We start from the raw sequence: 115,343 nt of genomic DNA, 5'->3' as shown, positions 1-115,343 counted from the left end.
GATATTCGTCTTGCCGACGGTACGCGGCCCCAGCGATGCCGGATCCGGCAATACAGCCTTGAGGAACTGGAGCGGAATGATTTGCTTCCCTTCGAATTCGATCGGCTCGATCGAAGTCATGCCGACGTTCTCCAATGCCTTGAGGTGAGTCAGGTAGCTCTGGCCGAAGGTCATGAAGAACCGGATGCGCTTCAGTCCCGGCATGTTGACTGCAAGGGATTCGAGCTCTTCATGATAAAGCAGATACATGTCCTTCTCGCCGACTTCGGCGAAGTTGTAGACGCGCTTGATCTCCATGGGCTTGGTCTCGATCCATTCGCCGTTCTCCCAGTATCTCCCGTTGGCCGACACTTCGCGGATATTGATCTCCGGGTTGAAATTCGTGGCGAACGGATAGCCGTGATCCCCACCGTTGCAGTCCAGGATGTCGATATATTCGATCTCGTCGAAGTAGTGCTTGAGCGCATACGCCGAGAATACGCCGGTTACGCCCGGGTCGAAGCCGCTGCCCAGCAGAGCGGTAATGCCGGCTTGCTCGAACCGTTCGCGGTATTCCCACTGCCATTTGTATTCGAACTTCGCGGTATCTTCCGGCTCGTAGTTGGCCGTATCCATATAATGAGTCTTCGTTGCCAGGCAAGCGTCCATGATCGTCAGATCCTGGTACGGCAGCGCCAGGTTCATGACGATATCCGGTTTTACTTCTTCAATGAGCGCGATGAGCTCGTCCACGTTGTTGGCATCCACTTGCGCGGTCGTGATTTTCGTTTTGACGCCGTCCAGTTGGGCCTTCAACGCATCGCATTTGGATTTGGTGCGGCTTGCGATGCAAATCTCTTCGAATACCTCGCTGTTCTGAACGCATTTGTGGATGGCTACCGACGCTACTCCGCCGCAACCGATAACTAGTGCTTTTCCCATTTCTCGCTCTCCTTGCCTCATGATTTGTTTGGGGGATCAGACGATTGCCGCCGATTTTTTCGCACAAAAAAACAAGTGGAAAAAACGCATCATCGCGTATCACACTTGTTTGGATATAAATCACGAATATTAAATGCCGCCAAAAGCGGACATAGCTTGTCTAGGAAGCTTATTAATATTCAAAATATATCGGGAACGGATCAGAGTCTATATAGCAAACAATCACTTTTACCACTCTTATTGATCGTTTCACAAGTTGATGTGCGATGCAACAATGCACCTGGTCGATGAGCAACCAAACTTATAAAATTTGAGCTTTGAACTCAATCAATAAGGCAACCTAAGTTGCCAGTCGGCATTTGACCCGGCTGTCCGTATGGCCTTAACTTCCTCGCGGATGTGGTCAAAAAAATGATTGGTTTGCTAGATCCCGTATATTTGAATCGCAGCATTCCAAATAACGCAATCTCATAATATCATAAACACGCTAGATATCAACAAGAAAATAGTGAAAGCCTTGTCAATATGCGTTTGGATCAACGATCCCTGCCCAATGGGACGACAAGCGGCGTGTGCGACACCGGATCGTCAATGATGGTGCACTTCAAGCCGAACACGTCTTCAACCAGCCGCTCCGTCACGATTTCGCGCGGATCGCCTTGCGCGATCAGCTGGCCGTTCAAGGAATTGCTGCTCGAACACCTCGTATCGTCTTTTATGGGGGTTGTCACTTGGTGGATCAAAAACGATCAGCCTCTTCCTGCGAATGAAGTCTCATCCCAGTTTAGTAGAATCGTTGCCTACGGGCATAGGGAAGCAGCCGGCATCGCGGTGGAGAAATAAAATAATGCTTCCTTTTCCGGCTAACCCAAGCAGCGAATAGCCCTTTCGAGTCATGCAAAAAAAAGAAAATAGACCAGGGTCCAGCGCCTGCTCCAGCGCGAGCCGAGCCCCTCCATCGGGCCGGATGCGGATGATAAGTCTATTTTGGTTTGTTACTTTTAAAGGGTAAGAAAGTTAACTGGAAGGGGAGTAAGCAAGTGAAGGTTGTATGGCGCATCATCATCTATCTCGTCGTTTTCATCGTTGTTGTAGGGGGGACAGGGGCAGTCGGGTCCATTCGCACGATGAATGCCGGAATGTCGGTATACGACAAAGCCCCACCTGCCTTGACGAATGTACAGGTACAGAAATACGACGCGAACAAACCGACGGTGGCCGTGCTGCTGGCGAACGAAGTGACCGAAGTGTTCGATTTTCTCGTCCCGTACAAGATGTTTGCGATGACGGAAGCTTACAATGTATACGGCGTTGCTCCCGATCGCGAAATCAAATCGCTAACCGGCGGACTCGATGTCGTCCCGCATTATTCGTTTGACGACATGGATGCGCTGCTCGGCAAAAGCCCGGATGTGATCGTCATTCCGTTTATGCCGATTTTGGACGAACAAAAATATGCGCCTGTCCGCGAGTGGATTCGGAAGCACTCGAGCGACAAGACGACATTGATCTCCATTTGCAACGGGGCTGAAAACCTGGCGGATACCGGCTTGTTGAACGGCAAATCGGCCGCGACGCACTGGGGAGACATTAACCGGCTCATGAAAAAATACCCGGACATCCACTGGGTGAAAGATCGGCGCTTCGTCCCGCAAGGCCATATCGTATCTTCCGCCGGACTGACATCGGGGATCGACGCTACGCTATACGTCATTTCCCAGCAGGTAGGCGAAGAGACGGCGAAAAAAGTGGCGAAAGAGATGAACTACCCTTCTTACGATTACGTGACCAACCCGCAAATGAAACCGTTCGTTGCCGGACTAAGCGATCTAACGTACGTACTGAACAACGCTTTTCAGTGGAACAAAGTCAAGGCGGGCGTGCTGCTATATAATGGCGCCGATGAACTGGATTTGTCCGCCGCATTCGATACGTACGCCGCTTCCGGTACGACGACGACGTTGACCGTTTCCAGCGCGAAAGAACCGATCGTGACGAAGCACGGCCTGAACCTGGTCGCGCGCTATCAGATCGACAACGTGCCGAAGCTGGAGAAAATGATCGTCATCGGTGCCGATGCCGAGTCTGCGGCGGCCGATGACATCAAACAGTGGAAGAACGGCGGCAGCGGCGCAAAACTGCTGTACCTGCACCGCGACGCGGCGGATCGGTTTGCCATGGAGCCCGCATTCGAGGATTTGGCCAAGCAAGAGGATATCCGGACGGCGAAATTCGCCGCCAAGCGGCTCGAATATCGCGCCACCGACCACCTCAAGTTGGAAGGTAGGCCCTTCTCTTTGGAAGGGTTTGGTGTACCGATTTTGCTGGGCGTCCTGTCTTTGCTCATCACTTTTTTCATCCATCGGCGCTTCATTCGCAGGAAAAAAGATCGGCCGCAGATCTAAGCACATCAAGGTAGTATCGAATAAAGCTCACCTTATCAACCCGTAAGGTGAGCTTTCTAGTTCAACCCCCCAGAACCGCCCGGCCGAACAGATTCACGAGTTCCATGCTGTAGCTATTCGGATCGACGTTGCCCTTCAATTTCCCGTTGAAGGCGTATTCGTCAATCCCGCCTCGAATCGCGCTGGCCATCGCCCATACGTTAAACTCGCCGAACTCCTTTTGCTCCTGCCCCATTCGCAAAATCCGCAGCAGTTCGCTCTCCAGGGGGTCCTCTTCATCATCGTTCAGTTTGTAGTAGGGCACATTGTCCGCCGTTCGGGCATGAAAGACAATCTCGATCAGCGCGATATTGCGGGCGGGCTTCTCGGCTTGATAGGCGATGCTGGCTTCGATGTAAGCCTTCAGCTTATCGCGGGGGCTCGATGCCGCTTCCGTTCGTTCCAATACATAGGTGGACATGTCGGTCAACAGCTTCATTAACGTGTAGTCCATCAAATCGCTCTTGTCCCGAAAATGGTAGGAAATGAGCGCCGCGCTGATTCCGGCCCTCTTGGCGATTTGAGCCATGCTGGCGCGAATATACCCGACCTCATCCAGCGTCATCAACGTCGCATCGAAGATTTGGGCGCGCCTGGCATCGGCAATGAAGGTCTGTTTTTCATCCGTATGCTTATCCTTCATTTCCGATCCCCCTTGTCGATTCGATCCGCGTTCCTCCAGTACTGAAATTTCCCTTTATCCCGTATCGACACGCCAAGCTTCCCCGCTTCTCGCTGTATCTCTTTCGCGGATTCCGCATCTTTGCCGAGCAAGGCCTGCTCGCGGGCCTTCATCAGGGCATTCAATGCGGGCGGCAAGTCGGGCGTATTCTTCACCCACAGGCGGTAATCGGCCTCGAACGGGTCCCCCTCGGGAGACCAAGGATACCCATGCCCGATAAAAGCATCTGCAATAGGGGCAGGCGTCGAATCAAAAGATTCGCGAGCCAGCTCCAGGCCGTTGCGTCCAATCAGAACCAACTGCTTGCCATCCATAAAAACCGAAGCGATATCCGGTTTGGAAAAGCTTATCTTGGTGCTCTTGATGCTTAATGTGGCTTCGTCGTCGGATATCGTAATGACGAGGCTGTCCTTGATGGCTTCATTCGTGAGCCAAACGCCCGCAATCAAGCCCAGAAAAGCCGTCACGATGACCGTCCAGCCCGCTTGAATGGAAGCGATGAGCTTCAAAGGGCCTTGAAAGGGGAACCAAGGAAGAGAGGCGGCCCAATCCGCGATGGCAGGGACGAAATACCCCAGAATAAGACCCAGAACAGGGGGAGTAACCAGTACGAGTGCGCGTTCGAATCGCGTTAGCTGAACAATCGTAGCTTTCTTATTGCTCTGTTGCAGGTTGGACATGAGCGGTTGCAACTCCCTTTCCTCCGATTCGATGTGACTGGCGCAGGCGAAGAATCGCACCCATCACATGAATTCTGATCATTTAATCAAACTATTGATTGTATGATCAAATTTTAAGGAAGTTCGTTTCTCCTGTCAATCTTGTCATTCGAATAATCGCGCACGCCGTTAACGCAAACTATAAGAGCCGTTTCGGGGACTTCCCCAAAACGGCTCATGTACTGCGAAGACTCCACCGCGCGCAATCAACTCTAGCGCTTTGGCTTTAGTATTCTCCTTTAATCACAAAGAAAGAGCCTCGAATGGTTCCGGCCAGTTTAGACTTCTGCGTAGCAAACTTGAACTTCCCTTCAAGCTCCTTGGGTACTTCCATTCCCTCGGAAAGCTTGAAACCAACGGCTCGCTTCTTAGGGTCATCAATCGTATACATGACATTGAGCGCAAGCCCATCCTCATAAAAAACGTAAGTGATTTGGATGTTTTCCACTTGAAAACGCGACGTCTCCAAAGGCTTGGCCGCAAACGCAATATCGCGTTCTTTCAAAATGCGGTTCACATAATCAAGGCTCTCCTGACTTTCACTGGCAGGCACAACCGTAAATTCATGTTTGTACTTGTTCATTAAATAGCGGGCTTCATTCGCACGCAAACCGGCAAGCGCATCTGCCACAGGCGAAGACTCTAAACCAACCGTAGACACATTTTTAAAATCAACGACATACGACATGTCCACCCTCCTATTCATCTCTCATTATTCCCGAACCGGTATGGATTAACACTTCCTTCAGACACTCGACAAATATTCGGCATTTTGCATCAAAACCCTCTATATTTCGAGGAAACGAAACCACATCCGTCAAAACTCGCCTTTCAGTTGAAACACTCGCGCTCGTCTGGCTATTTCAACTGCAGGAATCGCAGCATCAGCGCCGCGGCTTCGACTGGGCAACAACATTTTTAGGAGTTGACATATCGTGGTGGATGCACTATTCTTGAGTTGATCCAATGTTGACTGATTTGATCAATCATAAAAAGGGGGTTAGATTATGGATAACTATTTTCGAATGGGAAAAGAAGTCTGTATCGAAGGCTCCATGGCTGCAGTATAAATCCAACCCTAAACTAAATCACCATCGAACGTGTGAGTATTGACTGATTAAGTTAATCTATATCAATACCATAATTCTAACCCGAAACTGGATCACCATCGAACGCGTGAATATTGACTAATTTAGTTAATCTACAAAATACCGTAAATTCTAATCCTAGACTAATTCACCATCGAACGCGTGAGTATTGACTGATTAAGTTAATCTATAGGATACCGTAATTCCAACCCTAAATTGATCACCATCGAACGCGTGAGTGTTGACTGATTAAGTTAATCTACTCAATACCATAATTCTAACCCGAAACTGGATCACCATCGAACGCGTGAATATTGACTAATTTAGTTAATCTATACAACACCATAAATTCTAACCCTAAACTAAATCACCATCGAACGCATGAGTGTTGACTGATTTAATCGATCATATTAAAGGAGAGTTGTTTTATGGAAAACCAACTTCGTTTGGGAAAGGCAATTGTTATTGGAGGCAGCATGGCAGGTTTGATGACTGCTCGCGTATTGGCGGACGTTTACGGAGAAGTGCTTGTCATTGATAAAGATCATTATCCGGAACATCCGACTGACCGGGCTGGCGTCCCTCATGGCTTCCATCCGCATCGATTTACGAATCGCGGCAAGATGATTACGGAAAATCTGTTTCCCGGCTTCGAGGAGGAGTTGGCCGCTCTTGGCTCGCCTTCCTCGCTCAATAAGACAGCGCATATTATGAATCCATATGGGATCGTCAGTGGACCATATCCTCGCAATGATTATAAATTCAGCCGCGCCGTTCTAGAATGGGTCATCCGCAGACGCGTGAGCGCGAGCCCCAATGTGAGGTTTCTTCAAAGGCATGACGTACTTGAACTCATTGCAGCTCCAGATCGCTCAGCCATTACCGGAGTTCGGGTCCGGGATCGGAAAGTTGCCGGAGAAGAAAGTGTCCAGAGGGCCGACCTGATCGTCGATGCCAGCGGCCGAATCTCCCGGTTGCCGGAATGGCTGGAGAGCTTGGGGTACGAAGTGCCGAAGCCCGACCACATGAAGGCGGCCATCGGGTACAGTACTCGCCGCTATACATTGCCGCCTGCAATGCGGCATCTGGCCGAAGAGTGGGATGTCGTCAACATTATGGGGCAGCCGGAGAACAACACCTTTACAGGCGTTTTCTCCTTCATCGAGAATCAAGTCGCCGAGCTGCTGCTGTACCGCCCCGGAGGGCAATTTCCTCCTACAGATGCGGAAGCGTTCGAACAAACGGTGGCCGGATTGCCGTCTTCCCTGATCGCGGAAATCGTCAAAGATTTGGAACCTGTCGGTAACCCGCGAGGCTTTCGCGTAGCGGAGTTGTACCGCCGCCATTATGAACAGATTCATCGCTGGCCTGCCGGCCTGCTCGTCCTTGGTGATGCCTACTGCATCTATGATCCGATTTTCGGCCAAGGGATGACGGTTGCGGCAATCGAAGCGGAAATCCTGCAATCCTCTTTGCAAGAGCAGCTGAGCGATCCGAAGCCACAGTTTGAAAAGCGGGTGCTTGAACGAATGCAGCGTGAAGCCATTACGCCTGCCTGGTGGCTGAACTGTGCGGCGGATTTACAGTGGGAGGGCGTTGAATATGAAGCCGGATTAGAGCCGCTTGAAGGGGTCGATTTTTGCCGGAAGGTGATGAATATGCTGCTTAAAGAGGGCACGGTGAACCGCAACTTCCGGCTTTACGGCATGTATTGGGGAATAAACACATTGTCTGTTCCGCTTGACGAGCTGTTCAATCCGCAAATGATCAGAGCGGTGCTGGAGGCATCGGACGAGGGAAAGGAAATACTCGCCGAGCTGCTGGAGCAGCATCAGCGGCCGCTTGAAGAAATACTGGAAAAGATCATTCCGCAATAAGAGAAGCCGTTCATTCCGTAAAAATAAAGCACCTGCCGCCCGCAACGAGGCGATAGGTGCTTTATTTGCTGACCATCCTCATCAGCATTTCGATATCCGGGATGCGAAACTGCCGTTCATCCACCGATCCCACCATGATCACTCCGGTTAGTACCGTCAGGAAGCCTGCAATCATTTCTCCCGGATCCCCCGGTGCAATCGTCCCGTCCCTTTGTCCCTCTTCGAACAAAGGCCGAAGGTTGTTAACGTAATCGTCCAACGTGTATTGGTCGATCAATTTTCTCGCTTCTTCAGGCACGCCATCGGACGTTCTTGCCTGATAAATCAGCTGAAAATACGGGACTCCTTCCTTGTCCATCATTTCTTCAACCAATTTTCTGATTTTGTCATATGCGGTCCCCGGAAGGGATGTAACGAACGAAATGGCTTCCTGCGCACCCTCTATGGCTACTTGGACAAGCGTAACGAAAAGCTCTTCCTTGGATTTAAAATAATGATACACTAGGCCATGGCTGATGCCCGCTTCCTTCACGATCATACTCATTTTGGTTCCGACAACGCCGCGTCTGGAAAATACGCTTAAGGCAGCAGACAAAATCTGCTCCCTGCGCTCATCGCGGATCTGGATCAGCTGCTCTTCATTTAATGGTGCCACGCTGTTACCAGTCTCCTTCGAGTTCATTTTATAAATTGATCAAGTCAGTCAAAGTTAAAATACAGCATTTTCTATGATCAGTCAACCTCTTTCTCACCATCGCACTTCACCTTTTGGGACGACCCGCCGTCAGGGTATCTTTAGGCCACCGTTTTACCTTTAACGCTCCTTCAATCGGTGAAGTGTCGTACATGTCTTCCCTCCTGGGATGGCCCATTGGATCAACTCATACTTTGTTTTCGAATAAATAATCTTCTTAATAGAGTCCAAGGATAAGAAGTATTCGTCCGCAAGTTCCGAAACCGTGAGCCCGTGGGCGTACTTATTGCGAATCATTCGATTGCGCTTCTGCAATTGTTCACGGTACCCGGATGTTTCGCCCCAAGCCCTTTTTTCCTCTCCGGAGGAAACATAAAGAAGCTTTCCTGCCGCGTATTTTTGGATTTCTTTCAACAGTTCCTCAGGCAATATATCGCTCGCATTTTCATATTTCATAACTTCACCGTTTACAAGGCGTATATTCGATCATTCAGTTCTCTGATGGATTTCATGATGGATGTACAGGACTCCGTGTCATCGATGGATGCATGCCAACGCAAGACATCGATCCCTTTGTAATAAGCCATACATAAGAATCTTTCCTTAAAATCCCGTATGACGATGCCCCTTTTCTTGCAATACTCGAACAACAGTTCCGGGATGTGCAAGTATGGCTTATTCAAGTCCATAATGGCAAAATCAAGAAGGAAATCGCATACGCCGGATCTGCTCCAGTCAGGGAACCCGACCGTCGTCTTGCCATCTGTAATCATATTGACGAAGAACGAATTGTTATACACCAAATAACGCTCTCCTTCACAATACGGAATTCTGTCCTTCATTTCCTGCAAGTACTTTTCGAAGAATTCACACTCGAGAACCGTTGTCTCAAACATCTCCTTCCAATTGTACCAATACCCCTTCTACCCATTGCTTGGGTTCCATTGTGGTTCACCTGTAATTCAAGAATCGTGCAAGGATATATCTAATCTTAATCAGTTCGGTACAATCATCCATATTCCTCCAAGAAGAAGGCCATCCTTTGCAGGATGGCCTTAGGGTTTCAACTATTGTATCCGTAAGTAGGTTTCGTTAAGTAGGTTTCGTTCAGCAGTCGGACGGCTAGAGCGGAAACCCAACCGAAGGCGACCATCCCGGCAATCCCCATGATAACTCCAACCCAAATGTTGATACCCATACCCGCAACAATTAGTAAGGGTGCGAGAATCGAAGCCGACAGGCAGTAGACTCTCCAACCCCGTTCGCCTTGTACGTGGAATCGCCGGGAGAATACGACCATTGCCGCAATCAGGCAGATAAAGGACGCGAAGAATGCCATGGAATGGAGCGCCGCGTGGCCGCTCATGGATGTCGGCATACCTTCGGGGGCACCTGAAGGAAATCCTAGACCGGGGTCGGGCTTAAAAAATCCCGCCATGATCATGCCGATCCCATAAATTCCAATCAGCCATGAGCCTGCCCTGCCTGTTCCTCTCATGAGTAAGCCCCGTGCCCCAATGGCTGCCAACAAGGCCAGCAATCCCGTGACGATAAAATTAGCGCTTTGAATCCATCCCAAGTCGCCCAAAGTAAGGGTGCTGATGGCATGACGCTTGATATCAAATCCTGCACGGGTGATTACCTGTACGATTGCAATGATAAAGAACAGCGGCGCGGAGATGACTCCTCCAAGCAATAATAACCTGGTTATTTTCGTGTTTTTCATTGAAATCCTTCCCTTCTGATGATTGCTTCTTTCTTGCTTCTATCATGACGACGAACCGCTGACGGTTAAATCGACACGTCCGGAAAAATGAATTTCGCGATACGCGATGAAACGGATCCCCAATAAAAAAAACCGCCCCATGAAGGGCGGCAGAAATCCGGTTCTGGAAAATTAATGTCCCATCGAGATGACGTTCGCTTGATGATCCGATTGCCCAGCCTCCGGTTGGATTTTGGGCTTCCGCAAGATCAGCGCAAGCAAGGCGCCTGCGACGGCAAGGCATGCCGCGAACAAGAACGTATCCGCGAACGCTGTGGTCATGTCTGCTACTTTGTCGCCTTTGGACGTTGCCATATAATGCGTGATTCGCGAGGAATAGTAACCGGTCAGACCCGCGACGGCGAAGGAAACGAAAACTTGCTGAGAAGCCGTCGTGAGCGAAGTGACCCGGCTGACCAGTCTCTGCGGTGCCGATTTGAGAATATGCGTATTGATCGGCATCATCGATAGCCCCATGCCCGAACCCATCAGCATATACGCTCCAATCACGTAGTACGAGCTTGTGTCGACCGTAATTTGGGACAGCATGAACAAGCCGCTTCCGACCAGACATAGACCAATAATCGCGAGAATTCTCGCTCCGATCTTGTCGAACAGTTTTCCGCCGATCGGCATGAACAACCCGGCCATGATGACTTGGGGAATGCTCATCAATCCCGATTCCATCGGCGAGAAACCTTTCACGGTCTGCAAATACATCGGAACGAGCAGGAATGACCCGAACAACGCCATCGCCGATAGCCAAAAGACGAGAATGCCCCGCGTGAAGTCGGAAGAGCCGAAAACGCGTAGTTCCAAAAGCGGCTGCCTGTGGCGGAGCTCGGCGGCAATGAACAGGATCAAAGTAACGCCCCCAACGATCAGGCCCGTGACCGTTTGCATGGAGCCCCAGTCTTTGCCGCCTTCGCTGACGGCATAGGCAAGCGATGCGAAGGTGATCGGGGCAAGCACCATGCCGAATACGTCAAGAGCGGGCACCGACTTTTGCTCGAATTTGGGCAAATATTTGATGCCGATCAGCAGCGCGATGATTCCAATCGGCAAGTTGATCAGGAAAATCCAGTGCCAGCTGGCATACTCGACCAGGAACCCCGACAAAGTCGGCCCGACGGCAGGCGCCAGCATCATCGGAACGCCGAGCACCCCCATGATGGAGCCTTGTTTGCCGGGAGGAGCGAGCCGGAAGATCATCGCCATGCCGATCGGGGAGACCATCCCCCCGCCCAAGCCCTGAATAATGCGGTACAGAATGAGTTGCTCCGGCGTTTGGGCGATAGAGCACAGCAAGGAACCCAATGTGAACAAGACAAGGGTGATCAGAAAGATTTGCTTGGCTCCGTACCGGTCCGTCAGCCAACCGGCCAAGGGGATAACGGCGGATAGCGCAAGGGTGTACGCCGTGACCGCCCATTGCATGGTAGATACCGAAGTATCGAAGTAATGAATCAAGTTCGGCATGGCCACGTTGACGACCGTGCTGTCGAGAATGACCATAATCATGCCCACGACAACGGCCATGACCGGACCGATAATGGTTTTGATCGAAAAGGGACGTTCAACTGAAGCCGATGAGACGGTGGATTGCGTAGTCATCCTTAACCTCTCTTCCTTCTCTTTTAAAATGAATGCGACCGAAAATCTTACGTTTCGTCCGGAATTCGGACGGTCGTCATTTTATCAGGGTTGCGCATCACGTCGATCGCCACGATTCGTTTGCTGTCGATGGTGATGGACACCACCGACAGTGCACCGTCGGAACCGCGTATGATAAAGCCTGGCGCGCCGTTGACGAGAGCCATCTTAATTACCAGAGGAGCCCCCTTCGTAAAAACGAGCAATCCATGCGCCACGGCCTCCGCTCCATGGATGACGCGCGGTGACGTGCGGACCTTGCCTCCGCCGTCGCTTCGACATACCACCTGGGGATCGAGCAGGTGGGCGAGCCTTTCCAGGTCGCCGCCTTGGCAGGCTGCCGCGAATGCGCTGACGAGCTCCCGCTGCTCCGCCTGCGTCGGCGCGAAACGCGGTCGGCCGCTTTCGACATGCTGACGCGCGCGGGAGGCGAGCTGGCGAACCGCCGCAGGCGAGCGACCCACGACCCCGGCGATTTCGTCGAAGGAGAGTCCGAACACGTCATGCAGCAAGAACGCGGTCCGCTCCGCCGCCGTCAATCGCTCGAGCACGACCATCAGCGCCATGCTGACCGATTCGTCCATCGCCATATGTTCGTAAGGATCTTCCGTGCCGACATCTTCGACCAGCGGCTCTGGCAGCCACGTGCCGACATAGTGCTCCCGACGGGCACGGGCGCTGTTGAGTACATTGAGCGCCAGCCGGCCGACGGTCGTCGTCAGGAATGCCGATAGGTTGCGAATCCCCGTCGGATCCTTCATACGCTGCACCCTCAGCCATGCCTCCTGCACGCAGTCCTCCGCTTCGGTAACGGAACCGACAATCGCATAGGCTACCCGCAGCAGTCGAGGCCTTTGCGCTTCGAATGCCTGTAACAACGCCATGTTCTCATTTGGATTGCGAACATCCGCATTTCCGTATGGCTCGTTCATCGTTAGCGTTCCTCCGTTCTCAATCCATCGGCGACTTGATGCGAACATCTGGGCGTTCTTGATGTTCCGGCGCACTTCGGCTGGATCGCGATCTTCATATCGTTCCTCCCCACTCCTTTGATCCTTTACACCTTAAAGACCGCACAGCAAGCTGAAGTGTGACATGGATTTAAAAAAAGAGCACCAGCAATGGTGCCCAAAAGAACGTTCCCCGATGCTACAACAGAGCCTCCTCCTGCCGCTCCCGTTTGGGTGCCCCTCTTTCTTTTACCCCTTTTGAGTTAAAGAATATAACTTTGATTACAATACAAGCAAGAGCCAACACAATAAACAGCAGGCCACTCCATAGGGTTCCTTTCAGGCCTAAAAGATCAACAAACATCCCGCCTGCTCCCGAACCGATGAACACGCCAAGATTGATAAAAGAAATATACAGTCCGGCAGCAAATTCAGGCGCTTCGGGAGCCTCGGATGTGATCCATATCTGCGTTATAATGAGGCCGCTAGTATGAACCGCTCCCCACAAGACCATGATCAGAATAAGAGATACTAAAGACGACGGTTCGCCTAGGGAAAGCAAAAAGTAAGAGAACGCTAATAAGATCGGTTGGAACACAGTCGTTCTCGCCATGTTGATTCCAAGCCATCTCCCCGCGAGTAAGTTGCCGGCCACTCCCCCGACGCCGAATACGACAAGCATGACACTGACGGTCTCTCCGTTCACACCCATCACTTGTTCTAAATATTCGGCAGAATAACTATAGACTGAAAACATGGCCGCAAATATGAAAATGGCAGCGCCAATATTGATCCAAAGGGGAATTTTACGCAATATACCGAGCTGACTCCCATACGTTACTTTCTCCGCTTTCGGCGTTTTCGGAAGCATCATGGCGATCCCGATGCCGGCAGCGATGTTGACAAGGGTACAGAATAGAAATGCGGCCTCGAACGAGAATTGATGCTGGATATAGGTTGTGATCGGAATTCCAAGCACCATGCCCATACTGGTCCCTACGAATGCCTTGGCGGATGCTTGCGTCGCTTTTTCCTTCGCATACAGTGAAATAGCCGTGACAAAAGCCAAAGAAAAATAGACGGGATGGAACAAAGCCGGAATCATGCGAAGCGCCAGCAAAACATAAAAATTCGGAGCGTAAGCAGACAACAAACTGCACCCGGCAAAAATGAACAGACATGTCACCAACACCGTTTTGCGGTTCAGTTTGGACAGCAGCAATACCATAAAGGGACCAAACAACGCGATGACAATCGCAAACGCGCCAACGAGCATCCCGGCCTGAGAGGTACTGATGCCGTAGCGTTCAATGATGGCCGGCAGGATCCCGACAACGCCAAATTCAATGGTATATATGCCAAATAGCCCAAGTGCAATGAAAAATATAGGGTTTATGGTCTTTGTGGCGGAACTGAATGGAACCAACTTCTCCACTCCCTTGTATAAAAGAGCCTGGTCCGGATCATACCGTACTAGGCTCTTAAACGAATCTTTATGGCTTGATTCCGTCATAAACGGCTTTGCAGAGATCGACGGTAAACTGGCCCGACATGCCTTCCAGCGCGGTATTCGTAAATGCCACAACGCTGAGCTTCCGCGCAGGATCAACGAACCACGAATGGCCGTAGGTACCGCCCATCCGCCAGGTGCCCGGCGATTCCGGCGTGTCTGCGGCGACAGGATCCTTCAGCAGCGTAAATCCAAGACCAAAGCCTCTGCCCGGCCAATAAGCCATCGGCAGATCGCCGATCTGGTTGGTCGTCATTTCGCGAACCAGCCGCTCGGGCAGCAGCGGTGTTCCTCCCTTCCGCAATGTTTCCAGCAGCCGCAAAAAGTCACTGGCGCTTCCGACCATGCCGGCTCCGCCGGAAGGAAAAGCCGACTCGTCAAGCGCCCGTCCAGGGGCAAGCCGGAAGCCCGCCGTGCCTTCCAAGAATGCTACGCTGTCAGGATCATACATAGGCCGCGGCACTGGAACATCATTGGCATAAGCAGTGGCCAGCCGCTCCGGGTCAACGGCAGTAAACCCAGTGTCATTCATGCCAAGCGGCTGAAGCACCAAGGAATGAACGGCTTCTTGAAGCGGCACGTCAGCAACCTTGGCGATAACGGTGCCCAGCACATCTGTGGCGATCGAATATTTCCACTGCGTGCCTGGCGTGTAAAGGAGCGGAACGGAGGCAAGCCGGCGCAGGTTCTCTTCCAATGTGATACCGGCCTGGTCCATCCCATCCGACACCCCTGCACGGTGATAGGGACCATTCTCTTCCTGAAAGAAACGGTAAGTCAGCCCCGCCGTGTGCGTCATTAAGTGCCGAATCGTGAGCTCCGCGATTTCGCCATTTGGCAACCGTGGCTGAAAGAATGGAAGCCATCGATCAATGCGATCGTCCAGTTGGAGCCGGCCTTGCGATAGGAGTACCATGGCAGCCGTTGAAACGATCGGTTTCGTTACGGAGGCAAGCCTGAACAAGGCATTTTCTTGCATCGGGATGTTCCTCTCACGGTCGGCAAAACCGGCAACACCGTTATAAACCAGCACTCCGTCTACCGCCACCTTAACAACAGCACCAACCAGCCGGTGATCGGCAAGCGTATGCTCGATAACTTCATCCACGCTTTTATTCAAACTGTTGCTCAACTTTCCCCATCCTTTCTCAATAGTTAAAGTCTTGATCACTTTACTATTGTGAGTTTATTATAATTATTAAGTTCAGCAATTTGCATAAAGCATTGAAGTTACATCTACCCTAAAACAATGGAATTCGAGTTTGTTGATGAGGAAATCCTTAAAATTAAAGGAGCCGATTTTGATGGACCATATCGATAAGCAAATCCTGTATTATCTTCAAAGCCAGGCGAGAATTTCAATGACGGAACTAGGCAAGTGTGTCAGGTTATCGCAACCTGCAGTAACGGAGAGAGTAAGACGCATGGAAGAAAGTGGAACCATTGAGGAGTACCGCACCATGATTTCCCCTGAAAAAATCGGGAAACACGCAGCGGCCTACATTCTGTTTCATACAAGGGAGTGTTATGCATTCCTTGATTTTTGCCGCTCATCTCCCGATGTCATCGAATGCCATCGCATAAGCGGAGAACATAACTATTTATTGAAAGTCATGGCTGAATCCACACGATCTCTCGAAGAGTTCGGAAACCAATGCGATAAATACGGGACCTACACCATCCTCATCGTCATGTCATCGCCAATCGGGGCTAGGTCTCTTATCCCTTCGCTGGAAGAGGCAAACGTACTTGGCGAGTTAGATTAATGCTGCACGGAAATGCAAAAAGGAATCCGGATTTCCGGATTCCTGGCAGTGCGTTGAGATCAGGCCGAGCCCCGTGCGCTCCCTACAACTCGTGCTGATACCCTCTTCCGTCTACGCAAGTCAATTTTTGTAGTCGAACGGACCGTTGCAGGACGATTCGTAAAGCCAAGTAGATTATAACTTAACTCTGAAAAAGGTTCTTGTGTATGACTTTGAGTTTCACATTTCATATAATTTTAATTGTGATACGGCCTTGTGGCTACTACATATATGCTTTAATGCCAAGTAACCCGCCCTAGATCACTGGAACGGTTTTTTGTCTTATCTTGCAGCCACCCTCAAATAGGTTTTTGCGTTCACCTATCGCAATTGACCTTATCGCTAATCTACCCCGAACTTACACCTAAACCGAATATATTCTTCCATCTCATCCATCGAATATGCATTTCGCAGAAATGCGCTCGGATGAATGACGATAGTCAATTGCTCAGTGAATTTATTTCGCTCCACAGCAGCTAGGAAACTGGTTACGATGTCATCAAGTAGTTCTAATCGATTCGCGGTAATTCTATGTCGCCCACTTCCGACAATTGGGATAACAAGGGGCTCTTTCCTACCCCTAAGCGCAATATAGGACCAGATCGCCTTTAGACCTGTCTGCAAATCGCTTCGATCCGGTATCGCTCTATTATATTCATTTAATTTGGCAGTTGCGATCAAGTAAGCGGAGCGGAACGGCGCCTCTGGCGTTTCGAGTCGTACAACAGTTCCGATCGGGTACTCTTTTCTCTGTGCTGTGCCAATATCGACTATATTAGGTGTGGGCTCGTTTAGAAGACTCGCCTGTAGTTGGCGATCAAATGCAGCGACTTCTGGATAGTACTTATCCCTGTACTGTATAAGAACGGCCCCGCCGTCAACATGGTCGTGCTTGAATGACGTATTCACCGGAATAATGGCGGTGAAGCCCTTAATTCGGAATAAATCATCCACAGTAAGACGTATCGTCACGTCCAAATCATCTCGTTTAACAACTCGCGTCAATCGAGGACGACTCATCCAGATGGCAATCAGTATGCCAGTGACAAGTACGAGCCACACTGGCGGTTTCCAAGCAGAGACTCCATTATTTCCAAAAAAGAACAATACAAAGTCTAGAATAGTCCAAATGATAGCAAACACCGAAAGCCAGTTTAAAAAGAAACGCCTAAATGAAAATGACATTTTCCAAACATTTGCTGACCAAAAAGCTGCTAAACGCTTCCTCACAATAGGCCCTCCTCAGTATTCAATCGAACGGTGTGAACAGCCCGTTCCTGCTGAGGTTGAAATTGCTGCAACTGAATTTGCAAGGGCCCTTCTGCAAATCGTTGAAAGTGATATGATCTAAAATTATTTTTAAAGAAACTGAACTTTCTTCGGAATAGCGTAGCCACTTGGGGATTGGCAGTAGTAAAGAAAATTTGGGTGCCATTCGTTACCGTAAGTTGCCTCAGAAAATCAAGAAGTCCAAGCGCATTTAACTCATCGAGATTGGCAACCGGCTCATCCAGCATGAGAAATTGGGGTGCCGAATCCATAACCAAATGCATGACAAAAAAGATCGAAAGCGCTACGGCAGTTCGTTGTCCGGTGCTCATCTGGTAAATTGCACAACGCGTTTCCTGCCCTTTGCGTATGGCTACTAACTCGTTGTCGCTCGTCAACTCAAGCGATACGAATTCGTTAGGTGCATGAAGGGCAACGAACAATCGGCTGATGGCCTCAAAATTAGCTCTCACAAACTCATCGCCGTATTTCGCAAGTGATTGAAGGTGTGACAAGGCTGTGACCGCATGCTCACACCTACTCTTTTGCGTCGTTAATTGTGATACTTCATATTGTAATGCTGCTAGTCTTTGATTATTTTGTTCAGTGAGTATCGCCGGTTCAAGAATTTGTCGCAGTGCTTCGGCTTCAGCCAACAACTTTTCAAGATAAGAACGCCACTCCGTCCAAGAGCGTTTTTCATTGAAAGTAATATTATGCTCATACAGTGCGGCTAATGCTTGCTCGGCTTTGCCTAACTGTAACAAGGCAACTGAATTCTCGTTCCGCTGTATTTCGATTAATTCAAGCTTCGATTCCATAGTCGTTTTTTCTAGCATGATCGATTGAATCCGAGTCTGTAATTCAGCTATTTTAACATCTATCTCGTCAATCTGCCGTTGCTGCCCTTCAGTTTCCACTCGTATTACATTAAGTAATTGATCCACGGATCCATTGTAGGATTCTTCATGCACGAAAGCTGCTAGTTCGTTCCGAAGGAGACGCTCCAAATCTTGAATGGCCTTAAGCGTGCAACCTGCAGCTTCCAGCTCAAAAATTTCTTTCTCGACCACCTTCAGATCATTCCTCACATCAGTGATTCGCTCAGAAAGTTGGGATACTCCGACGCGAACCGCTTCAGGGGTGAACGTTGACGAAAGGGCAACGCCGTGTAGCGCTTGTCGACTTACTAAATACTGATACACCTCGACGAATCGACGCAGACTCTCGACCTGTTCAGTGAATGCAGCAAGCTCTTTGCTACTCCGGGCCACTGCGACTCGTTTTGCTTCGTGTTCGTTTACTAATTCTGTCATCAGATTGTTTTCTGTCATAAGCCCCCGTTCCACCTGAACGACAATAAGGGCATGATCTTCGTGGTCGTGCCCGCACAATGGACAGCGCGTCTCGTCAGGATGTTCGTGCAGATACTGCCACCCGGCCGTTTTCAAATCCGCGACTAACCGCTCCAATCTGTTAAATCGACGAGTGTTCTCTTCGACCCGCTCGGAAGTTTGTTTATAATCCTGCTCGGCTTCCCCAAACCGTGTCTGCAAAACGGACAGCTGCGCTTCCGCTTGAGCAGGGTCTGCTAATAATAAAGGCGTTTCCGACACCCACCGGCATTTAACCAACATATCATCCAGTGCCATGATAAGCTCGGTCAACGCCTTTCTACGTAACTCCAGCTCGGTTCTCCTCTTTCGCATATCGGGTTGCTCATACAATGCTCGATGTATCTCTAGCTCCACTGTAGATTTTGCAAGACGCTGGTTTGCCGCGACGAGAGAATTTTTACGATTATGCTCTTCAGTAATTGCACGGTCAAGCTCTTCTTTGCCAGGAAGCTGTTGTAGCCGCTGTACATAACTGTTCCTTTGCGATAAGAAATCGTCCATTTTAGCTTCCATGCTGCGAATAGCAGTTTGTAGAGTCGTTTTATCATCAATCTCGGAATTCAGGAACAAAGGACGACTAATTATGTCAAGTTGCTGGAGTCTAGGAGTTAAGTGCTGTAGCCACTCATCGATAATGTCAGTCGAAGTGTCCTCTTCAAGCGTCGGATAAGAGTACTGGCAGTAAGCGATCCATTGGGTCATATTTCGTACAGCTGATGCGGCGCGTTGCCGCATGACCGTCGATCTCTGCACCCCCTGCCTGCCGATAGATTCGCATTCACTATTTAGTTCCTCGATTCGCCTGCTCAGACGATTGTACTGCTTCCCGAATTCACTGCTATACCGCGTCCACAACTGCTCCACTCGTTCTAATTGCTCGCCGTAAATGACCCGTGCAAAATCTTTGCGGTAATCCGACCGAGAATCGAAATTGTAGCAGAATTGATGGACCGCTTCAGAAGAAAAATAATTGTATTGGTGAAACACCCGGTTGATTTGGCTGCGACCATGGCGGGATACCTTATGCTTATAGTAAAAGATCTCTCGTTCTTTTCTCTCTGCTTCCTCAGGAATTCCGTCGAAAACACCCGCGTCACCGAAGGTCAATCTCCCGTCCCACTGTTCTGGTTCAGGGGCCTTCGCCAACAGATTCCGTTGAATTGCTCCGGTAAATGACAACTCGATGCCTTCGAGCACGGATGTTTTACCCATTCCATTAGGGCCATAAAATAAATTCACCTGTACGAAGTCAAGATCGGGTGCAGCCGACAGCAGATGAGATCGGTACATGCTTCCAAATGAGACGGATTTAATAGGACCGACTGGTCTGTTGTCGGATTCCTGCCTCGAGGGAATAATGTCGGAACGGTGGTGAGGAACTTCACCGCCTTTTACATATGCATCAAGGTTTGATTCCTTAAAGTCAAAAAGACAAAAGTCCAGTTCCAAAGGAGCCAGAGCGCTCATCCACTCCGTGAATGGATCAACCGCAATCTTCCCGCTCATACGGCTAGGAATTTTTGCGGCCGGTAGACGATCAGCCAACTCACCGAGGCTCACTACCAGCTTCTTTCCATATTTTTTGCTACGTTCGACACGCCCCATATATTGGATTGGGATGTTCTGTATCTCATTTTTGTTGATAATTATGTATAAGTAGAGATTCCAGCTCCAATCCCCCTTTAGTCGAAAGTAAAAGGGCGCCAGCAACTGCTCCTCAAAAGCAGTATAAGATTGGGTGTTTCTAGAAATATCGAGGAACTGTTCCCCCGTCATTGGAGCAAGCAAATAGAGGCCAAAAGCCATATTTTCCACGCGGTGAGTTGCTTCAAACACTTCATATTGCCCCAGATTGTGTGAGCGAACGTACTTCAACCCGCAATCGTTGATTATTTCAATCAAATGACGGCTCAATATTCAATCCCCCCTGGCTGTAATCGGTCGTCTGGACTCTTCGCTCAGGTGCCGTTACGTCATCGTTGAGTTCCGGATAATGAACGATCTCCCCACTAAACTCCCGTAAAGCTAGCACGACGATCTTTTCTTGCATGAGAAAACCATGTTTGTCAATTAATTGCTCAGCCTTCGCCTTCATCTGCGTTTCATGTTCCACATATACAACTAGCGCGGCGTCCCGTACATGCTCAGCTTTGGAAAGAAGATTGACAGGCGCATCTGGCAACATTCCGAACCTATATCCGCCTTTTAGCCGACGGATTTGGGACGGGCAGCGGTCGTAATTAAGTCGTTTAAGACAACGGATTAGGTTACTAATTTTTCGCCCCTGCTGGACTCGTCCTCCCTCGCATTCGTCGTCGATATGATAGCTGACCCTATGACTTAGTTCCACCTTCGTCGCAGTCAGCTCCCCTTGCTCCGTACCCCCTAGACAAGAGCTAAAGAACCGATCCCTGTTCTCTACATCCGCTTGAACCGGATAAAGATAATCACCATTGGCCTCTGCCAGGATATCTGAAGGTAGAATAGTGTCAAAGGGGATTTCCATCTGGCACCAGCCGTTTCGCTGTTCGTTTGGAATAAATGATTTCAACGCTTGAACAGTACCACGTGGCCTCTCTATTTCTGCGGCTCCTCCGAACGGCTTGCGAAGGGAGACGAGTTGCATATGCTCCCTCCTATGGGCGAACCAAATCTTGTACTGCATATCTGGCTCAAAAACGAAACCGAGGCCATGTCGGAAGTTTTCCCTCCGAAACGCTCGCAGTCCGTTTACCCAGCCCTCTTCACCATAATGAATGTGTCTACGATAAATACTGGACCACGGACTATGTATACTGATTGTACGTTCATATTGAGGAATGTGAACCGTCGTACCGGATGCCCAGTTGGCAGTAATATATAATGTATTTTGACCGCATTCCGCCCGGAACATTGTATTGCGAAGGTCCGCGATCTCGACATGTCGGGGAGCACTGTTTAGTTGAGGATGTAACACTATATATTTATATTCATTGCGATCGGGGAAAAGAAAGCTTAACTGGTTAACATCTTGGTTAAAGACATCGGCGCATATAAACGAGACCAATCGATTTGGGCGCGCTTCCCCGAACAATACAATATGTTTGCCGCGGGATAATCCAACACGCTCACAGACAGCCAAATCCTCCCTCATTGGCTGCAGCTTACTCTGTGGCACCAAACAGCAGCGATCGCCCGCCGCCGATTGAAAGACATATAATATAATACCGGTGAAATTACTTTCATATATGTGATCTAACGCTCCTTCACCGACATAACAGAAGTCTGCCCATAGATTCATATGATCTTGGAACGCTTTCCATGTCATGCCTTCGCAACACAAACACCACAGCTTATTCGGCGGTGGTTGAAGTTCCTCATTGTAAACCATTTCATCGATCAGTTGTAATGGAACGACATATTCGGGAGTAATGAACAAATCCGCCCGCTCCGAGCGGGCCAATCGTAGTGCCTCCCGAACCCTATCTATATGCAGGGCCTCCGTTGAACAAACCCCCATTTCGGATGACGCCACGAGCTCTCCCATTGGTTGCAAACGCATTAGATTGAACGACTGCGTTTCAGTTTCTAGACAATCAAATCGTGGGACAATTGATTCGCCCGGACACGTTTCAGCAAAACACGCCTCAACAGTCATGATCGAAATCGGCATCTATATTCTATCCTCCTGACTCGCTTCATAGCTTCACAAATATACCAACATTTTACTTGTGATGTGCCGTTCGAGCAAGTGTTCTATCTACCCCCTTAGAGTGACTGTCCACACCTTGCAAGGGAACTTGGACCCAAATTTCGCCCTACTTATGATAAGGCTCACCTTAACGTACCTATCGGCGAAAAATGCGCAAGGAGCATGCCACGGCATGCTCCTTTATTGATGTTCTTATAGATTGTTATTTTCACGATCTGCACGGCAGCCACCAAACTATTCCTAACACTTCGTTTGGAAATTCGCTTTCCCCACCAAGATGTCCTCCAGGAATTTTTTCGACTTTCTCAGCTGCTTCTGAATATCTTCGATTTCTTTGATTTTCTGCTCCACCATTTTCTTCTTTTCCTCGCTGGATAAATGAAGTTGTGGATTGACCAGCAAACTTAACTCTTCTATAGAAAATTCCACGGACAAAAGTGCCTTCACATCATTTAGATATTCGACAATCTCTTCAGAGTAAATCCGATAATTGTTCGCATCTCTTTGAACAAATACGTCCGGAATGAGGTTTTTGCGTTCGTAGAACCTCAAGGTAGATATCGGCAGACCCGTTAATTTGGAAACGTCATTTATTTTCATCATGGGACTTCTCCTTACCTATTGCTATAAACCTAAGTTTATAGTTCATAATGCGTTTAGGATAACGAATGACATGCGACATGTCAAAAAAAAGGTTATCCAAAGGAGAGATTCTATGTTCAACCATATCCAAACTAACGACTTTGCCAATATTGTCAGGGGACGACGTTCCGTTCGCCATTATGATGAGAACTTTAAAATATCGAAAGAAGAGATGAACGAAATGATTGCGGAAGCCAGCTTGGCTCCGTCCTCTGCCAATATGCAGCCTTGGCGCGTAGTCGTGGTCGACACGCCGGAAGGAAAAGAAAAGCTACGGCCTCTTGTGCGGTTCAATACGCTGCAAAACGACACTTCATCGGCCATGTTGTTCATTTTCGGCGATACCCAAAGCTATTTAAATGCTGAAGAAATCTACAATACGGCAGTGGAACAAGGAAAAATGCCGGCTGAAGTACGGGACAACCAACTCAACACCATTCTATCGATGTACCCGGCTCTCCCCCATGAAATAAAAGTTGAAGTTGCAAAAGTCGATAGCAGCCTTTTTGCCATGCAATTCATGCTGGTAGCTCGTGCGCATGGGTATGATACGAACCCCATGGCAGGCTTTGAAGTCGATCAGGTAGCCAAAGCGTTTGATTTGGATGAAGAACGCTACGCGCCGGTCATGATGATCTCCATCGGAAAAGCCAAGGTAGACGGGTATGAATCCGTTCGATTAAGCTCGGACAAGATTACGTTTTGGAGGTAACCTCCAAATTAACGCTGATTAGCTTGCTTCCGATTGAATCCAAATATTCGGCTGACGGGAAGCAATCGTTCATTAAATACAAACAGCGGCAGCTACGGACTTTATGTTCCCGTCCATGGCTGCCGCTGTTTCTTTCATTTCAAGCAATTACAAGCGATCATTAATTTTAATCAGTATTTCCTTCAGGGTTTGCTTTTCCTCTGCGGTAAGGGCTTGAACGATTTCGTCCTCCACGCTCTGGAAGGAGTCATGGAAGTCTTCAATCAATTCAACGGCTTTGGGTAAAGCGTATATATTTTTTTGCCGTTCATTATTGGCAGGGATCTTACGCTCGATAAATCCTCTTTTCTCAAGACCTTGAAGCATGTTTGTAATACTGGCTCCTCGCACGTGAAACCGATCGGCAAGGTCCTTCTGAATGATATTTTTATCTTGGTTTTCGTAGATGTAGTCGATTATTTTCCCCTGTTGCGCGTTTAAACCCAACTCTTTGATGCTCTCGTCCGCTCTTTTCTTTAACTTCAGGCCGATAATCTGAAACAAATCCAGATAAGGCGTATCCTTGCGGGGCTTCATGATCGTTCCTCCTCAAATTATTAGATGGCTAACAGTCGGTAAATAGACTATACAAAAAAACAAGTATTCACGTCAAACGAAATTTAGTTTATTGACAGTTAGATCTCTAACATTTATACTCCTAATTGATTGCGACACCACACCAGGGAGGAATAGAAATGAAGAATGCAACTCCATACGCTCCGTTAGAACAAGTGACTGCCATTACGAATGCGCGTATTTTCGATGGGGAAAAAGTGATCGAGCCAAGGAGCGTTGTCATCCAAGGAGAAACCATTATTGCGGTGGGCGGCGACATTCCGGCGAATGCAACGATCATCGATGCCAAGAATGCGACCTTATTGCCCGGCTTGATTGATGCGCATGTCCACACTTCCATCGGTGGATTACGGGATGCCTTACAATTCGGCGTGACGACCGAACTCGAGATGAACGGCGATTTTACGGAAAGAGGACGCGCCATCCAATTGAAAAATGTGGATGACGTCGCCGATGTCCGTTCTGCAGGCACGGCGATTACCGCCCCGGGTGGTCATCCGGATGAGTTGCTGCCAGATGGGGATGAGATTCCGGAATTCGTATTAAAGGAATTGGAGAAGCTATCGAAGGAAGACCGGGAAGCTATGCTGGCCGCATACGCCCACGATCACGAAGAAGTGCCGCAAGTAACGACGGTGGAAGAAGCGATCAAACATGTGCATACCCAGGTGGAGAATGGCGCCGACTATATCAAAATCATGATTGAAGAAGGAACCGTCATGGGTGCCCCTGGCCTGCCTGTATTAAGCGACGAGATTCTGCAAGCAGCCGTGGAAGAAGCCCATAAGTTCGATAAAGTCGTCGTCGCCCACGTCTTGACCGCTCATTCTTCGCAAACCGCCATCGATCTTGGAGTGGACGGATTGGGCCACCTTTTTATCGACAGGCCCGAGTACACGCCGGAGTTAGTGCAATCCATCGTCGACTCCGGCGCGTTTGTTACACCGTGCTTGGTGTTGAACGCATCTATTCTTGGAAACCCCGCATCGGAATTGGCGAATGACCCGCGTGTTTATTCCAAATTAAGTCCGGAATGGATCGATATTTTGAACGCCAGCTTCAATACTTTCCCGCAAGGCAAAATGGAAAACAGCTTCAAAAACGTGATGGATCTTCACCATGCCGGAGTGGATATTCTGGTCGGGACGGATGTCGCCCCCGTTCCCGTTCCGAATCTTGGCGGTCTTGCTCATGGAGCCAGCGTGCATCATGAATTGCAATTGCTGGTCACGGCCGGGTTCACGCCGATAGAAGCGCTTCAGTCGGCTACCTCGAAACCGGCTCGCCGGTTCGGCCTTCATGATCGTGGCCGTATTGCCGAAGGGGCGCGCGCTGACCTGGTGCTGGTCAATGGCGATCCGACAACCCATATCTCGGATACCCTGTCCATTGAAGCCGTATGGTTCAAAGGTGTGCAAAGACTGAGCTAGTCATTTTGGCTAGCCATGCCCTTTCGCCTGGGCGAAGCGCCGCGTCAGCGCTCATCATGGATCGGGACAATCGTTAGGGCGATTTCGATTTTTTTCTTTGAATGATTCCATCAATCATCTTTTTGAATGAAGAAAGCAATACTCTCGTCCAGGGTCTTCCTTATGCAATTCACTGTAGTGACGGAGCGCGGACGTCGAATCATCACACATGCCCTTCACCAATCAGACCACAGAACATATGGATCATAACCGTTGCCGCTGGCGAAAAAACACGGGAGAGAACAAACACCGCTTGTTACCATGCGGAATATACAAATGCATAGGCACTTATCCCACGCATGCTTATTCTGATGCACAAAGGAGTGTTTCAGGTTGGTGGACAATTCATCCCACTACTTTGCCCGCGGCAACACTGCACACGGAGCCCATTTCTTGTATAACTCCGCCTTTGATGGGCTGAACAAGATCTTCGTCCTTACGGGTCCCCAGGGTACGGGGAAATCGACGGTCATCCGGAGTTTGGCGGATGGCCTGCTGGATCAAGGTCAGCATGTGCAATGCTTCCACTCCCCTCTCCGTCCCGACGAACTGGATGGCATCATTCTAACGGAATTGAAGGTCGGTATTATCGATGGGCGCGTCTGCGAGGGGATTGCGGAGGACGAGGCCGGTGAAATCGTCTTGATTCATTTCGGGGAGGCGCTTGATAACGGTCTTATTTCACCGGAACATTCCGGGACGATAGAAGAGCTTAGAGGTAAGCTTGATCGTGCTTATTCGAAAGCCTATGAAACGTTCTTAACCGCATTGCGGATTCATGACGAATGGGAAAAATATTATATCGAAAGCATGGATTTCACGAAGGCCGGCCTGGTTGCGGAGGATTTGATTCAAGATTTGTACGCTGGTCATGAAAGCGATACGCCAACCGTTGGGCGTCACTTGTTTTTCGGAGCTGCGACGCCGAAGGGGGCATTCGATTTTATTCAAAGCTTGACCGCTCAGCTGGACAGACGGATTTTCATCAAAGGAAGGCCGGGATCCGGAAAATCGACACTGCTCAAAAAGCTGGCCACCTCTGCCGAACAGAAAGGAATCGATGTTCAAGTGTTTCATTGCGGCTTTGATCCCAACAGCCTCGATATGTTGATATTCCCGCAGCTCCGAACAGCGATCTTCGACAGTACCGCCCCTCATGAATACTTTCCCGATCGGGTCGGGGATGAAATCCTGGACATGTACACGCTCACGATGGCCCCTGGCACAGATGAAGCCTATGCAGCCGAAATAGCCTCGATTAAAGAACGCTATTCGGCAAAAATGAAAGAGGCCACCTCCCTTTTGGCGGAAGCCGAGGTTATCGATTCTCAAATAAAGGCCTACAATGTTGCGGCCACCGATTTTTCGATCGTGGAGGGGCTCCAGCTGCAATTACAGTCCGAATTGAATGAAATGATCGGCTCCTTGCAGTTTACAAAATAAGGCAACAATCCAAAGGCGTTCTTCCTCAGACTGGGCTCGGCTGTCTAATGACAGCTGAGCCCTTTCCAATCAAGCATCTACCTTTACCTCATTTTCTTAGTCCTTGTAACCGTTCCTCAACTCAAGGGTTATCCGCTTGAACCGGGATAAATACCGTCAATTTTAAGTCGGGATCATCCGCAACGATAAGCGACTGGTGCTCGAACGCGAGTTCCCCGAGATTGGGGTGATTGAACCTTTTCAGTCCAAGCGGGATACCTAGCACTTCATGATTTTCCCACCATTGCTTGAACTTTTCGCTTGTCCTCTTAAGCAGTTCAACCAGCTCCTCGAACGAAGGATCGCCAATGTGCTGGCCGTAGCTTGTCCGAAATTGGGCCAAGAGGCTCTGGGCTACATTCGGCCAATCCGGCAGCAAATCGGGGTAGTCGGTACGGGCGAACATCCGCCACAAACTGTTTCTTTCCAGTACATTCATCCGGTTAAAGTCGCCGAACAGCTCGCAAGCCGCATGGTTCCAAGCAAGCGTATCCCACCTCGGTCCTCTTACGTAGGCGGGAAAAGGCTCTAATTTATCCAGCATCCGCTGTACAGACAGATCCACGTGCATGTCGGGCATCCATTCTTTAACGGGCGGGCGGTGCTCGGCAAGCGTATATAAATGCACCAGCTCGTACCGGTTCAATTGCAGCGCTTTGCCCAAACTGTCCAGAACCTGGGCAGAGGGCCGGACGTCCCGCCCCTGTTCAAGCCACGTATACCAGATATTGCTTACCCCGGCCATATCCGCCACTTCTTCACGGCGAAGTCCTTTGGCCCGGCGATGCGGCGCGCTTTGAATCCCAAGGTCGGATGGGGATAAGCGCGATCGGCGCGATTTCAAGAAAGCCCCCAACTCTTTGCGGCGTTTCAAATCCTCTCCCACACTCGCTTCCCCCGATCTAGGTATTATTTTTTATCATTGTATAAACGGTATTCTTACAAACAAACCTTTCTATTCTAAGATGGGGATATCTCTTGTTTAGAAGGGTGATTGAAGTGACCAAAACAAATAAATCGATGCTTGATCCTCGCAGGTGGTGGGCTTTGGCGGTGGTGCTGTCAGCGACCTTTATGGCTTTGCTTGATTCTTTTATCGTTAACGTCGCGATTCCCTCCATCCAATCCGATTTACGGGCAAGCGCTTCGGACATTCAGTTTATTCTTGCGGGCTATACGCTTGCTTATGCCGTTCTGCTGATTACCGGGAGCCGACTTGGCGATATGTTTGGGCGAAAACGTTTGTTCCTTACAGGGATGTTAGGATTCGTTGTCGCTTCGGCGCTATGCGGCGCTGCTCCCTCCGCGATGTACCTGATCTTGTTTCGCGTGCTTCAGGGCGTAACGGCGGCTGCCATGATGCCGCAAGTGCTCGCCATGATACATATGAGTTTTCCTGAAAATGAAAAAGCGAAAGCAATCGGATTGTACGGTGCGACCATCGGCATCGCCACCGTATCCGGGCAGCTGCTCGGCGGTTACCTGATCAGCCAAAATCTGTTCGACCTAGGATGGCGTTCTGTGTTTCTCGTGAATGTCCCGATTGGTGTGGCCGCCTTACTGGCCGGGATCCCGCTGCTCCAAGAGTCGCGCAACCCTGCAGCCAGACGCCTTGATCTGACCGGCGCACTCCTTTTAACGGCAAGCCTGCTGGCGCTTGCATTTCCTCTCGTTCAAGGCCGCGAGGCGGGATGGCCGGCATGGTCTTTCATTTTGCTTGCCTGCTTCCCGGTATGTTTGACACTGTTTATTATATATGAGCGCAAAATACTTAAAAATGGAAAATCGCCGCTTCTCTCCCCATCGCTTTTCCGCGATCGTTCCTTTCGTCTTGGCATATCGCTTATTCTCGTCTTTTATGCGATCGCCTCGGCCCTTTTCTTCACGTTAGCCGTTATGCTGCAGCAGGGCTTCGGTTACTCAGCATTCACTTCGGGATTAACCTATTTGCCGCTGGGAATCGGCTTCTTCCTCGCTTCACTGGCATCACCAAAGTTCGTGGGCAAGTTCGGACCGGCTGTTCTATTAGTCGGAGCTATTATTACGGCAGGCGGCTTAGGCTGCACATGGGAAATGGTCCATCATGACGGCGGTCATCTGGTTTGGAATGCGCTTTGGCCATGTTTGTTCGTCATTGGCATTGGGCAGGGAACCTGCGCGGCGCCGCTCATCGGAACCATTCTATCCAAGGTCCGTCAGGAGAATATAGGGACGGCTTCCGGCGTGTTGACGACAGCGACTCAGCTCAGCACCGCGCTAGGCGTATGTTTTGTCGGGATCTTCTTCTATCGGGCTTTGGTTATTTCCGATTTGCTTGACGCTCGTGCCCGCTACGCACACGCCTTTACCGTCGCGCTGGAATTTGTTCTTTTCCTGTCCGTGATTTATGCGTTCCTGCTCATCTTCTTCATGAAATCGGGCCAGCGGCGGCAGCCGGAGCAAGCTGTCAGCGCTTCGGGGCAGAGGGGTTGATTCGTCATGGCCAGCTGCCTGAATCCGTTTAGCAAGATGCTATCCTCATCCGGGTCCGACGTTTGACGATTCTTTCATATGAAAGTGTCACATTTTACTCCCTGTAAACGTCTTGTTCGTAAAAATGGGAGGTGGCTGACATGGGACAGTACGATGTCGTGATCGTTGGCGGCGGACTTGCCGGTTTAACCACATCGATTTATTTGGCAAAGGCCGGACTATCTGTAATGGTATTGGAAAAAGCAAAGCAACTTGGCGGTCGTTCGCTTACCGTCAATAAAAGCGGAGCATTGCTTAATTTGGGCGTTCATGCGTTATACCGAGACGGGGCGGGAGAAACGATTTTGCGCGAATTAGGTGTGGAGCTGAAAGGCGCCAACCCGCCCGCCTCGGCGGGAGCGATGTGGAATAACCGGGTTTATACGCTGCCATCAAAACCATTGGAACTAATCGCATCCAGACTGTTTTCATTCTCTGAAAAGATGGAGCTTACCCGTCTCATGCTCAGGCTGGGCAAGATGGATCCGAATCGAATCGGACAAATCAGTTTAAAGGAGTGGGCGGAACGGGAAATTCGGCATCCGATGCTGAGGCACGTTGTTTATTCGGTGAGTCGGGCAAACTCCTTCGTTCCTCACCCTGAACTTCATCTTGCGGGTCCTGCCATACGGCAGCTTCAACGAACGTTTGGCGGAAAAGCTTTCTATATCGATGGGGGATGGGGAGCGCTAGTCGACGATTTAAGAGAGCGGGCCATCCGCGCAGGCGTCGCGATTACTCGGCAGAAAAAAGCGGTCGAAGTTGAACATGACGGGACGGTTCGACGTATCCGGTGTGCAGACGGCGACACGATCGAAACTCGTCACGTCGTGATCACTGCTGGTCCGAAGGAGGCCTGCGATTTGGTCAAAAACGCGGACAGCACATCACTTACCAAGTGGAAAGCCGCCGCAAAACCGATCCGCGCAGCGTGCCTTGATCTCGTTTTGCACCGTCTGCCTGATAGAGGTTCCAACTTTATTGCTGGATTTTGGCTGGATCAGCCAATCTTCTATAACTTCCCGTCTACCGTAGCGAAGCTTAGCGATGACGGCTCTGTCGTCATCCACCTGATCAAACACCTTGGAATGCATGAAAGTGAGCCTGAAACGGACCTGTTGCAGTTGGAAAAAGCAATGGATCTCGTTCAGCCCGGGTGGCGAAAAGAGGAAATAGCCAGGCAATTTTTGCCCAATTTAACGGTATCCCATGATTTCAACAGGGTGGATAAAAGCGGCGTTTGTCACGGTCCGGCGATTCCGGAAGTGCGCGGACTGTATGTGGCAGGAGATTGGACGGGGCATGGAGAACTACTGGCTGATGCGTCTTTTGCCAGCGCCAAACGAGCGGCTCAATCGATCATTGCCGACAATCGTTCGAGAAGGGGAGAACTGAACGTTGGAGAGGGGAAAATTATATAGCGATTTAAAACCAATGCTCCTGTCGTTAGCGTATCATACGCTGGGAAGCTTCACAGATGCGGAAGATATTGTCCACGAAGTGTTCCTGTCGTGGGAAGAGAAACCGCTGCAGCAAGTACGCGATTTCAAATCCTATTTGTGCAAGTCGGTTCACAATCGTTGTGTTGATTTCATTCGATCATCGAGCAGAAACCGAGTAACGTATGTCGGTCCATGGTTGCCGGATCCTGTTGATACCGGGGAGCTACAGAAAAACGATCCCCTTGCGGGCATGGTATGGAAAGAATCCCTTTCTACTGCCGGGTTATTATTGTTGCAGCAGCTCTCCGCGACAGAACGGGTTGTATTTCTGCTGCGTGAAGTATTTCATTACCGTTTCGATGAAATTGCAGAGATCGTCGACAAAAGCACGGCAAATTGCCGGCAAATTTTCCACCGGGCAAAGAAGGGCATCGGTCAATTGCCTGATCGGAGCCCGGAAGTTATTGAGAAAGAAGCTGCTTTAGCTGAACGATTTGCCGAGGCGTTGATGACCGGGAATATCGAGTTGCTCATTGAACTTTTATCTTCGGATACCGTACTTTACACGGATGGAGGAGGCAAGGTAAAAGCGGCACTCCGTCCAATCATGGGCTCGGACAGAATTATTCGTTATTTCGTTGGTATTGCGCATGAGATTCCGTCAGGATACCGATGTGAAACTTGTGAAATCAACGGTGTACCGGGAATACGGTTAGTCGTCGGAGATATGATTTTCGCAGTGATTACGTTTCAATATATGCAGGATCAGCTATCCAACCTTTATACCGTGATGAATCCGGAGAAACTGACCCATTTTAATCGTAGGAAGTAAGGCTCCGGACAGGGGAGAACCTTGTCCGTGAGTTATGGGCCGAGCCTGCTCCCGCAACCGGATCGCAGGATGATTAATCTTGAAGTCATAAGGAAACCGCCTTTCCCGTGGAAGGCGGTTTATTTTTGAAAATTCAAATGCCTCTGGAAATGCGTCATGACCGGTTTTTCCTCGATTTAAAATAATGAAAAAATGCATTTTCTAACTTTTCTCCCTTTGATCCATAGTTTTCAGCAGAGACCGAGTTATTTTTTTTGCCTTTAAGCATGCTATTGTTGTCTCCATGGCCAAGTACCCAGGTGACCAAAGGAAAATGGACGATTTTAAAGGGTCTGCGTGACGCTCTCAAGTTCCGGATTACTTTTGTATGGCCTTTGAGGACGAGATTAAACGGCTTTTTTTTCGCACTTTTCGTCTTTGGCGTCCGTGGAAAGTCTTTATTGGCAAAATAAAAGACCGCACTGCTGCCGCATCCAATATAAAATCGTTTCTTCCTCAGCCACACCTCTTTTTTTACTAAGTTCACCATCATTCCCGTGTTTATCACAAAATTCTTCCCCGAGGGCTGCGATCGAACATATTGTACGAGCCTGCGATGTGCCCAGTCATCGGAATCGAAAGGCATAAAATAGCCGGAAAACCCTTTTTTTCTTAAATACGCTCCAATCACTTTGCGTTTACGTATTTTGTCTTTGCTGAATCCTTTTGGATTCAATGGGGCAAGAAAGTTTACAGGCAACCAGGTTACACGCTTATGCCGCATTTCCTTAATGTTAGGCCTTTCATGACCTGCGACAATCACACGAAAATGGGGATCCGTATTGTTTAGAATCGAACGTAGTGTTTTTGCCAAGTTCGACTGAACGTTATTCCAATTTCGAGAAACGGCTTTACTTTTCAAAGATATGGCAAATGCCACTTCTGCCTTGTTCTTGTTGACCTGTTTGTTTAAAAAGTAGGCTTCCACTCGCTTTAATTGTTTTGGGATCGAATAAACCGAGCTTGTTCCGGTTATATGGCGACGCAATGAGTACCCTCCTTTATCAGCACATTGTCTTTGCTGCACGTTCCTTTCACATTCCGTTGCTCCTTTAGCTTATGTCGAAACCTTTGGAACGAATTGGGTTAAAACCGGGTACAGCCGGATGCGCACCTATACTCGCCTTCGACCGTACAGCCGCCGTTACGCTGTAAAGACGATTACATATATTAATTTAAAAAAATACGGTTCAAATTCATCCATAGGAGAAAGGGCTGGTAAATGTTGGTTTCCATTATCGTTTGTACGGAGCGACCTTCATTTATAAACAATGTATTCGCGAATTATAAACGGCAAAGTTATAAACATAAAGAAATGATCATTGTTTTAAACCGGGATGACATGGACATTAACAAGTGGAGAAGAAAAGCGAGACAATATAAGAATGTGTCTGTTTATCGAGTCCCTCAGAAATACCAGTTGGGCAAATGTTTAAATTATGGCATTCAGAGGGCAAAACATAGCATTATCGCAAAATTCGACGATGATGATTATTATGGCCGCTACTATTTGTCAGAGTCCGTCCATAAAATGCGCAGACAAAACGTTCCCGTCATTGGGAAAAATGCCTGTTTTATATATTTTGAACCCAAAAAAGCACTTATGTTATTTAGAGGAAGCAGACAAAACCGATATCAGGGCTTCATTAAGGGCGGTACGTTGATGTTTAAGAAATATGTGTGGAGGAATGTAAAGTTTAATGAAAAAAAGCTGCATGGAAGCGATGTTGCTTTTTTGAGCGGATGCAGAAAAAGAGGATATAAAATTTATTCCGTGTCGAAATATAATTATGTTTGTGTAAGGAGAAGAGATATCAATTCCCATACTCAAAAAACATCCACGAAAAAATACATGCGCAGGTGCAAATTAGTCAGGTATACAAAACACTATATTCCATATGTAACTAAAAAAGTTTTGTAGCGCATGTTCCACGGCCCAGTCCATCTGGGCCGATTTATTTTTGTCGGATTGTCCATGCCAATATTGCAGCTGTTTCATAAATTAGCAGTGGACCATATTCAAGCGAAAGGAGAAAAGCACAATGAAGGGTCTTATACTATGCGCCGGCAAAGGAACAAGACTATACCCTTTTACTCTCGCGTATCCAAAGACACTTATACCTGTGGCCAATAGACCTTTACTACAGCTGTGTATTGAGAAATTAAAGAAGCAGGATATTACGGAGATCGGGATCGTCATTCATCCTTCGCATGAGGCTGCAATCAAGGAACAGGTGGGTACAGGAGAGCGATGGGGGGTGAACCTAACTTATATTTATCAAACGGAACCTAAAGGCATTTCACATGCGATCAGGCAGGCCGAACATTATATAGGCAACGATTGTTTTATGCTTCTGTTAGGGGATAACTTGATTTTGGACGAGTTGACCGAGTTGAAAAAACTAGTAGAGACGAACGGTTGCCAGGCGGCGTTAATGGTATCTGAAGTGAAAAATCCTCAGGCCTACGGGATCGTGGAAGTCATCAATAACCGCATAGTCCGACTGGAGGAAAAGCCAAGCGTCCCAAAGTCCAATCTGGCGATTATCGGTGCATTCGCGTTTACTAACGCCATATTCAGCGCCTCCGCAGCGATCCAACCTTCTGCTAGAGGAGAATACGAAATAACCGATGCCATTCAATGGATGTTGGACCAAGGCTGTTCGGTATCTTACTATCTTTCGACAAAGCCTAATATGGACGTAGGTACGTTGGAGAGATGGCTGGAAGCCAATCGCATCATGCTGGATGAAGGGAAGGAACCCCGAGAAGTGGACGGGACAGTGGTTTTGGACAATTGCAAGATCATCGCTCCCGTACAGATCGGTCAAAATTGTGTACTCAAGGATTGTGTAATCGGCCCCCATGTTTCGATTAGCGCCGGCAGTAACCTGGAGGGATGCCAGATCGAGAACAGCATTGTTTTGAATGGCGTACACTTGAAACAAGCGGTAACTCCGATAAAAAACAGCGTGATCGGTTTTCGATCCATGATGGCTAGCCTTCACTCGCCGAGAAAGGTGGGAGATGGGTGAATATTTTAGTGGTCGGTACGGGATATGTCGGCACTACCACCGCTCTCGTATTTGCAGAAATCGGCTGGAATGTGACGGGCTTGGATGTAGATCCGCAAAGAATCAATCTCCTCCGACAAGGGAAGCTCCATTTTTATGAACCTGGATTGGAGGACCTGTTGAAAAAACATCTGGGGACGAAACGAATCCGATTTACAACGGATAAGAAGAAGGCGATAAACGACAACGATATTATTTTCATTTGTGTCGGAACGCCGTCCCTCCCTGACGGCAGTGCCGATTTGCGATATGTGAAACAAGTAGCGGAAGATATAGGCAGACATATGAATAGCGATAAATTGATTATCAATAAAAGCACGGTTCCTATTGGTACGCAAGAATTGACCACTGCATGGATAAGAGATGCGCAGCCGGTTCATTATTCATTTGAAGTCGCATCCAACCCTGAATTTTTACGGGAAGGTAAAGCGTTAATGGATGCGATGCAGCCGGACCGGATTATTATCGGAACGAATAGTGAAATCGCAGCAAAACGAATCGGAAAGCTGTACGAGTCGATGCAATGCCCCATCATTGTCACTACGCCAAGAACTGCCGAGTTCACAAAATACGCGGCGAACGCTTATTTGGCAACAAAAATTTCGTTCATCAATGAGTTGGCCAGACTATCGGACCGGCTGGGCGTAAATGTCAAAGAAGTGGCATACGGTATCGGACTTGATAACAGAATTGGGACAAGCTTCCTCCAAGCGGGCATCGGATATGGCGGCTCCTGTTTCCCAAAGGATGTAGCTGCATTGCTGAACATGGCCAACCACAATGACGTGGAACTGGAGTTGCTGAACAGAGTCGTTCATGTCAATCAGACGCAACACTTGTACATGCTTCAAAAAGTTCGGGAGCGGGTCGGAAACTTGGCGGGCAAGAAAATCGCCCTATTAGGTCTTGCTTTTAAGCCGGATACCGACGACATTCGCGAAGCGCCTGCCATTCGCATGATCCAACAATTGCGTAACGATAAGGCATACGTCCAAGTATACGATCCGATAGCCACACTGCCTCCCGAGCTTATGGATGAGGGTGTTAAATTCGGCAGTAATCCGGAAGAAGCGATGGAGGGAGCAGAAGCGGCCATCATATGCACGGAGTGGCCGATGTTTCTTAATATAGACTGGGTTCAAGTCAAAGACAGCATGAATGCGCCTAACTTGTTTGACGGAAGAAACTTGTTGAATGCCGATCAAATGAAGTCCATCGGCTTCTATTACCAAGGAATTGGCTATGGTTAGCCTTTCGAATGTCGACATTCGTCTCCCTTATAGAACGAAATCAACAGGCACCCGCTCGGGTGCCTTTATTCATCCCTAAAAAAACGGGTTGCCTCATCCTAGCCATCTGGATGTTCGGGACAGCGATCAGTGGTGGCTTGAATGCTTGAAGGCATTGACCCACACTGAAGGAAAAGATTGAATTTCAACTCCCAAGGATCGATACTCGGGTATCGAAGGCGACTTCCTGACGAATAGGATGCAGAATGCTGTCCAATTCGAATAATTGTTCAATATGATACACGCCGTACGGCAACTCAGAGCGATATACAGTGTCCGCTACTGCAGCGGCTACCTTAGCCGTAATTCGGGCCTCGTTTCTACCCTGTAAAAAGCACTCGACCTTCACGTCCTTTTGATCTTTTTTCCCCTGCGCATCGATTTTCACGGCATAGATGTCCTTACCGAATCGCACCTTTCCGAATAGTTGAACGGCAGTATAGCGAATCGGCTTTAGCCTTAATAATCGGAATATTCCCGTTGCTCTTAACCATGCCAACAATTTGGTAGCCACCGATGAATCGAAACAAAGACGTGTGGAAACGGAGGGTACGCCAAGCGTACGCGGCAGCACGTGTTGATCCGAAAAATTGAACCGGTATGCTTTTCTACGCCCTAACCGGACTCCAAAGTCCGTTTTGATGGCATCCGTGAAACTTGCAACCGTAACTTTCCTGCCTTCTCTCATGACATCGAAATCTGTGCCGAGGTTGTCGACAGTCCATTCAATTGCGGCCTTCCCGTGCTGATCTCCCATTCCAAGCATGATGGAGATGTCTATGTTGTCCACTTGATCCAGCCTATTTTTGGCATGAAGAGACATCAAGTTTGTCAGTCCCGGGGCAAGCCCAAGACTCAATACTGCCGTTGTGCCGTTCGCTCTGGCTTCCGACTGCAATTCTTCCACCTGTGTCAGGAAGGAGCCGTTCGCGGAAACGTCCACATAATGGATTTTATGATTGAAGCAGAACCGAACAAATTCGGTATCCGTTTGATCTATACACATGATGACAAGCTTGACGCGGTTCGAAAAATCCAGATTGAACCCTTCCTTCATATGAAATTGCAGAGGCTTAACCTTCCCATCGGTTGTACGGGTGAAATGCTCTGCGCTCTCAAGGCTTCTTCCCGCTGCATAAACCTTGCCTGGATATAATTCTCCCAGTTCCCTGCATATCGTTTGCCCTACATGGCCATATCCGCCAATGACAACGATGTATTCCTTCATATTTCTTTCCTCCGTTTGTTCGCCCTAATCTTACATTACCGGCCAGACAGACCATGACTCTAAAACCGAACACGGGCTCTTTTAAATAGTATAGATACTAAACTAAGTGATAAATTTTTTTATTGCTGTAGAACATCATTTAATTTTTCAATGCATTTTTCGAATATTTCAATTTCCTGTTGGCTCAACTGAGAGCGAAGCTGATCATAAAATTGGATATGCATCTCCTCGTGAGCCTTATAAGCTTCCTTCCCTTTTTCGGTAAGTGAAATCAAAGTGGCTCTCGAATCGTGTGGATATGGCGAACGCGTCACCAAATGTTTCGCCTCCAAACGTACAATAAGCTGCGAAACTGCACCCTTCGTAACCCCAAGACGGGTGGCGAGCTCGTTCATAAGAATGGCTCCATCGTAACCAATCCCCTCGATCGTATGAATTTCACTTGGCGTTATAGCTCCAGCATTCCCAAAGTTTTGAGGCTGGCGTTCGAGCCGTTTTAGTTGCAGAAACAATCGGCCAAGACTGCGGCTTCCACTATTCATAGCGTCAGATTGCGATCTGTTATTATTCATATTTTTAGTTTAGTATGTAAACTTATTGATCGTCAAGAAATCACATTCAAAATCGTCTTTTATGACACGGTTCTCCGCTCTGTCTGTATCGGCGAGTTTTAGGGCCATCCTTTTGCGGGATGGCCCTTTCTCTTACTTGGATTCGATGCGACCTAACGGATTGGCGCCCTCCCCCAGAGCTTTCCGGGCTGTCGGCCAGCTGGAATCGTCGAGATGGAGCGCATCGCGAAGGTAAGACCATGTGAGCTGCCGGAGCAAAGCAACTCGTTCGGGGTTCTCGTCCGTCGTTTCCGCGACGCTGTACCCGGCAATTCCGCCAAAAGAGTGTTCTGCCCCATAGAGGGTGAGCAGGCTCTTGCTGCCCGGACTCAGGAAATAGGGGTCGGTGAACCAGTCCGGCCCCCGGGTGGACAGCAGGGATTGGTCATGATCCCCCGCCACCACCAGGGTCGGCGTCCTCATGTCGGAGAAGCTTGGATTCATAAATGGGAAGTGCTCTGCCGCGAACGGAGTCAAGTCAGCCCCACCCAGTCCGGTCGTGGCAAGCAATACGCCCGCCTTGATACGCGAGTCGGACATGTCCTCTCCCGGTTCGCCGTGGGCATCGAGGACGCGTGCGCCGAGCAGCATACTGACCGTTTGGCCTCCCCACGAGTGTCCGGCTGCGGCGATACGACCTCGGTCGAGACGTCCGCTAAGGCCTGGAACGGAAGCTTCAATAAGATCAAGTTGGTCCAGGATGAGCTTCAGGTCTTCCACGCGGAAACGCCAGATCAGTGGTGTACGGGGATCGTCAGGAGGTAGATTCAGTGTTCTCGAATCGAGATGGGTGGGTTGAATGACCACAAAGCCATGAGCAGCCCAATAGTCGACTAACGGACCGTAGCCGTCCAACGACACAGATCGCGGTGTTCAAGTCATCATCACTACCGTTGGAAAGTCGGCATTGGATGATGCCCGTCCCATCGTCTCCAAGGCCATACGCAAACATTTTCTTGATCAATTGACCGATCAAGACATGGAGTCGATTACGAAGCTGGCGGAAAGAACAAAGTACTTGTGATACGGTTCTCCGCGCTGTCTGTAACGGCAAGTTTTAGGGCCATCCTTTGCAGGATAGCCCCTATGAGCTCGCCTTACTTGCTTTTGATGATCAACGGTTTTTTTGCATCAACAATGATAGAGACCATGCCCAGTTTATCGGTGGAATTCCTTGTATCAAAGCGAAAAGATCTTCCTATTTTCCCGTCCGCTTCGTTCCAATAGGTATAATGAAAATCCCCATGTTCATCACAATATTCTAACAATGATACTTCAAACCCTGCGGTTTTAAATACTTGTACGAAGGTTTTTGCATCATAAACGATTTTATGAGACGCCGCCGGATGATCCGCTGGTCCAGGACCACCGACTTGAACCATCTGTTGATACCAATCGTTACGAAAATTCTTATCTGGAACTGCACAACGTATATACCCGCCGGGTTTTAAAAATTCAAAACAATGCTTCGCAGCCATAATCCCCTCTTCGTAAGTTAAGTGTTCCCATACGTGCTCAGCCAATAGGGCATCAACCATCTCCGGTTCAAATAACCTGCTCCAACTTTCTTTAGAAAGGAGATTCAACTCATCCTCTTGTGTACTGAGCCACCCGTCATAGCTTGTCCTTCCTGCTCCAATGATTACTTTCATCTAAAGCCCTCCATCTTAAATCGGCTTATATCCTATTCGTCAACTAGCACCTAGCTCCTTTTTCGAGGGGTCACCCGGGTAAAGTGATCGAACATGTCGAAGACTCAAAAATGCGAAAGGAGCTTGCAGCGGTATAGGATTGCCGACAATTTCTGCTCATAAAAAATGGTATATTATTTTTGGGGTTAAGGTTCCTATTATTTATATTTGGGGAGCGTGTCTACATGGACAAAAATTCGGTTTATCGAACAAACATTATAGGCGCTGGCGAGGCTGGCGTCGCCATCTCGGTCGACATGGATAAGAATGCTGTTCATCAAACAAACAGCTTATTTTGGGATACAAAAGGAAATGATATTTTAGGAGCAACCGCACTTCCTCGTTATGGAGCATTTGTCTCAGAAGAAACATGCCAGCTTTTTGGCGATGTCTCCGGGAAAAGGATGCTGGAGATCGGCTGTGGAAGCGGTGAATCTTTGCAATATCACGGGGAACGCAAAGCATCTGAATTATGGGGTATAGATTTATCGGAAAACCAAATTGAAAAGACGAGGCAACATTTGACGGCGTGCGGTCTCTCAGCCAAATTAATCTGTTCTCCCATGGAAGAAAAGTGCGGCATACCGGAAGATTATTTCGACTTTGTTTATTCGGTATATGCCATAGGCTGGACAACCGACCTTGAGGGTACTTTTTACCGGATTGCTTCTTACCTAAAAAAAGACGGCATATTTATTTTCAGTTGGTCTCACCCTATACACAAATGCGTTGTTGCAGAGAATAATAGGCTTGTTTTTAAAAAACGTTATTTCGATGAATCCTGGTATTCGGTAACTCTTGACGAGAGTACGCTAACCTTATCGGACCGTAAACTATCCACCTATGTGAATGCGTTGGCAAAAGCGGGATTTGCCATTGAGCAAATGGTTGAGCAATCCGATGATGAATTGATGAATGACAGCGATTTTGCAAAAAAAGCAAAGATGCTTCCTGTAACTTTTGTAATCAAGGCAAGAAAGCTATAGGATACGGTAGCTCAACCATCGTTATTCGATAGGTGTCGAGCCGTACTGCGAACCATCATTTCCCGTCGTACGAAGCCGTACTTCTCATAGAGTCCATGCGCGTCACGAGTACCGAGATAAATAGACGTATGGCGAATGCGAGGATGGTCGACCAACACAGCCATCATCCATTTGCCAAGTCCTTTTCCGCGATGTTCCGTGTCGACGATCACGTCGCACAGCCAGGAAAAGGTTGCCCCATCCGTTACAACCCGCATGAAGCCTACTTGAAGCCCGCCCGCGCTGTAAACGCCGAGACAAAGCGATTCTTTCCAGCTATTCCTAACGGTTTCTTCCGACCGTTCCGCAGCCCAGTAACTGCTCTTCAATAAGGCAAGGATCACATCCGGCTGCAGCTCTTCCACGCTGTCACTGATTCTGTAAGGCAGGCAATCATGAATCCACTCCATCTGTATACCTCCAATCGTTCACGATACGTCATGCGTTTAGTATAATGGGAACAGTTTGGAGCGAAAAATGAATTATTTTGCGACTATACCCATACAGATTGGGGTGGATAGATCATGAAGTACGAGAATGTGAAGGACGATCTAAAACAGCAGATTAACAATGGGTCGATCAAGCCTGGCGGTAAATTGCCGTCCATCCGAGAGCTCAGTATACAATGGGGGTGCAGCAGAAACACCGTAATCCGAGCCATCGATGAGTTGGAAAAGGAACACCTGATTTATTCGGTACCGAAGAGTGGCCACTACGTGATTGTTCGTTCCTCCAAGTCTGAGGATCGGCCGGAAGGGCAGATCAATTTTGCCGTGGCTGCTCCGGATCCCGGTATGATCCCCTATGAAGAAATTCAGCACGGGTTAAACCGGGCGGTACAGCTGTATGGGGATCGCCTTTTTACATACGGCGATCCGCTCGGATTTCCATCTCTACGCGAGGCTATATCCCGGCACCTGGCAGCCTCGCAAGTTTTTGCCGGACCGGAACGGATCTGCGTCGTCTCCGGCGCCCAACAAGCTCTTCACTTGCTTGCCTCCATGCCGTTCCCGAACGGGAAGTCGGCCATCTTGGTCGAACAGCCTTGTTATGCCGGAATGTTGAAATTATTGAGCCTCCTCGGGGCAACCGCAATCGGAATTGCCCGATCGGAATCAGGCCTCGACCTTGATGAACTGGAACGGCATTTTCGGAACAACTCCATTAAGTTTTTTTATACGGTTCCCCGATACCACAACCCGCTTGGAACCAGTTTGTCCCGTCAGGAGAAAGAAGCAATCGCATCCATGGCGGAGAAATATGATGTGTATATTGTAGAGGACGACTATCTTGCAGACTTGGAAACGGACAGCAAATCCGATCCCATCTGCAGCTATGATGATTCGGGCCGCGTCGTCTACATCCGAAGCTTTTCCAAAATCATGCTGCCCGGCCTGCGACTCGGTGCCGCTGTGCTTCCCGCAGCATTCATCACTTTGTTCCGGATGTACAAATCGTCGAGCGATTTATGCACGTCCGCCCTTTCGCAAGCCGCATTGGAGATTCATCTGGGCAGCGGATTGTTTCAGCGCCACGCCGCCATGACGAGGGAACGCTATGGCATTCGAATGAAGGCACTGCAGGAGGCATGTAGCCGAGATTTGAACGAGGGTTTCCGTCTAAGCAAATCGGCCGGCGGTATATTTGCTCAACTCGAGCTACCTAATCATCTGGCGGCAGAGGAGCTGGCCGCGGCCCTTCATCAGAAGAATGTGTATGTTTTTCCTACGATGAATTGCTACCTTCCTAGTGTGGAAAGCGCGAACAGCTTGCGCCTCAGCATTATTCGCACGAATGAAAAAGAGATTGAGGACGGTATCCGAATCATCCGCCAGACAGCCGACGAGTTAATGAATCAAAGAAGTGCAAACCAATTCAACCGATCAGCCGTTACTTGGATTTAGAAGTAGAAGAGCGGCAGGTCACCTTGAGATGTTTCTACACAACCGTTAATTAGATCAGGTTAAGCTGCCATGAAACTCCGTAACGGTCATTCAGCCAACCGAATTTTTTGCTGAACCCATAATTACCCAATGGCATCAGAGCTTGTCTATCTTCTTTAAGTTTCTCATAGAGCACCTTGATTTCTTCCTCAGTGCTGCAAGCAACATAGATGGAGAACGAAGGCGTAAAGGTAAAATTATGTTTGACATTACTGTCAATGCACATAAATTCTTGCCCTTTTAATGTAAAAGTAGCCTGCATTACGGTTCCTTCATCTCCGGCTTCATTCGCTCCATACCGAACAATGCTTGTAATTTCGGAATCCTCGATGAGTGATGTGTAAAAGTTCATCGCTTCTTCTGCCTTGCCATCTTGAAACATTAAGAAAGGTATCACCTTATCCATAGTAAATCTTCCTCCTTTTATAACGTATATGAAGCTTCCGATACCGAAATCGAATCAGGTTCCGTTAGTTTTGCCGCTTCTTTTTGCCCCTAGCGATCTCTGTTTCGAGTGCGCTGAGCTTCGGTTCCCAGAAGGAGCGAAAACGATGGAGCCAATCGTCGACTTCTTGCAGCGGCTGGGCGTCCAGCGAGTAGATGCGGCGCTGCTCATCGACCTTTACGCGGGCGAACCCGTTGTCCCGCAGAACCCGAAGATGCTGCGAAACGGCGGCTTGTGTAATGCCGAACTCGTGTTGGATGACCTCGACAATATCGCCGGAACGTCGCTCGCTCTCCGCGAGCAGCACCAAGATGCGTCGCCGTACCGGATCGCCGAGAACGTCGAAGGCGTTCATTCGCTCCCCGTGTAGAAGGCCGTGACGTACTTCGCTGCGGCTTCGGCCCAGGACGGATTCTCTCCGGCTGCAACAGCCGCACGCCGCCAGTCCTCGCTGCAGTCAGCCATGAAAGATTTTCCTTCACTCGAGGCGCTAAAAGCATTTTCATCAAAACGGTCCGTATCGCTCGCCGAAAGGTGGAGCGCCAACCCAACCAAGGCTAGATCCCAGCCGACACCGACCGCACCCGGCCCAAACTTGTTCCAGTGGTCGTCCAGCGGGCAAATATGAGACAACGTCAAGCGGGACCGGTCATTCCCCTCAGCGGCTAAGCGAAGCTCGACCCAGCTTAATCCGCCCGCGAATTCCCAGGTCACGGAGAAATAATGCGGTGGCACACATTCGGTGATTATACCGCCGGCGTTATTCTCGATTTGATACCGGCCGCCGAGCTTCAATTCACCGCTGACTGGCGCAAACCAGCGAGGCAATCGCTCCGGATTGGTCATCGCATCCCAAAGATCGTCCGGCGTCGTGTCGTAAGAGCGCTCCAGTGTAACGTTGCGGGCAGGCTTTCCCTCTCGCTCGAGCTCCGACACCGTGCGGGTTACGGCTCCCAAACAAGATTCTAAATTGAACATCATCACTCATCTCCCTCCGCAAATCATTATACAAGTTTTCATTTATATAAGTTGTGACTTGTATAAAATATAGCTTGTATTTTTTGTAATGTCAAGGACACATGACGAACGAAGAAACTTGTGATACGGTTCCCGCATTCTCTGAAGCTGCAAGTTTTGAATAAATACCGCTATCGTAAACCTTTTTTACGAATCACCGCTTCTATGACGAGCAGATTAGGAATCCAGCAAACCCAAGCTACAACCCGATACCCCGCTTCAAAATCGCCAAAAATCAGAACCAGCGGCGCCAACCAGAGCCGGAGGGTTACAGCAGCAAAAGTAAGCGAATAGCTGCGAAACATCCACGCTTTATGAGCTTGAATGTCTTTGGCCCTAATTTTTCGCATCGAGGTAAGTGTCGTCCCCACCCACAATACGTCCAGCAACAGGAAGCCAAGCCCAGCAATCCGACCACCCGTAGCAAAAAGGGATAAATACACACTCACGATCCCGCTTACTGTAATCGAAATAACATATACATACCCCAATCGTCTGTGCCGACGCTTCCTTACGTTCGTTGGCTTCATCAAAATTTGAAAAGGTCCAATGATCAGTGCAAATATGGCAGTGACAATATGTACGTACAACACATAGACCCATGGTGTGAGTTCAAAGTCCGGTTTCTGCAGTTTGAAAGCGACGAGTCCCGCATTACTCGCTTTAAGTACGCCATACTGAACAATGGCATATCCCGCAATTGAAAATGCAAAAACAATAACGAGTGCCCAAAAAATCTTTTTTCCCATTTTGATTTTCACTCTCCTCTCATTAATTGATCACTGTTCAATTAAGAGTTAAAAAAATTACGTCAGTCCACGGAGTAATAATTGAACATGTAAGTCGGCCAGCTTTGCAACGTCTTCATACGTTTGCGGACTGTGAACATAAAAGCTGACAAAACCATGCAGCGACAGAAACAGCACCCAGATCAAATGGACATCTTTCGCCCGGTCTACGTTGATCATTTGCAGCGATTCCATCACTGCATGAGTAAAATTCTCATAGCTGGCCATCTTTGCTTGCGACGTGTAGCTTTCAAGCCCTGGCTCCTGAATCAAAAACATCAGTTCGAATGACCGTTTGTTCTCCAGACCGAATCGGATAAAGGATAGAAAAATCAACTCCAGCCGCTCACGTCCTGGGTTTGGCGAAGTGCTAACCACTTCTTCGAGTAGATTGTCTAGTTTGTGAAATTCTTCTGCCGTCATGGCACTAAACAAATCAGCCTTCTCGCGAAAATGATAATAAAGCGACCCTGGCGAATAACCCAGTTGCTTTGCAATGCCACGCATGGATACATCGCGATAACCTTGCTCCACGAATTGCTCCCTTGCTGCATCAAGAATTCTTTGTCTGCTCAGCTCATGCTCAACGGCTTTTCTGGGTGACAAATGAAATACCTCGCTTTATTTAAACGGTGTTTAATAAAAAATAGCATACGCTATAGGGCTCTGTCAACGAGGCCCCTTATGGGACGGTCCAGCGTATCACCCATAAGGCGGGCGAAATTCAAAATGCACCCGCGAGGGTGCATTTTTTACTGGCTCAATAGCGAACAAAACTTGCCCGAATGGGAAGGCAACGTACCACAACAGCAGCCTATCGGATAGTCATCAAAATCCTATCCCGGAAATTTTAATCAAGTGCGTTCAATCGTGCAACTTGGCGATATCGAGCCCGTGAAGGCGTTCCTGGTCGGCAATCATGTCGATCTCGGTGATCTTGCCATCCACAAACGTGAATTCGAGAATGAATATCGGTTGATCCAAATAACCCGCAATGACGCCTACCAATCCGTTCACGAGCACCGGATTCATGCTCCGGGCACGACCATCTCTTTCAGAGTCGACAATGCCTCAATCGAAGAGATTTGATTTGCTTTGAGGCTGAGATTACGGATCTTTGAAAGTTTCTTTAGCGGTGTAAGATCAGAAATTTCATTAAAGTCTAAATCGAGTTCCGTGACATTGACGGCATACTCCAATCCCTGCAGATCTTTAATTCCTTTACCTGATAAAGATACAACGGTGAGAGATTCTAAATCCGCTTTGGTTAGTGGATCATCGCCTTTTTTACCTAACCATGAATGAATCGCTTGTTCGAGATTTGTATCTTTCATAACCGGTTCTTGGCTGAGCGCTTCCATCGAAGCTTGTCCCGGAAGGACCAAACTTAGGACAAAAATAAAAATAAAAAAGCGTACAGCAATACGTTTGTTCATGATGACCATTCCCTCTGATGACCGTATTATGTTTATACTACCTCGAGCTTCCTGATAAGAACAGGCAACATGTATATCCGTTACGCTATCGACTGATAAGTATAACACCTGAAGCTTGCTAAGCGCGCAGGAAAATGTTGGATGGTGAAGGTGGCTTATACATTGAATCAGAGGACATCCGCGCAGCCGGTCTTCCCTGTCTTCGGATTCCGCTGTATAACCATCGTAAAAAACGCATCTCCTTATAGAGATGCGTTTTTTCGCTTCAATATTCTCCTTTAATGACGAAGAACGAACCTCGAATGGTCCCAGCCAATTTAGACTTCTGTCTCGCAAATTTGAACTTCTTCTCTTCCAGCTCCGCAGGTACTTCCATCCCCTCGGATAGCTTAAATCCAACAGCCCGCTTCTTAGGATCATCCACCGTGTACAGGACGTTGACCGCTAGACCATCCTCATAGAAGACGAAGGCCCAATTGATATTTTCGACTTGAAAACGCGCTGTTTCTAGAGGTTGGGCCGCAAACTCAATACCACGTTCTTCTTTTAAAACTCGTTTCACATAATCAAGCGTCTCTTGGCTTTCGCTGGCCGGTACGACCGTAAATTCGTGCTTGTATTTGTTCATGAAGTAACGGGCTTCATTCGCACGCAAACCAGCTAGCGCTTCTGCTACCGGCGAAGATTCCAGACCAACCGTAGACACATTTTTAAAGTCAACGATAGGGGACATTCCGCATACCTCCTGCTGATTTCGTTTATTTCTCCACAACCGGGATCCACATTTCACCGTATACGAAGCCGTCTCGCTGCCCCATCTCAACCGTTGCATTGGGCCCGCCAACATAGGCGTAATTATCGGCTGCCGGCAAGACTTGACCGAAGGCAATGCCAGTAAGCGTGCTGCTCAACTCATCAGCCGACTTCCCTTCGCCTTTAACGACGAGGTATTGTCCCTTAGGAAATTGGATCAGTCTGTGCTCTTCCGGTACCGATGAATCTGTCATGACGCCGGCATAATACATCATCTTGTGATTTACCGCTTCGTTTACGGCAAAAATATAGTCGTTCGCAGCAATCGCCTTTAACGTGTCGAGCCTTCCATCCTGCTCCACTGCCCGCCAGAAGTTTTCCTTCTCCTTGTTCATGCCGGCATAGTCCGTGTAATCGCTCTTTAGTTCCGTTCCAATACCTAGCACGATAAAGCTGTCTTTTTCCTCAAAGGTATACGTTGTCATTATTCCCAGCTCCTTTTTTTGAATGGATCAATTGATTTGTTTATTCGCTTGATAAGTCAATCATACCTATAAATCATGTCAAAATGTGATACTTTTTTAGAGGGCCGGTGAAAAAAATCAATGCCCGCTAAAGTTTACGGCTTTTCGGACGCAGCGCCCAGGAGGCGATGCCAAGCGCGGCATAGAAAAGCGGAAGAATAATATGGAATCCACCATCGCCGTAATCATGAGCGAACACATGGGATAAGGCCGCACCCGTCATTAGAAAAAAGATGCCGCTATACGCCCATTCCTTAAGCCGGGGGAAACCCGGGATTAGGATCGCAATGATTCCAAGCAATTTCCAAGTTCCGAGAATGTTCGTGATATATAACGGGAAACCAATATCGGTCACTAAATCGACATTGCCACCATATCGCATCAATTGTCCGATCCCGCTTAATGCAATAGAGAATGCGAGAATGATTGTGACCGTCCAATAGGCGGCCGTCCTTCCGATAGGGCGGGATTCAACCTTCGCGATTTTTTCATTACCGGTAATCGTACTCATTCCCATTCCTCCTTTGATCTCGTTCACTTCTTCACAACCGGAATCCACATTTCACCATATACAAGGCCGTCTCGCCGCCCCATCTCAACCGTTGCATTGGGCCCGCCGACATAGGCGAAGGTATCGGCTGCCGGCAAGACTTGACCGAACGCAATGCCGGTGAGCATGCTGCTCAACTCATCAGCCGTCTTCCCTTCGCCTTTACTGACGAGGTATTGTCCCTTAGGGAATTGGATCGTCCTGCTCCACTGTCCGCCAAAAGTTTTCCTTCTCCTTGTTCATGCCGGCATAGTCCGTGTACTCGCTCTTTAGTTCCGTTCCAATACCCAGCACGATAAAGCCGTCTTTTTCCTCAAGGGTATAGGCTGCCATCATCCCAACTCCTTTTTTGAATGGATCAAGTCATTTGTTTTTCCGCTTGATGGGTTTATAATAACGATAAATCATGTCAAAATATGATACTGTTTAGAGGGCCCGATGAAAAAAGTAGAACGGATTAACGTCATCATGCGGTACATCAACAACCGCGCCCATTTTACCATCTCGGAAATCATGCATGAGTTCCACATCTCCCGTTCGACGGCGATTCGGGATATCAGGGAAATTGAAGCGATGGGAATGCCTCTGGTTGCCGAAGTCGGGAGGGACGGGGGTTATTTTGTAATGAACAACTCCGTCCTGCCCACTGTCCGCTTTACCGATAATGAGATTAAAGCTCTTTTTATCGCCTTCATGGCCACACGAAATCTACAACTCCCTTATCTCAAGAGTCGCCACTCTTTAGCGGAAAAATTGCTCGGCCTCATCTCTGAAAACCAGCAGGACGATCTGGTTCTGTTAAATCAAATTCTGCTCTTCGAAGGCACCAACCCCCACAATCCTGACCTGCTTGATCTATCGGATCTGCCCCATCCTATGTTAGAACAACTCATCCAAACCCTTCTTGTAGACAGCTACTTAGTGGTTTCCGTCGAAGAAGGAAGGGAAATAAAGTCTTATCCCATCTATCTCATGCGCCTATATCGTGAAAAAAGCTCTTGGCAAATTGAAGGCTTCGACCTAGAGGAGGAAAAGAGGCGGATTATTCCCGTCGACAATCTCACCGGTGTCAAACCATATCCCGAGAAAAAAAGAACAAGCAAGAAGAAGATTGCAGAACAACTAAGCAAGCAGGAAGAAGCCATCAACCTGGTCCTCGAGCTTGGTCCCAAGGCGATTGCCCAGTTCAAAAAGTACCATCCATTAAAAATTACAATTTCATACACGAACCCTTATCAAACTACGGCTATTTTAAAGACTTTCATCCATGTTCATCATCCGGATGAGTTGGCCGAAATAACAAATTGGCTGCTTTTCTTAGGTGGAGATATCAAGGTCAGGGAAATACCGAAAGAAGTCGTAGAAGGATTACAAGAGAGAGTGGATGTTTTAGGGAACAAGGGATAAAGCAACCGCATAGTCGCTTGAACCAAATGATAAATTTCTTCATACAAGCCCCAAAACATACGTACAAATTTATATTTGTATGGTATAGTTAAAGGGCTAGGAGGCGAAGGGATTTGACAAATCCATTGGATCTAAACGGAAAAAAGTGGCCGCTTTACGTACAAATCAAAGACCGGCTTCTGGAAGACATTCGTTCCGGCGTTCTGCAGCCGGGAGACGCGATAAAGACCGAAGCGCAGCTTTCCGAAGTCTACTCCGTCAGTCGGGCTACCGTAAGGCAAGCCGTAACGGAATTGGTTCATGACGGCTATCTGGTCAGACAGCAAGGCCGGGGGACCTTTGTCAACAAGCCGCGCATCGATACGCCGGTGGGGAATATGTACAGCTTCACCAAGCACATGGAGGAACGCGGCCATAAGCCGGAGTTCAAAATTATCGATTTCGAGATCATCATGCCCAAAGCAAGCGTGAGGGAGAAGCTGGGGCTTCGCGAGAAACAGCTCGTTTATCGCCTGGTGAGGCAGCGTTCGCTCGACGGGGAACCGATCATGGTGGAGACCACCTTTATTCCCATGCATTTGCTCGCCGATCTGGATCAAGAGAAGATCAACGCGGCGAAATCGCTGTATTCGCTGTTGGAGAAAGAATATCATATCCGGCTCGATCATATGGTCGAGTATTTTGAGCCCGTTCTGATCGATGATCTGAATTCAATTTTGTTGAACGTTCCAAAGGGCGCGCCAGCTCTTTATTTCGAGCGGGTCGGGTACGTAAACAATTCGGTATACGAGCTGTCGCAGTCGATCATAAGGGGAGATCGCTGCCGTTATTTCGTCGAATGGCTGGTCCCCAAACAACAGTAGACGGAATAAAACGGTTGACAAAGCGAGAGGGACCTCCTATATTCATAAATGTACGTACAAATTTTAATACATATGTACAATTAGGGAGGGATGAAATGCAACAAGCTAGGTTGAACCGCTTGTTTGGCGAAGATGGTCATTGCCTGGATGTAGCCATCGACCATGGCGTTTTTAACGAGACGGCTTTTCTGCAAGGCATCGAGGACCTGCCCAAAGCGGTAGCTTCGATTGTCAGTTGCCGGCCGGATGCCATTCAACTTACGCCGGGAGCGGCCCGACATCTGCAAAGCATTGCCGGACCGAACAAACCGGCGCTGGTGATTCGCACGGATGTCGCGAACTTTTACGGGAGTACGCTTCCTTCCCATTTATTCGACCAGTTGATCCATGAACCTGTTATTCAAGCCGTTCGGTTGGACGCCGCATGCGTAGTCGGCAACCTGGTATGCAATCCGGGCCAACCGGAGTTGTATCATCAGACGGTTCGAAATATTGCGATTCTGAGGCGCGAATGCGAGCAATACGGCATGCCCTTGATGGTGGAGCCGCTTGTGATGAAGACCAACTCGGCGAAGGGCGGATATGGGGTAGACGGCGATCTTCATAAAATCCTTCCGCTTGTCCGTCAGGCAGCCGAACTCGGCGCGGACGTCATCAAAGCGGATCCGTGCGACGACCCGGAGGAGTTTCATCTCATTGTTGAATGCGCTTCCGGCGTGCCCGTTCTCCCCCGCGGCGGCGGGACGGCTGACGACAAGGAAGTGTTGAGGCGAACGTATCAGCTCATGCGGCAAGGAGCGCGCGGGCTCGTATACGGTCGCAACATCATTCAGCATCCCAATCCGATCGGTATGACCAAGGCGTTAATGGCTATCGTGCACGAGGGGGCCACCCCGGAACAGGCCATGACACATATCGGTTAAGACAGAACGACTAGGAGGATTTCACATGAGTAAAGTCAGAGTTGCGGTAGCTGGCTGCGGCAATGTTGCGCTATGCTATATCCCCAATTTGCTAGCCAGCCCGCATGTCGAACTGGTCGCGCTGTGCGACAGCAGGGTTGAACACGCTCGCCAGCTCGCCGATCAGCACGGGATCAAAGACGTCTATGGCGACGTCAACGAGATGCTTCGAGAGGCGAAGATCGATCTGCTCGTCAATCTGACCTCGATGAATTACCATGCGCCGATTAACCGCGCTGCCTTGGAGAGCGGGGTTCATGTCTGGTGCGAGAAGCCCCTTGCCACCGATTTGAAGGACGCTCACGAGCTGATTCAGCTGGCTCGGCAAAAAGGACTGGCGCTGCACGCCGCGCCCAACGCCCCCACATCGCCCGCGGCTCGGTGCATGTCGGACATCCTGGCATCCGGGGAAATCGGCAAGGCATTTACGGCTCAAGGCTTTTACGGGCATGGCGGCATAAGCTGGGGATCGTGGTTTTATCGCAAGGGCGGAGGCTCGTTATTCGATCTTGGGGTCTACAACATCACGACGTTGTCGGCCTTGCTTGGCCCGGTCAAGAACGTCGTCAGCTTTACGGGAATCGCGATTCCCGAGCGGATCGTCGGAGGAGAGACCGTTCAGGTCGAAGCGGACGACAACACCGCGTTGATTATGGATCACGGTCATTCGGTCTTCTCGGTCGTACAAACCGGGTACACGTTCAAACGCCAGTTCGACGATTGGACGATTCAAGTCATCGGCACCGGTGGCGCTATGGTTCTGAACGGCTACGATTGGGAGCCCAAGGGAGTCAGCGTCTGTGTCGGCGATGGCGGCAAATGGGAGAAACGGGCAGAGGATCAAGGGCTTTACGCTTGGGAAGGCGGGGCATCCTACCTGGCCGAATACTTGGCCATGGGCGAACAGCCGCCCGCGCACGGCGAACACTCCCTCCATGTGCTGGAAATCATGCTGGCCGCCCATCAGTCCTCCCAATCCGGCCAAAGAGTGGCTGTCGAATCTTCGTTTCCGTGGAGCAATAACCGTCTGGTCTAGGAGGCTGCATACATGATTCGCCATTTGATTGTTTTTAATATCCGTGAAGGCGCTACGCATCAGGATTGCCTGAAGATGATCGAGATCGGAAAAAAGGAGCTTATGACCATTCCGGGCGTAATCGGCATTTCTTTCGGCACCGCCTGTTCGGAAACCGCCCGTTACCGTTACACGTTGTCGGTCGAATTCGAGAGCATGGACGTGATCGAGTTTTACAAATATCACCCGGCTCACGTGGCGTTTGCCGATCAACACTTTCGTCCGTTGGCGACCGATCGGATTACGACCGATTATCGGCTTGAGTTCTGAGGCATGCCGATGAAGCTAATGATTACGAAGGATTACCAGGAGATGAGCCTCCTCGCCGCCGAGGCGGTGGAATCCGTCGTCCGCCGGAAGAAGAATGCTCTTCTCGGCCTTACGACGGGCAATACGCCCATCGGCATGTACCACGCTTTGGCGGAGAAGAGCAGAGCGGGCGAGCTGAACATGCGGGAGACTCATATCTTTTCGATGGAGGAATACCTAGGCATCCCTCCGGACAACTATCAGAGCTTGTACCAGTGGTTGAACCGGGTATTGATCGAGCCTTGCGGAATCGCATCGGAGCGCGTAAATCGGATTGATGGAAGCGCTCCCGAGCCTCAGCTGGCCTGCCAGGTTTTCGATCGCACGATCGAATCGATGGGAGGGCTGGACCTAGTCGTCGAAGGGATCGGCACGAACGGCCATATCGGCTTCAACGAGCCGATGTCTCCTCCCGACAGTCCGACCCGCATTGTGGCTTTATCCTCCGAGACGCAAACGTACAACTTCGCCTATTGGGATGAACTGGTGCCGGCGCACGGCATTACGGTCGGCTTGGCCGCCATCATGAAGGCGAAGGAAATCGTACTGATCGCTTCGGGCAGCAAGAAAGCCTACGCGTTGAAGCAGGCGCTGGAAGGGCCGGTCACCTCGGAAATCCCGGCTTCCTACCTGCAATTGGCTCCGCAGTTGACGATCATTGCCGATCGGGAGGCCGCTTCTCTGCTTACCATCGACAAAGAGGGGGGATTCCCGTGCCCGCATTCGTCGGTTTAGATATTGGCACAACTTCCGTTAAAGCGGCCGCTTTCGATAAGCGCGGCGAATTGATCGGGCTGCGGCGAGAACCCCTGCGGCTCATGAACAAGGAAGGCCCCCATCAAGAGCAGCTCGTTGACGACTGGTGGAACGCAACTTTGAAAGCGCTACAAAACCTGCAAGCCGATTTGGCCGGCGACGACCAACGCATAGCGGCGATCGGATTGACTGGACAATGTCCTTCGTTCACGTTGACGGGCGAGAACGGCGAAAGCATGACGGAGGCGCTGCTCTATTCCGACAATCGGGCCACGCGCGAGGTGGAAGAGCTGCTGCAGCAATATCCGCCCGCTTACGTGCATCGCGTGACGGGACAGGAGCCAAGCCCGTTTTTTATTCTGCCGAAGCTGCTCTGGTTATCCCGCCACCACGCTTTCTTGAAAGATCGGGAGCGCCAGGCCTACGTTCTGCAGCCAAGGGATTATATCGGTTGGCGGCTGACGGGCAGAATGGCTACCGATCCTACGCATGCGGCATGCACGCTTCTCTACGATATCGTAGGCGGCAGATGGCAAACGGAATGGCTGCAAGCGCTTGGTTTGTCCCAAATTCAGATGCCGCCAGTGCTTCCGTCGAACGCCCTGCAGGGTTACTTGGCACCCGAACCGGCCGCCGCAACGGGCATACCGGCAGGAACGCCGATCGCGGTCGGCGGCGCGGATAGCTTGTGCGCGGTGTACGGCTCGCAAGTCGTCGACCGCGATACGGTATGCGACATATCGGGCACCTCCACCTGCTTGCATTGGCTGGTGGAGAAGCCGGGCACCGACCGAGCCGTCAATGCGTATCCGCATGTGGCAGAACATCAGTATTGCGCCGAGGTGGGTTTGAATACGACCGGAGCGGCTTTGAATTGGATCCGGTCTATCATCGGAGTCGACGAGGAGGACATATCGGCACGAGTTGCCCAAGTTCCGGCAGGGTCGGACGGGTTGATCTTTCTTCCCCATCTCGCCTCGGGGGAACGCGAAAACCCGAACCGCAAAGGGGCGTTCGTCGGTCTGGCGTTGAGGCACGGACCGGGACATTTGTTGCGTTCAGTCGCGGAAGGCATTGCTTACGGATTAAGGATGAGGCTGGAGTCCGCCGAGCGCGGGACGAGCTTCCGCAGAGCCTTGATCAGCGGCGGAGTTGCCGCTTCCGAGTGGATCAATCAATTGAAGGCCGATGTGTGGCGGATGCCGGTCGATGTCATTTCAGAGACCGAGACGACCGCGCTTGGCGCGGCTATGCTGGCCGCAGAAGCGGTTGGCTCGGAAATTGTATGGAACCGCGAGCGTTTTAAACGCTTATATCCCAATCCGGAGAAGGCTGCCGAATACGAGAAAGGCTACCGGGCGTTTCTGGAAACGGAGGCGGCGATGACAAGCCAGGCCGGGAAGGCAGGCGAATGACGTTGCTCAGACAAGTGGAGTTCCGATCGGGAAGCGGCACGGTAAGGGGCGTTCTGCATGGCAGCCATTCGGCTTGCGGTCCGGGCGTGCTGATCATTCCCGGCTTTGCCGACACGGCGGTCGGGCCGCACAACATGCACGTGCATCTGGCGAGAAAGCTGGCCGAGCGCGGCTTCACGGTCCTTCGCTTCGACTACCGAGGACAAGGCGAGAGCGACGGGGAGTTTCAATCGTTTACGGTTTCCTCCGGCTTCGCAGACGCTCAAGCGGCTCTACGTTATTTAATCGACGTCGAGCAAGTGGATTCGGGAAGGCTGGGTATCGTCGGCTACAGTCTCGGCGGAGCATACGGCATCGAGCTGGCCAAGCAATTTCCCGGTATTCAAGGTTTGGCTTTGTTGGCTCCGGTCGTCCGTATAGCAAGCGTTTTTCGATCGTTTTTTCAAGAGCGCCATTTGCGGCAGGCAGAAACTGAAGGCTGGATGGATTGGTTAGGTTGGAAAGTGGGAGCCGGGTTTCTGGCCTCATTGGACGATATGAACCCGCTAAGGGGAATGGGGTCCGTCCTTGCCCGCATGATCGTCCATTACGGCCTGGATGATCGGGAGGTGCCGATCTCCAATTCGGAAGAGCTGGCCTCGTTCGGAGCCGAGCTGCACGGCCAAGCGGGCGGAGACCATGGATTCGGCTCGGCTATCTGGGTGGAACGGGTAGCGGAGTCGGTAGCGGAACGCTTTCAAACTTGGTTGTGAATAAGAAGGAGCGATTGCTTTTGAAACTGGGAATATTCACCCAATACGTGCAAGGGAATTCGATCGAGGAAGTGGCCGAACGAATTGCAGGCTACGGGCTGCAGTCGGTCATCCTTGACCGCTATCCCGGAATGAACATCAATCTGAGCGATCCCTCGCCGGCGGATTGCGCGCGTATCCGCAACGCCTTCTCCCAGGCGGGGCTGGAAATTGCCGGCGTAGGCGCCTATCTCAACCTAGCTCACCCGGACCCCGACACGCGCATCGCGATTTATAAGCAGATGAGCGGGATGATTAAGTTGTGCAAGGAGATCGGGGCTCCGCTGCTCTGTACGGAAACGGGGTCTTACAACCCCAGCGAGGCCTGGGATCCTTCGAATGAAACGGATCTGATATTGCAAGACTTGGCTCGGGATATGAAGCCGTTGCTTGCCGAAGCGCGTGCGAGCGGCGTGGCCATTGCCATCGAATCGTATGTCATGACGGCGACGGGATCTACCAAGCGTTTGGCTCGCCTGATCGACATGATCGGGGAAGATGGATTAAAGGTGATTTTCGACCCGGCGGGCATTTTATCCAGAGCGACTCTACGCGATCAAGCTTCCTTCGTTCGCGAATCGTTCCAGGCGATTGCGCCTCATCTCGGACTGGTGCACGTGCAAGATTGCACGCCGGCAGCGGACATCAAAGATCATTTCAATTGGCTATGCGCGGGAACGGGACAGATCGACTATCCGTTGTTCATGGACCTCCTCATTGGAAGCGGTTACGACGATCACCTGATTCTCGAATTCCTTCGGGAAGACCAGATTGCGCAAGGCATCGCTTTTGTTGAAGAGCAGTGGGACAAGGCGCAAAAGCGCAAACGGGGAGATCGTTAAATGGCGGCGCTTCGTTGGAGGAAACAAAAAGACCTTCAATACTGGAGGGTTATATGAACGCTTCGAAGGAGACCAAATACTTTTATTTGTTCGTATTCCCTTGGATCGTCGGATTTCTGGCGTTCAGCCTTTATCCGATTTTGACTTCGCTCTATTACAGCTTCACCGATTACAACGTGGTCAATCCGGCGAAGTTTGTCGGCCTGAAAAATTACAAGGACATGATTTCCGACGAGCTGTTCTGGAAATCCGTGAAAGCGACGTTGTATTATGCCTTGGTCAGCGTTCCGGTCGGACTGTTTCTTTCGCTCGTTTTCGCGCTGCTCTTGAATATGAAGGTGCCCGGAAAACGGTTCTTTCGAGTGGCGATGTATCTGCCTAGCATGATATCCGGAGCCGCGATGTCCCTGCTGTGGGTGTGGATCTTTAACCCCCAGATCGGGCTTGCCAATTACGCGCTGTCGCTTGTGGGTATCAAAGGTCCGCTCTGGCTGCTGGATGAGCATTGGGCAATGCCGTCGCTCATTATCATGAGTTTCTGGAGCGTAGGTGGCGGGATGGTCATATTCCTGGCGGCCTTACAGGGAGTTCCGGCTTCTCTTCGCGAGGCGGCGACATTGGATGGAGCTAATTTCTGGCGCCGCTTCTGGAGCATCACCATGCCCATCATCTCTCCGGTGTTCCTGTTTCAGCTAATTATGAGCATTATCGGCTCCTTCCAGGTATTCACGCAATCCTTTATCATGACGCATGGCGGGCCTCATTACGCAACGTTGTTCTACGTTTATTATCTGTACCAGAACGCGTTTGTCAATTTCAATCTGGGTTACGCTTCGGCAATGGCGTGGCTTCTCTTGATCGTGATCATGCTTTTGACTTACGTGATCATGAGAACCTCCAATCGATTTATTTACTATGAGGGGGGGCGCAAGTAAATGGCCTCGACATCCGAAAGGAAAACGGCGGCCCCCGGCAGGCTGCTCGGTTTTATCGTGCTGCTCGTACTCAGCATCGTGATGCTCATGCCGGCTTTGTTCATGATCTCGACGTCGTTCAAAAGCAATGCCGAATTACTGTTGTTTCCTCCAACCCTGATTCCGAAGGATATCCGGTTCGATAATTACACAACCATATTCGAGAAAATGGAACTTCTGCTTTACTATAAAAACAGTTTGCTCGTTTCCGGCTTCATCGTGATCGGGACCTTGCTGTCGTCCTCCTACATTGCGTTCGGGTTCGTCCGTTACCGTGCGCCGGGAAGAAACGCGCTGTTTATGATCCTCGTTGCCACGCTGATGATTCCGTATCCGGCCACGATGATTCCGCAGTTTGTCTTGTTCAAAAATCTAGGATGGGTCGACAGCTATCTTCCCCTCATCGTACCGGCGTTTTTCGGTTCCGCTTACATGATTTTTCTTTTGCGACAATTCTTTAGCAACTTGACGGACGAATTGTTCGAGGCGGCCCGGATCGACGGGTGCAGCGAATTCCGCAGCTTCTGGAATATCGCGCTGCCTCTCTGCGGTCCGGCGCTCGCGACGGTTGCCATCTTCTCGTTCCTTTGGAGCTGGGACGATCTTCTGGGACCGGTCATTTACCTGAACTCCAACGATAAATATACGCTGCCCATCGCGCTTGCGGGATTGAGCTCCAAATTCAGAGTCGTTCCGTGGAATACATTGATGGTTGCCGCTATATACACCGTTCTTCCTTGCATTGCCCTCTTTTCATTCTGCCAGAAGTATTTCGTTGAAGGTATTTCCTTGACAGGAACTAAATCATAAGGCGGGGTGCGTTCCATGATCACAAAAACTCGTTTGGCAATGACAACGTTGGCGTTGGCGCTGGTGCTCGGAGGATGCAGTTCAAGTCCTTCTTCCAACGGAGAAGCAAGCGGCACGGAAAACGGTAAGAACGGCGTTCAAGAAATATCGGTGTATACGACCAATTCGCCCGACCGGTTGTGGGTGAAGAAACTGTCCAGCGAATTCGAAAAGACGCACAAGAACATCAAAGTGAAAATCATCGAGGTTCCGTTCGACAACTTCGACTCGAAGCTCCAGACGATGCTGGCTTCGAATACGCCACCCGACATTACTACACATATTGGGTGGGCCGGCTTTTCGGAGTATATGAGCAAGGATCAGCTGCTGGACTTGTCGCCCTATATGGACAGCTTCAATGCTGCCGAACTCGGCATTCCGGAAGAATTGATGAAGATATTCCAGGTGAACGGCAAGCAGTATGCCATTCCGCTTCAAGCATTCGTCTCGTTAATGCTGTACAACAAGGATCTGTTCGACAAAGCGGGCATCCCTTATCCGCCTTCCTCGTACGACGATGCGACTTGGACCTGGGACAAAATGCTGGAGGATGCGAAGAAGCTGACCGTCGTTTCGAACGACATCACCAAAGTCCAGTACGGTCTTTCATGGGCCTGGTCGGGCGGCGGCAGGGAACAAGATCCGCAATACTTCGGCCATGACGTTTTCCCGGCGGATACGTTTACCAGCAACAAGGGACTCGCCGCCGAGAACTTTTTCGGCAATCCAGACGTGACGAACGATTTGCAGAAACTGGCCGATCTGGTCTTGAAGGACAAAGTAGCTCCGCCGGCCGAGTTCTCGGTTGGGGGAAGCGATGCATTCCTGGCCGGGAAAATCGCGATGGCGGTCGACGGGGCATGGCGCTTGTCGGGGGTAAACGATGCCGGGTTTAGGATGGGCGTGGCCGCGATTCCGATGGGGGGCAACTCCAAGGTCCGGGATGTACTGTGGACGGATGGTTACTGGATCTTCAAAGGCTCCAAGCATCCAGAAGCCGCCTTCGAATGGATTAAATTTATGGCCCAGAAGGAAAATCAGGAACAAATGATCGAGCTGAGCGGGGGAAGCCCTTCGGCTAGCCAGTTGGCTCTCGATAAATACGCGAATTTCTTCAAAGGCGTGGACCCGACGGAAATTAAGAACGTGGTCAACGGCGGCATCCAATACGGTGCGGAAGGCTATGCCCATTTGATGCCGGGTTCCGGAGAGATGCATACCTTGATCGATAACGAGTTGAATCCCGTATTCAACGGATCGAAAAAGGCTTCTCAGGTGACGCCGGAACTCCAGCAGAAATTGAACACGATGCTTGAAAAGAACAGGAAACGAGATTCAAAATAATCCTCAGCCTAAGGTTGTCGGCCGTACGCGGGCCGGCAGCCTTTTTTGTTTAATTGGGCGTAGGATTACCTCTCTCTATGTATGGTGCAAGTTGCCTTATCAAAGCCCTAGCCAACTTTGACAAGTAAATCTAGAGAGTGGTAGATTCTATTTATACTAATTCATAATTTCGGTGGGGCCTCATGAGAAAAAAATTACAAATTTACATATCGTCTACTTTTAACGATCTTATTGAGGAAAGACATACCGCTGTTGAAGCCGTACTCCAAGCCGGTCATATCCCTGCTGGGATCGAGCAATTTTTCAAGGAAAGTCCAATGAAAATGAGGAAGAGATGGATCGACGAGTCCGATGTCTATATCCTCATTCTCGGAGGATTCTATGGTTTAACGCTTCCTGATGAATCCAAGAGCTATACGCATTGGGAATATGAGTATGCCGGGGAAGTGGGCAAACCTAGATTTGCATTTGTCGTGACAGATGAAGCATTAAGACAAAAGCCATACGACTTCGCAGCAATTGAATACTATCAGCAGTTTCAAGCGTTTAAGCAGTCGGTCATGGAACAAATCCCTATCTATTACGTTGAAGATGTACGGCACATTAAAATGGTACTTCGCGATCAATTGCCGGAGTATGCATCAAGAGACGATTTGTATGGCTGGGTTTCCGGCAAGGATGTCCCGGACGTTCAAAAGCTGTTGGAAGAAAATGCGAGATTAAAGGCGGCGTTGGAGAAAAAGAAATGAAAGAGGGGCTGGCACCACCAGCCCCTTTCTTCCGTCGCGGCGATTTTTTACATTCTACTTCTCCTGCTCCTTTATCACCTGCTCAATCCCCAACAGAATCAGCTTCAAGCCGAACTCGAACGCCCTGTCGGTCCCCATCAGCTCGAACAGCCCGCTCTTGAACATTCTCCGGAACAGTCCCGCTTCCGTCTCGCTCATGGAGTCCAGAAGGCGGATCATCTCCTCGCCCGGAAGCGCTTCTGCTCCCTGTTCCTTAAGGATAGCGGAGACATTGCGCTCATGCTGATAAGCGTCCAGAACGAAGTAGTAGACATAGTTTACAAACGTAGTAATGACTTGCATTTTCTGCTCATGCTCAAGCGGCGTCGCTTCCACGCAGAGCAGCATACGGTTAGTGAACCGGATGATGTCCGGTTCATGGGGCAGCGTCATCATCATGAGTTGCGTGGAGCAAGGATACCGGTAGAGCACACGCCGTACCGTTACCGCAAGCTCCGTCAGCTGCTCCTTCCAGTCTCCTTCGGAGCGGAATTCTTCCAGGATCATTTTCGATACCTGATTAGCCAAGCGCTGGTAGAGATTCTGCTTACTCTTGAAGTACCAGTACAGAGAGGGCGCCTGAATCCCCAGCCGGTCGGCCAATCGCCTCAAGCTGAATTTCTCGATGCCCTCCTCCCCCAGAAGCTCCCACGAGGCGGCCAAAATTTTATCCTCCGAAATCTGAGGCTGTTGCTTTTTCATCGTCACCCGCCCTTTTATCTAACAGTGTAAGTTTGTTCTTTACAGGCCTATAGGTTCATGATATCATCTAACACTGTAAGGTTCAAACTAACACTGTTAGATCAGGCCAACCTATATAAAGAAAGTGGTGACCCACATGGATGCAGAAAACCTCCATTATTTTGAAAAAGCACCGATCGCTAAAGCCGTAGCTCACTTCGCTGTACCTATGATGCTAGGTACGTCAATGAGTGTCATCTATTCCATCTTGAATGCCTATTTCCTTGGCACTCTCAACAATACCGCCATGTTAACCGCACTAGCACTAACCTTGCCGTTATTCGCGATCATCATGGCGCTAGGCAACTTGATTGGCATGGGTAGCGGTACATTCATCTCCCGTTTGCTGGGAGAGAAAAAATACGAGTATGTAAAGCATGTGTCTTCCTTCGCCTTTTACAGCAGTTTGATTCTCGGTCTTATCGTGATGGCCGTCGGCCTTCCGTTGATTGATCCAATCGTTCATGGCCTGGGAGCGACGCCGGAATCTTTCGGATTCACGAAGGACTACGTCACGATTATGCTTATCGGTTCACCATTCGTCGTATTGTTCTTCACGCTGGAGAATATCGTGCGCTCGGAGGGTGCGGCAATCACGTCGATGATCGGTATGATTCTCAGTGTTGTCGTGAATATGATTCTCGATGCGTTAGTCATCTTCGTGTTCCACTGGGACGTGATCGGCGTTGCGTCTGCAACGGTCATTTCTAACTTGGTCGCGAGTACCTTCTACGCCTTCCATATGGGATCTAAGAGCCAATTCTTAACTGTCTCCGCAAAATGGTTCAAGGCTACCAAGGACATTCTGAGCAATGTATTCAAAATCGGAGTTCCCGTCTTTATTATGAGTATCTTTTTGGGTGCCATGTCGCTCATCTTCAACCGTTTTCTTGTCGAATACGGAGATCAGGCCGTAGCGGCTTACGGAATTTCATCGCGATTATTGCAGTTTCCTGAGTTTATTCTGATGGGCTTATGCGAGGGAGTCGTGCCGCTCATTGCCTTCTCTTTTACAGCGAATAAATTACGTATGAAGATTACCATTGGATTTACGATCAAAGCGATCGTAGCATTAGCAGTCTTGTTCGGCGTCATCGTCTATCTGATTTCCGACCACTTAATTGGTTTATTTACGAATGATCCGCAATTAATTGAAATGGGCAGCTACATTCTGCATGTGACGTTCTTATCCTTGTTCGTTACAGGAATGACTACGTTATTTACGGGGATCTTCCAAGCAACGGCGCAAGGAACCGCCGCGTTTATGATGTCCGTTATTCAAGGAATTACTCTGATTCCTGTGTTGTTTATTGCCAATCGAATGAACGGCTTCCACGGGGTGGTCTGGTCGCTCGTCATTGCGGATGCCGTCGCCTTTCTTGTTGGAGCCATCATGCTGTATGGTCTGCGGAACAAATTGCAGCCGGATTTGGATCATTTGGTACAGTAGGTGGAATAGCATTACTTCTTCTCCGTCGCAAAATAAAGGATGGCTACGATCGGGAAGGCCATTCCAATCCATAACACGGCACTCCATCCTCCTGCAGCATATGTCCATCCCCCAATTGCGGATCCGATGGCGCCGCCAAAAAAGAAGATAGCCATAAAAAGCCCATTCAGCCGACTGCGAATTTCCGGACTGAGCGAGAAGAGCGCGCGTTGTCCAAGCACAAGGTTTGCGGATACGCCGGCGTCCAATAAAATAGCTGAAACGACGAGAATAACGATTCCGGTGATTGAACCCGTATGGATCATTAGCGGAAGCAGCATCGAAACGATGACAGTGGCAAGTGCAATCCCTGTTGCGGGTTTAGTCCAACCGCGGTCGGCCAGCCGTCCTGCCAAAGGCGCGGCTATTGCACCCGCGACTCCGACAAGCGCGAACAGCGCAATGTGTATCTGCGAAAAATGAAAGATCGGGCCGGATAACATTAACGGAACGGTTGTCCAAAATAAACTGAAAGTAGCAAACGCGCATGCATGATAAGCAGCCCGGCGGCGTAAGATCGGGGTAGTCCGCAGCAAGTGCCGCATCGAACCGAGCAGAGCGGTATAGCGTGTGTCCGTCGTGGGCTTTCTTGATGGTAGCACCTTTGACAGTACGATCGCCAAAACAATAACCGCCGCGGCAGACAAGGCGAATATGGCATGCCAGCCCAGGAAATCGGCCACCAGGCTCGACAACGGACGCGAGAGCATGATGCCAAGCAACAAACCGCTCATGACATTGCCGACAACGCGACCGCGTGAAGAATCGGATGCAAGGTATGACGCAAAAGGCACGAGCACCTGCGCGGCGACCGACCCTATGCCGATGACAAACGAAGCCGCCAAAAATGGCACAGCTTGTTTCGACACTGCCATGATGGCAAGCGCAACACCTGTGAGAAGTAAAGATGCGGCAACCAACCTTCGATTTTCAACGATATCTCCCATGGGTACGATAAACAACAAGCCGACTACATAACCTATTTGCGTTAACGTCACGATCAAGCCCGAACTGTTTGCGGACAGCCCGATGGAAGAGCTAATGACCCCAACCAAGGGCTGCGCATAGTAAAGATTAGCTACAATGACGCCGCATGCGGCAGCCAGAAGCAGGGTCAACCAAGTTGGGATATTGATCTCGATCGTTTGTCTTTTTAAATCCGTCATTTGAGGCCACTCCTTATATCAAAATATAGTGTCACGACAGTTACGATTCCATCCGGCTTCCTTCTCACATCGTTCCTCCATTTCATTTAAAACTGAACGTACAGTTTATAAATTGCATAAATGAATAATATACTGAACGTGTAGTTTTGTAAATAGGCGATCGCAACTTTATTTTTCATTTTTTAACGGTATACTGAACGTATAGTTTATTTTTTATCGGATCAGATAGGTAGGAGACGAAAGAGGTTGATGAAGATGAATGGAAAAAGAGGCAGGCCGCGTAATATAGAAGCTCAAAAGTCTATCCTTACCGCATCTTACGAGTTATTGCTGGAAAATGGCTTTCAAGCCGTCACCGTGGATAAAATTGCCGATCGCGCCCAAGTTAGCAAAGCCACGATATATAAATGGTGGCCTAACAAGGCTGCCGTGGTCATGGATGGTTTCCTGCATGCCGCCACGGACAGATTACCCGTGCCTGATACAGGTACAACCTTTAATGATATATTAATTCACGCCACGAATTTAACCGGATTTTTGACAAGCCGAGAGGGGACAATCATTACAGAGTTATTAGGTGAAGGGCAGTTTGATTCAGGATTGGCGGAGGCCTATCGTACTCGGTTTTTCCGTCCCCGCCGACTTGAGGCAAGAGGTCTTTTGGAAAAAGGGGTTCAACGCGGGGAATTGAAAAATAATCTCGACATTGGCATATGCATTGATCTCATTTACGGGCCGATTTTCTATCGTTTGCTTGTGACAGGCGAATCCTTGGACGAACCTTATGTGGAAAGTTTAGTCAAGAACGCATTCGAAGGAATCCGTTCAACCTAAGTCGTATTTGTCGCACATCCAACAAACACGATTCTTTTCCAAAAACCGGCGGATAGCCCTTCTCCTTTTTGTCTATTCAAGATAACTAATTCAGTTACATTGGTCTGCGTGGTGCAGCTCGAACAGAGGCGTCTGCACGACCGCTTCGTATACTTCCTGCAAGGTGATGGCATCGGCTTCGCGGGCCAGCTTCCATCCGGCCCCGGTTCCTCCGTGCTGGACGGATACCAGTTGGGCCTTCGCCAGCTGTCCCAGAATGCGGCGGATGAAGACCGGGCTCGTGTTCACGCTGTTCCCAATCCGGTCGGAAGCGAAGTATTCGTCCTTGTAATTGACCCGCGACATGGTGGAGTTGTCAATAAGGCCCGGCATCTTAACCATCTAATAGACGTCCATTATCATTCCATTGACCGTACATTTTGTTTTCTCTCGTGTTGGTTATGAATTTGTCTAATCTGCTCTGAAATAATTCTGGCTGATTCTTATTGCTTTGGATCGTGTCGATCCGAACTCTTTTATAAAGATCTGGAAATGCCTTGAAATTCTCATATACTTGCCTTTCCTCTTTTAGCCTTTCCTCTATAGCTCCATCTATTCTGAAAGAATCGTAATCCATATCGGGAAGAACCTTTCTTCCTTCGTCTGTCATCAACCCCAACTTTTCGAGTCGGCGGACACGTTCTTTGTTCAATTCAGTCCATGAGCTTTTTTGGCTTCGAGGGGACAGTCTCTGAGCCAGCTCCGTTTCAGATATTTTCTTCTTGACTCCATCGATCCATCCAAAACACAAAGCTTCCTCGACAGCGTCCAAATAGAAGAGCGTATCCGATTTGGGCGTCATACTGACCAAGACCCAACAAGATTTTTCAGATTTACTATGTTCCTGTAGCCAAAATCTCAACGCTTCTCTCGATTTTACGGGCAATAAAGGATCCAATTCCATATTCGAAAAGAGTCTCCTTTCCACAAAGTAAAAAAATGGCCTTCAGTTGGAAGACCATTTTTCAGAATGCGTTACTGTTTGTTGGATAAGACGTGATCAAGAAACTGATCTGCGTCGCTGTTAAATTTCCAGTTCACTCCAAATTGATCAACCAGCATTCCAAAGCACGAAGACCAAGGCGTATTGGATAACGGCATGATGATATGCCCGCCATGGGACAAATGACTAAAATATTCCTCCAGCTTTTGCTTATCATCGATGACCAGACTAATCAGAATGTTGTTCCCTTTCACCAGCTCACCGGTTACCGCCTTCATGGAAGGCAATATGTCCGACATCATGATTTTCCCGCCTGCGAATGCTATGGAAGACTCCATGATCATATTTAACTCATTTTCCGGCAGGGGGTAGTTTGGATCTTGCGGGATATCCCCGAATTTCACTTTTTTTACTTCAATTGCGTTTAAAGCCTTCGAATAAAATTCAATCGCTTGCTCTGCAGTTCCATCAAAGTTTAAATAGGCAATAGCTGACATCAAGCAATACCTCCTTCTTGTTATGAATGTAGTATACTGAATATGAGGTGACAGCTGTATGTCACCGTTTATACATAAAGTAGAAAAAAGAGGGATAACGATGGAAAAGGTTGAAAGATTAATATCGATCATCATGATCTTGCTGAAAAAGGATGTCGTTTCAACAACAGAATTCGCGCAATTGTTCAACGTCTCCAAAAGGACGATTCTTCGCGATATGGAAACCTTGAGTTTATCAAACATCCCCATCTATTCGGTCAACGGCATTCATGGCGGCTACGGCATTATGGATGAATACAAGTTTGATAAACGTCTATTAACAAGCTCCGACTTAGAGAGTATATTAACTGCGCTCGGCGGATTGGAACAAATTCTGATTAGCGAAGATGTTGAAGTGACTATAAAAAAAATAGAGGCAATGGTTAGCCCATTGTCTCCGAAAGGTTCCATCCAGGTGTCATTTTATGATTGGGAGGGCCGGTCTGAAATTCGTCCAACCTTGAAGAGGTGTCAAGAAGCCATATTAGCGAGAAGGATCATTTCATTCGATTATTTGGACAAAAACGGCATGAAAACGAACAGAATGGTCGAGCCATACCAGCTCCATTTTAGCGAAACGAGTTGGTATCTGAAAGGCTTCTGTTTGCATCGAATGAGATATCGAACGTTTAAGTTATCTCGGATCGATCATCTTCATATGGATGAACAAACGTTTAGCCCCAGAGATGATTTGTTGAAGCAAGAGCAGGAAGCAAGTTATCAACCGGAACTGGTAGAAGTCAAGGCGTTGATTTCGCCCGGCATCAAAGATCAATTCATTGAAAGGTACGGACGAAAGAGTATTGAACCCTATAGTCCCGAACTTTTCTTGGCCACCATTCATGTTCCTCAGAACAGCATTGGATTTCAATTTTTAGCAAGCTTCGGTACAAATCTGGAAATCGTCGAACCGAGAGCCTATGTTGAGGACTTTCGGAATTTTTTAACTAAAATCATGGAGAAATACATTGTCTGATATGATTGAACAAGAAATTATGGAAAATGGTGGGTGAATCATGTCTGGAACACCTCGCATTTTGATCATAGAAGATGACCATTCCATTATCGAGATGCTGCGTAATGCCTTTAGTCGTGAGGGCTTTCTAATCGACGGAGCAACGGATGGCATGGAAGGGTTGGCGCTGTTCTCAAACAAGGACTACGACCTTGTCCTCGTCGATCTGATGTTGCCGGGGCTGGACGGTATGGAAGTCATTCGCAGAATCCGGGAGAGAAGCAAGGTGCCGATTCTCATCATGTCAGCTAAGGATGGGGACGTCGACAAGGCGCTAGGGCTCGGATTCGGAGCGGACGACTATATTCAGAAGCCTTTCTCGACGATTGAGCTGTCCGCGAGGATGAAGGCAGCTATTCGAAGAGCCACGATTTATTCAAGCGCGGAGCCCCAGATCGAACCGTCCGTGAGCGTTGGGGACCTTGAACTGGACTTTGCCAATTATTCCGTGAAGAAAAAAGGGCAAGCAGTGCGTCTAACTGCCAAGGAGTTTGATATTCTAAAGCTTTTTGCGACGAACAAAAACCGGGTTTTCACCAAATCCCAACTCTACGGACTCATTTGGAATGACGACTATATGGGGGACGAGAACGTCATTAACGTTCATATCAGGAGGTTAAGAGAGAAGATCGAAGACGATCCTTCCCGTCCGACTTATATCAAAACTTTATGGGGAATCGGCTACAAATGGGAGGGCTGACGCGATGAACGTTCTCCTTATGACTGTTATCGTCATTTTAACCGGCTTCCTCATCGCGCGTTACCGATCGAACGCCCGGAGAACCTCAGAATTGCGACAGATTCGCGGCAAGTTGGAGCAGATCATGGAGAGACGCTCAGGAGAGAAGCTTCTCCACCTGACCCGGGATTCGGAGCTTCAGGCGCTCATGACCGATATCAATCAGCTGCTCGACAGCAGCCTCAAAGCGTCGGCCGAGCACGCAAGGTCCCGAATCGCATCTCGCAAAATGCTTGCGAATATCTCGCACGATCTCCGAACGCCTCTGACGGTCGTTCTTGGATACGCAGAGACGCTTCATCTGCGACCGCCTGTCGAGGAAGGCGAGCGGAATGAACTGTTAGCCAAACTGTTCGGTAAAACGAGAGAAGCCATCCAATTGATCGACACTTTCTTCGACTTGGCGAAGCTCGAATCCGGGGACATCGATATCCCTTTAAGCCGCATCAATGTCAGCGAGTCCTGCAGGCAAAGTATTCTACAGTTCCATGAACAGATCGAAAGCCGCGGGCTCGCGGTGTCCCTCGATATTCCTTCAGGGGCGATGTACGCGCTCGGCAATGAAGATGCATGGAGACGGATCTTGGATAACCTGATCTCCAATGCGCTGCGCTATGGAACAGACGGCGGAACGATCGGCCTGACGCTGAAAGATGAAGGCGCATCCATTCTTGTGGAAGTGTGGGATCGGGGGAAGGGAATCGAAGCGGCGCATCAAGATCTCGTATTCGAACGATTGTATACGCTGGATGACTCCAGGAACAAGAAGGTTCAGGGAAGCGGTCTGGGCCTTACGATAGCCCGAAGGCTGGCAGAAGCGATGGGAGGATCGATCGAACTGAACAGCAAGCCTCACGAGCGGACCGTCTTCACGGTTCGGTTAAGGAAATTCAACTTAAGAAACGCGTAAGAAACGAGTAAGGAAAAATCGCCATTTCATCCGTTATGATTTTCGTAACAACGGAAGGAAGGGAAGAACGTTCATGACCTACGTCCTGCAGACGCATCGATTATCCAAAACGTTCAAGGGCAAAGAATCCGTATCCGAAGTGAGTATGAAGGTCAAACAAGGGGAAATTTACGGCTTCCTTGGGCCTAACGGAGCGGGCAAAACGACGATTATGAAAATGTTGACCAATCTCATCAAACCAACGTCCGGGGAGATTGAGCTATTTGGCGAGAAGTTGACCCTCACCTCTTACGCCATGCTGGGCAGGATAGGCTCGATTATCGAATACCCCATTTTCTACGACAAACTGACGGCCCGATCCAACCTGGAGCTTCATTGCGAATACATGGGTTATTACAACAAGAAAGCCATCGACGAAGCGCTGGAATTGGTTCAGTTGCGCGGAATCGACGGCAAGCCCGTCAAAGACTTTTCGCTCGGGATGAAGCAACGGTTGGGCATCGCGAGGGCGATTGCAACGAAACCGGAATTGCTTATTCTAGACGAACCGATTAACGGGCTGGATCCGGTCGGCATTAAGGAGATCCGACACCTGCTGCGTATTTTGTCCCAAGAATACGGAATCTCCATTCTGGTCTCCAGTCACCTCCTCGCGGAGATCGAGCAACTGGCAGATACGATCGGGGTCATCAACCATGGCCGGCTGATTCAGGAAGTCTCTCTCGAGCAGGTCCGCGAGACGAATGCAGAATACATCGAATTCCAGACGAATGACTGCGTGAAAGCGGCTTACGTGCTCTCTCATCAGCTGAACATTTCGAACATTCGCGTCATTGGAAATCAGACGATTCGGATCTATGATCTCTCGACTCCGCTTCCCCAAATTAATAAAACGCTCATTATGAACGACGTGGCGATCGAGTCGATCCATCAGAAGAACAGCTCTCTCGAAGAGTACTTCATCGGATTACTGAACGGGGGTGGGCAAAGTGCTTAAGCTCATTCAACTCGAATTGAGAAAATACAAGATCAAAGGCTATATTTGGGGAGCCCTGATAGCTATGGCTTGCATTTTCGGCTTGATATGCCTAATCGCCTTTGACCGATCGGAAGGTCAGGCCTTCCGGGATAGCGAGATGCTGTTCTTTGCAATCGACACGTTTTCAAAGGGGACATTCATCGTATTCGCATCGGTTCTTCTCTCACGCTTCATTATCGACGAATACAGGACGAAATCGATTACCGTTTTATTTATGTACCTGATCAATCGCAAGAAACTGATGGTAGCGAAGCTATTCATTGTGTTCTCGTTCACGTTCGTTTCCATCGTGCTTTGCAATCTGATCGTCGGCTCCCTGATGTTGCTGATCAACCACTTTTACGAATTTATGAATGAGTCATTAACGATGGGACTGGTTAGGCGGCAAGCGCTTGCCATTATCATGAACGCGCTGGCAGCAAGCTTTATAGGTCTAATCCCGCTGTTTTTCGGCATGAGGAAGTATTCGACAGCGACAACCATCATAACTTCCGTTCTGATCGTCATCGCCATCTTCAACGTTTCGGATGGCTTCTCGCTCAGTTCCATTGTCGCCGTCCCCATCGCCTTGTCGTGGTTCGGAGCAATTATCGCATATGCTTCATTCCACAATATCGAGCGCAAGGATATTAATCCGTAACCGCTGATAATGATTTTCTAATCCTGGAACTTCAAATCTCTATTTTTGTCTCCAAAAACGCAAGATACTTTGGGTCATCTTCCATAAAGATCGCAATCCCGGCACCCATGTAAGCCCGGGTCAGCTCGTCTGCCGCCTTTTCAAGGTTTTCCTGTTCGTAATACAATTGCCCTAGCCGAAGATGGATGTAGGGATTCCCCAACCCCTTCGGTCCCTGTACAGCATTAAAAAAACATTTGAATGCCTTATCGTAATTCTTCATCTGAAAGTGGGCATCTCCAATAGCCACATAGATCCACGTTGCGGCCTCCCATTCCCGATGATTTTCAGGCAATAATCGGAGGGCCGCGACGTACTTATTCTTGCCCGTCTCAAGATGGCCTGCTCTCACCAAATCATCGCCTTGCTTACACAGCGCGGTAATTTCGGCATGGGTGGAATCTGAAAGTTGCACCGTCGTCTCTCCTATCCTGTGCGATCCGCTTAACAAAAACGCTAAGGCAAAATTCTGGAAGGCTTTGTTGGAAAAGGCGGCTTCCAGGCCAGCAGGATTCCGGCGTCTCCGCAGTATTTGTTTACGCCTTCCATATCATCCCTTCCAACCTCCCAAAGCCACAAATCATTGCTGATTTTCCTTAGAAAGCCGCGGCCCCGTTCTTTGACAATCCACTCTCCAAGCGTCATGCCTTGGAGTTTGATTTGAAGATGGTTTTCGTTCATCATATTGCAGGGATATACCATTCTCAGCATGTCCCCCCGGTAACGAACCTTCCCTTTAAATCTCCCTGGCGTTTCTTCCTTAAAAATCTTCGAATCCTCATATGGAAACAATTTAATCAGATTCTCGCCTTCCGCATAGTAAAAAGCATCCGCCACTTTTGGGGTAGCATACACGATTCCATACGGATAGCTAAATTTCTTCGATACATCCTCCACAAAGCCGATGAAATTTTCATATATGTCTTCAATAGGCACGGCACACTGAGCATCCATGTGATGAAAGCCGCCAAACTCATCGGTCATGTACCCGAAGGATGCAAACCACGGGGAATAGCCCTTCTGTTCATTAAATAATCGAAATGCCGTAACTTCTTTAGCGTTTATTTTTCTCTTGAGTTCGGAGAGAGCGGTTTCTATCAAATCAACATGGAGTCCCTCTTCATCATTGTTGTATGTATAGTACGCGACTGTTGTGATCCTTGCACCGATAGCATCAAAGAAAGACTCGCCTACAATACAAGCCTCCATGGGAGTAACTTCACTTGTGTCATACATGGCCAAGCCTGTACACATCTATCTCACCTCTATGCCGCAGATCATAACCGCTCTTGAAAAATCCAACTTTCAACTGCCAATCCAATTCCGAAATTCTTGAGCAAGTTCATTTCGGTTCAATCGGGCAATCCAATCACATTCCAGTGCATGCGTGTCATCCGATACAGTAAAGACCAATACTCCCGATTCGGTCAGATCGGAGAAAAAACCTTCCTTTTTCAATGCATCAAGCGCAGCCACGCAACACGCATATACCTTCTCTTTAAAGTCTCTGTGTCTTTCCGCCGACTGCATGCTCATCACTTCGTTATACAACAGATTGGATATATCTTCAAAGCATTCAGCACCTTCAAATTCATGATCCCATTCCCCTGGACTCCAGCGATAATAAATCGCATCATCCGGGTCGCCGGCAATCATTTTGTTCAAGTGATCGGTTGAGTTTACCGCCGGACATACGGTGATTGCATCCGGGTCGGAATACAAGGCGTAACCGCAAAAGCTTTGTCCTGGATATTTGTTTCTTACTTGCTCGAATGCAGCCTTCGCAGCCGCCCCGATTTTTAATTGCAGCACTTGAAAATCCATGTTCTCTCCTTTGTCTTACTTTAGTCGAGCCTTCAACGGCAGGATCGGAGGGGGCGACAGATCGCGATCCAAGCCTCGCAAATCGAGCACGCCCCTTATGGCAGGACACTCGGTCCTGATCCCAACTCTCGATAAACTTCCTTTGCATCACAGTCGGGGTTTAACATTTGAATCATCTCCATAGTAATAGGGACGCCCTCGTAAACTTTTTCAACAACTTCTACTGGCAGGGCCAATTCATAATAATCTTTCGCAAATTGCACGAACTCCTCTGGTGTCCGGTAAATCGCATTTATTAAAAAAGTGGACCCATCATCTGCTCCTTTCGGCATTTTAACGTTTCCCTTCTGCCAGCTCGAATCATTATTTTTACGCCACATACAAAAAGTCACATCTTCTTTTTCAATTCCTTCATGTTCCAGCAGAGATAATAATTCGTTCGGAACGTTATCATAGATGCCTGGCCATACCTTATGTACGTCTTGTGCATATGGGCTTAATTGAGATTCATGATCAAAACCCTTTATGATGGAGCCTTCAACGGAAAACAACATAATAAGATGATCCCCTGCCCCATTATTTATTTTTGCCATACAAACTCCTTCATCCCATTCTTGAACAAAGCTATGATAACGAAGCCATTCCGTCTCACAAAGAATCGTATTCAGAGCTGCTTGGACGATCATTAGCTTTTTTAAGCTTTCCGGTTCTGGTAAGTTAATGCCCTCTTTGAACCACTTACACATGGTTGAGATCCTTTTTGTAATAGTAGTGTTTACTCCCTAATGGTGCATTCTCGATAATTGCTATGACCTCGTACCCATATTTCTTATAAAATTCTGGAGCTTGGAAACTGAATGTATTTAACTTAATGAATGTACAATTGTTTGTTCTTGCTATTTGTTCTGCTTCGACCAATAATCTTTTACCAAGTCCCTGTCCACGGTGGTCTTCATCTACCCATAAAATATCAATCTCCATCCAATTCCAACATACCGCACTGTTGAGACCGGCAATAATTTCTTCTTTGTCATTCTTTAAACATAAATTAATTTCTTCATAAATGCCGTTTGGTACCTTTTTAGAATTGAACTCAACAAGTTTTTTTCTTACCTCATTTGCTTCGTCATTTGTGCTGTGAATGATCTTAGGGGTATTCGACATAGGATCCTCCTGTAGGTTTATCCTCATACACTGCATTAATTTCGTCTAACATTCGTGTATTCACGACGCCCCATCACCTTAAGCCACGAAGTGGCGGCCGCGATGCTATTACCACGATCATACCACGGGTATGGATAATATTGTCGCAGTTGGTCAAACCGGTTTTCCAACGGCAAATTCAAGGCATTGCCCTGACGCCAGGCTGTAATGGCAAGTTTTTGGGCCATCCTTTGCCGGATGGCCCTTACTTGATTGCAGTATGTTACGTCGGGTGCATAAAAATGGTCTCCATTACTCCCCAAGGCGCTTCTTTCTCATCTATCTTCACTAAACCATATTTTTCGTACAAATTAACATGGTCACTGACAAGATATACTTTATCAAAGCCCAGTTCCTTGGCGTATGCCAAGGCAGATAAAATCAACTTTTCACTTATTCGATTGCCTCGATACTGCTCTCCTACAAACATGAACCCGATATAAGGCGTATAGGGAACATCAGGAATACAGTCGGTTTTTGCTAAAGTGCAATAACCAGCAATGTGATTGCCATCAAGTGCTGCAAATACTCTTTCCCAGTCTGAAAAAAAGCGTTCTCTCATTTGTTTCGCTAAAGCGGCTCCTGCTTTCCATGAACAACTCTCTGCATACTCGGCAACGTCTTGCCACAACTTATCGCTATGAATAAGCGATTCTATTTGCATAGATACTCCTTTCTTAAAGACAGCCATCAGCTGGACGGCTCTTTGTTTTTTTATTTTACGAATTGCTCTCCGTTATCAAAATAAGCGTTCAACTCTCCTCCCATCTATTGTATCCGTTCTCTCACGCCTTCCGAACAGAAGGCGAGTAAAATACGTCACGATGCATATGCTGAATTTTGTCCCAGTTGCCGGGATTGGTTGTGTCTGGCATGCGGTGCTCCAGAATGGCCTGATACAGGGCCGTTTTTTGTTCCAAATGGGCAACGTGCTGTTTGGCTTCTTCGAGCTTAACGAGCGCCGCTTCCTTATGCTCCATCATGAGTGCGCAGCGTTGCGGAATGGTCGAATCCCCTTCGAGACAGAGATCGACGTACATTTTAATGACTTCAATCGGCATCCCGGATTGCTTGAGGCATTTGACGCCATGCAGCCAGTTGATCGCTTCTTCGTCGAACATCCGAATGTTGTTTTTATCGCGCTGTACGCTTGGCACCAGGCCTTTATCTGTGTAAAAGCGAATGGCATGCTCGGTGAGTCCCGTTATCTGGGCGGCTTCTTTGACCGTATGCATGTGTAATCCTCTCCTTGAGAAATAAATGGTTCGATACAGCTTGACTTCGTGTAACACGAAGGTTCTAAGCTTACTGTAACGCAAATCAGCCGTAAACGGAATCCCCGCTGCAGTGCCCGAATCCGCGCTGATGGCCGGTTACCGTCTGATCGACACAGCCGCCGGTTATCTGAATGAGGAAGCGGTCGGACGTGCGATCAAGCGCAGCGGCGTACCGCGTGAGGAGCTGTTCATCACGACCAAGCTCTGGGTTCAGGATGCCGGCTACGAGAGTGCCAAGCTGGCGTTTGCCAAATCCTTGAAGAAACTGCAGCTCGACTATCTCGATCTCTACCTTATCCACCAGCCGTTCGGCGATTACTACGGCGCTTGGCGCGCGATGGAAGACCTGTACCGCGAAGGCAAGGTCAAGGCGATCGGTGTCAGCAACTTCCTGCCCGACCGTCTGATGGACCTCATCGTGCATAACGAAATCGTGCCCGCCGTCAACCAGATCGAAACGCACCCTTTTTACCAGCAGACTGAGAGCGCCGCTTTTATGAAAGAGCAGGGAGTTCAACACCAATCGTGGGCGCCGTTCGCTGAAGGACTTAACAACATGTTCGTCAACGAAGTGCTGGCCTCGATCGCAGAAAAACACAACAAGTCCGTCGCCCAGGTCGTGTTGCGCTGGCTTGTTCAGCGTGAAGTCGTTGTCATTCCAAAATCGGTGAGAAAAGAGCGGATCGTCGAAAACTTCGACATTTTCGATTTTGAGTTGAGCGCCGACGATATCGAACAAATTTCCGCCCTCGATACGCGTGAAAGTCTTTTCTTATCCTACCACGATCCGAAATTCGCCAAGATGCTGGGCACCTTGAGAGTCGATCTGTAAACCTTGATCGAACCGTAAACTCATCACGCGTTTATCCTCATCTATTAAGGAAGGACAGGGCGGGCGCCCCTGTCCTTTCTTTACTTGAACTGCAAAAATCAAAGAATAGCAAAACTCGTCGCCTAAGTATGCTGCGAGGCGGCATTCCGGGCTAAACAAATTGATGCCTGATTTTCGGCTACAGCCTTCGGTTGAGTAAGATATAATAAGCTCAATCTTAACGTGAAGGTGCGACCATGATCCATAACGAGAAACGTAAAGCCGAATATTACAAGGCGCTTATCGAGAAAAGCCCGGACTACGAAGGCATCTTCTACGTGGGCGTCACGTCAACCGGCGTGTTCTGCCGCCCCACCTGCCCAGCTAGAAAACCCAAGTACGAGAACTGCGAGTTCTATGAGAACGCGCAGCAAGCACTCTTGGCTTCATTCCGTCCCTGTCAGCGCTGCAGACCCTTGTCGCATCCGAATCAAGTCTCGGATCTCGTCCGGTTGCTCGTCGAGGCGGTTGAGCATAACCCGGAGAAACGATGGAAGGGGCAAGATTTCCGGGCTCTATCGATCGACGAGTCTACTGCCCGCCGTCAGTTCAAAAAGCGTTTTGGCATGACATTCGTTGAATACGCTCGAGCTCGTCGAATGGGACTGGCGTTGAAGAGCATCCGATCGGGGGAAAAGATTATTCATACGCAATTAGCTTCCGGCTATGATTCGAGCAGCGGTTTTAGAGACGCCTTCTCTCGCATCATGGGCGCGCCCCCTACGCGGTTGGACGATAACTGTATTCTTAAAGCAGCGTGGCTAGACACTCGGCTCGGCCCTATGGTCGCCATAGCGGACGAGAACAAGCTCTATCTTTTGGAGTTCGTGGATCGTCGAGGGCTAGAGCGCGAGGTGGAACGTCTAAGAAAAAGAATGAACGCGGCGATTATCCCTGGTGATACTAAGCCGATTCAGTCGATTGAACGAGAACTCGCTCAATATTTCGAAAGTATTTTAGTTGAATTCAAAACCCCTCTCTATCTTATGGGATCATCTTTTCAGCAGAGCGTGTGGGAGCAATTAAGGAAAATTTCACCTGGAGAAACACGTTCATATGCCGACATTGCGGCAGCACTTGGCAAACCTACCGCTTTTCGTGCAGTAGCGCAAGCGAACGGCGCCAATCAACTCGCCATCGTGATTCCCTGTCACCGCGTAATCAACTCCGATGGCGGTCTGGGCGGATATGGCGGCGGAATCGTACGCAAAGAGTGGTTATTAAATCATGAGAAACATGCTCAAGCCATCGCTACGGAAAGTCGATCTTCATATAATCCCCCTTTTCATTTAAAATGATGACATAAAGATGTCAAGTTTCCCATGATACACTCAAATCGAATTCAGTCATTGTGAACCGCAGGAAGAAGGGATCTCCATGCCGCGTCTCGTTTATGCTGCATTAATTCTGCTCAGTCTCATTTGGGGCGGCTCGTTTTATTTCATTAAGATGCTGCTGCACGACTTCGGACCATGGTCCATCGTGTTCCTGCGATCGACGGCCGGTTTGTTGACCATCGTCGTCATGATGCTGGCGCTTCGCCAGCCGTTCGGCTTCCGAACGATCCACTGGGTGCCGATGGCCGTCATGGCGATCGTCAATACCGCGTTGCCATGGACGCTCATCGCGTTCGGCGAAACGAAGGTGGCGAGCGGCATGGCGTCGATTCTGAACGCGACGACGCCGATCTGGACCGTTGTCATCGGCATGCTCGTCTTCCGAAGCAAGACGCATAAGCTTCAATGGCTCGGACTCGGGATCGCGACGATCGGCTTGCTGGTCGTGGTCGGCCTTCGGCCGGGCTCTGATACCGCCGTGAATTTGCTGGGAGTTGCAAGCCTCATTGTCGCCACGATCTGCTACGCGATCGGCTCCCAACTGTCCAAACGACTGATGACGGGCGGCCTGTCCATGTATCAGATCACGTTCGGCACCTTGCTGTGCACGAGCATTGCCAGCGGCAGCGTCGCTTTCTCCACGGAACCTTTTCCGTTCGTGCAGTTGGCGGCATCGACGAACATTCTCATGACCGTCGGACTTGGCGTGTTCGGTTCCGGCTTCGGCTACATTCTGTTCTATTATATGATTCAGAAAGGAAGCGCCGAATTCGCCACGATGGTCACATATTTGGTCCCTTGCACCGCGCTGGTATGGGGAGCGGCCTTGCTGGATGAGAATATGAGCTGGAATCTGTTGGTCGGACTGTTCGTCATACTGGCGGGCGTTTTCTTGTCCGGCCGAAAAACGGGGACGGGGGGGAGAAGGTCGGCGACTTGAAGAAGCTCGTCAAGGACGTGAAGAAAGACCAGGATCTGGCCCGCGCCTCTATTACGAAATGCTAAAAATGACCGGTGAGCAAAAAGATAATTATTATTCAGTTGGTAATTTTTCATATTTACAAATCTAGAAAAGTGGATATAATGAGCGATATGGAACCTTTATTGATTTATAAAGCTTTGTCCAACGAGATACGTTGTCAAATTATGCATTGGCTGAAAAATCCGGAGCAATTTTTTGATGAAAAGCCATATTTGCAACAGGGGCTCAGCTTTCGCATTGGTGTATGCGTAGGAGATATACAGACCAAATCGGGACTTGCCCAGTCTGTCATCTCAAGCTATTTGGCCACCATGCAAAAAGCTGGTTTATTGGAATCCGAACGAATCGGCAAATGGACGTACTACCGCCGAAACGAAAAAACCATCCAGCAGTTTTCCGAGTACGTGCAAAGTAGACTCTAGCCGGAAAGGATGTATTTTCGCTTTTCATATCTACAATTCTATATATGAAAATGCATGGAGGCATACATTGTAATGAACAAGATTCACTCTTCACTTATCATTTTTTTGGCTTTAGGTGTGTTTGGCATTATTACAACGGAAATGGGCATGATTGGCGTTCTTCCCCAAGTCACTCAAAAATTTCACATATCGCCTACGCAGGCCGGGTATCTTGTCAGTATATTTGCTTTCATCGTTGCCCTTTCAGGCCCATTCCTGACCTTACTCGCCTCCGGCATGAATCGTAAAGTCATTTTATTATCCGCAGTTCTTATGTTTGCCGTCTCTAATATTGTCTATGCCTATACAACCAAGTTCGAAGCCATGTTAGCTTTTCGAATTGTCCCTGCTATTTTTCATCCTGTCTTTTTCTCAATTGCTCTTGTGACCGCGGCCAGCCTTGTTTCTCCCGAAAAGAGCGGCAAAGCCGTTACCAAGGTTTTTGCCGGAATCACAGTCGGATTCGCTTTTGGCGTGCCGTTGACTTCGTATCTTGCCGAAAAAATTTCGCTGGAAGCCGCTTTCCTGTTTGGAGCTGTTGTATGCTTGACTGCCTTTATAGGGATACTTGCCTGGCTTCCTTCCATGCCCGTTAAGGAAAAAAAGTCTTTTGGCAAGCAGCTCGGCATATTGCGCAAACCTCAATTGTGGTTAACGATCGCGACCGTTGTTTTTATCTTTGCAGCTATGTTTTCAGTGTACAGCTACTTTGCCGAATATCTTGGACAAGTCACCAAGATGAACGGATCATGGATTAGCATGATGCTGATGGCCTTTGGCGTCACGATGATTGTCGGGAACTTTTTGTTTGGGAGCTTTTTGCACAAAAGCACGACAAGAACTGCTCTCCTGTTTCCTCTCGTATATGCGGTCATTTACTTATTCATTTATTATCTCGGTTCTTATTTCTTGCCGATGGCGATCATCGTGTTCATTTGGGGGGCTGTGCATTCCGGGGGGCTTATTGTCAGTCAAGCCTTGTTGATGACTGATGCGAATGAAGCTCCCGAATTCGGCAACAGCTTGTTTGTCTCCTTTTCCAATGTCGGCATTACGATAGGGACATCGATCGGCGGCTCGTTTATTTCTCGGCTGGGCACACATCAGCTCATCTGGTGCGGCATTATGTTTGCATTGCTGGCTTTCTTGTTGATCATATTTAAAATGGCAATTTCCAAATCAAATACGAAGACATTAAACGTACGCTGAACAAGCCGGAAGCGATAGTTCATTTTAGCGCGGCAGCAACACCGGCCTAATAAAGTACCGAAAACAATATTATCAGGTAATGCGGCAGAGTATACTCACGAAATCTTTTTTTGCATTCAAATGCCCCTGCCGCTCGCTTTTTACAGCTTCGGATGTTATTTTACGCTCTTGGAATTTTTACGTTATGTGGTAAATAGTTGAGGGCAAGCGGCTCGGTTAGTAACTTGTCAGCCCTCGGCAAAAATTTGGTTGCCTCAATAAAAGCACTGTCTTCACCAGCACCTTCATCGAAGTGCCTGCTCGCAAGAGCGGTCTAATCAATCGACGCAGCTCCTCTGCACCGCTACAACCGACAACGCTCCGGCTTTCGCTCCGCGCTAACTGAAACGGCAAGTTTTTGAAATAAAACAAGGGCACTTAGAGTGCCCCATGCGTCGCGATTTTTTATGATGTAATATCGTCGAAATTCTGCAAAAGGCGCAGCTCCAGCCCTTTTTCGTTCGTTGTTAGTTCTTGCATGATCGGAATAGTCATATCGGTATTGGGGTTGTATTTCAGGCCCCAGTGCATAATGGCAAAAACGACCGGAAACAGGTCAAGTGCCTTTTGCGTTGGCCGGTACACGGTTTGTGCGCGGTTTGAATCTCCTTCTATCTTGACGAGCAGGCCTGCTTCAACGAGTGATTGGAGCCGTGCGCTCAAAATATTAGTCGAGATGTGCTCGCGTGAAGCCAGAAACTCGCGGTAATACCGCTTGTTATGGATAAGGACGTCACGAAGTATGACTAGGCTCCAGGGATCGCCCCATATGTCGAGCGCATATACGATTGGACATACTGTGGAAGTTCGCTTTTTCATGAGAATGATTATACAATTCGTGCTTGCATTTTGCAAGTTTGTACTTGCGTTTTGCAAGTACGCGGCTTATACTCGGTGGGTAGTCAACAATTAACGTGGGGAGATAACCTGCATGAATCAAAGTTACAGCACTTTTTTTAAGGTAGAACAAAGCCCCGAGGAAGTCTTCGCCGCCATCAACAACGTTCGCGGATGGTGGTCAGAGGAAATTGAGGGCGCTACCGACGAACTCGGTGAATTTAAGCACCACTACCAGGATATTCACCGCTGCACCATCCAAATCACCGAGCTTGTTCCAGGTAAAAAGGTTGTTTGGCACATTACAGACAACTATTTTAACTTCGTAAAGGACACGAGCGAGTGGAAGGATACCGACGTTGTCTTTGAAATCGCCAAGAAGGACGGTAAGACGGAAGTACGATTTACGCACGTAGGCCTCGTTCCCGCGTATGAGTGCTACGCCGTCTGTACGGACTCCTGGGGCATCTACATAAACGGCAGCCTTCGCGACTTGATCACCAAGGGTAAGGGCAAGCCCAACCAAAGCGAGCAAATTACAAACAAACACGGCATAGAGAATTCTTAGAAATCCATGCCATAGACCGAAACGGCAAGTTTTGGGCCATCCTTTTGCGGGATGGCCCTATCTTTTAGATACTCTGTTCACATTGTTAGCAAACCATTATCCAAGTTTTCCATGAATTTCCCCAAGCAGTCGTTCCTTTATAGTTGCGACTCCCATCACACCAAGGTCTCCTTCACCCCACCGGCGTACGGACGCAGTTTCAGAAGTCCACTCATTCTCACCCAGCACAAGCATATAGGGGATCTTTTCTTGCTGTGCCTCACGTATTTTATAACCGAGCTTCTCATTTCGCAGATCGGCTTCAACTCGGATTCCTGTAGCCTCAAGCATCGATTTTACTTGCAAAGCATAGTCCCCAAACGCTTGCGAAATCGGCAGTATCTTAACCTGAACTGGCGCCAGCCAAAGCGGGAATGCCCCACTGTAATGTTCCGTCAAAATACCGATGAAGCGATCGATTGAGCCAAACACCGCGCGATGGATGACGACCGGACGATGCTTTTGCCCGTCCTCTCCAATGTATGATAGATCAAACTTTTCAGGCATCTGAAAATCAAGTTGAATCGTTGCACATTGCCAGCTTCTCTTCAAAGCATCAAGAATGTGAAAATCGATTTTCGGCCCGTAGAACGCCCCGTCTCCCTCGTTGATTTGGTACGCGACTCCCCGATTGTCTAGAACATTCTGAAGCGCCCCTTCAGCTTGCTGCCACATTTCAACTGATCCCATCGCGTCCTCAGGCTTTGTCGAGAGTTCCATGCGGTATTCGAAACCAAAAACCCGGTACATTTCATCGATTAACGCAATAACCCGGCCAATCTCATCTTCGATCTGATCCGGACGTACAAAGATATGTGCATCATCTTGACAAAATGTCCTCACTCGCATCATCCCATTAAGAGCTCCTGAAAATTCATGTCTGTGTACCTGACCGAGCTCGGTCAGACGAATGGGAAGCTCACGGTACGAGTGTAGGCTATTTTTGTATATTAACATGTGCCCTGGGCAGTTCATCGGCTTTAGTGCAAATTTACCATCGTCCACTTCTGTAAAATACATGTTCTCACGGTAGTGATCCCAGTGTCCAGACTGCTCCCAAAGGCGCTGGTTCATCATGAAAGGCGTTTGAACTTCTTCATAACCGCGGCGCTCTTGAAGTTCACGAGAAAGGTTTTCAAGCTGAGTACGGATAGTCATGCCCTTTGGTAAATAGAAGGGCATACCTGGTGCTTCTTCGGAAAACATAAACAACCCGAGCTCTTTGCCAAGTTTCCGATGGTCACGCTTCTTTGCTTCTTCTAGCAACCGCAAGTGCTCTTCCAACTGCGTTTGCTTCGGGAACGCAGTGCCATAAATGCGCTGAAGCATTTTGTTCTTTGCGTCGCCACGCCAGTAAGCTCCAGCAACGTTTAGTAACTTGAATGCTTTGATGCCGCCAGTGAACGGAAGGTGTGGTCCGCGGCAAAGATCGAAGAACTCGCCTTGGCTATAGATCGAGATGACTGAATCATTTGGCAAGTCTCGGATCAGCTCCAGCTTGTATGGATCGCCCAGTTCATGAAATAGGCGCATGGCTTCTTCACGGTTTACCTCACGGCGGACGATTGGTAGATTTTCCTGTACAATTTTCTCCATTTCCTTCTCGATTTTATCAAAATCCTCGATTGAAATTGGAACGCTGAGATCGACGTCGTAGTAAAAACCATCCTCTATGACTGGGCCGACTCCGAGTTTAACGTTTTTCTCGCCGAATAGTCTGCGCAAAGCCTGCGCCATCAAGTGTGCGGTACTATGACGAAGAACTTCAATGCCTCCCACGTTTTCGAGCGTCAAAATCTCGATCGAAGAATCCTCTTCGATGGGTGTAGCAAGATCGACCGGCTTTCCGTTCACTTTCCCTGAGACGGCATTTTTCTTAAGTCCTGGACTGATCGATTCCGCAATCTGTCCAACGGTCGTCCCGGCCTTATATTCGCGTTCGGCACCGTCCGGAAAGGAAACTTTAATCAACATGTCTAATCATCCTTTCTAGGTTTTTGGCAAAAAAAACACACTCCATCCCTGGTAAAGGGACGAGTGCGTTTCAAGCTCGTGGTTCCACCCTAAATTCGATCCGCCAGACGCGAATCCTCATTCAGATTCTATAACGGGAATACCCGGCGAAATATACTCTCAAGGAAACCCTTGATTTCCAAATCGCAGCTACAAGGTGGTAAATCCTTAAGCTTGTCGAAGAGGATCTCAGCCTAGTCCTCTCTCTCTGGGCGACTCGCGTTAAAGACTCGTGTCCTTGGTCAGAACCATTATTTTATTCTTTTGAGAAAACAAAAAACCGCGCTCCATCCCTGGTAAAGGGACGAGTGCGGTTCGAGCTCGTGGTTCCACCCTAAATTCGATCCGCCAGACGCGAATCCTCATTCAGATTCTATAACGGGAATACCCGGCGAAATATACTCTCAAGGAAACCCTCGATTTCCATATCGCAGCTACAAGGTGGTAAATCCTTAGGCTTGTCGAAGAGGATTTCAGCCGATGTCCTCTCTCTCTGAACGACTCGCGTTAAAGACTCATGTCCTTGATGGTTGCTTTTGTTGGTTCCAATTAAAGCAGAAGAATCAGTAAATGTCAAACGGGTGCGGCTACATCGTCATTCAACGACTACATGATGATTCATCACACATTCCGCAAGAAGAACCCTTAAACAAAAGGGCTTAGAGGTTCATAAATCAAACAATTATACAATTCCTACAACATTTTCGCACATTACCGCAACAAATATTTCGTCGTCACTTATGGTTAGGATCTCCACGCTATCTGTAACGGCAAGTTTTTTGCATCGGAAGAACTCCTGAGTATTTACCACCACTCACTTCTGGGACAAAATTGGAAGAAATACGAGCTAAATCCCAGCAACACGTATCATCGAGTTTCCCGAGAGCGAGTACATCGTGCTCGCAGGAACCGGCGACAAGGAAACTTTGTTTGATCAGTTGACTTACCGCGGCCGAAGTCTTGTCGCAAGTCACGGACTATGCTTACATCGGCGGTCCAAATGCGACTTATCGTAAAGAAAATGGCGAATTTGGGGCTCCTGTAGTTAAAAATAGTAGGGTAATAATACCGACTTTAGCCGTACTGGTTAACCTCCGTACGGCTAAAGCTAGTTGTCCCCGAATCTACGGTCGTATAAGCCGCTGCTCTATTCCATCGAGTAATAAGAGAACGCCGGAATTAAACAGTTCATCGGAACCCATCAAATGAAACACACCTTCTTCGTGCATCCGTTGTAGCACTTTGAATGGCGAAAGATCCGCATGCGTATTTTCTTTTTTGCTCTCCTCTAACGATATCTGCAGCATACGTTGTTCATATTCCTCAACGGCGAAGTTGATGACGTAGTTAAACAAATGGGTCGTATACGAAAATTTTTGTTTATCCGTCAATGAAGTCGGCTCGACCATCTGCAACAGACATTCGAACAGTTGCATAAAATCTTCCTCCGGCCTTGACTTCATCAGAAGTTGACCGGAGCAAGGAAACTCTTGAAGCTTCCTTCGCATAACAGTTGCGCTTAACTGAAGCCTTTCTCGCCAGTCTCCTTGCTTGGGAAGATCGCTTATGATCTCTCTTGACACCAGATTGGCTAACGTTTGATAAATAACCTGCTTGCTCTCGAAGTACCAATAGATCGTAGGAGCTTGAACATTCAATTCCTTGCAGAGGTTTCTTATAGTAAAATTCTCGATTCCCTGGTCTGCGAGAAGCCGCCACGAGGCCGCTATTATTTTCTCCTCGCTGATATGTGGCCTGCGAGTAGGCATAATAAGCATTCCAACTCCATTCCAAATGCTGATATGACTAATTATACGCTATATCGCGGAGAGCTGGTTACTCCTCCAATTCTACATCTTCGGCAGGCAACGGCTTCTGGTTGAACATGATTTCCCCTGCTTTCGAGGAGAGCCGAACATCCCTCATCCCACGTTCGATGGCACCCACTTCATAATCACGCAACGCGGTCAAAAGTTCCTTTTCCCCGTTTATTACGTTGATTAATTCTTTTGAGAGCTCGCAGGCATCAAAAAGTGCCGCATTCCCGCCGATTCCTGCCGGTGTCATGGGGTGCAGGGCGTCGCCCAGCAAAACCAGAGAGGTCGTTTCTTTCCAAGGCTTATACGGCAAAACATTGCGGAGGTGATATACAGCCGTTTTCTCCGGCTCCGCTAATTCCAGCATCCTTTTTACTTGTGGATGCCAATGTTTCGTTTTCTCTTGCGTAAAGGACAACAATTCCACACCGTTCAATTGGAAAAGCTGCTCGTCAGGAATGCCAAACCATTCGGGCGAGCACGCAAACACGGCGTACAGGTAATCCTGCTGAGGAGAGATCTTCACATTAAGGGACATGGCTTCCGGCAGAAGTTCAATATTCGGCTTGAAAGCCATGTCTTCAAGCAGAAGGGACACCGGAGCATCTCCTTCTGCACTTAGAAGGCCTCTCATGCTGCCATCCCCAATGAGCCCATTCAGCTCCTTTCTCCGCGCATCATTCAGAAATACCTTGGTATAAAGGGCCCTGCCCCCGGTATCGAAAATTTTCACCCCGGGCTTGTACTGATGGCGAACTTTGGATCCTCCTCCGTCCGCGCCAACCAGAACATCCGCATCCAGATGCTCCCCATTATCGAACCATGCTCTTAAGCGTCCGTTTTCTAGCTTTTCATAATGGGTCAACCGGTATCCGTAGCGGATCTTGTCGTTCAGTTCGCCAAGCAACACTTCACGAAAGGTAAACCGATTGACGGATGGCGTGACTTCCGCTTTGTTGTACAGCGGGTGCTGTTCTTCGGCGGGTTCCAGCGAGATCGGATCCAAAAAGACAGGGTGTGCCGGTCCTATAACGGATGTTTGAATATACAGATCGTAAAGTTTCTCGGGAAGACAAAACCGCAGCGCATTGGATCCATTCTCATTGATTTTGATTCGGTAGCCTGTTTGAACGAAAGTGTCCGCATGCTCGCGTTCGCAAACATGAAAGTCAATGTGATTCTTTTTCAAACTTTGCGCCAATGCAAGTCCTCCGAGACCCCCACCGATAATAACGACAGATAGTGACTTCACAAAAACCCCTCGCTTTAACTAAGTTATATTTATATATCAATGTTATATTAAAATGATCCTCCTCTGTCTGTCAATGACCGTTTCCTGTATGATGAGGCTATGAAAAAAATCTTATCTTTCATGGATTGGGGCATATTCGCTCTTCGTTCCTATCATTATATTTTGCTGTTATCCCGGGTTCTGGCAGTAAGCGAGTTTTCGAACCGAACATTCATGTACGTGCTCTGGCTGAGCATAGCCTTTGTCGTCCCTTTGCTGTTCTGGTTCCCTGGGCGCCGAGAGAATAAATTCTGGTTCTGCGTACTGGAGCTATTGCTTGGCGGTTCTTATTATGTGAGTTCCGTCATGCATCCGGATCTGACTTCTAAAGCGGACTATCTGCTGCCGAGTCTTGCCATGGGTTACTTATCGACGAAGCAAACCCTGTGGATCGTTCCCTTGCTTGTTTGCATTCCTTTCTCCTTTCAATCTGGCCTAAGATTGTCTTGGGAGCAGACCCTAAGTGTCGGAACAGACAATCTGCTGTTCTGCTTCATCGGGATGTGGGCAAGCTTCGTCGCCAATGCGTATGACCAGAAGAATAAACTGGTAGCGGAAGTGGAGCAGCAAAACAGGCTGTTAACTCACTACACGGCCGAGGTCGAGAAAATGACTTTGCTTGAAGAGCGCAGCCGAATGTCCAAGGAGCTTCACGATACGCTGGGGCATTCCTTCATCTCGCTCATTCTGAGCCTTGATGCTTCTATTGCCCTTATGGACCGCAAGCCTGCCGAAGCCAAGGATCGGTTGATTCGCATAAGAGCATTGGCTGAGGAAAATCTGGAGGAAATGAGGAGCATCGTACACGAGATGGGGGAAGAAGAGGAATCAAGTCTGATCCGACAGGTTGAATCCCTTGCTAACCGTTTCCGGGATCACACAGGTACGGCTGTGACCTTGAGTCTGCCGGAGATAGAGCAGTCCATACGTTTTGAAGTACGGCAGGCGATCCTCCGGGTCATCCAGGAATCCTTCACCAATGCACTTAAACACGGAAAAGCCTCTCAGCTTCATCTGACGCTTAGATATGCTGAGCGCATTCTGCAATTGACCGTTCGAAATAACGGCAAACCGATCGACAAGCTGAATGATGGCTTCGGCTTGACTACGATGAAGCATCGGGTTGAGCGGTTGGGAGGCTGCCTGCACCTATCCTCCGGGGAGGGAACGCCAGCGATAACCGAAGTCAGATGCGAAATTCCGCTGAAAGGAGTGAAGCCGTACGATGAAGATTAAAGTGCTGCTAGCCGATGATCAAGCGTTAATTCTCGAGAGCTTGCAGATCGTGCTGTCCATGGAAGAGGATTTGGAAATTGTCGGTTTGGCCCGGAATGGGGAAGAAGCCGTAAAGGGTTGCGAGCAGTTGATGCCGGATGTGGTGTTAATGGATGTCAACATGCCAGTCATGGACGGCGTCGCCGCAACGGCCCTCATTAAAGAGCGAACACCTGCAACCAAAATCATCATGCTGACCTCCTATAAGGAAGTCGAGTATGTGTTAGCGGCGCTAAGCTATGGAGCAGAAGGCTATCTGCTCAAAGCCATTCATCCCAAAGACCTGGCTGCCGGCATACGGGTCGTTCAGGCAGGAGGGACATTAATCTCGCAGGAAATGGCGCGTAAAATGATCAAGAGCATGAACAATACCGCCTCCGCCAACAAGAATGAATTTGGGCTCACTGCCCGTGAAGTAGAAGTGCTGCATAAGCTGGCTGCCGGCCTGCGTAATCAAGATATTGCCGAGGCATTGTATCTTAGCGAAGGGACGGTTAAAAACTATATCTCGGCGATTTATTCCAAGCTTAATGTGAAAGGAAGGCGGGAGGCCGCCCGCAAGGCCCGGGATTCGGGATTTATGGATCATTAACCCATGACAAAAGCGCACTATCTCTTTATGACTTTTTCAGCCTATACTCATGGCATCGAACAATAGAAGAGGCGATGCATGACATGAAAAGAAAAAGGTCCGGCCATAAAGAGCCGCTGCAGAATGGCGGGAGGCTGCGTGCTTGGCGTTCATTTTGGCGCTTTCCAATCGTCTGGACGATTGTAGGGGCTGCCGGTATTATTCTCATCGATACGTTATTCCGGCAGCTGACGGAGCGAGTAGAGGGGACGGTTTCCCTTATTTTCACGCTCGCTATGGGGTTTCTGGCCATCCTGGTTTATAAGCTCACGCTGACATACCTTGCCCGGCGGTCCACGCCAGAGATCTCTGGTCAGCGCGCAGGGATTGATCTTGTTTCGGGCGTTCTAACCGGGAGCCTCTTTATCGCAGGGTCCGCTGTTATTATTATGGCTCTGGGCGGGTACACCTTTCAGTGGGCCAATTTTGCGGATACGAGCTCTGTTCTCATATCCTCCATAACACCGGCTTTAGGAGCGGCCATTGTCGAGGAACTTCTCTTTCGTGGACTTCTGTTTCAAGCCATTGAACAATGGGGGGGAAAACCGCTCGCGCTTGCTGTGACCTCTCTATTATTTGGAACTGCCCATCTTGGGAACACAGGGGCAACATTATGGAGCGCGTTCGCCATCGTCCTGGAAGCAGGCGTTCTGCTCGGTGCCGCCTTCTTGTGGCGGCGAAACTTGTGGTTTACCATGGGGCTGCATTTTGCTTGGAATGCCGTTGAAGGCTTGCTTGGCATTCCTGTATCTGGACACGCTGCGGCCGGTCTATTTACCGTAAAGGTGAGTGGCGACGCACTTCTCACAGGGGGCGCCTTTGGACTTGAGGGCTCTATCGTTCCGGTTGCAGTCAGTCTTCTGATCTCCATTCCTATGTTGATTGGCGCTGCAAGGAATAAATCCTGAAATATTTGAAGAAAGAAAAAACGAGTATGCTCGCCTCGCTATCAACATGAACCGGCGCTTGTTGCTGTAAAACAATCCTTATATGGCGGAGCACCGGCCGCAGTCTGCCTTATGCATGACCGTCGCCGTTCACGGGTCGGCGGTCGGGGTGTTGTATTTGGAGAATTACGCCGCGGCGAGCTTCTCGTCCAAGGACCGTATCCATATTCTCCATGCGATGGCATCGCAAGGCGTATATATTTGCGAGCTGCTCCGATCGCTAGGCCGGCTCGCCGGAGAATCGGATATTGGCGAGGAGCCGGGGGCGGAGAAGGACGGCGACAAGACGCCGGTCTCGATCGAGGAGCCGCTGACGGACCGTGAGATGGAGGTGCTGGCGCTGTTGGCGGCAGTACTGTCCAACAAAGAAATAGCCGAACGGCTTGTCGTTGCTGTCGGAACGTCAAGGCAGGCACTGTCGATATGCATCGGCAAATGCTGGAGCATTGATTAAGCTATTGTTCGATATCCCGGTTAATTGCTAAACAATTTCCGGATTTAACTAAGGAACTGACAAAATTTTTCGCCGTCACTTATGGTATGGTTCAGCTTAACGGGGCTATCGGCGAATCCGAAGATACCCCTTAGAACTTGCCGTTACAGACAACTCGGGAACCGTATAATGATCACTGTTCCGGGGACTGAGGCTCCTTACTGTAACTTTGATCATAGTGGGCTCTTGCTGCCTCGACATGCAAGTAATTTTCCCTTCCCCATTGTCTTAGCTCTTTCATCGGTTGAAGCAGACTTTCTCCTAAAGGAGTGAGAAAATAATCGACGGATGGGGGTACGGTTGGTGTAATATGGCGTTGAATTAACCCATTCCGTTCCAGTTTTCTTAACGTTTGGGTGAGCATTTTTTTGGAAATGCTCTCAATCCTTCTTTCCATTTCCCCGTAACGTATTCTTCCATTCTCCAGTGCATAAATGATGAGAGCTGTCCATTTATTTGAGATGATTTCAATAACTTTACTGTATCCGCACACTGCCACTGAGATGTCATTTTTGGGGATTTCAGCAGAAGTTGTCAATTAATTTCCCTCCTGTGCACTTCGAGGTTACCAGAACACCTTAAAGTGCCTACTTACGCAAGTTTATTTTATGCATTATTTTGATCTATATCAACGAAGAAGCAACAAGGGGTACATGCCAACAACGCCTTATAAGCCGGCATGGTTGAACATGAACAGCATTCAGACAAAATCAAAAATGTAGGGGGAGGAAATGGTCATGACGAATATAATGAAAGCCCGTCCGAAGTTGTATGTGATGGATAATGGTCGTATGAGCATGGATAAAAACTGGATAATTGCCATGCATAATCCAGCAACGATCAATAATCCCAATGCACAGACACAGTTCGTAGAATTCCCGATCTATACGGTATTGATCGATCATCCCGAAGGAAAAATTTTGTTCGATACGGCCTGCAACCCGAACTCAATGGGCATCGAAGGACGCTGGGCCCAATCCACACAGCAGGCCTCACCTTGGGTGGCAAGCGAAGAATGTTACCTGCATAACCGGCTGGAACAGCTCCATATTAGACCAGAGGAAATCAAATACGTCATTGCTTCTCATTTGCATCTGGACCATGCCGGATGTTTGGAGATGTTCACGAACGCTACGATTATCGTCCATGAAGATGAGTTTAACGGCACGTTGCAAAGCTATGCCCGCAATGAAAATGGAGCTTACGTTTGGGCGGACATCGATGCTTGGATCAAAAACAACTTGCAATGGCGGACCGTCAAACGTAATGAAGATAACCTGCAGTTGGCTGAAGGCGTCAAGATTATAAACTGTGGCAGTGGTCATGCTTGGGGCATGTTAGGCTTACACATTGAAATGCCGGAGACAGGCGGAATCATCCTTGCTTCCGATACCATTTATACGGCAGAAAGTTACGGTCCCCCCGTCAAGCCACCGGGCATTATATATGATACAATCGGCTACCGAAACGCCGTTGAGAAAATCCGCACGCTCGCTGCTCGAACGAATTCCCAGGTGTGGTTCGGGCATGATGCGAATCAATTCAAACAATTCCGCAAATCAACGGAAGGATACTATGAATGACCGAAGCGAATAACTGGGCAGTTCATCGGCGCAAATTTACCATCGTCCACTTAGCCGCGAAGCGCTGGACGAATTGAACCGTCAATTGACGGCTAATGTCGGACGGGCACCCTTCCGGGTGCCTATCCACATACCATTTTTAATAAATCGGCATTTGCCAGTATTCCCCTGCAAAAGGGTTCAGAACGACGCAGCGTGGAACACCAACGTTTGCTAACCTGAGAATCTGGAGAACTAAAGCCAGGTTTACAATTTGTGCGTTTTTAATTAATCAAAACTCCTCCGTTCGAAGATTGAATCCCTTAACCATTATCCAAACAGGAAACACGATTTCGAATATTGCTCCTGGCGCATACAGAACGGGCCCGATTTCTTGGCCAAGGATAGTCAGACATCCGCTCGCCAACAATGCCGCATACCCGATGAAACCGATGACTGACAACAATCGTGGAATCAACCTCGATCGATAGAGGACACTACAGAGCAACAGGCTGCCCAAGCTCAGCACGATCATGGCCATTTGAAAGAGCACTGAATGAGCTTCTAACACTAAATGGCCTATCGTTTCGAAGTATGAACCCTTGGGAGCACTTACGGAGATGTAACTTTTGCTCAGCGCGATAAGTACAAGCGGACTGATTGCACTTAAGATAAGTAGCGCAGACTCCATGAGCCGGGATCCGTAGTACCCCAGCGCAAAGGCTTCGTTATGCTTCTTTAATATGGGGTATAAAAGCATGGCAATCCCCACCACCGCCATGGCGTTAATCAACTCTAAAAGCGATCCCGAAATCACATTTGTTCGATCCGGATACAGATTGGCAAGGAAATCCGGTCGATGTAGAACCGAATCCTGAAGTCCGTTTCCTATCATGTATGCACCCGTCGATACCAAAAACAATGCCCCTGCCACTCTTGCAATCTTATTCATGTTTATCTCCTCTTGGCTATTTTATAAGCAGTATAGCCCGAAGAGGATCGAGGCTTTTAGACACTTTAGTGTGGTTTACGGGTGTTTGGAAACAAATTCAACTCATTGGCACGGGCGATCGCTTCCGTGCGTCTTTGCACCTGAAGTTTTTCGAAAATCCTGCGATTGTACCCTTTGACCGTGTCCAAAGCCAAAAAGAGTTTCTCGCCGATCTCCTTGTTCGAGAGCCCCTTAGCGATGAGCTCGAGCACTTCGGTTTCTCGCTGGCTGAGCGGCTCGATCAGGTTGCTCTTCATTCCGCTATTACTCACACGCTCCAGACCAAGCTGCGCTTCACGGAGCGCTGGAAGCGGCAGATCACCGCCCAGGCGCAGAGCCTCCTGGTAACATTCCGCCGCCGAACAGGTTCGATTCTCAGCTTCCTCGATTTGACCCAGTCCAATCATGGCCATTACGGCCATCAGATGATGACCCATCATTAGGCTGTTTGATATGACTTCATTGTAGGCCTCACGGGCATCGGAATAAATTTCGCGTCGCTGGCAAGCGACGCCCAGCATCCAAGCGGCTGCCGTCCGAACAGGGATATTATCCGGCCGCAGATACGAGAGCGCACGTCGAGATTGGGTGATAACATTCTCAATTCCTTGACTTCCGCTTATCCAAACATTGCTTGCAGGTGCGATCAGTCCGACAAGTTCATCGGTCTTATCGCCCTGCCCCTTGTTTTGCATAGCTGCTTCTGCCGCCAGTAATTTTCGTTCAGCACCGTCAGGATTGCCGGTTAACGCCAATGATGCCAATGTCGCCCGAGTTGCGGCAATCAGTCCGATCAGATCCCTGACGCCGACGTCCTGTTCCGTACCTACCAGGGCTGCCTCTGCCGCTTGCAGCTTGTGTTCGACGCCCATTAGCCTACCTGTAATCAGCAAGGCTGAACCATACATCACCCACAACGCGGGTCTGGAATCCAACTCCACGGCAGGCAATGACTCCAGCCAATTCAGTGAAATGCCTGCAGCCCCGCGAAGATGCAGCGGCATTCCTTTGCCTTCGAGCAGACGTGCGGCACGCTCGATGTCATGGGATTCCACAGCATGGTGAAACGCTTCGATTTCGAAGCCATTGTTTTCATACCAGTCACTTGCTCGTTTATGAAATTCCGCGATATTGCTTCCGTCGAGACTTTCCTGCAGCCTTTTGCGGAGTAAATCGGCAAACAAATGGTGATAGCGATACCACCGTCGTTCATTGTCTAAGGGCACGACGAATAAGTTCTTGCGTTCAAGATCCATTAAGGTTTCCTTACCAGAAACCCCTGAATCGAGCATAACGTCATCACAAATAGACCCGCACAGACGGTCAAGGATCGAAGTCCGCAGCAAAAAGGTTCGAACGGCCTCGGTTTGCCGCTGCAGGACTTCTTCTACCAGATAATCCAGCACGAAATGATGGTTGCCGGTGAAAGACTGAATGAGCCGATCGGCGTCATGATCTCCCTGGATGGAGATCGCAGCCAGATGCAGACCCGCAATCCAGCCTTCGGTACGTGATTCCAACGAGGCTATTTTATCCATGGACAGGTTAAGGCCCATGATACGGTTCAAAAAATCTTCGGATTCGGAGAGCGTAAATCTCATGTCGGCTGCTCGCAGCTCGGTCAACTGATCCCGAACTCGCAATCGAGCCAGCGGAATACTGGGGTCCTCGCGGGTCGTCATGACAAGGTGCATCTGAGCGGGAAGATGGTCAAGCAGGAAGTATACGGCATCATCGACCGGTTTCGAATTTATTGCGTGATAATCGTCAAGTACAAGTATGAAAGGAGTTGAAATGGCCGCGATCTCATGAAGAAGAGCGGTCAGGATCAACTCGGTCGGCGGCAGTTGGGGAGTTTGAAGCATAGCAAGTACGCCTTCTCCTATATCCTTCTCAAGTGATTGCAGAGAGGAGATCATACAGGTTAAAAAGCGGGTAAGTTCGCTGTCCCCCTCTTCGAGCGACAGCCATGCGGCCGGCCGCCCACAGTCGGCGAGCCATTCACAAAGTAAAGTCGTTTTGCCATAGCCTGCTGGCGCGGATATAAGGGTAATCTTACGGTAAAGACTCTCGCTGAGCCTTTTGGTCAATCGCGGGCGGAGGACCGCTTTCGGCCGAGGCGTGGGAATATAAAATTTGGTGGCCATGATAGGGATAGACATATATTCAACCATCCTGCCCGTTCTCTAATCGGTTCATCGCTAAAATTTATGAGGTTGCTACGGCACCAAGCCAACTCGGACTCGCGAACGTTGCAGCCCGGCACAGGGTAAAACATCAACGTAGGGATCGGGGTTTCCATGAACCATCGGTTACGTTCAATGGCCAGCTTAACAACCTTGGCCGGATGACCACCGATCGGAAGATGGGAGAAGGCCGGAATTCCAAAGACATGGAGACCGTCTCCCATTGCGGATATTTATTGGCCTGGCGTGCCTTTTGTTAAAGTGTCAGCACTTCCCCTTAACCGCTCTCCCAAAATCAAGCGCAGCTCATCGGGAATCCGTTCAAACTCGACCCCCTTCCCTAAAAACAAAAGCCAATCCGCGTAATACTCTAGCGCCTCAACATCGGTCACATCCAGTTGAACATTGAAAACCCCACTCGACTGAAACATCCCTGTAAAGGACAAAATAATCCCCGGCGGGTGCATGCGCTTAAAGCGCTGAATCCCAGTCGTATCAAGCTTTACAACCAGATTGGACTCACGTGCGCCAAGCCGTTTTTTGCTTAAAATCTCTTGCTCAGACCGCCTCATCTTCTGCTCGGAAATGGCCGAATCCCGCAGCATCTCAACAGGCAAATAACGAAACTCGTCGGTATCAAGATCATAAACCTCGACCAGCCAACGAGCGTTTGAGTTTAAAATATGAAACAAAAAAACGTCCATCAACTGCGGCCAGCCGGGACTCGGCTCATACGTCAAGCGCAAGTGCTTATCCCGCGCGGCTAGCGAAATCAACTGGTTCAACTCCGCAGGCGCCGCATCATCGAGTTCCAAAAGATTCGGATTGGCAGGATTTGTATTTTCAAAAAGCAAGATATTATTCAGCTCGATCAGCTCGTCGTGCTGGGTTTGCGACGCGATGCCGATGAGTTTTTCAGTGATGGAGCGGCGATTTTGCAAATAAGGCAGCTGCGAATTTTTTGAGGCGATAAAGCTGATAAATATCGCTTTCAGCTCTTCCGGCGTGAAACGGACGGCGGACAGATACTGATTTTGCAGGACATTGTAGCCGCCCCCGCGCCCAAGCTCGGTCGTCAGCGGAAAGCCCATCGCCTGAATCTCGTTAATGTCGCGGATCGCCGTCGCGCGGGAAATCTTGAACTCCCGCTGAATCTCTGCAATCGTAAAATGCGCGCGGTTATTGATGAAGCGCATGATCAGGTTCACTCGTTCTGTCTTCTTCATGATTTTATTGTATCAGAAATGTAGCATCAGTATGATATAAAGTATCGTTTTTTGATACATTTAGCGAATAGGATCAATCTTGTAAAAATAAATCCGCTAAGGAGAGATCAAAATGTCTAACTACTCCATCCAAGCCATCTCGGAAAACTACAAAATGACTGCTTTCGGTGTTACACTTGAAGACTACAACGACTGGGCAGGTAATGCAGCAAAAACCGCAGCGAAAAAAGCTGAAATCACTGAAAACGGCAAGCTTGCCGAACTTCTCGCGCTCGCTGACGGGCAGGAATATCAAATCAACTACGTTATCGACGGCAAGGCATGGCGCGGCTTCGGCGTGATGGGTGCATACGACGTGGAAGACGCGGTCGTTCTCGACTTCCTCGCTGGGGATTACCTCGTGGTGCCTGGCACAGGCGCTGACAAAGATCGCCTTTCTGACGAAATAACAGGCAAAGTTTTCGGTGGCCTGCTGCAAGAAATCACAGACTACAAATACGTTGGTCCCGGTAACTCGACATTCGTCAAAGCCGCTGAAGACGGTACATTCTACGGCGAAATGTGGCTTCGTGTAAAAAAAGTAGCAGGCTAATCTCGGCCAAAGGAGCCCTCCCATGGCAAATTACACAGTTGAACATAAAAAATCATTTACATTGACCGCTTATGGTTTTTCAATTCAATCTAATTTCCAAGACGCACCAGCTTTGCAAAAGGAAAAAGCAGAATTTTGGGGAGAACTCAAGGCTGACGGGCGTTTTGATAAGCTCAAAGCGGCGGCAAAAGATGATCGCGAATGGTCAGTCAACGAGGTTTATCAAGGCAAACCGTGGAATTATTTCGCGGTAGAAGCTAGCAAATCGGTGGCTGACGCAACACGCATCATCGAGTTTCCAGAGAGCGAGTACATCGTGGTCGCAGGAACCGGCGACAAGGAAACTTTGTTTGATCAGTTGACTTACCGTGCTTTTGGCGAAGTCTTGGCACAAATCACTGACTATGCTTACATCGGCGGTCCGAATGCGACTTATCGCAAAGAAAACGGTGACGGCACTTTCTACGGCGAATTTTGGGTTCCTGTGGTTAAAAAATAGTGGGGTAAGCCGGGGGATTACTCCCCCGTACTCGCCTTCAAACCTGATGTACGGATTTCCCGGTGCTCGTGTTCTCGATCTGCGCCGGGACGTTCGATTCTTGCCTTGACATTACAGACCGCCGCCGATTTGAAGTACGATGCGCCGGTTAATGCCGAAATTTTCACCGTTACTTGTGGTATGGCTCACCGTATCATCTATACAGCAAAATCGAAGGCACCGATAGGTGCCTTTTGAAGTTAGACGGAGGTTGGAAGCGACGATACATGTGCCGTTCATCCTGCTCCAACAGCATCAGTCGAAGCGGACGAGCCGTCCACTCGCTGCGTGTCATGTCGGTAGCAGCCCCCGCAGGCGATAAGCATATCCATCAGCCTCGCATAATAATATGAGCCGTAATGGCCTGCACGAACGGCTCGTCGAGTGACGCATGGCCGTTCAGCAGCCGGTACCAGATCGGCCCGTAACAGAGGTCAGCGAGCAGCTCCAGATCGGCGCCCTCCTGCAGCTCGCCTCTTGCGGCGCCGCGCTGCAGAAGAGCGATGAGCGTTGCCCTACGAGAGGAGATGAATGACTCGCGGAATATCTGTGCGAAGCCGTCGTCGAACTGGGCTTCCGCCATCAAGCTGCGCATAATCCCACCGGCGCCCTGTGTCAGCGAGCGGCAAGTATCGCCGATATAGAGAAGTAAGTCCGATTCAAGCGAGCCTGTATCCGGAACCCCAATGTCATGATGGGCTTGCTGCGTCATCATATCCATGACGATGGAGGCGATGTTTGGCCACCATCGGTACAACGTGGGCTTGCCTACGCCCGCCGCCTTGGCGATGCCTTCCATTGTAAGCTCCTTGTAGGCCGACGTCTGCAGCAGCTGGCGTACTGCCGTTAACACCGCCTCCATCGCTTGCTGACTTCTTGGGCGGCCGAGTGCCGGTTTGACTTGATGTCTATCCATAAATAACACCTCCAAGAAAATATTTCAAAACGCCCATTTACATTACGTTACGTTTCGTATTATAATCCAAACAAGCAAACAAATCAATCGGTACATATAGGAGGAAATGAACATGGGCAAAGGGATTCATGGGCAACGCATTATTATTATGGGCGGCACATCCGGTATGGGGCTCGCATCAGCACAGATGCTTTCAGTAGGAGGAGCCGAGGTCGTCATTACAGGGCGGGACAGCGCCAAGCTTGAAGAAGCACTTCGGCAGCTCGGAGCCAACGCTTCGGGCGAGTGTCTCGATGCGAGCTCCCCGGAAGCGGTCAAAACATTCTACGAACGCCAAGGCGCATTCGATCATCTCATTATATCCGTGTCCGGCGCCAAGGGAGCTGGGAATTTCCGTGAGCTCGCACTGGATGATCTGCGCGGCGGCTTCGAGGCCAAGTTCTGGCCGCAGCTCACGGCAGCCCAGCTGAGCTTGAACACGATCAGCGCGAACGGCTCCATCACGTTCATTACGGCCATCTCCGCCCGTAGCGTTTCGCCGGGGACTTCCGGCCTAGCCGCCATCAACGCAGCGCTGGAAGCGATGGTGCCCAATCTTGCGCTCGAGCTTGCGCCGCTGCGTGTCAATGCCGTTTCACCAGGTGTCGTCAACACAGCCTGGTGGAATTGGCTGCCGGCTGAGCAGCGCGAGGCAGCGTTTAGCGGCTATGCCGAAAATACGCCGGTCGGTCGGGTAGGCGCACCCGATGATATTGCCAAGGCCATCGCCTATCTGGTCGACAATACCTTTGTAACCGGAACGGTTCTCGAAGTGGACGGCGGCTTGCGGCTGAAATAAATCGATCTGTCCGAATGCAGCCAAACCGAATCTTCCGCATATGCCGGCGTGCTTGCGCTGCGTTGCAATGCATCACAAAGCAGGCAGTCCCATCAAGGACTGCCCGCTTTGCGTGGTTTATAAGTTCCTCGTTCCACGCGTTCATGCACTAGGGCCTGCCGAGCGAGCCGCCGAAGGAATCGAAACTCATGCAGCAACTGCATCTCGCTTTTTAGCAAAATCCAAAACTCCCGTAATGTACCCCGGCTCTAAATTTCGCCGTCACTTATGGTACGGTTCAGCTTAACGGAGCTTTCGGCGAAAAATCGCCCTAAGTGTGCCGCAGTTGGCGGCCTTATTATCGATGCTTCATCTACTGTATCCGTTCTCTCACGCCTTCCGAACAGAGGGCGAGTAAAATACGTCACCATGCATATGCTGAATTTTGTCCCAGTTGCCGGGATTGGTTGTGTCTGGAGAGCGGTGCTCCAGAATGGCTTGATATAGGTCGGTTTTTTGTTCCAAATGGGCAATGTGCTGTTTGGCTTCTTCGAGCTTAACGAGCGCCGGCTTTATTCAATACCTTCTTCGCAAATCCATGCTTTCTATAATCCTTGTCGGTAACGACATTCTCAATTAGTGCATATGGCCTAGCACTTCTAGTTAAGTTTTTGATTATCGTAATTACACACGATGACACTAGTTTTCCTTCAATCTCTGCAACTACGATCTTCATATAACGATCGTTCAATATTTCATTCCAAAGTACTGCTTTTTCATTCATATCAATTTCAGGATCATCATTATGTAAATGTTTATATAATCGTAGTAGGTCATCTAATTCATGTTGTTGTATGGTACGAACAATATTTTCAGGCATCATTGAAAACTCCCTCAATATTAATAAAAGGCGGTTTTCATGTAGCATCATATTCACGAATTTCATGAAATTCCCGATATAGCCTATTTCGAAGCCTATTAGCCATATTTTTATTTTAATTACCTTTCATCACAACGGTCAGGAGAAGGGTGAATGTATGGCGAACAGAATTTTCACCGAATTTTTCGCTGTTACTTATGGTACGGTTCTCCGCGCTATTTGTAACGGCAAGTTTTAAGGCCATCCTTTCGATGTCCCGTTCTGTCATGAAACCTAATCTTTGCCGGTCAACAATCGTCTTCCGAGCTGCAGTCGTGCTTCAAGCTCGATCCTGTTTTTGCAATCTTCGCACCAATGCATTCCTTTGAAATTTCGTTTCACTCGTTCATAAGCTTGAGTTCCCTCGAAGACATCAAAAGCTCTTTTGCAACTATAACAGGTGGAACGATAACGAAATCCATTGAATTGGTCCTGCATTGTAATCCCTCCCGTCAATCACGATAAAATTCAGATAAAGTTCAGTACTATTGACGTGATCATCTCGAAGCGCTATAACTGAAATAAAATCTAAATAACACACTGTGTTAATTATTTTAATGCAGTGTGCTAAATAAAACAAGGGAGCGTTTACCGTTGCCGAAAGTCGTGGACCACGAACAAAAAAGAAAGCTGATCGCCGAATCGGCATGGAATATTATTGAAGGAAAAGGGATCGAACATGCGTCAATCCGTGCCGTCGCAGCTGCGGCAGGGTTGTCGCCCGGCGCCTTGCGGCATTATTTTTCAACGCAGGACGAGCTGTTGCTATTTATCGTGGATTATTATTTGACAAGAGGGGCTGACAGAGCAGCAGAGGGGCTGGAGATAAGCCATATTCCGATGAAGGCTGCGAAGGAAATTCTGTTAGAGCTGCTCCCTATGGATGCGGAAAAACGAACTGCCGTCGGCGTCTGGTGGATCTTCGCCATCCGATCCCTCACGAGTTTGGCGTTACAGGCTAAAAAAGACGATCTCACGGACGGACTCCACTACCTGACTAAAGCCGTCCTCGAAATTCTAGCTAAGGCGAAGCTTCTCCCCTCTTCGGTGGACATTCGACTCGAAACATTTAGATTGGCCGCGATTGTCGAAGGTTTGACGATCCTCGCATTGCTTCGCCCGGAGCTCTACACACCGGAAACCGTTGAGCAGATCGTCACCCAGCATATCCGGGAGTTGTGCTCGCGGGCTACGGATGGATGAACATGTAGACGAGTCCCAAAAAAACTTGCCGTTACTTATGATACGGTTCTCCGCGCTACCTGTAACGGCAAGTTTTTAGGGCCATCCTGTTGAGGATGGCCCTTTCTTCCAACAATTTGAATTAATGTGTCTCGATAGCGGAACAAGTCGGCATTATGGTCGCGTTATTATACTCGAACCATCTCCATAAACGTCCGAAGCGGTTGAGAGATCCACTTTTGGGGCCGTAGGCCGAGCAATAAATTCAACCGGATCGCCGGATGGCGAATAGGGGCCTTGTTCAGGCGGCCTGTTTTCCAGTAGCAGACAGACATCGAGCTCCCCTTCCTTAACGCGGTCGATCATCGTCTGCTCGCGACCGCCCCGATGCGGGGCGTCGAGAACATCGACTCCTACTCATGTGAGTCGATCTGCGCCGAGCCCGAAAGTGGTGTGGTGTCGAGGTATCTGATCTCGTAGACGCGCTCGGCAAACTTCCAGCCGTTCTCTGTACGCTGGTAGCGGTCATGATACACGGCGTAGTTCAGCCCGCTCCTGCCGTCGCGCAGGCGCGCGAGCTCTGAGATGTAGGCGCGGCCGACAGCGATATCGCCCTTGAGCTGGATCATGCCCGGGTGCGTGTTTTGCACGAAATAGTCCCACTGACCCTGAAGCCGTTTGCTCCCGGCGCGAATCTGCTCCCGGCCGACGAATTCGACGACTGGGGGAATCCGCCACACGCCGTCCTCCGTGAACAGCGACGCAAGGCGGTCGGGGTCGCGCATCATCACCGTGTCGGTGAACTCGCCGCGCAGCGCCTCGATCTCGAAGCGATCAACAATGCTTTGAAAGTCGCTCATTGGTTATTCCTCCTCTGTAAGTACGTTTCACTGCTTTCTCCAATTCTTTGCATAATTCCGTAAACGGTCTGCAGATGGGCAGCCAGTCTGTCAGATTGCGTTAAAAGAAGATACCTCTTCCGCTGGGAAGCGGAACTTGCGCTGCTTCGTCTCCACTGGGGACGGGCCGACGGCGATAATTAATATGGGCTTCAAGTGATCCGGGATGCCGAACGTCTCGGAAACGGCAGCCGGATCAAATCCGCCAATGGGATTTACCCCGTAGCCGTGTTCAAATGCAGCGAGTTGAAAGCCGTATGCCGCAAAAGAAGCGGCAATGATCGCTTCCTCTTTGTATTTGTCAGGCATATTTACAGGATATGAGCGAATGGAATGGATCACTTTTTCCTTGTACGCTCCTGGAGTATACTGTTTCGTTACTAGATCATCCGCTATTTGCTCGGCACGCTCATATGCTTGCAGGTTTGCTAACATAATTACAGAGGCAGCGGCATCTGCAATTTTCTGCTGGCCGAAGGCGGCGGTACGCAGTGCTTCCTTCTTTTCCTTATCGTCGACGATCAGAAAGTGCCAAGGCTGTTGGTTAAAGCCTGATGGCGCTTTGATGGCCAGTTCGACAAAAGCAAGCAAATCTTCTCGGGCAATCCGGCCTTCGGGATCGAAAGCACTAGCGGATATGCGATTCTGTAATATTGAAGACGTTCCCACAGAGATCAGCTCCTGTTCATTATCAACGCGATTTGCATGCCGCCGGCAGACAAACAAATCCGTTTGTGCTATCATGTGACTATAAGGTCACTTATGATGTTTTTATCATATGTTACCGCAAGGTAACGTGTCAAGCGGTTTAAATCATTTTTTTGACCGTCAAGAAGAGAAGGAAGTGTTGCAATTGGAAAAAGACATATTCAAGGCGCTTGCGGATCCCAGCCGCCGTACGCTGTTGGATCTGCTTCATGCCTCGAACGGGCAGACGCTGAATGAGCTTTGCGCGCCGCTCGACATGTCTCGATTCGGTGTAATGAAGCATCTAAACCTATTGGAGGAAGCCGGGCTTATTACGACTAGGAAAGCAGGCCGTGAAAAGCTTCATTATTTGAATGCGGTACCTATACGCCAAATTTATGAACGGTGGGTAAGCAAATACACCGAACCTTGGGCGATCGGATTAACATCCCTTCAAAACGAACTGGAGCGTGAAACGAATATGGAGAATACACCCTGCCATGTAAATCGGATAGCGATTAAAGCAACCCCCGAAAAAGTTTGGCAAGCCATTACGGATCCAGCCATGACGTCGAAATTTTGGCACAATTGCGCCATCCGGTCCGATTGGCAAATCGAATCTCCATTCGAACTATGGAATGGGGAAGAGAAGAGAGCGGAAGGGATCATTCTCGACATGGATCCTCCGAGTAAACTCGTGATGAGTTGGCGATTTGTTTCGTTTCCGGGTACGGAAACCGACACCCCGATACGCATCACGTGGGAAATCGGTCCACATGCCGAGCTTAAGGGCGTAACCCTCGTAACCGTTGTGCACGATGAATTAGAACATGCCGCTCATACCGCAAAAATTATTGAAAACGGATTTCCGATTGTGCTTTCGGGCTTGAAGACGTTGCTCGAAACCGGAGAGGCGCTCGCTGGCGGATAAAACCCAAATATCAGTGAAGCTGACACTCCCGCATAGGAAATGGTAAATCCGGCAAGATGATGAGCCCCGGCAATGCGCGACGCGATGCCGAGGCTCTTTTTTTCATTCATTTTAATCCATGATTTTATGAGTTTAAATGCGTTGGAATAAATGAGACTTATTGAATATGATTGTTTTGAAATCAGCACACTTTTTCGACTTCTATACAGAGAAAGGAGTTTGTATGATGTTCAAACTGCTATACCTGATTGATTTTATTGTTTTCGCAATCTTGATTGTGTTATGGGTGATCGTAGCCAATCGTTTGAGCCGCCTTCCCTTCCTCTCTACAAAAAAGGAGTTGAAGATAAGCCTGAAACGCTCTGCCATTTTATGCGGTTTGGCTCAGGCGATGGTCGTTGCAGAGCTCGTCATCTTAGTCGTAACAGGTACTTACGGGTGGGGATTTATTGAAGAAAAGGTGTTGCTGACCATGCCGCTGTTCCTTCCTTCGGCAGTCTCAACGCTTGTACCCCTTGCGATCTTGCGGAAGATCGTCCGTCAAACATCAGACGAATTACAAACGTCAGTAGATGAAACGGAGCGAAAGTTGCTGGCCTCGCCCCCATTCATCCTTCCGGTCCAAGCCGCTCTGATCAGTTCGGTCGCAGGTTGTTATTTTTCCTATTTCGTTTATCCGTTTGAATTAAACATATGGAATGCTGTGCTCATCTGGATGGTATTCGCCTTGATTCTAGTCGCTTTATGGTTTCGACAACAACGTTATAGCGCCGAGCTGTCACAAACCCATTATAAGTTGCCGGCATCTACGAGATTTGTACGGAGGATTCTTCCCATTGTCATTCCGGCAATCCTGATAGGCGGATGGTATATCTTGTCCATGAAAGCATCCGTTCTTCCCGACCATATGAATATGGGAAGCATGCATCATCATGAGATGAATATGCAGACCATGAATCATTCTATGAACGATAAAGAAATAAGCGTAACCGCATTGACAGGGCCTCAAACCGAGAAAGCAGACCGTTATTTTGAATTGGTTGCCGAGAAAAAACAAGTCACATTAAGTTCGGGCAAGACCATGGAGGCCTGGACCTTTAACGGGAGCGCTCCGGGTCCGGAACTACGAGTGAAACAAGGGGAAATTGTTGAAGTGGTGTTGAAAAACAAAGATATTGAAGACGGGGTTACGATTCATTGGCATGGTTACAATGTGCCTAATGCAGAAGATGGGGTTGCCGGGGTTACACAAGATTCCGTTCCGCCTGAGGGAACCCATGTGTATCGATTTCAAGCCAAACAAGCGGGGACGTATTGGTACCATTCCCATCAACAATCGGCCAAGCAAGTCATAAAAGGTTTGTTTGGATCCCTTGTTGTAGAGCCACAAGAGATGGCACAACCCCAAACAAAAGATATCACGGTTTTAAGTCACGCTTGGCAATTGCCGAACGACGACTCCTTTACTCCCGCATATGGATTACAAGATACACTCGATCGCCAAACGATTCCATCGGGTACACCTGTCAGATTGCGATTGATTAATGCCCAGAACTACCCGCAAACTTTCCAATTATCGGGGGCCCCATTTAAAGTGATCGCGATCGACGGGAATGATATTCAGTCGCCCGCCCCGGTAGACAATCAAAATCTATTTATCGCTGGCGGCGGTCGATACGATATTTTATTTACAATGCCAAAAACACCAGTCAGATTGAGCAGCCAAAGTGATGCAGGCGCAACTCCGGGGATTGTCTTTAGCGAGACGGAAACCAATGCAATCCCGGCGATAAATGATAAAAATCCGGTATTCGATCCGAGTCGATATGGAGAAAAACAACAGACTCCTTTCGGCCTCAATAGTAAATTTGACCGCACCTTCAAAATCGTCTTGGATAGTCGATTAGGGTTTTATGATGGTAAACTATATGCTTTATACACCATTAACAGGCACGTTTTTCCCGATACGCCCATGTTAACGGTTAAAGAAGGCGATCTTGTAAAAACAACCTTTATTAATCGTGGCTGGGATCATCATCCGATGCATCTTCATGGGCATACGATGCTCGTTCTCAGTCGGAACGGGAAACCGACTACAGGAAGTCCTTGGTGGACGGATTCGCTAGATGTAGCGCCCGGCGAGGTTTATGAAGTTGCTTTTAAAGCAGATAATCCCGGGATCTGGATGGATCATTGTCATAATTTATGGCATGCAGAATTGGGAATGACGATGCACTTGTCCTATGAAGGAATCACCACGCCTTTTCAAACGGGAAAGAAAACGGCCAACCAGCCGGAATAAGCGATATGATCAAACTTTTGGACTGTTCCGAATGGGACAGTCCATTGTTTTAACGAGCGTCGTTGCGAGACATCCCCTGGAAGTGCTCAATAATGACTTGATGAAATTCCTTCGCAACACTTGTTAAATAGCGACTCTGATGTCTCGATAGTCCAATTTCCCGTTTGCACACGGGCTCCTCTATTCGCAAGATCGCAATATTCTCCTTAGGCCCAAAATGTAATGCGGACTCTGGTACAAAGGAAATGCCTAGTCCTGCTTGAACAAGAAGACCTAATGTTGCCGGTTCATCGCCTTCGTACGCGTTTTGGGGTACGAAGCCAGCCTTTTCACAATAAAAATCCATCAAGTCACGAATGCCATAACCTTTTTTTAAACTGACAAACCGTTCTTCTTTAAGTTCGGATAAACGAACTCGGTCTCTGTTCGCAAATCGATGGGTTGTCGGGAGAATCGCATAAATCTGCTCTTGGAAAACGATATCGCAAACGAATTCGCTTCCTTGAACGGGTGGGGAAGACAAACAAAAATCGATCTCCCCCTTCTTGGCTCGAGTTTCCATTTCATGGGTCCTCAACTGTTGTACGTGAAACTGGACATGGGGTCGAATTTTCCGAAATCGATGAAGGATATCTGGCAACATGTAGGCTGTGTTAACAGCCAGCGCCAATGTACCATAATCAGCACTGGTCAAATCAACGATTTCACGTTTCCCTTCCTCCAATTCAAACAAAGCCCTCTCTACACGCGTCAGAAAAGAACGACCGAACTCATTCAGCCGCAACTTACGACCGCTTCTGTCAAATAACGAGACACCTAAGTCCTCTTCCAACAATCGAATCGTCTTACTGAGCGATGATTGCGTGACATGCAATACACCCGCAGCTTCGGTCATATGTTCCAAACGAGCTACGGTACGGAAGTAATCAAGCTGAAGAAGTTCCAATGCGTTGTGCACCTCACATTCCTTTTGGTCAATCAGGGTATATATTCCTTTATATCACACACTCACTATCATCCCCCCGCCATACTCATAAGAATATATTCCGCCCTATTTGTGATACGGTTCTCCGTGCTGTCTGTAACGGCAAGTTTTTAGTACAGTTTACTATTAAACTGGCACATGTTATATTTTGGAAATGAGGGTATATGAAAGGGGGAAACTAAATGCAAGACGAAATGGAATTGGAACAAAGTGAGCAAGAACATATTGATGACTCCCAAGGTAAAAGTAAAAAATAACAACGTCAAATACCTCAATCAGAACTCCCCAGAGTAACTCTTGAACAAACAGTAACTGATGCAAGTAAAATGTACGAAAATGTCGCTGGTGGTTCCGCGTCATTTGAAGAACTGGCAAAATTATTAGGTACAAGCAAAAACAATATAAGAACTAAGTATACGATTTGGGGTTCAGAAGCTTATGGGTTAGTAACTAAAAATGAAAAAAATCAGTATATGCTTTCGGAAACTGGAAGAAAGATAATTGCGCCAACCTTTGATGGCGAGGACTCAGAAGCTAAAGTAAAGGCAATTCTAACTCCTACGATACTCAGTAAGTTTTATACTGAATATAATAAACATCCTGTACCACAAGATACTTTCTTTCTGAACGTATTAGAAACTAGAATGAATATCCCAAGGGACAGAGTAGGAGAAGCAAAAGAAATAATACTTCAAAATGCCAAATATGCTGGGATTCTTCGAAGAGATTCTAACTCTGATAGGGAAATCATAAATCTTGAAATATTATCAAAAGAGCTACCAAACCATAAACATAATGAAGAGACTTCTATTACTGAAGAAAGTCCGGTAGGTGAAAATATTAGTGAACCTACTTCAAACGAAAAGATTTGTTTTGTAATATGTCCTATTGGTGAAGATAGCTCCATTGAAAGAAAACATTCAGATCTACTTTTAAAACATCTAATAGAGCCTGTTCTTGATACCTTTGGTTTCAAAGTAATAAGAGCAGATAAAATAGAAAAGTCAGGTCTTATAACTCAGCAAATATTCGAAAACTTAGTAAAAGCTCATTTATGTATCGCCGACCTCTCCTTTAATAACCCTAACGTCTTTTACGAACTTGGTGTAAGGCATATGAGTCAACTGCCTACCATACAAGTTATTAGAAAGGGAGATAAAATACCTTTTGACGTATCACATGGTCGAACCATAATTATCGATACTTCCGATGTCTATACATTAATCGACAGAATCGATTCCGCAAAAAAAGAATTAACCGAATACATTAAAGCAATCTCCGGAAAAATAAATTTTGAAATAAGTGACGATAATCCAATACGTGTGTATATTCCTGGAGTAAAAGTATCGATTCCTAAATGATTTACAAAGACAAGGGTCCTGTCTCCTTGTCTTTTTGTTTAAAAACTTGCCGTCACTTATGGTAAGGCTCCCCCCGATTAATCCGCATCGACCGGTAAATCTGCTCTACCAGCACGAGTCGCATCAGCTGGTGCGGATACGTGAGCCGGCCGAAGCTTAGCTTCTTGTCAGCGCGCTTCAGCACGGCATCGGAGAGGCCGAGGGAGCCGCCGATAACGAAGACGACGTGGCTCGTGCCGTAGGTGCCGAGTTTGTCGATATGGGCGGCGAGCTCCTCCGAGGACCAGAGCTCGCCACCGATCGCGAGGGCGACGACGTGGGCGTCGTCTTTAACATGCGACAAGATGCGCTCGCCTTCGCGGCCGACGACCTGACGCTCTTCGGCGGCGCTCAGCACCTCGGGCGCCTTCTCGTCGGGCACCTCGGTGAGCGTGATGCGGGCGTAGGGACCCAGCCGTTTGACGTATTCGGCGATGCCTTGGACGAGATACTTTTCCTTGAGCTTGCCGACGCTGATGATTTGAATATGCATAAAAGGCGAATTCCCCCTGAATGATCTCTTCCTATATATTCCCCAAGTCTAAATGGAATTGACGTTCTGTCGTAAGTAGCCGTAGCGGCGCTCTACCGAGATCGTAACACAAAGATTGTCGAATGGGGGAGAACTCGTCCGACTCTTCGGAAAAATCGCCCGAAACCGGTGGGAATCGCGACGCATTTTTGATACAATAACTGAAAATTCACTCGCATGTAAGGGGATCACTATGGAATACATCAGCACTCGGGGCCAGGTCGCCCCTATCGGCTTCATCGATGCGATCCTGATGGGGCTCGCGGACGACGGCGGCCTGCTCGTCCCGAAGACTATCCCGCAGGTGTCGGCGGATACGCTCCGGGCTTGGCAGGGGCTGAGCTACCAGGAGCTCGCGCTGGAGATCTTCTCCCTCTACGTGAACGACGAGATTCCGCGCGCCGACCTGAAGAAGCTCGTAGACGACAGCTACGCCACGTTCCGCCACGAGGACGTCACCCCGGTGCGCCGGATCCGCGACGACCTGTACGTGCTCGAGCTGTTCCACGGTCCGACCTTCGCGTTTAAGGACGTCGCCCTGCAGTTTCTGGGCAATCTGTACCAATACGTCTCCCAAAAGACGAATTCCATCATCCACATCCTCGGCGCGACTTCGGGCGACACGGGCGCTTCGGCGATCGAGGGCGTGCGCGGCAAAGCGGGCATCCGCATCTGCATCCTGCATCCACATGGCAAGGTGAGCAAGGTGCAGGAGCTGCAAATGACGACCGTCGACGACGCCAACGTACTTAATCTCGCGGTGGAGGGTACATTCGACGATTGCCAGCGCATCATCAAGGAGCTGTTCGCGGACGTCGACTTCAAGCACCGCTACCACCTGCGCGCGATCAACTCCATCAACATCGCCCGCATTTTGGCGCAGACGGTGTACTACTTCTACGCTTACTTCCGGCTGGCCGACCAAGGGCAGGCCGGCAAGATCAGCTTCAGCGTCCCGACGGGCAACTTTGGCGACATCTTCGCAGGCTACCTGGCCCGGAAAATGGGACTGCCCATCCATCGGCTCATCCTGGCGACCAATGAAAACAATATTCTGGAGCGCTTCGTGAGCGATGGCATTTACCAGCCGGGCGAGTTCCGCGGCACGTACAGCCCGTCCATGGACATCCAGGTCGCGAGCAACTTCGAGCGCTACCTGTATTACCTGTACGGCGAGGATAGCACAGCCGTCACTGCTCTGATGGCGCAGTTCAAGGCGGAAGGCCGCCTCGAAATTCCGGCCGACAAGCTGGCGACGGTACAGTCCGAGTTCGCGGCGTACGGCGTGCAAAACGACGAGTGCCTCGACGCGATCGGCGATTACCATGCCCGCTACGACTACTTGCTCGATCCGCACACCGCCTGCGGCGTGGCGGCGATCGACAAGGTGGCCGGCAGCGGCGAAGCGACGGTCGCCCTGTCCACCGCGCACCCGGCCAAGTTCGACGAGGCGATCCGCCTGCGCAGCATCGCTCAGACGTATCCGCCGCAAATCAAGGCGCTGTTCGACAAGCCGCAGCATCAGCGGGTCGTCGGCGGCACGAACGATGCGATCAAGGATGAGCTGGTCCGCTTCTTTTAATCCGATGACCCTAGCGTCATCATCAAAACCCCGTACGGCCTCGGCCGATACGGGGTTTGTTGTCATTACGGGAGTCGTCCAAATTTTCAGGAAACGCTCAGGGGGCGCTAATCTGGGCCTCACGCCCAATTAAGGTAGCTTGGCTAATCTAAGATGGCAACACCATTTCACAAATCCGCAAGGAGGTATCCCCATGAAAGACACGAATCTCCAGTCGCGCAAGAAAACGTTCGTCTCGCTCACCCTCGCCGCAGTCGTCGCCTCCACGGCGCTTATCGCCGGCAGCGCTTACGCCGCCACGGATACGACAGCCACTACCGCCCCGACCGCTTCCGCGCAAAAGAGCGAAGCCCGTCCGGGACACGGCGGACAGTTCCGCGCCGAATGGGACGATCCGACGCTCGCCGCGCTGCTCGGCCTGACCGCCGATGAGCTCAAGACGAAGCGCAAGGAGGGGCAGTCCCTCGCCGACATCGCCAAAGCCCAAGGCGTCGACGTCCAAAAGGTCATCGACCTCGAGGCTTCCGCGCTGACGAAGCGCCTGGATCAGGCGCTGGCGGACGGCAAGCTCACGCAGGCCCAATACGACGCGGAGAAATCGAAGCTCGCGGACAGAGCGACTCAGATCGTGAACGACACGTTCAGCGGCAAGGACGGCAAACGCGGTGAACACCGCGGCTTCGGAGGCGAAACGCAGCTGAAGGCGGGCCAATCGCTGGCGGCCATCGCCGCGGACAAAGGCGTCGCGCTGCAGACCGTCACCGACAAGGTCAAGGCGCTCCTGACGGCGGAGCTCGCTCAGCAGGTGACGGACGGCAAGCTCACGCAAGCCCAAGCCGACGAGCGGAAGGCGAAGCTGGACGAGCGGAAGGCGAAGCTGGACGAGCTGGCCGCCAAGCTCGTGAACGAGACGCCGAAGGCGCACGGCGACCGCAAGCACGGGAAACGCGATGGCGACGATGGCGATTCGGCGAACGCCACGACGGACGCCGCTTCGAGCACGACGGCCGACTGAACGGCCGTGCGGCCGGTGAGGGCTCGCCTCTCCCCGCCGTCTAACGCCGCCTGACATCGCCACCCCACGCTCACTCGACAAAGGACGGACCTCGGGTCTTTGCAGACCGCAGGGACCGTCCTTTGTCTTGTCTGTGCCTGGCGTTACGCCGGATTACAGTTCGTCCAGGAACGTCCGGACCGCCGCGGCGAAGTCGTCCAACATATCCGTATGGATGCCGTGGCCGCAGTCGAACGCCGCCAGCCGGGTATTCGGCCGCCGCGCCGCCATCTCTTCAGCGTGCTCTCGGCCAATGGCGAAGCTTTTCTCCCCGTAGGCCAGCAGCATCGGGCAGCTCGAGCCGAGCCAGTCCGCCCACCACTCCCCTTGGCAGTTGCGGTTGGAGACGACGATCCCGCTCCGGTCGGACTGGAATCCCCAGCCCCGCTCGTCCTCGAACACGCCCTCCGCAAAGTAGTCGATCGCCCGCAACCCTTCCTGCCGCAGCGCGTCCCGCAGCTCCTTGAGCGAGGCGGACCGCTCGGGCAGCCGTTCCGCGAAGCTCATGTCCGTTCGGATGACCGCCCCGATGTCCTCGATGATCGCCGCGCGCACCCGTTCGGGATACCGCGCCGCGAACTGGTAAGCGTTCACCCCGCCGAGCGAATGCCCGAGGATCGTCACCGGCTTCCCGCCCAGCTGGTCCTCGATCAAATTCCGCAAGTCGGCCAGATAGCTCTCGCGTGAATAGTCCTTGCCCGGCGCATGGTCGCTCCAGCCGTGCCCGCGCTGGTCCAGCGCGATGACCCGCCAATCCGGAAACCGGACGGCCAATTCCGAGAACGTCCTCGCATTGCCCATGTGCCCGTGCAGCAACAGCAAAATCCGGTCGCTCTCTCCTCCGAAGTCCAGATACGACAGCTTCAGCTCGCCGGAGCGAAAGGACTTGCGTACAGCGGTTTGACTCATGAGATCTCCTCCTCGCGGCCGTCGCCTCGGCGCAGCCGGCTTCGATATTCATCTTTCCCGTCTCGCTCCCATCTTACCGCTCATTGGTGACAGCCTTTGTCATCGACACGCGAAAAAACCGACGCAGTCTTCGATTCCGCGTCGGCTTTTCGCTTTTCTATGGATTATGACGGCTTAGACCTGCTTTACTCGACCTCGACCACGAATTCCGCCCACTGCGTCGACAACAGCCCCATCTCCGTCGAAGGGATATATTTCGGGCTGTTGACCGCGATCAAATACGTGCCGGGCTTGCTCAGCGAGAGGGAGCCCGCAAACTTGTCGTCCTTGATCGTCAGCTCCTTTTGGCTATCCTTCACGTAGACGGTTGGCGCGAGGCCCGTGCCGCCGGGCGAATACCGCTGCGCGACGATCGTGACCTTGTCGAACGAGGCGTTAGGCTTGCGAATGCTGCCGGCGAGCGGAATATCGTCTCCCGCTTTCACCTTCGCATAGCCTGATGCTGGCTGCGAGAGCGACAGGTACGTCTGCCCTTCTTCGGTCAGCGTCACCGGCACGGTTTGCGGATTGGCGATACGCCGCTGCACCGTAAAGTTCGCCGTGCCCGCCGAAACCGCGTAGATCTGCATCGGGTTCGGACCCGGCCGCAGATTCGCGGTGAACTCGACCCGATTGTACAGCCTTCCGTCCTGGGAGATTCCTTTGGCCGCCACCTTGCCCGTGCCGCCGCCCCAAGAACCCGCACCGAACGGATACATGAACTGCGGCTCGTACATGTCCTGCTGGTACAGCATCGTAAACGTCGCCTGCGCGTCGTCCGTCGCCCAGCTCGGCTCGAGGATCTCGATGATTTTGTCGCTCCAGTTCCAGCTGACGATCCCGTCCTGCGTCGCGACCGACATCCCCAGCCAGTTCAGCGCGCTCACCGGCACGTAGGTGATCCCGTCTAGGATAAACGGCTTCGGGATCGTTTCGTCCGCGAGCGCCGTGCCTTCCGGCGTGTAGATTTTGTCCGAGCCGATCTTGAACGTCAGGTCGCTCCAAGACGGCATAACCTGCGGATTCATGACGATGCGCACCTCGCGCTGTGCCGGCTTCCACGTCACCGACGCCGCGGCCCCGGTCTGGCGCAGCGTGCGCAGCGGCACGAAGACGCGCCCGTCCTTCAGAATCGGCTTTTCCGCCTGCACGGCCTTGCCGTCCAGCACCGCGCTTTGGCCGTTCAGATCAAACTTCAGCTCGTGCTTGACGCGATACATCTTGGCGATGTCCTTGACCGGATCAGCCGCGGTCGTACCTGCGGCCGCGTACGCGTTCGAACTCAGGCCGACCAACGCCGCGGCGGACAAAACGATGCTTACCCATTTTTTCTTCAACGAATGAATCCCTCCCGAACGACTATTAACCCGTAAAGCCCTCTCAGAATCAGCCGCCGATCAGGGGCGCCGATGTCGCCGGCCGACCGGTCGCCCGGTCCCGACTGAGCCATCGTTTACGCGGCCTGCTGCGATGCCGGCTCGGCACGATCGATCAGCATCGAGATCACCCCGCCGGACAGCTCCCACACTTCGTTTCTCCCGGGGTTTTCGGGGTAGAGTTTCACCTGGCTTCCCCCCATCGTGCGCAGATCGCTCAGCATGTAGACGAGCGTCCGCCCGTCCCCTCTGCGCATCTCTACGCGGTATAGGGTGCCGGAAGGCTCCGGATCGCCAAAGTAGGAGCGCGGCGCCTCCGCGAGCTGCTTCATCAGGTACCCGATGCTCGTCGCATCGTCAAGCGAGACGTGCGCCCGTCCCGCCTCGTCCAGGACGACGACGGACGTCACGCCGGCCGGGATCGGGAATCCGTGTTTTTCGCGGTACACCTGCTCGTTTCCGTGCTCGTTCATCCACAAGCCGTAAAAGGCGATCCCCATCGCCGCAACGACCAAAATCGCGAACGCCGCCATCGCAGCCGGACGCATTCCTCCGCCCTCCCTTTGAACATTTCCCCATTAGACGAACGCCGCCCGCCAAGAGTTGCAAACGCTATCGAATCGCGCCAAGCCCCGGCGTTTCCGCCGGGGCTTCGATCATTACGCATAGTCAGTTTAACAAGGTCGATCAGTTGCCCGGATCCGCGAAAATTTCCTTGACCCGTCCGACCTGTCCGTCCTGCAGCCGCACCTTGATGCCGTGCGGATGCGTCGCCGAGTTCGTGAGCAAATCCTTCACGACGCCCCGCGTCCGCTTACCGGTGCGCTGATCCTGCTTGAGCACGATATCCACCGTCATCCCGGGCTTCACGTCTCCCCGGATGCTGCCGTTACCTGCCATCGCTGTTTCCACCCGCTCTCTAGCTGAGGTATTCGTCCGTCATGTGGCGGATCGTGGAGCTCGCCTCGACCGTGGGCCGGCCCCGCTCGTCGTCGGATTAACAGCATTCGTACATCTAAATCCGCACGATTCCCGCCATCCGACGATTTAGTTGCATTCGTACATCTATATCCGCGCGATTCCCAACATCCGACGATTTAGTTGCATTTGTACATCTATATCCGCACGAGTCCCGCCATCCGACGATTTAGTTGCATTTGTACATCTATATCCGCGCGATTTCCACCATTTCGGCCACTTAGTTGCATTTGTACATCTAATCACGGGGCAAGCGGCGCTTTTCCCAACTTTCCGCCAAAATAGATGTAGGTTTGCAACTAATTGCGTCTTTTCGGGTGAAACGGTTGGAAATAGATGTACTTTTGCAACTAATCACCCCAAGCAGACGGGAGCACCCGCCTCCGCCGACTTACTTGCCGCGCCGCTTGGAGCGGATCGGCGACGATTTCCCGCCTCGCGGGCCCGGACCGCCTGGGCCGCTCCGGCCGCCGGCCGTCGGCTTCCCGCCGACGCGGCCGCTCGGCGCAGCAGCGCCCGGACGCCCGCCGCGTCCCGC

117 protein-coding genes and 4 pseudogenes (1 of these 121 running past the window's edge) are annotated in these 115,343 nt (G+C 49.6%); 54 read left to right on the top strand and 67 right to left on the bottom strand.

The features are described from left to right. Window positions 1-921: the 5' portion of a saccharopine dehydrogenase family protein gene (locus LKX83_RS14315; RefSeq protein ID WP_227882949.1), read on the bottom strand. Its footprint begins 327 nt before the window's first position; the window shows 921 of its 1,248 coding nt (coding positions 1-921); the start codon lies at window positions 919-921; its stop codon lies off the left edge, out of view. A gap of 536 nt (window positions 922-1,457) precedes the next feature. Beyond that, on the bottom strand, window positions 1,458-1,604 hold the full coding sequence (locus LKX83_RS14310) for a hypothetical protein (RefSeq protein WP_227882948.1): 147 nt from the start codon (window positions 1,602-1,604) through the stop codon (window positions 1,458-1,460). Window positions 1,605-1,961: 357 nt separating this feature from the next. On the opposite strand from LKX83_RS14310, the gene LKX83_RS14305 reads away from it, so the two are divergent. Next, window positions 1,962-3,326 (top strand): DJ-1/PfpI family protein, encoded by a 1,365-nt coding sequence (locus LKX83_RS14305; RefSeq protein WP_227882947.1) that lies wholly within the window; start codon window positions 1,962-1,964, stop codon window positions 3,324-3,326. Window positions 3,327-3,387: 61 nt separating this feature from the next. Here the strand turns inward: LKX83_RS14305 and LKX83_RS14300 are convergent, their stop codons facing one another. From LKX83_RS14300 to LKX83_RS14290, 3 genes are all read right to left on the bottom strand, one after another. After that, window positions 3,388-4,008 (bottom strand): TetR family transcriptional regulator, encoded by a 621-nt coding sequence (locus LKX83_RS14300; RefSeq protein WP_227882946.1) that lies wholly within the window; start codon window positions 4,006-4,008, stop codon window positions 3,388-3,390. Then, the gene (locus LKX83_RS14295) at window positions 4,005-4,727 is read right to left on the bottom strand and encodes a YqeB family protein (RefSeq protein ID WP_227882945.1); all 723 of its coding nucleotides are present in this window, start codon (window positions 4,725-4,727) and stop codon (window positions 4,005-4,007) included. The genes LKX83_RS14300 and LKX83_RS14295 overlap by 4 nt, the downstream gene beginning before the upstream one ends. A 265-nt stretch (window positions 4,728-4,992) precedes the next feature. Further along, complete coding sequence (locus LKX83_RS14290) at window positions 4,993-5,454, bottom strand: phage tail protein (protein ID WP_227882944.1); 462 nt, start codon at window positions 5,452-5,454, stop codon at window positions 4,993-4,995. 828 nt (window positions 5,455-6,282) lie between these two features. Between LKX83_RS14290 and LKX83_RS14285 the strand changes: the two genes are divergently transcribed. Continuing rightward, window positions 6,283-7,731, top strand: coding sequence for an NAD(P)/FAD-dependent oxidoreductase (locus LKX83_RS14285; RefSeq protein ID WP_227882943.1), 1,449 nt, complete (start codon window positions 6,283-6,285; stop codon window positions 7,729-7,731). Between the two features lie 61 nt (window positions 7,732-7,792). Here LKX83_RS14285 and LKX83_RS14280 read toward each other — a convergent pair whose 3' ends face one another. The 7 genes and pseudogenes from LKX83_RS14280 to LKX83_RS14250 form a co-directional block, all read right to left on the bottom strand. Next, window positions 7,793-8,386, bottom strand: coding sequence for a TetR/AcrR family transcriptional regulator (locus LKX83_RS14280; RefSeq protein ID WP_227882942.1), 594 nt, complete (start codon window positions 8,384-8,386; stop codon window positions 7,793-7,795). 237 nt (window positions 8,387-8,623) lie between these two features. Continuing rightward, window positions 8,624-8,881 (bottom strand): annotated as a pseudogene (locus LKX83_RS14275) (CD3324 family protein); the annotation flags it as partial. A gap of 607 nt (window positions 8,882-9,488) precedes the next feature. Beyond that, entirely contained in the window at window positions 9,489-10,151 is a 663-nt protein-coding gene (locus tag LKX83_RS14270; protein WP_227882941.1) for a DUF998 domain-containing protein, read from the bottom strand. A 171-nt stretch (window positions 10,152-10,322) separates the two neighbouring features. Further along, window positions 10,323-11,804, bottom strand: a complete 1,482-nt coding sequence (locus tag LKX83_RS14265; protein WP_227882940.1) for a DHA2 family efflux MFS transporter permease subunit — start codon at window positions 11,802-11,804, stop codon at window positions 10,323-10,325. A gap of 47 nt (window positions 11,805-11,851) precedes the next feature. Beyond that, window positions 11,852-12,775, bottom strand: a complete 924-nt coding sequence (gene sigJ / locus LKX83_RS14260; protein WP_227882939.1) for an RNA polymerase sigma factor SigJ — start codon at window positions 12,773-12,775, stop codon at window positions 11,852-11,854. A 217-nt stretch (window positions 12,776-12,992) separates the two neighbouring features. After that, on the bottom strand, window positions 12,993-14,219 hold the full coding sequence (locus tag LKX83_RS14255) for an MFS transporter (protein ID WP_227882938.1): 1,227 nt from the start codon (window positions 14,217-14,219) through the stop codon (window positions 12,993-12,995). A gap of 67 nt (window positions 14,220-14,286) precedes the next feature. Continuing rightward, entirely contained in the window at window positions 14,287-15,435 is a 1,149-nt protein-coding gene (locus LKX83_RS14250; protein ID WP_227882937.1) for a serine hydrolase domain-containing protein, read from the bottom strand. A 172-nt stretch (window positions 15,436-15,607) separates the two neighbouring features. Between LKX83_RS14250 and LKX83_RS14245 the strand changes: the two genes are divergently transcribed. Beyond that, the gene (locus LKX83_RS14245) at window positions 15,608-16,069 is read left to right on the top strand and encodes an Lrp/AsnC family transcriptional regulator (RefSeq protein ID WP_227882936.1); all 462 of its coding nucleotides are present in this window, start codon (window positions 15,608-15,610) and stop codon (window positions 16,067-16,069) included. A 381-nt stretch (window positions 16,070-16,450) separates the two neighbouring features. Here the strand turns inward: LKX83_RS14245 and LKX83_RS14240 are convergent, their stop codons facing one another. From LKX83_RS14240 to LKX83_RS14225, 4 genes are all read right to left on the bottom strand, one after another. Then, entirely contained in the window at window positions 16,451-17,338 is an 888-nt protein-coding gene (locus tag LKX83_RS14240; RefSeq protein ID WP_227882935.1) for a macro domain-containing protein, read from the bottom strand. Then, window positions 17,335-20,688, bottom strand: a complete 3,354-nt coding sequence (locus LKX83_RS14235; protein WP_227882934.1) for an AAA family ATPase — start codon at window positions 20,686-20,688, stop codon at window positions 17,335-17,337. Before LKX83_RS14235 ends, LKX83_RS14240 begins: the two co-directional genes overlap by 4 nt. After that, window positions 20,669-22,426, bottom strand: a complete 1,758-nt coding sequence (locus LKX83_RS14230; RefSeq protein WP_227882933.1) for a hypothetical protein — start codon at window positions 22,424-22,426, stop codon at window positions 20,669-20,671. The genes LKX83_RS14235 and LKX83_RS14230 overlap by 20 nt, the downstream gene beginning before the upstream one ends. A gap of 279 nt (window positions 22,427-22,705) precedes the next feature. Next, a complete protein-coding gene (locus tag LKX83_RS14225) occupies window positions 22,706-23,068 on the bottom strand; it encodes a MerR family transcriptional regulator (RefSeq protein ID WP_227882932.1) in 363 nt (120 codons plus the stop codon). Between the two features lie 112 nt (window positions 23,069-23,180). On the opposite strand from LKX83_RS14225, the gene LKX83_RS14220 reads away from it, so the two are divergent. Next, window positions 23,181-23,819 (top strand): nitroreductase family protein, encoded by a 639-nt coding sequence (locus LKX83_RS14220; protein WP_227882931.1) that lies wholly within the window; start codon window positions 23,181-23,183, stop codon window positions 23,817-23,819. 147 nt (window positions 23,820-23,966) lie between these two features. Here the strand turns inward: LKX83_RS14220 and LKX83_RS14215 are convergent, their stop codons facing one another. Continuing rightward, a complete protein-coding gene (locus LKX83_RS14215; protein ID WP_227882930.1) occupies window positions 23,967-24,395 on the bottom strand; it encodes a MarR family winged helix-turn-helix transcriptional regulator in 429 nt (142 codons plus the stop codon). A gap of 158 nt (window positions 24,396-24,553) precedes the next feature. Here LKX83_RS14215 and LKX83_RS14210 point away from each other — a divergent pair, with 158 nt between their 5' ends. After that, window positions 24,554-25,864: an amidohydrolase family protein gene (locus LKX83_RS14210; RefSeq protein ID WP_227882929.1), complete on the top strand. Its 1,311-nt coding sequence runs from the start codon at window positions 24,554-24,556 to the stop codon at window positions 25,862-25,864. A gap of 375 nt (window positions 25,865-26,239) precedes the next feature. Beyond that, complete coding sequence (locus tag LKX83_RS14205; RefSeq protein WP_227882980.1) at window positions 26,240-27,346, top strand: PRK06851 family protein; 1,107 nt, start codon at window positions 26,240-26,242, stop codon at window positions 27,344-27,346. Between the two features lie 121 nt (window positions 27,347-27,467). On the opposite strand, the gene LKX83_RS14200 is transcribed toward LKX83_RS14205, so the two are convergent. Next, window positions 27,468-28,259: a helix-turn-helix transcriptional regulator gene (locus LKX83_RS14200; RefSeq protein WP_227882928.1), complete on the bottom strand. Its 792-nt coding sequence runs from the start codon at window positions 28,257-28,259 to the stop codon at window positions 27,468-27,470. A gap of 104 nt (window positions 28,260-28,363) precedes the next feature. Between LKX83_RS14200 and LKX83_RS14195 the strand changes: the two genes are divergently transcribed. The 3 genes from LKX83_RS14195 (at window position 28,364) to sigJ (LKX83_RS14185) (ending at window position 32,170) form a co-directional block, all read left to right on the top strand. Further along, a complete protein-coding gene (locus LKX83_RS14195; protein ID WP_227882927.1) occupies window positions 28,364-29,857 on the top strand; it encodes an MFS transporter in 1,494 nt (497 codons plus the stop codon). A gap of 140 nt (window positions 29,858-29,997) precedes the next feature. Beyond that, window positions 29,998-31,317 (top strand): phytoene desaturase family protein, encoded by a 1,320-nt coding sequence (locus LKX83_RS14190; RefSeq protein ID WP_227882926.1) that lies wholly within the window; start codon window positions 29,998-30,000, stop codon window positions 31,315-31,317. After that, window positions 31,295-32,170 (top strand): RNA polymerase sigma factor SigJ, encoded by an 876-nt coding sequence (gene sigJ, locus LKX83_RS14185; RefSeq protein WP_227882925.1) that lies wholly within the window; start codon window positions 31,295-31,297, stop codon window positions 32,168-32,170. Before LKX83_RS14190 ends, sigJ (LKX83_RS14185) begins: the two co-directional genes overlap by 23 nt. Before the next feature lie 154 nt (window positions 32,171-32,324). Here the strand turns inward: sigJ (LKX83_RS14185) and LKX83_RS14180 are convergent, their stop codons facing one another. Then, window positions 32,325-33,197 (bottom strand): hypothetical protein, encoded by an 873-nt coding sequence (locus LKX83_RS14180; RefSeq protein WP_227882924.1) that lies wholly within the window; start codon window positions 33,195-33,197, stop codon window positions 32,325-32,327. 234 nt (window positions 33,198-33,431) lie between these two features. Here LKX83_RS14180 and LKX83_RS34365 point away from each other — a divergent pair, with 234 nt between their 5' ends. The 3 genes from LKX83_RS34365 to LKX83_RS14165 all read left to right on the top strand — a co-directional run bounded on the left by LKX83_RS34365 (window position 33,432) and on the right by LKX83_RS14165 (window position 36,533). Then, window positions 33,432-34,130, top strand: coding sequence for a glycosyltransferase (locus tag LKX83_RS34365; protein WP_227882923.1), 699 nt, complete (start codon window positions 33,432-33,434; stop codon window positions 34,128-34,130). 121 nt (window positions 34,131-34,251) lie between these two features. Then, window positions 34,252-35,244: a sugar phosphate nucleotidyltransferase gene (locus LKX83_RS14170; protein ID WP_227882922.1), complete on the top strand. Its 993-nt coding sequence runs from the start codon at window positions 34,252-34,254 to the stop codon at window positions 35,242-35,244. Beyond that, on the top strand, window positions 35,241-36,533 hold the full coding sequence (locus tag LKX83_RS14165) for a UDP-glucose dehydrogenase family protein (RefSeq protein WP_227882921.1): 1,293 nt from the start codon (window positions 35,241-35,243) through the stop codon (window positions 36,531-36,533). The genes LKX83_RS14170 and LKX83_RS14165 overlap by 4 nt, the downstream gene beginning before the upstream one ends. Before the next feature lie 184 nt (window positions 36,534-36,717). Here LKX83_RS14165 and LKX83_RS14160 read toward each other — a convergent pair whose 3' ends face one another. The 4 genes from LKX83_RS14160 to LKX83_RS14145 form a co-directional block, all read right to left on the bottom strand. Next, a complete protein-coding gene (locus tag LKX83_RS14160) occupies window positions 36,718-37,800 on the bottom strand; it encodes a saccharopine dehydrogenase family protein (RefSeq protein ID WP_227882920.1) in 1,083 nt (360 codons plus the stop codon). A gap of 119 nt (window positions 37,801-37,919) precedes the next feature. After that, window positions 37,920-38,372, bottom strand: a complete 453-nt coding sequence (locus LKX83_RS14155) for a MarR family winged helix-turn-helix transcriptional regulator (RefSeq protein ID WP_227882919.1) — start codon at window positions 38,370-38,372, stop codon at window positions 37,920-37,922. Between the two features lie 132 nt (window positions 38,373-38,504). Further along, window positions 38,505-39,266 (bottom strand): alpha/beta hydrolase family protein, encoded by a 762-nt coding sequence (locus tag LKX83_RS14150; protein ID WP_227882918.1) that lies wholly within the window; start codon window positions 39,264-39,266, stop codon window positions 38,505-38,507. Window positions 39,267-39,508: 242 nt separating this feature from the next. Beyond that, a complete protein-coding gene (locus tag LKX83_RS14145; RefSeq protein ID WP_227882917.1) occupies window positions 39,509-40,063 on the bottom strand; it encodes a class I SAM-dependent methyltransferase in 555 nt (184 codons plus the stop codon). A gap of 224 nt (window positions 40,064-40,287) precedes the next feature. On the opposite strand from LKX83_RS14145, the gene LKX83_RS14140 reads away from it, so the two are divergent. Then, window positions 40,288-41,088 (top strand): class I SAM-dependent methyltransferase, encoded by an 801-nt coding sequence (locus LKX83_RS14140; RefSeq protein WP_227882916.1) that lies wholly within the window; start codon window positions 40,288-40,290, stop codon window positions 41,086-41,088. Window positions 41,089-41,099: 11 nt separating this feature from the next. Here LKX83_RS14140 and LKX83_RS14135 read toward each other — a convergent pair whose 3' ends face one another. Then, on the bottom strand, window positions 41,100-41,537 hold the full coding sequence (locus LKX83_RS14135) for a GNAT family N-acetyltransferase (protein ID WP_227882915.1): 438 nt from the start codon (window positions 41,535-41,537) through the stop codon (window positions 41,100-41,102). 114 nt (window positions 41,538-41,651) lie between these two features. Here LKX83_RS14135 and LKX83_RS14130 point away from each other — a divergent pair, with 114 nt between their 5' ends. Next, the gene (locus tag LKX83_RS14130; protein WP_227882914.1) at window positions 41,652-43,031 is read left to right on the top strand and encodes an aminotransferase-like domain-containing protein; all 1,380 of its coding nucleotides are present in this window, start codon (window positions 41,652-41,654) and stop codon (window positions 43,029-43,031) included. 49 nt (window positions 43,032-43,080) lie between these two features. Here the strand turns inward: LKX83_RS14130 and LKX83_RS14125 are convergent, their stop codons facing one another. The 11 genes and pseudogenes from LKX83_RS14125 to LKX83_RS14075 form a co-directional block, all read right to left on the bottom strand. Beyond that, window positions 43,081-43,476 carry a VOC family protein gene (locus tag LKX83_RS14125; RefSeq protein ID WP_227882913.1) on the bottom strand — a complete coding sequence of 132 codons (396 nt, stop codon included), beginning with the start codon at window positions 43,474-43,476 and terminating at the stop codon, window positions 43,081-43,083. Between the two features lie 64 nt (window positions 43,477-43,540). Beyond that, the gene (locus LKX83_RS34360) at window positions 43,541-43,870 is read right to left on the bottom strand and encodes an ArsR/SmtB family transcription factor (RefSeq protein WP_227882912.1); all 330 of its coding nucleotides are present in this window, start codon (window positions 43,868-43,870) and stop codon (window positions 43,541-43,543) included. Continuing rightward, window positions 43,867-44,496, bottom strand: a complete 630-nt coding sequence (locus tag LKX83_RS14115; RefSeq protein WP_227882979.1) for an SRPBCC family protein — start codon at window positions 44,494-44,496, stop codon at window positions 43,867-43,869. The genes LKX83_RS34360 and LKX83_RS14115 overlap by 4 nt, the downstream gene beginning before the upstream one ends. Window positions 44,497-44,663: 167 nt before the next feature. Beyond that, window positions 44,664-45,281: a DUF2306 domain-containing protein gene (locus tag LKX83_RS14110; protein ID WP_227882911.1), complete on the bottom strand. Its 618-nt coding sequence runs from the start codon at window positions 45,279-45,281 to the stop codon at window positions 44,664-44,666. Between the two features lie 57 nt (window positions 45,282-45,338). Then, window positions 45,339-45,926, bottom strand: a complete 588-nt coding sequence (locus LKX83_RS14105; protein WP_227882910.1) for a TetR/AcrR family transcriptional regulator — start codon at window positions 45,924-45,926, stop codon at window positions 45,339-45,341. Between the two features lie 258 nt (window positions 45,927-46,184). After that, a complete protein-coding gene (locus LKX83_RS14100) occupies window positions 46,185-46,352 on the bottom strand; it encodes a hypothetical protein (protein WP_227882909.1) in 168 nt (55 codons plus the stop codon). Beyond that, window positions 46,349-46,756, bottom strand: coding sequence for a leucine-rich repeat domain-containing protein (locus tag LKX83_RS14095; RefSeq protein WP_227882908.1), 408 nt, complete (start codon window positions 46,754-46,756; stop codon window positions 46,349-46,351). The genes LKX83_RS14100 and LKX83_RS14095 overlap by 4 nt, the downstream gene beginning before the upstream one ends. A 265-nt stretch (window positions 46,757-47,021) precedes the next feature. Then, window positions 47,022-47,489: a phage tail protein gene (locus LKX83_RS14090; protein WP_227882907.1), complete on the bottom strand. Its 468-nt coding sequence runs from the start codon at window positions 47,487-47,489 to the stop codon at window positions 47,022-47,024. A 25-nt stretch (window positions 47,490-47,514) separates the two neighbouring features. Beyond that, entirely contained in the window at window positions 47,515-47,994 is a 480-nt protein-coding gene (locus tag LKX83_RS14085; RefSeq protein WP_227882906.1) for a GyrI-like domain-containing protein, read from the bottom strand. A gap of 127 nt (window positions 47,995-48,121) precedes the next feature. After that, window positions 48,122-48,544 (bottom strand): DoxX family protein, encoded by a 423-nt coding sequence (locus tag LKX83_RS14080; RefSeq protein ID WP_227882905.1) that lies wholly within the window; start codon window positions 48,542-48,544, stop codon window positions 48,122-48,124. A gap of 23 nt (window positions 48,545-48,567) precedes the next feature. Beyond that, a pseudogene (locus LKX83_RS14075) lies at window positions 48,568-48,916 on the bottom strand (effector binding domain-containing protein). A 105-nt stretch (window positions 48,917-49,021) separates the two neighbouring features. On the opposite strand from LKX83_RS14075, the gene LKX83_RS14070 reads away from it, so the two are divergent. From LKX83_RS14070 to LKX83_RS14010, 13 genes are all read left to right on the top strand, one after another. Then, entirely contained in the window at window positions 49,022-49,990 is a 969-nt protein-coding gene (locus tag LKX83_RS14070) for a helix-turn-helix transcriptional regulator (RefSeq protein WP_227882904.1), read from the top strand. Between the two features lie 113 nt (window positions 49,991-50,103). Then, a complete protein-coding gene (locus LKX83_RS14065) occupies window positions 50,104-50,853 on the top strand; it encodes a GntR family transcriptional regulator (RefSeq protein ID WP_227882903.1) in 750 nt (249 codons plus the stop codon). 95 nt (window positions 50,854-50,948) lie between these two features. Then, window positions 50,949-51,776 (top strand): class I fructose-bisphosphate aldolase, encoded by an 828-nt coding sequence (locus tag LKX83_RS14060; protein ID WP_227882902.1) that lies wholly within the window; start codon window positions 50,949-50,951, stop codon window positions 51,774-51,776. A 25-nt stretch (window positions 51,777-51,801) separates the two neighbouring features. Continuing rightward, window positions 51,802-52,851 carry a Gfo/Idh/MocA family protein gene (locus LKX83_RS14055; RefSeq protein WP_227882901.1) on the top strand — a complete coding sequence of 350 codons (1,050 nt, stop codon included), beginning with the start codon at window positions 51,802-51,804 and terminating at the stop codon, window positions 52,849-52,851. Between the two features lie 12 nt (window positions 52,852-52,863). Beyond that, complete coding sequence (locus LKX83_RS14050) at window positions 52,864-53,160, top strand: Dabb family protein (RefSeq protein WP_227882900.1); 297 nt, start codon at window positions 52,864-52,866, stop codon at window positions 53,158-53,160. Between the two features lie 9 nt (window positions 53,161-53,169). Continuing rightward, window positions 53,170-53,934, top strand: a complete 765-nt coding sequence (locus LKX83_RS14045) for a glucosamine-6-phosphate deaminase (protein WP_227882899.1) — start codon at window positions 53,170-53,172, stop codon at window positions 53,932-53,934. Next, window positions 53,913-55,370, top strand: a complete 1,458-nt coding sequence (locus LKX83_RS14040; RefSeq protein WP_227882898.1) for a xylulokinase — start codon at window positions 53,913-53,915, stop codon at window positions 55,368-55,370. The genes LKX83_RS14045 and LKX83_RS14040 overlap by 22 nt, the downstream gene beginning before the upstream one ends. After that, a complete protein-coding gene (locus LKX83_RS14035; RefSeq protein ID WP_227882897.1) occupies window positions 55,367-56,122 on the top strand; it encodes an alpha/beta hydrolase in 756 nt (251 codons plus the stop codon). The genes LKX83_RS14040 and LKX83_RS14035 overlap by 4 nt, the downstream gene beginning before the upstream one ends. A gap of 20 nt (window positions 56,123-56,142) precedes the next feature. Further along, entirely contained in the window at window positions 56,143-57,003 is an 861-nt protein-coding gene (locus LKX83_RS14030; RefSeq protein ID WP_227882896.1) for a sugar phosphate isomerase/epimerase family protein, read from the top strand. A 14-nt stretch (window positions 57,004-57,017) separates the two neighbouring features. Next, window positions 57,018-57,938: a carbohydrate ABC transporter permease gene (locus LKX83_RS14025; protein WP_370639079.1), complete on the top strand. Its 921-nt coding sequence runs from the start codon at window positions 57,018-57,020 to the stop codon at window positions 57,936-57,938. After that, complete coding sequence (locus tag LKX83_RS14020; RefSeq protein WP_227882895.1) at window positions 57,939-58,787, top strand: carbohydrate ABC transporter permease; 849 nt, start codon at window positions 57,939-57,941, stop codon at window positions 58,785-58,787. It abuts the gene before it with no gap. Between the two features lie 15 nt (window positions 58,788-58,802). Then, window positions 58,803-60,170 carry an ABC transporter substrate-binding protein gene (locus tag LKX83_RS14015; RefSeq protein WP_227882894.1) on the top strand — a complete coding sequence of 456 codons (1,368 nt, stop codon included), beginning with the start codon at window positions 58,803-58,805 and terminating at the stop codon, window positions 60,168-60,170. A gap of 182 nt (window positions 60,171-60,352) precedes the next feature. Continuing rightward, on the top strand, window positions 60,353-60,919 hold the full coding sequence (locus LKX83_RS14010) for a DUF4062 domain-containing protein (protein ID WP_227882893.1): 567 nt from the start codon (window positions 60,353-60,355) through the stop codon (window positions 60,917-60,919). A 54-nt stretch (window positions 60,920-60,973) separates the two neighbouring features. Here LKX83_RS14010 and LKX83_RS14005 read toward each other — a convergent pair whose 3' ends face one another. After that, window positions 60,974-61,660 (bottom strand): TetR/AcrR family transcriptional regulator, encoded by a 687-nt coding sequence (locus tag LKX83_RS14005; protein ID WP_227882892.1) that lies wholly within the window; start codon window positions 61,658-61,660, stop codon window positions 60,974-60,976. 136 nt (window positions 61,661-61,796) lie between these two features. Here LKX83_RS14005 and LKX83_RS14000 point away from each other — a divergent pair, with 136 nt between their 5' ends. Then, entirely contained in the window at window positions 61,797-63,149 is a 1,353-nt protein-coding gene (locus tag LKX83_RS14000; RefSeq protein ID WP_227882891.1) for an MATE family efflux transporter, read from the top strand. Window positions 63,150-63,160: 11 nt separating this feature from the next. On the opposite strand, the gene LKX83_RS13995 is transcribed toward LKX83_RS14000, so the two are convergent. Next, window positions 63,161-64,354: an MFS transporter gene (locus LKX83_RS13995; RefSeq protein WP_227882890.1), complete on the bottom strand. Its 1,194-nt coding sequence runs from the start codon at window positions 64,352-64,354 to the stop codon at window positions 63,161-63,163. A gap of 255 nt (window positions 64,355-64,609) precedes the next feature. Between LKX83_RS13995 and LKX83_RS13990 the strand changes: the two genes are divergently transcribed. Further along, on the top strand, window positions 64,610-65,188 hold the full coding sequence (locus LKX83_RS13990; RefSeq protein ID WP_227882977.1) for a TetR/AcrR family transcriptional regulator: 579 nt from the start codon (window positions 64,610-64,612) through the stop codon (window positions 65,186-65,188). A 90-nt stretch (window positions 65,189-65,278) separates the two neighbouring features. Here LKX83_RS13990 and LKX83_RS13985 read toward each other — a convergent pair whose 3' ends face one another. The 3 genes from LKX83_RS13985 to LKX83_RS13975 form a co-directional block, all read right to left on the bottom strand. Further along, window positions 65,279-65,569: an Rrf2 family transcriptional regulator gene (locus LKX83_RS13985; protein ID WP_227882889.1), complete on the bottom strand. Its 291-nt coding sequence runs from the start codon at window positions 65,567-65,569 to the stop codon at window positions 65,279-65,281. Then, a complete protein-coding gene (locus tag LKX83_RS13980) occupies window positions 65,562-66,131 on the bottom strand; it encodes a YdeI/OmpD-associated family protein (protein ID WP_227882888.1) in 570 nt (189 codons plus the stop codon). The genes LKX83_RS13985 and LKX83_RS13980 overlap by 8 nt, the downstream gene beginning before the upstream one ends. Window positions 66,132-66,202: 71 nt before the next feature. Continuing rightward, window positions 66,203-66,667, bottom strand: a complete 465-nt coding sequence (locus tag LKX83_RS13975; protein ID WP_227882887.1) for a VOC family protein — start codon at window positions 66,665-66,667, stop codon at window positions 66,203-66,205. 100 nt (window positions 66,668-66,767) lie between these two features. On the opposite strand from LKX83_RS13975, the gene LKX83_RS13970 reads away from it, so the two are divergent. The 5 genes from LKX83_RS13970 to LKX83_RS13950 all read left to right on the top strand — a co-directional run bounded on the left by LKX83_RS13970 (window position 66,768) and on the right by LKX83_RS13950 (window position 71,049). Continuing rightward, window positions 66,768-67,682 carry a helix-turn-helix transcriptional regulator gene (locus tag LKX83_RS13970; protein ID WP_227882886.1) on the top strand — a complete coding sequence of 305 codons (915 nt, stop codon included), beginning with the start codon at window positions 66,768-66,770 and terminating at the stop codon, window positions 67,680-67,682. Between the two features lie 40 nt (window positions 67,683-67,722). Further along, the gene (locus LKX83_RS13965; protein WP_304518332.1) at window positions 67,723-68,421 is read left to right on the top strand and encodes a response regulator transcription factor; all 699 of its coding nucleotides are present in this window, start codon (window positions 67,723-67,725) and stop codon (window positions 68,419-68,421) included. 4 nt (window positions 68,422-68,425) lie between these two features. Then, window positions 68,426-69,370 carry a sensor histidine kinase gene (locus tag LKX83_RS13960; RefSeq protein WP_227882885.1) on the top strand — a complete coding sequence of 315 codons (945 nt, stop codon included), beginning with the start codon at window positions 68,426-68,428 and terminating at the stop codon, window positions 69,368-69,370. 73 nt (window positions 69,371-69,443) lie between these two features. Continuing rightward, the gene (locus LKX83_RS13955) at window positions 69,444-70,367 is read left to right on the top strand and encodes an ABC transporter ATP-binding protein (protein WP_227882884.1); all 924 of its coding nucleotides are present in this window, start codon (window positions 69,444-69,446) and stop codon (window positions 70,365-70,367) included. Beyond that, complete coding sequence (locus LKX83_RS13950) at window positions 70,360-71,049, top strand: ABC transporter permease (RefSeq protein ID WP_227882883.1); 690 nt, start codon at window positions 70,360-70,362, stop codon at window positions 71,047-71,049. The genes LKX83_RS13955 and LKX83_RS13950 overlap by 8 nt, the downstream gene beginning before the upstream one ends. A gap of 31 nt (window positions 71,050-71,080) precedes the next feature. Here the strand turns inward: LKX83_RS13950 and LKX83_RS13945 are convergent, their stop codons facing one another. The 7 genes from LKX83_RS13945 to LKX83_RS13915 form a co-directional block, all read right to left on the bottom strand. Then, window positions 71,081-71,503 carry a tetratricopeptide repeat protein gene (locus LKX83_RS13945; RefSeq protein ID WP_227882882.1) on the bottom strand — a complete coding sequence of 141 codons (423 nt, stop codon included), beginning with the start codon at window positions 71,501-71,503 and terminating at the stop codon, window positions 71,081-71,083. A gap of 41 nt (window positions 71,504-71,544) precedes the next feature. After that, window positions 71,545-72,342, bottom strand: coding sequence for a hypothetical protein (locus LKX83_RS13940; RefSeq protein ID WP_227882881.1), 798 nt, complete (start codon window positions 72,340-72,342; stop codon window positions 71,545-71,547). Between the two features lie 51 nt (window positions 72,343-72,393). Beyond that, complete coding sequence (locus tag LKX83_RS13935; protein ID WP_227882880.1) at window positions 72,394-72,912, bottom strand: DUF4303 domain-containing protein; 519 nt, start codon at window positions 72,910-72,912, stop codon at window positions 72,394-72,396. Window positions 72,913-73,007: 95 nt separating this feature from the next. Then, entirely contained in the window at window positions 73,008-73,658 is a 651-nt protein-coding gene (locus LKX83_RS13930) for a hypothetical protein (protein ID WP_227882879.1), read from the bottom strand. Next, the gene (locus LKX83_RS13925) at window positions 73,651-74,076 is read right to left on the bottom strand and encodes a GNAT family N-acetyltransferase (protein WP_227882878.1); all 426 of its coding nucleotides are present in this window, start codon (window positions 74,074-74,076) and stop codon (window positions 73,651-73,653) included. Before LKX83_RS13925 ends, LKX83_RS13930 begins: the two co-directional genes overlap by 8 nt. A 262-nt stretch (window positions 74,077-74,338) precedes the next feature. Continuing rightward, window positions 74,339-74,806: a GNAT family N-acetyltransferase gene (locus tag LKX83_RS13920; protein ID WP_227882877.1), complete on the bottom strand. Its 468-nt coding sequence runs from the start codon at window positions 74,804-74,806 to the stop codon at window positions 74,339-74,341. 94 nt (window positions 74,807-74,900) lie between these two features. Then, on the bottom strand, window positions 74,901-75,350 hold the full coding sequence (locus tag LKX83_RS13915; RefSeq protein WP_227882876.1) for a MerR family transcriptional regulator: 450 nt from the start codon (window positions 75,348-75,350) through the stop codon (window positions 74,901-74,903). Between the two features lie 124 nt (window positions 75,351-75,474). Between LKX83_RS13915 and LKX83_RS13910 the strand changes: the two are divergent. The 5 genes and pseudogenes from LKX83_RS13910 to LKX83_RS13890 form a co-directional block, all read left to right on the top strand. Then, a pseudogene (locus tag LKX83_RS13910) lies at window positions 75,475-76,224 on the top strand (aldo/keto reductase); the annotation flags it as partial. 236 nt (window positions 76,225-76,460) lie between these two features. Further along, window positions 76,461-77,561: a bifunctional transcriptional activator/DNA repair enzyme AdaA gene (locus tag LKX83_RS13905; protein ID WP_227882875.1), complete on the top strand. Its 1,101-nt coding sequence runs from the start codon at window positions 76,461-76,463 to the stop codon at window positions 77,559-77,561. Between the two features lie 79 nt (window positions 77,562-77,640). Then, a complete protein-coding gene (locus LKX83_RS13900; protein WP_227882874.1) occupies window positions 77,641-78,540 on the top strand; it encodes a DMT family transporter in 900 nt (299 codons plus the stop codon). Window positions 78,541-78,692: 152 nt separating this feature from the next. Then, the gene (locus LKX83_RS13895) at window positions 78,693-79,004 is read left to right on the top strand and encodes an ArsR/SmtB family transcription factor (RefSeq protein ID WP_227882975.1); all 312 of its coding nucleotides are present in this window, start codon (window positions 78,693-78,695) and stop codon (window positions 79,002-79,004) included. 72 nt (window positions 79,005-79,076) lie between these two features. Continuing rightward, window positions 79,077-80,252 (top strand): MFS transporter, encoded by a 1,176-nt coding sequence (locus tag LKX83_RS13890; protein WP_227882873.1) that lies wholly within the window; start codon window positions 79,077-79,079, stop codon window positions 80,250-80,252. Between the two features lie 444 nt (window positions 80,253-80,696). Here the strand turns inward: LKX83_RS13890 and LKX83_RS13885 are convergent, their stop codons facing one another. Then, a complete protein-coding gene (locus LKX83_RS13885) occupies window positions 80,697-81,110 on the bottom strand; it encodes a winged helix-turn-helix transcriptional regulator (protein ID WP_227882872.1) in 414 nt (137 codons plus the stop codon). Between the two features lie 112 nt (window positions 81,111-81,222). Here LKX83_RS13885 and LKX83_RS13880 point away from each other — a divergent pair, with 112 nt between their 5' ends. Further along, window positions 81,223-81,696 carry an SRPBCC family protein gene (locus LKX83_RS13880; protein WP_227882871.1) on the top strand — a complete coding sequence of 158 codons (474 nt, stop codon included), beginning with the start codon at window positions 81,223-81,225 and terminating at the stop codon, window positions 81,694-81,696. 96 nt (window positions 81,697-81,792) lie between these two features. Here LKX83_RS13880 and thrS read toward each other — a convergent pair whose 3' ends face one another. From thrS to LKX83_RS13865, 3 genes are all read right to left on the bottom strand, one after another. Then, window positions 81,793-83,709: a threonine--tRNA ligase gene (thrS, locus tag LKX83_RS13875; RefSeq protein WP_227882870.1), complete on the bottom strand. Its 1,917-nt coding sequence runs from the start codon at window positions 83,707-83,709 to the stop codon at window positions 81,793-81,795. 1,163 nt (window positions 83,710-84,872) lie between these two features. After that, entirely contained in the window at window positions 84,873-85,517 is a 645-nt protein-coding gene (locus LKX83_RS13870) for a TetR/AcrR family transcriptional regulator (protein ID WP_227882869.1), read from the bottom strand. Between the two features lie 67 nt (window positions 85,518-85,584). Beyond that, on the bottom strand, window positions 85,585-86,766 hold the full coding sequence (locus LKX83_RS13865) for an FAD-dependent oxidoreductase (RefSeq protein WP_227882868.1): 1,182 nt from the start codon (window positions 86,764-86,766) through the stop codon (window positions 85,585-85,587). 150 nt (window positions 86,767-86,916) lie between these two features. Between LKX83_RS13865 and LKX83_RS13860 the strand changes: the two genes are divergently transcribed. The 4 genes from LKX83_RS13860 (at window position 86,917) to LKX83_RS13845 (ending at window position 90,163) form a co-directional block, all read left to right on the top strand. Further along, window positions 86,917-88,092: a sensor histidine kinase gene (locus LKX83_RS13860; protein WP_227882867.1), complete on the top strand. Its 1,176-nt coding sequence runs from the start codon at window positions 86,917-86,919 to the stop codon at window positions 88,090-88,092. Then, the gene (locus LKX83_RS13855) at window positions 88,082-88,723 is read left to right on the top strand and encodes a response regulator (RefSeq protein WP_227882866.1); all 642 of its coding nucleotides are present in this window, start codon (window positions 88,082-88,084) and stop codon (window positions 88,721-88,723) included. The genes LKX83_RS13860 and LKX83_RS13855 overlap by 11 nt, the downstream gene beginning before the upstream one ends. Window positions 88,724-88,806: 83 nt before the next feature. Then, on the top strand, window positions 88,807-89,670 hold the full coding sequence (locus LKX83_RS13850) for a CPBP family intramembrane glutamic endopeptidase (RefSeq protein ID WP_227882865.1): 864 nt from the start codon (window positions 88,807-88,809) through the stop codon (window positions 89,668-89,670). 115 nt (window positions 89,671-89,785) lie between these two features. Continuing rightward, window positions 89,786-90,163, top strand: a complete 378-nt coding sequence (locus tag LKX83_RS13845; protein ID WP_227882864.1) for a helix-turn-helix domain-containing protein — start codon at window positions 89,786-89,788, stop codon at window positions 90,161-90,163. A 172-nt stretch (window positions 90,164-90,335) separates the two neighbouring features. Here LKX83_RS13845 and LKX83_RS13840 read toward each other — a convergent pair whose 3' ends face one another. Next, window positions 90,336-90,740, bottom strand: a complete 405-nt coding sequence (locus tag LKX83_RS13840; RefSeq protein WP_227882863.1) for a winged helix-turn-helix transcriptional regulator — start codon at window positions 90,738-90,740, stop codon at window positions 90,336-90,338. A 199-nt stretch (window positions 90,741-90,939) separates the two neighbouring features. Here LKX83_RS13840 and ahlS point away from each other — a divergent pair, with 199 nt between their 5' ends. Next, a complete protein-coding gene (gene ahlS, locus LKX83_RS13835) occupies window positions 90,940-91,785 on the top strand; it encodes an AhlS family quorum-quenching N-acyl homoserine lactonase (protein ID WP_227882862.1) in 846 nt (281 codons plus the stop codon). A 271-nt stretch (window positions 91,786-92,056) separates the two neighbouring features. Here the strand turns inward: ahlS and LKX83_RS13830 are convergent, their stop codons facing one another. The 3 genes from LKX83_RS13830 to LKX83_RS13820 form a co-directional block, all read right to left on the bottom strand. Further along, window positions 92,057-92,716, bottom strand: coding sequence for a DUF4386 domain-containing protein (locus LKX83_RS13830; protein ID WP_227882861.1), 660 nt, complete (start codon window positions 92,714-92,716; stop codon window positions 92,057-92,059). Window positions 92,717-92,781: 65 nt separating this feature from the next. Further along, complete coding sequence (locus LKX83_RS13825; RefSeq protein ID WP_227882860.1) at window positions 92,782-94,929, bottom strand: winged helix-turn-helix domain-containing protein; 2,148 nt, start codon at window positions 94,927-94,929, stop codon at window positions 92,782-92,784. A 245-nt stretch (window positions 94,930-95,174) separates the two neighbouring features. Then, window positions 95,175-96,149 carry a helix-turn-helix transcriptional regulator gene (locus tag LKX83_RS13820; RefSeq protein ID WP_370639078.1) on the bottom strand — a complete coding sequence of 325 codons (975 nt, stop codon included), beginning with the start codon at window positions 96,147-96,149 and terminating at the stop codon, window positions 95,175-95,177. Window positions 96,150-96,279: 130 nt separating this feature from the next. Between LKX83_RS13820 and LKX83_RS13815 the strand changes: the two genes are divergently transcribed. Together LKX83_RS13815 and LKX83_RS13810 are read left to right on the top strand one after the other, a co-directional pair. Continuing rightward, on the top strand, window positions 96,280-96,759 hold the full coding sequence (locus LKX83_RS13815; protein ID WP_227882859.1) for a GyrI-like domain-containing protein: 480 nt from the start codon (window positions 96,280-96,282) through the stop codon (window positions 96,757-96,759). 22 nt (window positions 96,760-96,781) lie between these two features. Beyond that, on the top strand, window positions 96,782-97,258 hold the full coding sequence (locus tag LKX83_RS13810; RefSeq protein ID WP_227882858.1) for a GyrI-like domain-containing protein: 477 nt from the start codon (window positions 96,782-96,784) through the stop codon (window positions 97,256-97,258). A 370-nt stretch (window positions 97,259-97,628) separates the two neighbouring features. On the opposite strand, the gene LKX83_RS13805 is transcribed toward LKX83_RS13810, so the two are convergent. Beyond that, window positions 97,629-98,213, bottom strand: a complete 585-nt coding sequence (locus tag LKX83_RS13805) for a TetR/AcrR family transcriptional regulator (RefSeq protein WP_227882857.1) — start codon at window positions 98,211-98,213, stop codon at window positions 97,629-97,631. A 112-nt stretch (window positions 98,214-98,325) separates the two neighbouring features. Between LKX83_RS13805 and LKX83_RS13800 the strand changes: the two genes are divergently transcribed. Further along, on the top strand, window positions 98,326-99,051 hold the full coding sequence (locus LKX83_RS13800; RefSeq protein ID WP_227882856.1) for an SDR family oxidoreductase: 726 nt from the start codon (window positions 98,326-98,328) through the stop codon (window positions 99,049-99,051). A gap of 369 nt (window positions 99,052-99,420) precedes the next feature. Here LKX83_RS13800 and LKX83_RS13795 read toward each other — a convergent pair. Together LKX83_RS13795 and LKX83_RS13790 are read right to left on the bottom strand one after the other, a co-directional pair. After that, window positions 99,421-99,597, bottom strand: a pseudogene (locus LKX83_RS13795) (MerR family transcriptional regulator); the annotation flags it as partial. Next, window positions 99,587-99,910: a GNAT family N-acetyltransferase gene (locus tag LKX83_RS13790; protein WP_227882855.1), complete on the bottom strand. Its 324-nt coding sequence runs from the start codon at window positions 99,908-99,910 to the stop codon at window positions 99,587-99,589. The pseudogene LKX83_RS13795 and the gene LKX83_RS13790, both read right to left, overlap by 11 nt. A gap of 633 nt (window positions 99,911-100,543) precedes the next feature. On the opposite strand from LKX83_RS13790, the gene LKX83_RS13785 reads away from it, so the two are divergent. Beyond that, entirely contained in the window at window positions 100,544-101,152 is a 609-nt protein-coding gene (locus LKX83_RS13785; protein WP_227882854.1) for a TetR/AcrR family transcriptional regulator, read from the top strand. A gap of 392 nt (window positions 101,153-101,544) precedes the next feature. Here the strand turns inward: LKX83_RS13785 and LKX83_RS13780 are convergent, their stop codons facing one another. After that, window positions 101,545-101,991, bottom strand: a complete 447-nt coding sequence (locus tag LKX83_RS13780) for a YybH family protein (RefSeq protein ID WP_227882853.1) — start codon at window positions 101,989-101,991, stop codon at window positions 101,545-101,547. 90 nt (window positions 101,992-102,081) lie between these two features. Continuing rightward, window positions 102,082-102,774 carry a nitroreductase family protein gene (locus tag LKX83_RS13775; RefSeq protein ID WP_227882852.1) on the bottom strand — a complete coding sequence of 231 codons (693 nt, stop codon included), beginning with the start codon at window positions 102,772-102,774 and terminating at the stop codon, window positions 102,082-102,084. Between the two features lie 109 nt (window positions 102,775-102,883). Between LKX83_RS13775 and LKX83_RS13770 the strand changes: the two genes are divergently transcribed. Both LKX83_RS13770 and LKX83_RS13765 read left to right on the top strand, forming a co-directional pair. Beyond that, window positions 102,884-103,648, top strand: coding sequence for an ArsR/SmtB family transcription factor (locus LKX83_RS13770; RefSeq protein WP_227882973.1), 765 nt, complete (start codon window positions 102,884-102,886; stop codon window positions 103,646-103,648). Between the two features lie 226 nt (window positions 103,649-103,874). After that, on the top strand, window positions 103,875-105,950 hold the full coding sequence (locus LKX83_RS13765) for a multicopper oxidase family protein (RefSeq protein ID WP_227882851.1): 2,076 nt from the start codon (window positions 103,875-103,877) through the stop codon (window positions 105,948-105,950). Window positions 105,951-105,999: 49 nt separating this feature from the next. Here the strand turns inward: LKX83_RS13765 and LKX83_RS13760 are convergent, their stop codons facing one another. Continuing rightward, window positions 106,000-106,896: a LysR substrate-binding domain-containing protein gene (locus LKX83_RS13760; RefSeq protein WP_227882850.1), complete on the bottom strand. Its 897-nt coding sequence runs from the start codon at window positions 106,894-106,896 to the stop codon at window positions 106,000-106,002. Window positions 106,897-107,261: 365 nt separating this feature from the next. Here LKX83_RS13760 and LKX83_RS13755 point away from each other — a divergent pair, with 365 nt between their 5' ends. Beyond that, a complete protein-coding gene (locus LKX83_RS13755) occupies window positions 107,262-108,296 on the top strand; it encodes a hypothetical protein (protein WP_227882849.1) in 1,035 nt (344 codons plus the stop codon). A gap of 52 nt (window positions 108,297-108,348) precedes the next feature. On the opposite strand, the gene rlmH is transcribed toward LKX83_RS13755, so the two are convergent. Then, window positions 108,349-108,828: a 23S rRNA (pseudouridine(1915)-N(3))-methyltransferase RlmH gene (rlmH, locus tag LKX83_RS13750; protein ID WP_227882848.1), complete on the bottom strand. Its 480-nt coding sequence runs from the start codon at window positions 108,826-108,828 to the stop codon at window positions 108,349-108,351. Between the two features lie 232 nt (window positions 108,829-109,060). Between rlmH and thrC the strand changes: the two genes are divergently transcribed. Next, complete coding sequence (gene thrC / locus LKX83_RS13745) at window positions 109,061-110,449, top strand: threonine synthase (protein ID WP_227882847.1); 1,389 nt, start codon at window positions 109,061-109,063, stop codon at window positions 110,447-110,449. Between the two features lie 193 nt (window positions 110,450-110,642). Then, the gene (locus LKX83_RS13740) at window positions 110,643-111,464 is read left to right on the top strand and encodes a hypothetical protein (RefSeq protein WP_227882846.1); all 822 of its coding nucleotides are present in this window, start codon (window positions 110,643-110,645) and stop codon (window positions 111,462-111,464) included. A 153-nt stretch (window positions 111,465-111,617) separates the two neighbouring features. On the opposite strand, the gene LKX83_RS13735 is transcribed toward LKX83_RS13740, so the two are convergent. The 5 genes from LKX83_RS13735 to LKX83_RS13715 all read right to left on the bottom strand — a co-directional run. Then, window positions 111,618-112,412, bottom strand: coding sequence for an alpha/beta fold hydrolase (locus LKX83_RS13735; RefSeq protein ID WP_227882845.1), 795 nt, complete (start codon window positions 112,410-112,412; stop codon window positions 111,618-111,620). Window positions 112,413-112,597: 185 nt separating this feature from the next. After that, on the bottom strand, window positions 112,598-113,788 hold the full coding sequence (locus LKX83_RS13730; protein ID WP_227882844.1) for a stalk domain-containing protein: 1,191 nt from the start codon (window positions 113,786-113,788) through the stop codon (window positions 112,598-112,600). A 116-nt stretch (window positions 113,789-113,904) separates the two neighbouring features. Continuing rightward, window positions 113,905-114,375, bottom strand: coding sequence for a hypothetical protein (locus LKX83_RS13725; RefSeq protein WP_227882843.1), 471 nt, complete (start codon window positions 114,373-114,375; stop codon window positions 113,905-113,907). Between the two features lie 139 nt (window positions 114,376-114,514). Next, entirely contained in the window at window positions 114,515-114,727 is a 213-nt protein-coding gene (locus tag LKX83_RS13720) for a YwbE family protein (RefSeq protein ID WP_227882842.1), read from the bottom strand. Between the two features lie 432 nt (window positions 114,728-115,159). Continuing rightward, window positions 115,160-115,343, bottom strand: a 184-nt coding sequence (locus tag LKX83_RS13715; protein WP_227882841.1) for a hypothetical protein, incomplete at its 5' end; no start/stop codon positions are given.

The sequence above is a fragment of the Cohnella baijiui genome (assembly GCF_020731285.1).
In the GTDB taxonomy this organism is placed as follows: Bacteria; Bacillota; Bacilli; order Paenibacillales; family Paenibacillaceae; genus Cohnella.
Note: the sequence above shows the minus strand (reverse complement) of the source record. Positions and strands in the feature narration are given on the sequence as shown.

Excerpts from the sequence above, each read along its gene's own strand:
- LKX83_RS14300 (WP_227882946.1), bottom strand. The coding sequence starts at position 4,008 with ATGAAGGATAAGCATACGGATGAAAAACAGACCTTCATTGCCGATGCC.
- LKX83_RS14295 (WP_227882945.1), bottom strand. The coding sequence starts at position 4,727 with ATGTCCAACCTGCAACAGAGCAATAAGAAAGCTACGATTGTTCAGCTA.
- LKX83_RS14290 (WP_227882944.1), bottom strand. The coding sequence starts at position 5,454 with ATGTCGTATGTCGTTGATTTTAAAAATGTGTCTACGGTTGGTTTAGAG.
- LKX83_RS14285 (WP_227882943.1), top strand. The coding sequence starts at position 6,283 with ATGGAAAACCAACTTCGTTTGGGAAAGGCAATTGTTATTGGAGGCAGC.
- LKX83_RS14270 (WP_227882941.1), bottom strand. The coding sequence starts at position 10,151 with ATGAAAAACACGAAAATAACCAGGTTATTATTGCTTGGAGGAGTCATC.
- LKX83_RS14265 (WP_227882940.1), bottom strand. The coding sequence starts at position 11,804 with ATGACTACGCAATCCACCGTCTCATCGGCTTCAGTTGAACGTCCCTTT.
- sigJ (WP_227882939.1), bottom strand. The coding sequence starts at position 12,775 with ATGAACGAGCCATACGGAAATGCGGATGTTCGCAATCCAAATGAGAAC.
- LKX83_RS14245 (WP_227882936.1), top strand. The coding sequence starts at position 15,608 with ATGGACCATATCGATAAGCAAATCCTGTATTATCTTCAAAGCCAGGCG.
- LKX83_RS14230 (WP_227882933.1), bottom strand. The coding sequence starts at position 22,426 with ATGCCGATTTCGATCATGACTGTTGAGGCGTGTTTTGCTGAAACGTGT.
- LKX83_RS14225 (WP_227882932.1), bottom strand. The coding sequence starts at position 23,068 with ATGATGAAAATAAATGACGTTTCCAAATTAACGGGTCTGCCGATATCT.
- LKX83_RS14220 (WP_227882931.1), top strand. The coding sequence starts at position 23,181 with ATGTTCAACCATATCCAAACTAACGACTTTGCCAATATTGTCAGGGGA.
- LKX83_RS14215 (WP_227882930.1), bottom strand. The coding sequence starts at position 24,395 with ATGAAGCCCCGCAAGGATACGCCTTATCTGGATTTGTTTCAGATTATC.
- LKX83_RS14210 (WP_227882929.1), top strand. The coding sequence starts at position 24,554 with ATGAAGAATGCAACTCCATACGCTCCGTTAGAACAAGTGACTGCCATT.
- LKX83_RS14190 (WP_227882926.1), top strand. The coding sequence starts at position 29,998 with ATGGGACAGTACGATGTCGTGATCGTTGGCGGCGGACTTGCCGGTTTA.
- LKX83_RS34365 (WP_227882923.1), top strand. The coding sequence starts at position 33,432 with ATGTTGGTTTCCATTATCGTTTGTACGGAGCGACCTTCATTTATAAAC.
- LKX83_RS14170 (WP_227882922.1), top strand. The coding sequence starts at position 34,252 with ATGAAGGGTCTTATACTATGCGCCGGCAAAGGAACAAGACTATACCCT.
- LKX83_RS14160 (WP_227882920.1), bottom strand. The coding sequence starts at position 37,800 with ATGAAGGAATACATCGTTGTCATTGGCGGATATGGCCATGTAGGGCAA.
- LKX83_RS14155 (WP_227882919.1), bottom strand. The coding sequence starts at position 38,372 with ATGAATAATAACAGATCGCAATCTGACGCTATGAATAGTGGAAGCCGC.
- LKX83_RS14145 (WP_227882917.1), bottom strand. The coding sequence starts at position 40,063 with ATGAAAGTAATCATTGGAGCAGGAAGGACAAGCTATGACGGGTGGCTC.
- LKX83_RS14140 (WP_227882916.1), top strand. The coding sequence starts at position 40,288 with ATGGACAAAAATTCGGTTTATCGAACAAACATTATAGGCGCTGGCGAG.
- LKX83_RS14135 (WP_227882915.1), bottom strand. The coding sequence starts at position 41,537 with ATGGAGTGGATTCATGATTGCCTGCCTTACAGAATCAGTGACAGCGTG.
- LKX83_RS14130 (WP_227882914.1), top strand. The coding sequence starts at position 41,652 with ATGAAGTACGAGAATGTGAAGGACGATCTAAAACAGCAGATTAACAAT.
- LKX83_RS14125 (WP_227882913.1), bottom strand. The coding sequence starts at position 43,476 with ATGGATAAGGTGATACCTTTCTTAATGTTTCAAGATGGCAAGGCAGAA.
- LKX83_RS34360 (WP_227882912.1), bottom strand. The coding sequence starts at position 43,870 with ATGAACGCCTTCGACGTTCTCGGCGATCCGGTACGGCGACGCATCTTG.
- LKX83_RS14115 (WP_227882979.1), bottom strand. The coding sequence starts at position 44,496 with ATGATGTTCAATTTAGAATCTTGTTTGGGAGCCGTAACCCGCACGGTG.
- LKX83_RS14110 (WP_227882911.1), bottom strand. The coding sequence starts at position 45,281 with ATGGGAAAAAAGATTTTTTGGGCACTCGTTATTGTTTTTGCATTTTCA.
- LKX83_RS14100 (WP_227882909.1), bottom strand. The coding sequence starts at position 46,352 with ATGAATCCGGTGCTCGTGAACGGATTGGTAGGCGTCATTGCGGGTTAT.
- LKX83_RS14095 (WP_227882908.1), bottom strand. The coding sequence starts at position 46,756 with ATGAACAAACGTATTGCTGTACGCTTTTTTATTTTTATTTTTGTCCTA.
- LKX83_RS14090 (WP_227882907.1), bottom strand. The coding sequence starts at position 47,489 with ATGTCCCCTATCGTTGACTTTAAAAATGTGTCTACGGTTGGTCTGGAA.
- LKX83_RS14085 (WP_227882906.1), bottom strand. The coding sequence starts at position 47,994 with ATGACAACGTATACCTTTGAGGAAAAAGACAGCTTTATCGTGCTAGGT.
- LKX83_RS14080 (WP_227882905.1), bottom strand. The coding sequence starts at position 48,544 with ATGAGTACGATTACCGGTAATGAAAAAATCGCGAAGGTTGAATCCCGC.
- LKX83_RS14070 (WP_227882904.1), top strand. The coding sequence starts at position 49,022 with ATGAAAAAAGTAGAACGGATTAACGTCATCATGCGGTACATCAACAAC.
- LKX83_RS14060 (WP_227882902.1), top strand. The coding sequence starts at position 50,949 with ATGCAACAAGCTAGGTTGAACCGCTTGTTTGGCGAAGATGGTCATTGC.
- LKX83_RS14055 (WP_227882901.1), top strand. The coding sequence starts at position 51,802 with ATGAGTAAAGTCAGAGTTGCGGTAGCTGGCTGCGGCAATGTTGCGCTA.
- LKX83_RS14050 (WP_227882900.1), top strand. The coding sequence starts at position 52,864 with ATGATTCGCCATTTGATTGTTTTTAATATCCGTGAAGGCGCTACGCAT.
- LKX83_RS14045 (WP_227882899.1), top strand. The coding sequence starts at position 53,170 with ATGAAGCTAATGATTACGAAGGATTACCAGGAGATGAGCCTCCTCGCC.
- LKX83_RS14035 (WP_227882897.1), top strand. The coding sequence starts at position 55,367 with ATGACGTTGCTCAGACAAGTGGAGTTCCGATCGGGAAGCGGCACGGTA.
- LKX83_RS14020 (WP_227882895.1), top strand. The coding sequence starts at position 57,939 with ATGGCCTCGACATCCGAAAGGAAAACGGCGGCCCCCGGCAGGCTGCTC.
- LKX83_RS14015 (WP_227882894.1), top strand. The coding sequence starts at position 58,803 with ATGATCACAAAAACTCGTTTGGCAATGACAACGTTGGCGTTGGCGCTG.
- LKX83_RS14010 (WP_227882893.1), top strand. The coding sequence starts at position 60,353 with ATGAGAAAAAAATTACAAATTTACATATCGTCTACTTTTAACGATCTT.
- LKX83_RS14005 (WP_227882892.1), bottom strand. The coding sequence starts at position 61,660 with ATGAAAAAGCAACAGCCTCAGATTTCGGAGGATAAAATTTTGGCCGCC.
- LKX83_RS14000 (WP_227882891.1), top strand. The coding sequence starts at position 61,797 with ATGGATGCAGAAAACCTCCATTATTTTGAAAAAGCACCGATCGCTAAA.
- LKX83_RS13995 (WP_227882890.1), bottom strand. The coding sequence starts at position 64,354 with ATGACGGATTTAAAAAGACAAACGATCGAGATCAATATCCCAACTTGG.
- LKX83_RS13990 (WP_227882977.1), top strand. The coding sequence starts at position 64,610 with ATGAATGGAAAAAGAGGCAGGCCGCGTAATATAGAAGCTCAAAAGTCT.
- LKX83_RS13985 (WP_227882889.1), bottom strand. The coding sequence starts at position 65,569 with ATGGTTAAGATGCCGGGCCTTATTGACAACTCCACCATGTCGCGGGTC.
- LKX83_RS13980 (WP_227882888.1), bottom strand. The coding sequence starts at position 66,131 with ATGGAATTGGATCCTTTATTGCCCGTAAAATCGAGAGAAGCGTTGAGA.
- LKX83_RS13975 (WP_227882887.1), bottom strand. The coding sequence starts at position 66,667 with ATGTCAGCTATTGCCTATTTAAACTTTGATGGAACTGCAGAGCAAGCG.
- LKX83_RS13970 (WP_227882886.1), top strand. The coding sequence starts at position 66,768 with ATGGAAAAGGTTGAAAGATTAATATCGATCATCATGATCTTGCTGAAA.
- LKX83_RS13965 (WP_304518332.1), top strand. The coding sequence starts at position 67,723 with ATGTCTGGAACACCTCGCATTTTGATCATAGAAGATGACCATTCCATT.
- LKX83_RS13960 (WP_227882885.1), top strand. The coding sequence starts at position 68,426 with ATGAACGTTCTCCTTATGACTGTTATCGTCATTTTAACCGGCTTCCTC.
- LKX83_RS13955 (WP_227882884.1), top strand. The coding sequence starts at position 69,444 with ATGACCTACGTCCTGCAGACGCATCGATTATCCAAAACGTTCAAGGGC.
- LKX83_RS13940 (WP_227882881.1), bottom strand. The coding sequence starts at position 72,342 with ATGTGTACAGGCTTGGCCATGTATGACACAAGTGAAGTTACTCCCATG.
- LKX83_RS13935 (WP_227882880.1), bottom strand. The coding sequence starts at position 72,912 with ATGGATTTTCAAGTGCTGCAATTAAAAATCGGGGCGGCTGCGAAGGCT.
- LKX83_RS13930 (WP_227882879.1), bottom strand. The coding sequence starts at position 73,658 with ATGTGTAAGTGGTTCAAAGAGGGCATTAACTTACCAGAACCGGAAAGC.
- LKX83_RS13925 (WP_227882878.1), bottom strand. The coding sequence starts at position 74,076 with ATGTCGAATACCCCTAAGATCATTCACAGCACAAATGACGAAGCAAAT.
- LKX83_RS13920 (WP_227882877.1), bottom strand. The coding sequence starts at position 74,806 with ATGGCTGTCTTTAAGAAAGGAGTATCTATGCAAATAGAATCGCTTATT.
- LKX83_RS13915 (WP_227882876.1), bottom strand. The coding sequence starts at position 75,350 with ATGCATACGGTCAAAGAAGCCGCCCAGATAACGGGACTCACCGAGCAT.
- LKX83_RS13905 (WP_227882875.1), top strand. The coding sequence starts at position 76,461 with ATGATCCATAACGAGAAACGTAAAGCCGAATATTACAAGGCGCTTATC.
- LKX83_RS13900 (WP_227882874.1), top strand. The coding sequence starts at position 77,641 with ATGCCGCGTCTCGTTTATGCTGCATTAATTCTGCTCAGTCTCATTTGG.
- LKX83_RS13895 (WP_227882975.1), top strand. The coding sequence starts at position 78,693 with ATGGAACCTTTATTGATTTATAAAGCTTTGTCCAACGAGATACGTTGT.
- LKX83_RS13890 (WP_227882873.1), top strand. The coding sequence starts at position 79,077 with ATGAACAAGATTCACTCTTCACTTATCATTTTTTTGGCTTTAGGTGTG.
- LKX83_RS13885 (WP_227882872.1), bottom strand. The coding sequence starts at position 81,110 with ATGAAAAAGCGAACTTCCACAGTATGTCCAATCGTATATGCGCTCGAC.
- LKX83_RS13880 (WP_227882871.1), top strand. The coding sequence starts at position 81,223 with ATGAATCAAAGTTACAGCACTTTTTTTAAGGTAGAACAAAGCCCCGAG.
- thrS (WP_227882870.1), bottom strand. The coding sequence starts at position 83,709 with ATGTTGATTAAAGTTTCCTTTCCGGACGGTGCCGAACGCGAATATAAG.
- LKX83_RS13870 (WP_227882869.1), bottom strand. The coding sequence starts at position 85,517 with ATGCCTACTCGCAGGCCACATATCAGCGAGGAGAAAATAATAGCGGCC.
- LKX83_RS13860 (WP_227882867.1), top strand. The coding sequence starts at position 86,917 with ATGAAAAAAATCTTATCTTTCATGGATTGGGGCATATTCGCTCTTCGT.
- LKX83_RS13855 (WP_227882866.1), top strand. The coding sequence starts at position 88,082 with ATGAAGATTAAAGTGCTGCTAGCCGATGATCAAGCGTTAATTCTCGAG.
- LKX83_RS13850 (WP_227882865.1), top strand. The coding sequence starts at position 88,807 with ATGAAAAGAAAAAGGTCCGGCCATAAAGAGCCGCTGCAGAATGGCGGG.
- LKX83_RS13845 (WP_227882864.1), top strand. The coding sequence starts at position 89,786 with ATGACCGTCGCCGTTCACGGGTCGGCGGTCGGGGTGTTGTATTTGGAG.
- ahlS (WP_227882862.1), top strand. The coding sequence starts at position 90,940 with ATGACGAATATAATGAAAGCCCGTCCGAAGTTGTATGTGATGGATAAT.
- LKX83_RS13830 (WP_227882861.1), bottom strand. The coding sequence starts at position 92,716 with ATGAATAAGATTGCAAGAGTGGCAGGGGCATTGTTTTTGGTATCGACG.
- LKX83_RS13825 (WP_227882860.1), bottom strand. The coding sequence starts at position 94,929 with ATGGTTGAATATATGTCTATCCCTATCATGGCCACCAAATTTTATATT.
- LKX83_RS13815 (WP_227882859.1), top strand. The coding sequence starts at position 96,280 with ATGTCTAACTACTCCATCCAAGCCATCTCGGAAAACTACAAAATGACT.
- LKX83_RS13810 (WP_227882858.1), top strand. The coding sequence starts at position 96,782 with ATGGCAAATTACACAGTTGAACATAAAAAATCATTTACATTGACCGCT.
- LKX83_RS13805 (WP_227882857.1), bottom strand. The coding sequence starts at position 98,213 with ATGGATAGACATCAAGTCAAACCGGCACTCGGCCGCCCAAGAAGTCAG.
- LKX83_RS13800 (WP_227882856.1), top strand. The coding sequence starts at position 98,326 with ATGGGCAAAGGGATTCATGGGCAACGCATTATTATTATGGGCGGCACA.
- LKX83_RS13790 (WP_227882855.1), bottom strand. The coding sequence starts at position 99,910 with ATGCCTGAAAATATTGTTCGTACCATACAACAACATGAATTAGATGAC.
- LKX83_RS13780 (WP_227882853.1), bottom strand. The coding sequence starts at position 101,991 with ATGAGCGACTTTCAAAGCATTGTTGATCGCTTCGAGATCGAGGCGCTG.
- LKX83_RS13775 (WP_227882852.1), bottom strand. The coding sequence starts at position 102,774 with ATGATAGCACAAACGGATTTGTTTGTCTGCCGGCGGCATGCAAATCGC.
- LKX83_RS13765 (WP_227882851.1), top strand. The coding sequence starts at position 103,875 with ATGTTCAAACTGCTATACCTGATTGATTTTATTGTTTTCGCAATCTTG.
- LKX83_RS13755 (WP_227882849.1), top strand. The coding sequence starts at position 107,262 with ATGTACGAAAATGTCGCTGGTGGTTCCGCGTCATTTGAAGAACTGGCA.
- rlmH (WP_227882848.1), bottom strand. The coding sequence starts at position 108,828 with ATGCATATTCAAATCATCAGCGTCGGCAAGCTCAAGGAAAAGTATCTC.
- thrC (WP_227882847.1), top strand. The coding sequence starts at position 109,061 with ATGGAATACATCAGCACTCGGGGCCAGGTCGCCCCTATCGGCTTCATC.
- LKX83_RS13740 (WP_227882846.1), top strand. The coding sequence starts at position 110,643 with ATGAAAGACACGAATCTCCAGTCGCGCAAGAAAACGTTCGTCTCGCTC.
- LKX83_RS13735 (WP_227882845.1), bottom strand. The coding sequence starts at position 112,412 with ATGAGTCAAACCGCTGTACGCAAGTCCTTTCGCTCCGGCGAGCTGAAG.
- LKX83_RS13725 (WP_227882843.1), bottom strand. The coding sequence starts at position 114,375 with ATGCGTCCGGCTGCGATGGCGGCGTTCGCGATTTTGGTCGTTGCGGCG.
- LKX83_RS13720 (WP_227882842.1), bottom strand. The coding sequence starts at position 114,727 with ATGGCAGGTAACGGCAGCATCCGGGGAGACGTGAAGCCCGGGATGACG.